We start from the raw sequence: 115,343 nt of genomic DNA, 5'->3' as shown, positions 1-115,343 counted from the left end.
TTAATGATGGGGTCCTGGGTTCGAGCCCCAGTCGGGTCACAAAAAGTCGAACAAGTTTTGTTTGGCTTTTTTTGTTTTAGGCCACGTGGAGAAACGGTAGACTTGCCATCTTGAGGGGGTGGTGCTCGTAAGGGCGTGTGGGTTCAAATCCCACCGTGGTCACAATTAACTTTTTAAATTACCTCAAAACCCCGCAAAACATAGGTTTTACGGGGTTTTTATTTTTCTATCCTATCAAAATCAATCAATAATTCGCAATGCCAAAGGGGTACAATTCGGGGTACCTGACTTTTGAAGCACTATGTACCCCTACTTGTCTGTGAACCCCAGTAAAATCAACCTGTTCAGAAAATGAACTTCTTGTTTTGCTTTGATACTTAATGTAAATTAATACTATCAAAAAAAGGTCACCATTATGAATGCAACCATCACCAATCTCTTTTACATCAAAAGAGCAAAACCCAACAGTAAAGGACTAGTTCCAATTTTTCAACGCGTCACCGTGGATGGGCAGCGTATTGAAAAAAGCACAGGTAAATACATTGACCCAGAGTTATGGTCAGTAGAAACGACAAAAATGAAAGGAAAGACAGATGCAGCTCGTTCAATAAATAGCCATCTTGAAATACTATTAAATGACGTTTCAGAAGCTGAAAAGGATTTAAGACTTGATCGCGAAGTAGTCAATTATGTTAATATGAAAAAAAAATTAACCGGGAAAGACGAAAATCGAAGAATGCTAATTTCAATCTTTCAAGGGCATAATGATAGATTGCAGGCATTAGTCCCATCAGGAGAATTTGCCCAAGGAACTGTCGAAAGGTACAAGACTACATTAAACCACATTAAAGAATTTCTTGATACAAAACGCAATCTATCCGATATTGCCCTTGAGGATTTAGACTTTGCTTTACTAAAAGATTTCGAATTCTTTCTCATCACCAGTCACAATTGCAAAAATAACACTGCTGTAAAATATGTAAAGAATTTTCGAAAAGTAATTAATGAATGTTTGGATAACGACTGGCTTAAAATTGACCCTTTCAAAAAATACAAATGCAAAATCACCCGGGTTGATCGCGACTATTTAACCAACGACGAACTACAAAATATCTACAATAAAAAATTCACAATTCCGAGATTGATATTAGTAAGAGATATGTTCATTTTCAGCTGCTTTACTGGTTTAGCTTATATTGACGTTCGAAATTTAACCACTGATAACATAGCTATTGGAATTGATGGTTCAAAATGGATTTTTACTAAACGACAAAAAACGGAAGGTCCTTCAAATATTCCATTGTTACCAGTGGTTGAACAACTAATTGAAAAATACAAAGACCACCCGCAATGCCTCAATAAAAATGTACTCATGCCAATTCTAAGCAATCAACGAATGAACAGTTATTTAAAAGAGATTGCGGATGTTTGTGAGATTAATAAAGATTTGACATTCCATGTAGCACGTCATACGTTTGCTACTACCGTAACACTTTCTAATGGTGTTCCTTTGGAAAGCGTAAGTAAGATGCTTGGACATACAAGTTGGAAATCTACTCAGATATATGCCCGAGTTTTAGATAAGAAAATAAGTGAAGACATGCAAATATTGAAATCAAAGCTGGATATAAAATCTTTGACAAAAAGCATTGCACAATCCTCCTAAATTTCAAAGCATTGCAGCCTTTCTTGCAATGTTTTTTTATTGAAAAAAACTCTAAAATTAGGGTGTTTAATTCCCGAATCACACACCATACTTTTAGTTTCATTGAATCATAGTATATAATTTTGGTCAATCCCATCCAATTTATATACTATGAATAACTATTCAAACCAACATCGTATAAAATCACTATATCGCATGCTATTAGAAATGGCTACGGGAAATTTAGCCTTTCGCATCGAGTTGGATGGAACAGATGTATACTTTGATGAAGTAGCTGGTTTGCTAAATGAGGCAGCAGAAAAAATGCAGTTAAATGAATTTGTACTTCATGAATTTACGAACTCAAATGCAAATAAAGAGCCGATTATGGAAATCATTCAGAAAGTCCAGAATTATATTTTAAATAATCTTGAGGAACCTCTACCCTCTTCAAACGCACTGTCAAAATTGTTTGGCACAAATGAATTTACCCTTAAGGAAGGTTTTAGGAATATCTCAAATACAAGTATATATCAATTTTATAACAACGAACGACTAAAGCGAGCGTACTATTTAATTGAAAAAACAATCATGCCACTAAAAGTGATTGCATTTAAATGTGGTTTCAAAGACTATAACAATTTCTCCAAAGCTTTTAAAAAGAAATACAACTGTAGCCCAAGCGAAATAATCCGTACTAACGAATAGGTAAATTTCCCCTTCCCCCTTTTGAATATCTAAATTCCCGAATTGTCATCATTTAAAAAATTCATTTTCAGAATTTTACAGAACCAAAAGTAAAAAGATGAAACCGTCACCACATTTAAAAAACAACATTACATACACTATCAGCTTACAGTATATTCTTTTATTCTCTTATGCCGCAGCAAGCAAAATACTCGACTTTCAAAATTTTCAAATCCAGCTCGGGCAATCCCCTTTGTTAAGTGCATTTGCAGGTGTTGTTTCTTATGGAGTTATAGGGGTAGAACTTATTTTGGTTTTGCTCTTAATGTCTGCTAAATCCCGATGGATGGGATTGTATGGCAGCTTTGTGTTAATGACAATGTTTTCAGCCTACATTGTAATAATCCTGAATTTTAGTTCGTTTACGCCCTGTTCCTGCGGAGGTATTTTAGAAAAAATGACTTGGACGCAGCATTTGATTTTTAATATCTTGTTCGTGGTACTTGCAGCAATAGCACTAGTACTACAATCAACAACAAGGTTTGTTTACGGGTTCTTAATTATTCTTTTTACTTCCGGGATAGCCTTGATCGTTGCCCTGTTTCTCATGTCCGAAGATATAATTCAGCATCGGAACAATTTTGTACGAAGGCTTCCTGAGCAGTTCTTCCAGGAGCACGATATTGACTTGGGTTTCAATTCGTACTATTTTGCAGGAACCGTAAATGGAAAAGTGTATTTAGGAAATGTAACCGCACCATTATTACTCACCGAGACTGATTCGGCACTACAAAATAAAAAGGAAATCGTTATTAAACTAAACAAGCTAGATTTCCCTTTCCGTTCACTACAGATTCAGGTTCATTCAAAGTACTTTTTTGCGTCTGATGGCACCGTGCCTGTACTATTCAGAGGTAAAACAGGAGATTGGAAGGCAGTACACCAAAAAGGAATTAGTACACGGTTTTCAAACCCCGTATTTACAGATTCCGTTTCAACTGCATTCCGCACAGACAAAGCGAATGGCGAAAATGTTCTGGGCGAGTATTCTCATAGTTCAAACCTCCTAAAACTTAATCCGGCATTACTCCAAAAACAAATTGACGGTATTTTTGATACGGACGGAATTCTAAATTACGACCCGTATACTAATCAAATTGTCTACCTATATTATTATCGCAATCAGTATATAGTTGCCGATCCAAAATTAAATTTACTGTATCGTGGAAACACCATAGACACTAACAGCCATGCAAAAATAAAAGTCGCATACAATAAAGCACGGAACGAAAGGAAATTGGCAGCACCCCCTTTGACTGTAAACAAAAATGCATGCGTTTACAAAGGTCTTCTATTTGTCAACGCAGCACTAATGGGCAATTTTGAGGATGAAAAAATGCGGAAGCAGGCAAGCATTCTCGATGTATATGACCTTAAAAAACGCAGCTATTTGGTCAGCTTCTATGTGTACAACATCGATGGGGAAAGGTTAAGCCGATTTGCAGTCCAAGGCAATCGCTTTTATGGATTAATCGGAACGCATCTCGTTAGTTACAAGTTGAGCAATATGGTAATAAAGCGGTATTCAGAAACTAAATAAAGTAGCAATTACAAACAAAGTAAACTTTAGGTAATAATTATAACCGGCGCCGGTTGTCAGGAGTAAGATCGAAAACCTGTAAACAGAGTAGATCAATAACATTAAATTTAATAATCATGAAAAGATTCAGTAAATTCATTCCAATGGCAGTACTTGCCTTGGGACTGGTTGGAGCACTAAGCTCATTCACCGTGAGCAACAATGCAAAAAAGACCATCAACATTCCGGGGTTTATACAAGTAAACCCATTAGGAACACAATGCAGCACTTCCATTATGTGTGCTGATGACGGAGGGCCACTTTGTACAGCCTCCGGAGTTCAATACTGGGGTAAGAATGCTAGTGGGAATTGTGTGGTAAAACTTTACCGCAACCACCCATAGTAAAAAGCAATGCAGTTCCATCAGGAACTGCATTGTTCTTTTATAGTCTATCTGGTGTAAACCAATCCGGCTTTGTTCCACCTTTTAAATAGTATGTTAACCATTGCCGCACCCGATGTGTCAAATCTATCTGATTGTCCCTTTTCGTAATCGTGTGATCCTCCCCTTCATACAGTAGCAACACGTTAGGCTTCTGCAATCTTCGCAACGCTAAGTGAAATTCCATACTTTGCCTATAGTCCACCTGCTTGTCCGCATCTCCCGACCAAAGCAAAATTGGCGTTTGTACTTGCTTTGCAAAGGTAATGGGAGAATTGTCAAGATACTTTTGATAGCCATCAAAGAGCGAAACGCCCATGCGATTTTGACTGAATTCATACCGCCAGCCATTAGGCCTGCTATTACCTACCGTTAGGTAATTATTAGTAATATCAGCCATGCCCGAACCTGATATGGCGGTCGCAAATTTATGGCTCTGTGTTATTATAAAATTCGTTTCATACCCGCCAAACGAATGGCCAATAAGTGCCAGGCGCTTTGGGTCAACAGACTCGTTTGCCAGCACTACATCAACAGCAGCCGTAACGCAATCAAGAGCAGAGCGGCCAGTTTCCCCTTCAGTATAGGCAATATCGGGCAGCAATACAAAGTAACCCTGCGCGGTCAGATTGCTGATATTGAACCCCTCATCATTGAACAGGCTTGGATTAAAATATTGATTGTAGAAATCCGACAATCTTTCATAAATGTATACAACCATAGGATAGCTTTTATCGGCATCAAATCCGGCAGGATAAAAAAGAGCACCATGTAGTAACTTCCCTTTTGAATTTTCATAAGTTATCAATTTAGAGAAACCCCATTTGTAATTTCGTTGCTGCTGATTGCTTTGGTATAACACCTCAGCCCTGCTTCCTTTATGTTGCAACAGTAGTTGGGGTGACAGGTGATAGTGTTCTCTTGTGAAACTGAAAACACCATTTACAGAACGCCTTATCGCTCCTATTCGATTATTTTCAAATACAATTTGTTGCAATCCCTTCTTCACAGTCCAACTAAAGTAACCGCTTTTGGTGTCACTTGTAGCCTCAAGCAACAAGCCGTTTTCTAAATTTAAAAACCGTTCGTTATCCAAACGGACTGAGGTATAGGATTTTTTAGGCACAACCCGGTAAACTACTTTTTCCTCTATACCCTTTGTCAAACGTACTGCCCCACTACCATCTGTTTTTAAAAGCCAGATATCATACGTGTCATAAACTAATAGTTCTTTATCATCCGCAGTCCAGCCTGCAATGCCGCAGACTTTCTCTTCTCCCGAGCGGTCATATTTTTCCTCTGTAAAGGATTGTCCCATAGTTAAAGTCAGGTTGCGCCGGGTGCCTAACTTTATATCATAAAGCCACCACTGCATTTCGGTGTAATAAGCAATAAATCTACCGGCACCTGAAATGCTGATTTTATTTTGGTCGTCACTAAATTTTTGTAAAATGAGTTGGCGCTGCCCCGTCGCTATATCTTGCAGGTAATAATCAATAGGGGCATCACGGTTAAACTGTGGCTCATAGCCATTCGGATTATAAACCAATGCCAATACCTGTCTTGGTAATAATTGTTGAAAAGGAAATTGTGCATCCGTCACCATACTAAACTGCTGTTGCTCAGGAAACCATACTGCCAATTTAGGTCGAACACTCCAATTCTTGAGCTCGGCTCTGGCAGGATAAAGTAGTTGGTCTGCAGTATTCCATACCTGTACACCGCTGGTTTCCACTACCGATTCTTTCCCCTTTATCCCAAAGAAGATTCGTTTACCATCTTCGGAAACGGATAGTTCTGCAGCCGATGTACAATACAATACAGCATCTTTCGGAAAATTGCTGAATTGATTTCGGTCAAAAGTACTAAGCTTCTTTTCCTTTAGACTAAAATAGCCGACAGTGCTACTGGTTCCGTCTGTCAGATAGGCGAACGACGACCCATCGCTTTGCCATGCAAATTGTTGATATCCCTGCTCAACCGTATCAACAATTGCATCTGTTTTTAAAAGTTTCAGGTCAATCAGCTGCAGTTTCCTTTCACTGTCACATACCAGTTTATTAGAATCAACACTAAGTGAATACAGTGTTACCTTGGGTATCGTCAGCAACTTTTTACCATCTGCTCCGATTAATAATAAATCTCCTCCACCACTACCACCATTTTTGAGTAGGATCAACATTCTCCCATCTTGTGCAATGGTATAGTTTTTAATTTCTGAATGCACTTGCTGGCTACGGTTTTTAAGGTTTGTCCACACTACCCCTCCGTCCTTTCCCCTGCATACAAAAAAATCTTCCTTACCAAAATAGCCATCAGAACCTCCTGCAAAAGCATAGGTCTTTAAGGTTTTAGTATGCCTTATAAACAAGGTATCCTTTCCGCTTTCATAACGAACGGAATAACTGGCCCAATTGCCATAATCAGATAATTGGTTGCTATCCATACTACCCCAAAGCTTATAATCCGCTTCCGTAACCGGTTGTTTTAAAACCTGCCCAAACATCGGGCAGGTCATTATTAGTAATACTATAATCCTTTTCATCAATATCCGGGGTTTTGAGGTAATAAATTAGGGTTTAGCAACAGTTCTGATTCCGGTAATGGCAGTAAAGCATCTGTACTGTTCCATCCCGGTTTAATCGGACTCAATACGCTGTCCAACAACTGGGCACGCTTCAGGTCAAAAAAGCGATGACCTCCTTCGGTAAAAAACTCCACCCGGCGTTCCTGCAGTATCGCAGCAAGAATATCCTGCTGGCTCACAGCCATGGTATTGGGCAAACCCGCAAGATTGCGTATTACATCAAGGTCAGCTGTAGCACCTGTCAAAAAACCTTGTTTCGCCCGTGCCTCTGCCCGAATTAAATATTGCTCAGAGAGCCGCAGCACTATCGAATATTCCATCGTAGTTCCTGTAGCCGTAGGCTCTTTGTATTTATAGGTATGATACCACGTAGTACTGCCATCCGTAACGGGTTGTAACCAATGGCTTTTTCGCAAATCCCCTGCTTCAAAGGCATTTACCAAATCATTGCTCAGCGCAGCAAATGGTGGCGGTCCTGCCGGGAAAATATAAGTACTGCCCTCGTTGGTGTTTTGTCCATCAAAAGAAGGACTAAACTGCCACAGGGTACTCGGACTGTCCTTCAAAAAGGCAGTATCCAAATTGGCATCCAAAGTATAAGTCCCGGTTTCATTCAATACCGCCGAAGCCGCATTCGCTGCCGCATCAAAATCACCATGGTACAGATACACTCTTGCCAGTAAGGCGGTCGCCACAAACCTATTAGGACGCACTCGGTTTGTGCCAATGTAGTTAGTAGGCAATAAAGTTTGAGCAATTTCAAGATCAGCAATGATTCTGGTATAAACGGTGGCAGAAGTCAATTTATGTACCATTTGGTTTTGCTCATAGTCTGTAGTGGTTACATAAGGCACATCACCATAGAGGTTAACCAGGTAAAAATGCAGCATCGCTCTAACAAATAAGGCCTCTCCCATCAATTGGTCTTTAACATTTTGAGACAGTTTGGTAGAGGCGCCAACGCCTTCATAAACGGCATTGGCGGCGTAAATCTGATTGTAGCTGCTGCTCCACCAAAAACTTAAATCTCCATTATTAGGCAACAAAGTGTTGGTATAAAAAAATGAGGTACCTCCGGTCGCACCGTAGTAATCCAGTTCATCAGTATAAGCGCCCAGCGCGGCATGCATTCCAAAACTATATCCGGTCAGTAAACCGGTATCGCGCATTTTCGCATAAACATCGGTCATAGCCGCATTGGCCGTCGCAGGCTCTTCAAATACAGTGGCAGAGCTCAGTTGTGATGAAGGCAAATCCACCTCCACAAACGAATCACAACCGGTAGCTAGAATCAGCATTCCAACAGCCATCAGCATGCGGAAACAGAAAAAAATCTTTATATTTTTCATTTGATTAATAGTTAAGTTAAAAAGTAAATTGCAATCCTGCTGTGATTACCCGCAAAGGCGGTAGGTAACCACTAAGCGTAAATTCAGGGTCACGGCCTTTATACGAGGTAAAAGTCAAAAGGTTTTGTGCTTCAAAAGTCGCCCGGCAACTGGCACCAAACAGCCATTTCTCAGGTACTTTATAAGTGAGTGAAACATTTTTTAATCGCACGTAGGAAGCATCGCCTATCACAGCATCGCTCTCAAGGTAATTGTAAAAAGCATCAACAGCAGCACCATTATAACCTGCAGTATAGAGCTGAAAGCCTGTCGAATCGCCCGCAGTCTGCCAGTGATTAAGTACCTCTACAGGTTGATTTCCCCTGGTTCCCGGCAGCCCTGCCATCGAAGCCGAGGTAAAATTTTGCTGTTTCACAAACTGCAGCAGGAAATCAAGTTGCCAGCGCTTGTAGGTAAATTGATTACTCAGTCCACCAAAAAAAGCAGGATTAAAATCGGCAACGGTCTGCTTGTCTAAAGCATCAGTGTTGCCATCGCCGTTGCTGTCTTCAAAGGTAAAAACACCCGTTTGCGGGTCAAGTCCGGTATAATGATACACCTTCACAATATTCAATGCCTGTCCAATCACAAACTGGTTACGGTAGGTAGAGCCTTCTAAAGCCGGAAATGACAATAATTTGTTTTTCGCTACCGAGATATTGAAATTGGTAATCCAGCTAAAATTTGGCTTCTGAAAGTTGACAGTCCTCAATGTAACCTCAACACCGCGGTTCTGCACAGTAGCATCAAGATTCCCTTGTATCGATGAAAAACCCGTTGTGGCAGGCATAGGAATTCCCACCAGCTGGCTCGAAGAACAGTTGCTATACCATCCCAGCGTTAAAAAGATGCGGTCTTTAATAAAACCGGTTTCAAGGGCTATCTCTAACTTTTTATTAGTCTCCCAGCCAAAATTCGGATTATACAGCCGCGTTGGCTGCAGGCCTATAACACCCGCATAGCTTACGCCAGATGACAAATAGGTATCCAAAAATTGATAATCACCAATTTGGTCATTCCCGGTACTGCCATAACTGCCGCGAAGTTTTCCAAAACTTAAAATGCTCTTGTCTTTAAGAAAGGGTTCATCGCTAAAAAGCCATGCCGCTCCAACAGCTCCAAAAGTGGCAAACTGCCTTCCTGGGCCAAATCTACTCGACCCATCACGCCTCCCCGTCAGGTTCACTATGTATCGGTTCTTATGCGCATAGTTCAGCCTTCCAAAAAAAGCCTGGTACTTATAATCCGTCTGTTGATCTTTCAGGGTAGTTACATGAAAAGCAGATGCCATGTTATAGATCAGGCTGTTACTGGCAAAACCGTCGGCTTCTAACAAAAGGTTATTGCTTTTTTGTTGCTGAAATGTTCCTCCGGCCAGCACTTCGGTTTTGCCATACTTCCATTGATGCGACCAGCTCACCTGCGGTTCTACAATCCATGATCTTCGGTTGTTATTAGTAACATATAAGGAGGAATATTCAGGTCCTGCCTGATAAGCAGGGTCATACAAGGTCGAGGGTTGTGTCTGGGTCTCATCATGCCGGGTGTCAGTAATGCCAAAACTAGTTTTCAAATCCAATCCCGGGACTAGGCTATAGCTCAATAAGGAATTGGCAATAAAATCATGCGTTTTGGTGCGGTAACTACCTTCCAGCAGCGCCAAAGGATTCGCCCACGTACTGCCTTCCCAGTTAAGGCTGCCATCGGCATTGTATAGTGCCGGTGCATTAGGTGCTAAAGTAAGTGCAAGGCTGCTGAGGTCGGTTGACGATTGGTTGTTTTGCTGTGCGGTATACGCTGTCGAAAAGTTCATAGCAAACTTTCCGTTTTCAGACCTGTGATTCAAACTGCTTCGCAGCACACCCCGTTTATAGCCATAGTCACCCGGAAAAACAGTCGTCTCATCATGATAAGTACCGCTGACTAAAAACTGTGTGGTAGAACTTCCGCCACTCACGCTTGCATTAGCATTACGATAGGTTGCAGTGCCGCCAATCAATTCCTTTTGCCAGTCAGTATATCGGTTGGGGTCCCAGGTTCCGTTTACATCATAGGCAAAGGACTCCGGGACTACTCCATCATTGGCATAGCCTTCATTACGCATGGCGAGGTACTGCTCTGTGTTTAGCAGTTTCATAAATTTAGTTACCTTGCCACTGCCTTGGCTGACATTGGCAGTAAACCTGGTCTTACCCTGTTTTCCTTTCTTAGTGGTGATAAGCACTACGCCGTTGGCACCGCGCGAACCATATATTGCCGTGGCATCAGCGTCTTTCAAAACCTCCACACTCTCTATATCTGATGGGTTAATTCTATTAAGCGGATTGGCAAGAGTCGGCAACACACCAGTAGTCCGTGAATTACCAATCGATTCTGACGAATACGGCACACCATCAATCAGATAAAGCGGACTGTTACCTTCCGCTCGCAGGCTATTCTGCCCACGAATCTTTATCTCAAATCCACCACCGGGCACACCACTGGTTTGGGTAATACTAACTCCTGCCATGCGTCCCTGCATAGCAGCAAGCACGTTGGTTACAGGTTGGTTTTCTATCTCCTTAGAAGTAATTTTTGAAATGCTTCCGGTGCGTTCTTTGTCTTTTACTTTATAGTAGCCTGCATTTACTGTTACTTCTTTTAAGGTCGTAGCATCTTCCTGCATAGTTACATTAATTACACTACGACTGTCAACTGCGACTGCCACTTCCTTATATCCTATAAACGAAAAGACAAGAATATCCCCCTCAGGAGCAGCTATACTAAATTGTCCTTTTTCATTGGTTATAGTACTAACAGGTTTCCCCTTTATAGTAACTGTTACACCTGAAAGTACACCATTTCCATCAGTTACAGTTCCTGAAATTAGCCTGTCCTGAGCGGAGTCGAAGGATTGTTGTATTGATTGGTCTTTTAGTAAAGTGACTAACTTTTGCCTATTGCCTATTGCCTTCTGCCTTCTTTCCGAAGGCATCATTGCGAAACCTTCATAAGTCACGAGCAAAAGAGCTGCAGCGTAAATACAAAGCCTAATTGCCTTGTACAATGAATTTTTATTCATAATATTGGTTTGGTTAAATGAAACATTAGTTTTGTTTGTCTACCGGTCCTCTGTTCAACCGCCAAGAAGATGCAGAGGGCCTTTTTTTGTGTAAAAAAACCAGAACGGCAACTAACTAACCCCAGATTTAGGTAACGCCGCCCTGGCTGTTTGGTTTTTAGTTGGTTGTTATGTCATAGGCTTAGTTTTTTTAAAGGTTAAAAACTTGCGAGCCTGTATGAAGTTTGCTAAGAATTTGTTGAGTTATAGGCATAAAAAAAGCGCGGAACTCAGCTTAAACGTTATCAAGGTACTGGTATACCCAACACACGAATAAGTGAGCCCACGCCGTTTGACGTGAGCATCTTACTTATCATCTCGTGTGTTTAAAAATTACCAGTTTTTGATAACGAGATTCAAAGCGAATGCTTCAAATATTTTATATGAAGAATCGCAAATATAATACTAAACGCAAATATATACAATACAGATTTGTAATCCAAATGGATTACAATAATTTTTAAAAATATCCCAAAATTGCACTATGGCAGAATTAGATAAAGAGGATATTTTATTAAAAAACCAAATAGCTGAAAGAGTACAGTTTCTAAGAAACAAAACTGGGCTTTCACAAACTGAATTTGCTAAAAAGAATGATATTGATAGACAAATAATCAATAGATGGGAAAGCAAAACAAATAAAAGAGGAATAACTATTTATACAATCAAGAGATTTAGCAATATGATTGGAATTTCATTAAAGGAGTTTTTCGACTTTTAAATTATACAATACCACAATGAATTTAAAGATGCTATTTTATAGGCATCTTTTTTTATTCCCAAATCGCATAGAATTATTCCCGAATTGAATACTACTCCTTAAATGCAATTCATATTTTGAGCCAACCTAATAGTTCAAAAATATGAAGTGATATGAAATCCAGTTATTATACTAGGCGTTAATATTGGTGTCAAATTCAAAGAGTTCAGAAAAAACATATACCATAACGATAGCTGGAAGAACAAGAAGCGATTAAAGATGCAACTATGGTATTATTTTAACTTTAATGTTGTTCTGATTTGGTAAACAATATTTGTTTACAGATAATTAAAACATTATGTTTGGTATCAATTAACCAGAAAATGATAAGAATTTTAATATGGAAGTAAGTGAATTTATAAACCCACGTTTAAAATCAATTGCCGAATTTTTAGACGGTAAGCACCATTTTATCATACCTTCATATCAGCGAGGATACAGATGGGAAAAAAGGCAAATTATTGATTTACTTGATGACATCTATGAATTTCAAGAAGAGGTTAAGAAAAAAACAGAAAATAAAGTTGGGGAATTTTATTGCCTTCAACCAATTGTTGTCTTAAAGAGAGAAGATGATAAGTGGGAAGTTATTGATGGACAACAGAGACTAACTACAATTTTCATTTTGCTGTCTTCTATTAAAGAGGCTTTAAAACTCTTAAAACTGCCAACAAATTTTTTTACATTAGAATACGAAACAAGAGAAAAAGAAGAATTAAGCAGTAAACTGTTTTTAGAAAATATTACCTCAGTAAATATAATAGATAAAACAAATATTGATTTTTTTAGAATGAGTGATGCTTTTCTAATTATCAAAGAATGGCTAGGAAATGAAGATATAAATCTAGGTGATTTTTGCAATACATTACTAAAATCTGATTTTGACGAATTACTTGATAGAGCTAATAATGTTCGTTTCATTTGGTACGAATTAAGTTCTGAAGGCGATAAACCAAATATTGCGTTTGCAAAATATAATCAAGGAAAAATTGATTTAACTAATGCAGAACTAATAAAAGCAATTTTTTTTCTTTCCGAAAAATCTGCAAACGATAGGGAAAAGAAAAAACATCATTTAAAGATAGGATATGAATGGGATGACATTGAAAATACACTTAGAAAAAACGATTTTTGGAAATTTATAAATCATAATAAATCATATACAAATCATATAGAATTTATATTCGAATTAATTGCTGATAAATATATTCACAGAACAAATTTAGAATTAAATAAAAACATTGACACACGTTGGTCTTTTTATGTTTTTAATGAATTGATATCTAAAAACGAAGAGATATTTGATGAGAGATATAATAATACAAGAGATTTTTTATGGGATGAGGTCAAAACTTATTATAGAACCTTTGTAGAGTGGTACAACAATAATAATTATTATCATATCATTGGATTTTTACGTCAGATCAACAAAGATATAGAATCTATAAAAATTCTGACCGAAAGCCAACCAAAGGATGAATTAGAAAAGGAATTGCAAAGACTTATTCAAAATCATTTTGATGAAATTGATTTGGAGCAAATTGGTTATGAATTTGATAGTAAAAAAGCAAAAGAATTATTGTTATTATTTAATGTCATTTCGACAATGAATACCAGATATAATCGTTTTGCGTTCGATACATTTTCCAATGAAAAGTGGAGTTTAGAACATATACATGCGCAACAATCACAAGATTTAAAAACAGATAAGCAAAAAAGGCAGTTATTATCAGAGCAAAAAAAATATTTTTTGAATCATAAGGAGGGTGAACTATTGCTAAAAATTGAGCAATTATTAGCAATGACAAAAATTGATCAGGATGAATTTGACACAGTTCAGGAATATGTTTTCAAAGAATATTCAGATGCAATAACAGTTCATTCAATAAAAAATCTAGCTCTGCTTACTGCACCAGACAACTCTTGTTTAAATAATAATATCTTTCCTATCAAGCGTGACTTAATTAAAGAACTGGACGAAAAAGGCTCCTTTATTCCGATTTGTACCAAAAATGTTTTTCTAAAATATTATTCGAAAAGCGTTGAACAAAATGTAAAATGGGATAAAGAAGATATGTTATCATATCTAAATGAAATGAAGCATGTTCTCGACAAATACATAAAAATTAAAGAAGATGAATACTAGAGAATATAGTTTTTGGGATTTAATTTCCAAATATCGTATAGAGATCCCAGCTATACAAAGGGATTATGCTCAAGGAAGAAAATCAGAAATCAGAATTGCAACTTCTCTTGTTAATGATTTATTTGTTTCATTGACTAGTTCTGAAGCAAAGAAAATAAATCTCCATTTCGTATATGGCAAAATTGAAAATGACCATCTAATTCCTTTGGATGGACAGCAAAGATTAACAACCTTATTTTTATTACATTGGTTTCTTTCTATTGGCAAATTATCAGACTTTGATAAAAATACATTATCAAAATTTGTTTATGAAACAAGACCAAGTTGCGAAGATTTTTGTCTGAAATTAGTAAAAGAAGATATGCATTTTTCGGAGGGCAAAATTTTAAGTGAGCAAATAAAAAACTCGAAATGGTTTTTTTTGTCATGGGAAAATGATCCTACAATAGCTTCAATGCTAAATATGTTAGATGTTATCCAAAGAAAATTTGTTAAACCAGATAACATTTTATATCAAAAGCTAATTGGAGAAAGCAGTCCTATTCAATTTCATTTTTTGCCACTTGAAAAGTTCAAGCTTGATGATAAAATATATGTAAAAATGAATTCTAGAGGTAAACCGCTGACAGAATTTGAAAATTTTAAGGCTAATTTTTCTATTCTCCTTGATATAGAAAACAAATCAAAATTGGATAACGAATGGCTAGATATATTCTGGAAACTAGAAAAGGATAGATTGCAAATTAATATTGGTGAGGTTGATAAAAAATACTTAAATTTTTTAAAAAATGTATCCTTAAACTTGCTAGCGGAAAGTGTAGATATCGATAAAAAAATCAAGGACGACTTCAATATATTTGATGAATATATTGTTATTTACTCACAAAATAATTGTTTACAAGATTTATCGAAAGTACTAGATGCACTAGCTTCATATAGTGATGATAATAAATATTTTGAATTATTTCTTCACGATGATCCTGATTATTGGGATCGGCTTAGATTTTATGCAGTTATGCGATTTTTTATCAAAAAGGGAAATGTGAACAGTCTTAATTATGTCATTTTTGAGAAATGGATTAGAGTTTGTACAAATCTTATTAATAATACCCGAATAGAAGGTGGCGATGCATTCTATAAAGCAATACGTTCAATTAAGAGATTAAGCAATAATATTGATGATTTATATGAATTCCTTTCAAATTCAAATAATAAAATAGAAGGTTTTGTACAGAAGCAATGTGAAGAAGAAAAAACTAAGGCTATTCTTTTGCTTGATGACAAAAAATGGCAATCATTAATTTATAGTGCAGAAACACATTATTATTTTGCTGGTCAAATCGGATTTATACTAGAATTTTCAAAAAATGACGAAAATTTTGACATTGAATTATTTAAGAATTATTCTGAAAAATTGACATTACTGTTTGGCAATAAATTCAAAGAAAATCACGATTGTTTGTTTCAACGTTCGTTACTAGCTTTTGGAGATTATTTAGTCCCTATAAATTACTGTAAAACATTTTGCTCGTTTAATTCAAATCTTCGAGAAAAAACAGATAATTGGCGAAAAGTCTTTGATGATAAAAAGAAAAAATATATTTTGAAAAATTTTCTCGATGCGATCCATCAGAATAGCATTGAGAAAGATTTAAAGAAGATTGTCGATAACTACATAGAAAATGATTGGAAGCGAGTTTTTATTAAAAATAAGGGAATTATAGAATATTGTGATAAATTTAGAATCTCTAGTGCACAAAATAAAATTGCGTTATCAAGGAGCCCAGCCGATAATTGGAGACGCCATGCTAATCTGTATTCTTATGCTTTATTCTTGGAATTAAAGAAAGAATATAAAGATGTTCAATATCACGATAGTTCTGATGACATACCATGGATATTTATAAATTGGAAGAAAAAATTCTATTACATACAAGAAGAAAATAGCGGCTATTCCTATGGTTATTACAAAGGAAATAATGACTCTGCAGGACTCGCTGAAATGCAATCATTTGTTGAAGGAGTAATAGCAAAAACTAGTTTACAAAAATTAGAATCAATCTAATATTGCTTTTCAAGCAATAAATTCAAGATGGTAACGCTGGTAGCTCAAAATATAGAATTAGCTATAAAAAATATTCATAATATTTTCGTTATTTTACAGAATTAAATTAAGATTAATGAGTAGTCTAACTACAGAAAAAAATAAACTCCATTTTTCCGGTCATGAATCCTTCGCATGTAAGCAATTTTGGCTAAAAAAGGGATTCGATTTCGCGAACGCATTGCATTCATTTAATGATGATACAGCTGTTGTTGAATTAGGTGTTGGAAAAAATATGGTTAACTCAATAAGATACTGGAGTAAAGCATTTAATATTATCAAAGAAAATGATACCGTAACTGATTTTGGGACAAATATATTTTCAGAAAATGGCTTAGACCCTTATTTGGAGGATAATGGAACAGTTTGGCTTTTACATTACAACCTAATAAAAAAAAATAAAGCTTCAATATATTCATTATTATTTAATGAATTCCGCAAAGAAAGAGTCGATTTTACTAAAGAGCAGTTTCATGCTTTTTTAAAAAGAAAATGCAACGAAAACGATGCTGAAATCAAATACAATGAAAACACAATTAATTCGGACATAAATGTTTTATTGAAAAACTACTCAAGACCAGATAGTAAAACTAGATTGGAAATTGAAGATGTTTTTTCAAATATGTTTTTGGATCTAGACCTAATCACCAACTATAAGAAAAGAAATATAGACGAGCATTTGATTGATTGGTATCGAATTGAGGGTAGTAATAGAGAAGAACTTCCAATTGAAATCATACTCTTTGTTATTTTAGATAATTTTAAAAATGAAACATCCATTAGTTTCCGTCAACTTTTAGTGGGCTATAACTCTCCAGGAAGTGTTTTTGCTTTAACAGCAGAAGGTCTTTATAACAAAATTCAACAAATCGTAAACAAATACAGCAAAACCATCGTGTACAGCGAAACTGCAGGTAATCAAGTCTTGCAGCTTAAGGGGAACATTAACAAATGGGATATATTAAATGAATATTACAACTAAAGAAAATAGTGTATTTTCACCTTCAGTAAATATTGTAAGGGATAGTGAAGTAGTATTAAATTACATCCCTACACCTAATGCAATTCAATCTTTTTTACAGATAATAAATAATTATCAAATTGGAATTAGGGCCTTTAATTTAGTAGGTGCCTATGGTATTGGTAAATCTGCTTTTTTATGGGCTATAGAAAATGATTTAAGAAAGGCAACTAATTTTTTTTTTGACAACGATAACATACAAGGTCTTAAAGAATTTAATTTTATAAGATTCATTGGAGAATATTCATCACTTCAAGAGTCATTTGCTAATAAGCTTGGTATAAAGGGTCTGTATGCTTCTAAAGATATTATTGATAATCTAAAATCGTTTTATCTAAAGACAGAAAAAGAAAATAAGGGTTTAGTTATACTAGTAGATGAATTCGGTAAATTTTTAGAATTTGCATCTAAAAATAATCCGGAAAAAGAATTATATTTTATTCAGGAATTAGCAGAATTTGTAAATGATAGTAAAAAAAATATAATTCTTGTATCGACCTTACATCAGGATTTTAATAGATATTCAGATGGATTATCCATCCTGCAACAAAATGAATGGGACAAGGTAAAAGGGCGGCTAAAAGAAATAACTTTCAACGAGCCTGTTGAACAGTTGTTATACCTTGCAGCTAAAAGAGTAGATCAATTAAATTTTAAAAAGAACACTGTAGATTTTGATAGTCTCTTCAAACTTTTTAGTGACAAAAAACTTTTTCCCTTAAAAGACTATTTTAGTAAGGAAATAGCAAAAGAACTTTTGCCTTTTGATATTTTATCTGCTGCAATTTTAACAATTGCTCTTCAAAAATATGGACAAAATGAAAGATCTCTTTTTTCATTTTTAGAATCTAACGATCCATACGGTTTTCAAGACTATAATAAAGATGAAAATCCTTATTACAATCTAGCATGTGTTTACGATTACTTAATTCATAATTATTATTCATTTTTAACTAGCAAATTTAATCCTCATTTTTCACAATGGGCTACAATTAGAACATCTATTGAAAAAATAGAAGGGCTTTTTTCTGAAAACCAAATGGAGGCCATTAAAATTGTAAAAACAATTGGCATACTTAATATTTTAACCTCAGCCGTTGGAATAATTGATTTAGAATTTATAAAAAAATACTCGGAGCAAGCACTTAAAGTTAACAATGTCGAAAGCATTGTTGATGAATTGCTCAAATTTAAAATAGTAAGATTCCAAAACTATCTAAAACGATATGTCTTAACTCAAGGCACTGACCTTGATATTGAAAAAGCATTGCAGGAAGCCGCTTTACAAATTGAAAAACCCAGTAATGTTATCAGCTATTTAGAGCAACATTTTAATTTCAACTTTGTAAATGCAAAGTCAATATATTATAGAAAAGGAACGCCAAGGTTTTTTGAATTCCAATTAGTTGACGCACCCACTAACAGTATCGCGGAAGGTGAAGTTGATGGATATATTCAATTGATTTTTTCTAATTATATAAATGAGCGAGATATTATTAATTTTTCTAGAGAATCAGAAGAAGCAATAGTTTTTGCCCATTATAAGGACACAGATTTAATTTTAAATGCTATCTACGAAATACTAAAAATAGAAAAAGTAAAATCTGATAACATTGATGATAAAATCGCCGTTAATGAATTGGATAATATCAGACAGCATCAGGTAAAATTATTGAACAAATTGGTCTTAGAAGATTTATATTCAGCCAACAAAAAAGTGAAATGGTATATCGATGGCGAGGAGATACTAATAACAAATCCAAGAATATTAAATCAAAAGCTTTCTATAATAACCGATAGAATATATAGCAGTACTCCTGTTTTTAGAAATGAAATGGTTAACAGGACAAAATTATCAACTCCAATAACTACTGCAAAGAAAAATCTAATTAGAAGTTTAGTTGATAATTGGACTATTGACAATTTAGGGTATGAAGGAAATAATTTCCCTCCCGACCGAACTATTTATCTAAGCTTACTTAATGAAACAGGAATGCACTCTCTAACACGCGAAAATGAGTATGAAATAGGGAGGCCAAATGATGAGAGCTTTAATGACTTGTGGGATATCGGAGAGGAATTCCTGAATTCAGCAAAGCATAGTAAAAGAAATCTTCAGGATTTTGCAGACCAATTATCGACTAAACCATTCAAACTAAAACAAGGATTTATAGATTTTTGGATTCCAATTTTTCTTTTTGCTAAACGAAACGACTTTGCTCTTTTTAGCAATGATATTTATGTGGTAGATCTCTCAGATGAAACCCTAGACTTAGTTGGGAAAAATCCGGGTAGCTTTGAAATAAAAACGTTTGATGTTGAAGGGATCAAGTTAAAACTCTTCAATAAGTATAGAGTTTTATTGGAACAAACAGAAAAAGATACAATTACAAATCAAAATTTTGTTGAAACCATCAAACCTTTTCTTAAGTTTTATAAGGAGACAAACTTCTATGCAAAAAACACAAAACGCTTAAGCAGCAAAGCAATTGATTTAAGAAATGCAATTGCACAGTCAAAAGACCCGGAAAAAACATTTTTTGAGGAGTTTCCAAAAACGATGGGTTATAATATTGTTCAATTACAGAATGACTCCAAAATTTTGGAGCAATACTTTTTTGAAATGCAAAAGGCAATCAAAGAAATAAGATTATGTTATTCAGCATTGCTGGAAAGATTTGAATATTATTTGCTTAATGATATTATTGGTGAAAAGCTTCCGTTTGAAGATTTTAAGATAAAACTGCAAAATAGATTTAATAAGATTAAAAAACACTTATTGAAACCTAATGAAAGGGTGTTTATACAGCGATTATTTTCTCCTTTGGATGATAAAGAGGCTTGGCTAAATTCTCTCGTTCAGGTTGTCGTTGGCAAAACGTTGGATTTTATAACGGATGAAGAAGAAGCTAAACTATACTCAAGCTTTACAGAACTTATACGAGAATTAGATAACTTGTGCGAAATCAGTTCTAAGGACGTTGATGAAGAAAAAGAAGACATCTTTAAAATCGAAATAACATCATTTGTTGATGGCTTAAAGAAAAATTTAGTACGTTTACCTAAAGAAAAGACTAAAGAAGCACAAAAAAAAGAAGCCGAACTTAAATTATTGTTAGGTAATGATTCGGGAGTAAATATTGCCATATTAACTAGTTTATTACAGCAGGAACTTAAAAAATGAAAAAGGTAAGACATGTAATGGGAATTTCAGGAGGTAAAGACAGTGGAGCTTTAGCAATTTATCTTTTTGATAAATACCCTGAATTAGGAATAGAATATTATTTTACTGATACTGGCAAAGAACTTCAAGAAACGTATAATCTAATAAGTAATATTGAAAAACTAACGGGTAGAACAGTCACAAGAATAGAAGCGGCTGACAGAAGCCATGAAGACCCCTTTGACCATTTTTTAAAACTCTACGGCGGGTACCTGCCCTCTTCAAATGCCCGTTGGTGTACAAAAAAATTAAAATTAGAACCATTCGAAAAATGGGTAGGAAATGACCCGGTTATATCATATGTAGGTATAAGAGGCGACGAAGACAGAGAGGGTTATATTTCTAAAAAAAGTAATATTCAATCCATCTTCCCTTTTAGAAAAAATATTTGGAGCGAAGATGTTACTAGACGTATTTTAAAAAATAGTAACATACAAAACTTAGTTAGTGTTTACGAAAAATACAGTCCAATTGAAAAATTTGACAGAATCAAAGAAGTAGTAACAGAACCTATTTCTCCTAAATATGATTTGAAAGATAAATTAAATACACTTTTAGACATTGATATCATTGCATTTAACAAAGTTGTATTCGATTATCTAAAAACAACGGAATATCCTTTAGCTCACGAAGAAGATTTTGCTTTATTAGATAATGAAGATAACCTAGTTAGAGACGACATTTTCAGAATTCTAAAAGAAAGTGGTGTTGGTGTTCCTGAGTATTACGAAAAGGTAGAATATGAAATCAACGGGAAGATTGGCGAATATGCTCGGAGTCGTTCAGGATGTTTCTTTTGTTTTTTTCAACAAAAGATAGAATGGATTTGGTTGTACGAACAGCATCCGGACAAATTTACTTTGGCAATGGAATATGAAAAAGATGGATATACCTGGATGCAGGACGAAAGCCTTCAAGACATTATAAAACCGGAGCGAATTGCTCAAATAAAAGAAGACAATATCAAAAGAACCCAAAGAATTGCACAAAATAAAAAGTCACCCTATCTTCTAGATTTATTAGATGATGCTGAAGGTGAAGGTTGCGCAAGTTGCTTTATTTAAAAATAAAAATATGCATTATAAATATTCTACTATCACAATTAGGGAATTAATAGCATTGGCAGTGTCAGAAAAGATAATTCTTTCTCCTTCATATCAAAGAGGATTTATTTGGTCACTTCCCGATCAAAAAGCACTGATAAGAACTATATCAAAAGGCTTCCCACTACCAAATTTATTTCTTAGAGTGTTAAAAGATGGAAAAATGGAGATGGTTGATGGGCAGCAAAGATCAAGAACAATTATCAAATACCATAAAGGTCAAATTAAAATAGCATCGTCTGACAATATTAATGTACCAGACAATGATATTTTTTTGAATTATGAATTACCTATTGTATATATTCATGACACTAACGATGATGAAATTAGAGAAATATATTATTTTATCAATAAAAAAGGTCTTATCCTTAATGATCCTGAAAGGCAAAAAGCTTATTATAGTGAAACAAAATTTTTAAAGTTAGCAGAAGAACTTGCAAACAATCAATTATTAATAAATCTTGATCTGTTTACTGACAAATCAATTAGCAGACTTAATGATAGAGATTTTGTTCAAGAGTTAATTGGCTACTTGTATATGTACAATAAAGACATAGCTAACAATCCTAGTTATGAGTTTGCGGGCATTCGCGATAAAAAAATCTATATCGAAAAGGAAATGTTTCCCAATGACATAACAGAGAATGAGTACCTATTATTAAAAAATTCATTTGAAAGCATTATTAAAAAGTTTACAATTTGGGATAATATTTTTCCATTAAACAAAACTAGATATAAACAGAAAAATGATTTCTACACAATGTTCTGTTTTCTGAATAAATATAACTCATTGAGTGAACAGATATTGAAAACTCAATATAACATTCTTCTTAAATTAAACGAAAAAGACAGTGAGGACAATCAATACATAAGGCCAACTAACGATGATTGCACTGCTCTGAAAGAATATGCTATTAATTGTGTTTCTCAAAGTAATTCAAAAAATGCACGAGAGGAAAGATTGTCTTTTTGGGAAAATGTACTACTAAATACTTATTCAATTGATGAAATTGAAAAAAATTCTAAATTACTTAATATTTTAACCTTTTTTGGAAAGTTGTATGGCGATAAAAAAATTAATCTAACAAAAACTGGGGATTACTATTTATTAAATACAGAATTACTAAAATAATCTCTATGCCAAACTTCTTATTTCCTGAATTTGTAAAAATGTATCGACGTAAGCTTAATGTTAACTTACAGAATATAAGCAATAACCTTATTTCAATTGGAAACGTGGATTATTTATTTAATAACCTTACTAATAAAGGAAATAAGGGGGGGAATTCAGTTATACTAAAGTTATACAGAGTTGATCAAATTAATGGAGAAAAAAGCTTTGATGCAATTATTCCTTTAGCTGCTATGAAGATTTTGAAATTCCCTTTTGAAAAAGGATTCATGCAAAAAAATCTTTTTGAAGATGTACATCTGCGTTTTCTAAATGAAATCCAAGCTTTAGAATCATGTAATAATATTACCGGAAGTTCAGAAAATGTCATAAATATTTTTGAGAAAGGTGAATGTATAATAGAGAAGAAATTGTATCTATTTTATACAATGGAACTTGCTGAATATGACTTAAAATCCTTTATCGAGGAAAAGCATAGCGATCTACAATTTGAAAACAAAATTCAGTTATGCTTAGAGCTATTAGATGGGATAGGACAGCTAGATAGGCAAATTTTTTATCACAGAGATATAAAGCCAGATAATATTCTTTTTGTCGGAAATAGTTGGAAAATTGGAGATTTAGGCTTGGTTGCTGGAAAAAGTTTAGATAATAAGGTTAAAGAAGAGGCTGAATTTATTGGACCAAGAGGATGGGTTTCTCCAGAGGTAATGAATAAACACTTAAGTGAAAATAAAGGATTCAAATATGTCTATGATTGTGAAATTGATCATCAATCAGATATTTTTCAATTAGGAAAGCTTTTTTGGTATATATTTCAGCATAATGCACCTATAGGTAATATCAATTTCTTTGATTTTAATAAGGAAAATGAACGTGTCTTTTGGATTCTCAGAAAGATGCTACATCATAATAAAACTATAAGATTTAAAAATGTCGCCGATATTATACCGTTATTTCAAAAAATAAACCAAGAGTGTATTATAAACTAATTTTTATTCTTCAAGTGCTCCCATTAGCTGTTCCATTCCAAAATTCAATAAGAAATCACTATAGTAACTATCAAAAACATCCATGATGTAGTCATCTATGGTAATATTTTCTTCGCTTCCGTTTTGTTCTACAGATATAGTGTAGTTTTTTCTTTTGGTAATCATGTATAAAAACAAAGAATGAAAATACACACCCGTGATATACTTCTTTTCTGAAATTGAAAGTTGATTTTCATTTTTCAATTTTTTGCGGTGATTCAAATAAACATGGCTATCTAAGTTGACAAAGATTTTTTCTAATTTGTCTCCGGAAGCTTGTGGAAACATAACAGTATCATAATCCATCGTTACACCGCCTGCAGCTAGGCTATCCCATTGATCTTTTTTTACTCTTATCAACTCCGGTAATCCAATATTGCTGACATCATCATTTTGAGTGGGTGCATTTTCTTTCGGGCTATCCGGTTGCACAATTTTTAAAAAGACAATTTCATCAAAAGATTGATTGTCTGCACCTTTCAATGAAGCTTGGATTTCAATCTCATCACCTTGTCGTAACTCTGTGTCAGGATTAAAAGTAATTTTGATAGTTCCTTTGTCAGGGCTTGATTTTACAATATTAATAAGTTGTCCGGGTTCTTTCCCCTTTCCTTTGTCTGTTCCTCCATCAGTCTCGTTCCTTTTGATGGTTAAAACACTAACTTGTAAATCACCCGCTTCTTCAGTTCGGTCAAAATAATGGTCTTCAACATCTGTTTCAAACTTTAATGTTTTTTCTCCTCCAACTTGGACACGGATAATAGTTTTATCATCCTTTTTATGGAACAGTCTGAAATAACTTGGAAACCGCTGAGGATTAAAAGGTTTTGGTTCCTTATGTGGATTAGCACTTGGCTCTTTACGTTCCGGTTTCTCTTTCTTCTTTTCTTCTAACTTTAAGGTATTCTGTAACAATTTAAATAGTTCACTATCCTTAGGAAGGTTACTGGCAAAAGACTTTATAAGTTCAGTTGTATCCTCACTTTCCATTCCCATGGCATCTTTACGATGCTTATTAATTTCGTCTAATTTTGATTTTGATAATTTCTTTTTTAAGTAATCCCTTAAAGCATCTGATTCAGTACCTTGTTTTAACCTATCTCTGGATGCCATAAAAAGTTCTTTTCTAAACTCATATTTCATTTGAGTACAGTCCACACTTATTAAGACATAATGCTTTAATAGATTAAATCCCATTCTTGATATAAATTCAGAGGTATAATGTCCTTGAACTTGACCATTCATTGAAAACAGAACAGACATATTATTTTTAAAATACCTTCTTTGAATATCAGCCTTGGTATCTTTAACACTCTTGCCATCTTGCTTTGCTTTGAATACATAACATGTAACTTTCATGTTGCCAAAAAGATTATCCTCGTAAACTTCAGAAAACCAATCTTCAACATAGTTTTTTTCTTCCTCTAATCTCCTTTGAAGTCCATAAACCGTTGCTTCCAAAACGGGATTATTTGGATAGCGTTCTTTTTTATCTACGGTAAGAAAAGGAAGAACAGGTTTAAATAAAAATTCATTCAAACTTTGATTAAGGTCTTGGGCAAAACCATATATTCCTTTCATCTGATAGGAATACATTTTTATAATAGTTCCAGTTTTAAACTTTCTTCCATATAGATTTAAATCTAACTCAGTAATAGCAAATGATGGAATTTTATTATCAATAACTAAATATTCATACCATGTATTTTTCTTAGTTTGCATTTCAGTTTGTGACAAAGGATGCTCTCTGATAATAGTGAAACCGAATTCACCAGTATTGTCGAATCTCTTAGAGGCAATTAACTGATAGCCTTTCCTTCCACAAAATACAATAGCACCGCTTCCGCCCATATTGTATTTACCTTGAACAAATTGTATTTCATTCTTATTCCCTCGCATTAACGAAAGAAAGGTTTTTTGAAAATCACTAGGATGTTGACCTTCTCCATTATCATAAATTATAACCGAGCTTTCTCTTGTTGGTCCGTCAGCTAGTATTTGTATTTCCTCTGCTTGTTTTCTTCTAAATGTCGTTAAATCCCAATTCTTATTATCTGGAAAAAATAGGTTCAAAGCATCATCCATGTTTCGAGGTGCGGTTGCATCCTTTGGATTAATTTTTTTCAAAATACATTCCTTCATTAATAAAGCATCAATCGAGTTGGTTACCTTTTCAACCAAAGCTGCAATAGGATTAGATTGTTGATTTTCAATAATGCTAAAATTTGATTCGGTGTCACCAATTGGTGCCCAATTTTCATCTTTAAATATATCTAGCTGGCTGACTATTAATTCATCGATTTTTTCTTCTGTTGGAGAAAGGTATAATGCACGAAAAAGTTCATCGTTAGTTAGGTTAAACATATTTCTTAGGTGTTAATTGAGTTATGATTTCTTTGAGCTTGTTAGCTGCATAGAAAACTTCTTCTGTAGTATTGTATTTGCTCAAACTAAATCTTAATGAAGAGAAAGCCTCGCTGTCATTTAGCCCCATTGCTTTCAATACATAAGATGGTTCAATTAATGCTGAACTGCAAGCCGAACCATTTGAAACACAAATGTTATCTAACAAGCGAATAACCACATCAGCGTCAATATCTGAAAAAGTTATATTAGAAATATTGTAAACTCTGTTACTCAAATCACCATTTACAAAAGAACCTTCAACTTTCAACAACTCATGTTCAAGTAAGTCTCTTAAACTAGTTATCCTCTTAATATTTTCTTCCTGTTCGATAGCAATACTCGATGCTTCACCAAATCCTATTATTCCAGGTACATTCAAAGTACCACTTCTTAACCCATTTTGATGACTACCGCCATGAATAAATGGAATAAGAATTTTTATAAATTTTTCTTTTACAAAGAAACCTCCAATTCCTTTCGGACCATGATATTTATGTGCTGAAAACGCCATAAAATCAATATCCAAATCAACCACATTAACATCAATTTTACCAACTGCTTGAGTAGCATCAGTAAACATCATAGCCCCAGCTTCATGAGCAATTTTGGCAATGTCATTTATAGGTTGTATAACGCCAGTCTCATTATTCACGAACATCACACAAACAATTAGGGTTTGTTCATTGATGTTTCTTTTTAAAATCTCAAGATCAATTAATCCATTTTTTTGCACTGGTAAATAAATAACATCAATTCCTTGTTCTTCTAAAAAATGACATGTATCTAAAACTGCTGTATGTTCTGTTGACACAGTAATGATCTTGTTTCTGTTTTTTAAATGATTTGCGTTAACAATACCCTTTAAAACAGTATTTATAGATTCTGTTGCTCCTGACGTAAATACTACTTCTTTAGCTTTAGCATTTATCAATTGTGCTACTTTACTTTTTGCATCTTCTACAGCAGCATTTATTTGCATTCCAAATTTATGTGAACTCGAAGCATTTCCATAAAGTTCGGTGTGATAGGAATTCATTACTCTTATAACTCCTTCATCGACCCTTGTTGTCGACGCATTATCAAAATAAATATGAGGTTTAGAAATCATTATTTTTGCTTGTGTTTGATTTAAAATGGTGTCTAAATTTATGAAATAAAACTAAATAATAAGTAAATTCATTAAAATTGTAAATGAACTAAGTAATTATAATTCATAAATAAAATGAAGTCCTGAGAAGTATTTAGATGAAGACTTATAAGTCGCTGAGGTGTTACCAAACGAAGCGGCAAGTTTAGATACAGGAAGGTTTTCAGAATAAGGAAGATTCATAAAAAATAATTGTGGTAGGACGAAGATAGGGAAATGGAGGTATCACAAATCAATGTTCATAAAAAACCGATAGGGTTAATTATGTATTGCAATATTTTAAACAAGTAAGACTAAATACCTAAAAATCAATAATAAAAGGTATATTTGCCACTTAATAATTTATTTTTATGAACGAAGGAACAATTAAATTTTTCAATGAAGCCAAAGGCTTCGGATTTATTACGCCAGGTAATGGCGGAGCAGACTTATTTGTACATGCAACCGGTCTTAATGGCCCGGTGCAGGAGAACGACAAGGTGTCTTATGATGTAACAGATGGCCAGAAAGGGCCAACAGCAACCAATGTAAACGTTATCTAAGATATATATTTACCAGTGTTTATCAAAAGCCAATCTCACGATTGGCTTTTTTTGTTAGTAACGAATGTTAATCTGATATTGAATTCATTACACCCCGCTCCACGAAATCTCCTGACTTCGTGGCTATCCTAAACGAAGTGGATAATGTTTCAATAAAATCAATTAAGCCGCAAAACTATAGTCACTGAAGTTTTGCCGAACGAGGCAGCGAGTTTTGGTATGTGCAAATTATTGGAGTACGGTAAATTCATCACTAAGATTTTGTTAGGTTGACTACATAACAAAAAAAAACGCTGCACTGTTTGTTTTACAAACAGTGCTACGCGCGTGAACGGAAATCGAAACGAATTCCGGTCGGTAAAGTTAGTCTTTTTTTACCACAAGGTCAAGTAGGTAAGTAAACGTATGTATTTACTTTTTACTTACTTTGTAAACCATTACGTTTACTTTAATTATAAAAAGTACACATATAAGTTTACTTTTTATTTGTTTTGTAAATATATATGTTTACTTTTGATGAAATTTGTAAACGTAAATGTTATGCGAAGTACTAAAAAACTACTTATAGAACAGCTCGACAGAAAGCTGAAACCTTTTCAGGGAACAGAAAAAGTAATCGTCCCCCAACAGGGTTGGATATACACTATCCGCACTTCATTAAATATGACCTTAGAACAGTTAGGTGAGAAACTCCAAATGACTAAGCAGGGCATTAAAAAAATAGAAGAGCGCGAAGCTACCGAGTCAATATCAATCAAATCACTCCGGGAAATGGGAAAAGCATTGGATATGCAGTTTATCTATGGTTTTGTTCCTAAGCACGGGTCAATTGACGAAATGGTAACATCTAAAGCAATTGCAATAGCCGAAAGAATTGTATTGCGTACCAATCAAAACATGAAGCTCGAAAACCAGGGCAACAGCCCCGAACAGATAAACCATGCCATTATGGAACTGGCAAGCGAACTTAAACGTGAAATGCACAAATCATTATGGGATTAGAATTTGTATATGAAGATGGGCAGACGCCATTAAGTGAGGAAGAAAAAGAAGGTTTGCTCATCACGACAATTACCACACATGGTGAACTTGACGAATACGAGCAGCTAAATATTGAAAAGGCGATACAATGGATTATGCGTCAAAAATTAAAAAAAGAAACCATACTTACAGAAGAATTCATCAAAAATCTGCATAAAAGAATGCTTGGTGAAGTATGGAGATGGGCTGGCGAATTCAGAAGGTCAGAAAAAAACATTGGGGTATCATGGATAAAAATCGGCACGGAATTGAAGGTTTTACTTGATGATACCCTTTTCTGGATCAACAACGAAACATATCCACCTGATGAAATTGCGATAAGGTTCAAGCACCGCTTAGTAAATATCCACTGCTTTCCAAATGGGAATGGAAGGCACTCTCGCATTATGGCAGATATAATAATAGAATCCGTTTTTGCTCACCTCGTTTTTTCGTGGAACCATTCCAACATGGTAAAGGCAGACGAAATCAGAAAAGCGTATATAAGTGCCATTCGTGAAGGAGACAAAGGCGATATCAAACCTTTAATGACATTTGCAAGAAACTGATTTGTTGCTTTAGATTTTATTTTCAAGCCTTTTTTCTTCAAGAAAACGGCCCACTTCCCTCAAAATATGCTCATCACCTAATCGGTCAGCTGCAAGATGCCGTTTATGGTCTAATTTAACTTCCCTTGCAAAAAGAAAAATAAATAATAAATACAACAGAGCAATAAATAAAAAACCATTCATTTTAAAGGATTTAGATTTACACCGCATTTTTGCGGTGAATAGAAAGTACAATCACCGCACAATTAAGAAAATCTACTATTCCATTCGGATTTGAAATTAAGAATTTGAAATTAAGAGGAGAATGTCCCGTGAACATTCGGTAAACTTTAGTTCATTTTTTAATATTAGTAAAACTACAAGCTTCACAAAAAAAACCCTATGCGATTCGGGAATAACTACTATTCAATTCGGGAATCAAACATCATAGTATTTGTTTACAACACACTACACGGATAGATTTGCTTCTGTCAACTCAAAAGCATAGCAAATGAAATTGTTTTCCGAAACATTAAAGACAGAATTAAACAATCAGTTAAAAGTAATCAATCATGAATCTGAGAACAAAGTAAGTTGCACTGAGCAAAGCATAAAAGCAGCAATAGGCGTTTTAGAAAAACTTAAAACTCATTTCATAAAGCATAAGTTCCAATCTAAAACAGATGAAATAGATTTCTTTCGGAACATCAAACCTCAATTCGCAGCCAAACTCATTTACTTCAATGAAATCTACAACATAGAAACGAACAAACCTTTCGATTCCGAAAAAGCACTGCGAAAATACTATAAAACCGAACTAGGCAAACTCGCTGCCTTCTTCAATACTAATTTAGAATTTTACAAGTATTACCGTACTGGCAGCACTCACCTTGATAATAAGTATTTCATACGTGGTAAATATGATGTAAAACTAACATTGGATAGCTTTTATTTCCAGGCTGATAGTCGTTTTTCAACATCACACGATTACAAAGTTGCAATGATTCTGGCAAATGATATGATAAAAATCTTTATCGAAGAGCAGCTTACAAAATTGGACACTCCAAATGAAATCCTTCCAAAAGAAAAAGACACTACAACCAATAAAAAATGGACCGGCTCCAAAGTAGCATTAATCGAACTAATTTATGCCTTGCATGCTGAAGGTGTTTTCAATAATGGCACATCAGAACTCAAAGAAGTAGCAAACATCTTTGAAATTGCATTTGATGTTGATTTAGGGCAGTTCAACAGAACATTTCTCGAAATCCGTGCAAGAAAATCTGAAAGAACGAAGTTCCTAAATACCTTAAAGGAAAAACTCATACTACGCATGGATGATGCAGACGAAAATTAAAAATCCCTCTCCAAAGGAGAGGGATTTAGGGCGAGGTATCTAATTCTGTGCTATACCGGTCGCAAGTGCCAACGTAACAGCCTTAGCATATCCATCTTCGGCACCTTCAGTAGCGGCAATAATATTCCCAACAAATATTATCCAGTCAGGATCAGTATTCTTTTTGGGCTTCTTTCGGGCCATATAAGTAGAATGTCTAGCAACCGAAGTGGTAATTAACATAATTCTTTTATCATTTGTAGTGAACAAAGGACTAGCAATTATAGTATTCTCGTATTTTACAACAAAGTCACTTAGGACATCGCCGCTAAATTCCGTTGGGAAATATTGGATAAGAGAATTGACAAAATCGGCAAGACTCACTTTGGCAGCAGTTGTCATCGAACTATTTGAAATTATATCAGCAATACAGGTATTCTTATGTTCCAGAATATACTGAACCCTTTGAGGCGCAACAGTCTGGTAATTGGCTCCTTTCATGCTAATGAATGTGTTGTTAGAATTAGCAATAGATTCAACCCTATTGATAATTCCATAAATATCACTTGGAAGGTTTCCGCTAGCATAATAAGTTTCAAATAGATCATCATGAAGCTGTCCAACATTGTCATATGGATTATCATTATTTAAAGGGAATACTTCATTAATTGCCCTGCTGGCAATTGTGTTAGTGTTAACTTCCTGATGAGTATTCAAATCATCGTTACAAGAAGTAAAAAAAGTCAAAATTAGTAGGCATGAATATATTTTTTTCATGGTTGTTAATGTTTTAAAATGTTACTGAAAAGTTTTTTTCAGTTCATTTCGCCCGGGGTAGTCTGAACAGTTGTTATTGGTTTTGCTCATAACAAAAACCATTTGAATTCGAGGCAAAACTAACGGGACATTTAACGTCCCACAAGTCAACAGCTACCCCATTCGGGAATCGAAAATGTTTAATTCCCGAATGAAACACCACATAATTTTAAGTAATTAACAACCTTTCAGACACTTGCATTATATCAGTATATTCCCAATTAAATTGTTTTTTTGAATAGTACTTTTAAGATTATTTTTTTACATTTATTCGCAATTTGTCACCTATCGTATTTTGCTCTGCGAGTACTTTATGCGCGTATAATCCCTAAAAATGAGTCAAAAGAAATTCTTATTGATAGTAGTACTGTTAATTGTAAATTGGACAATGGCACAGTTGCCAAATAGTAATATCGATGACAGCCTTTCGACAAAGGATTTTGATTATTTGAGCAAAGGATTTAGTTCCAATCTAAACAATAGGGTTAGATCAAACATATATGCCCAGGCTTGGTTAAGAAAAGCCAAAGCAGAAAAGAAGAACTATTATCAATTGGCATTGGTATATAAAGCATTAATCCTTAACGCAGATAAGAAATCCCGCCTTGCCTATGCAGACAGTATGATAATATGGGCCAATCGTACTAAAGACATCGAATTAATTGGTTCATCGTATATGACAAAAGGGGTTGTGCATTACGGTCGTATGGAACCTACAAAAGCACTTGACAATTATCTAATTGCTGATAGCTATATAGCACAGATTAACAGTCCATATCTAATTTACAAAGTCAAATATGGCATTGCACAAACAAAGTACTACCTGGGGTTTTATGATGAAGCAATTTCCCTATTAAGAGAGTGCATAGATTTTTTTAAGGAAGAGAATGATCGGGCGTATCTCAACTCACTTCATTGTTTAGGATTGTGTTACAATCATATTGAAAATTACGAATGGTGTACACTAACCAATCAAATGGGAATCGATGAAGGCAAAAGGTTGGAAGATACAGGTATGGAATTCTATTTCATTCATTCTGAAGGTATAAATCAATATTGTAAAGGAAAGTACGGAGCGGCAATTAAAAAATTGACTTCAGCATTGCCGGCTATCATCAATTTGAAAGATTTTGCAAACGAATCAGTGGCATACTACTACATTGGACAATCTTATTGGTCACTAAAACAAAAGGAAAACGCAATTACCTATCTTAAAAAAGTCGATGAAATATTTGAAAAAGAAAAATACATCCGTCCCGATTTGCGAAAAAGCTACGAACGGTTAATCGATTATTATAAAAATCAAAATGATACCAAATCGCAATTATATTACATCAATCAACTTTTAAAAGTGGATCATCTGCTCGGGCAGAACTACAAATACTTATTACAAAAAATTGTCAAAGAATACGATACCAAAGAATTATTAAAATCAAAACAGGATATTGAAAATGCAATGACATTTAGAACAATTATTGGTTTTAGCATCATTATCCTGATGGCGCTTGTTATACTCTATTTGGTAAACCGACATTTCAAGAATAAACACCTGTTTGAAGAACTAATGAAACGTGATACTACCCAACTAAAAACTCTTAAAAGCAACAATGAGGAATTGGTATTGGATGTCGGTGCAAAACAGGAAATCAAAAATCTGCCCAGAAACAATAAACAAACATCACAGGATATAAGCGCCGATATTGAAGCAGGAATTGTGAACAGATTAGAAAAATTTGAAACCAACAAAAAGTACCTCGAAAAGGATATGAACCTAGTTAGAATGGCAACATTGTTGAATACCAATACAAAATATGTTACCAGAGTTATTTTTAAGCACAGGGATAAAGGAACAATTGAATACATAACAGATTTGAAAATAGATTACATCATTCAGGAACTCAAAACAGAAAGCCGGTTCCGTAATTATACCAATAAGGCATTAGGTGATGAAGCCGGATTTAATTCTACTCAAAATTTTACCAAAGCATTCAAAAACAGAACAGGTATTTCACCAACCTACTTTATTTACAAGTTAAAGAAGTCACTATCTGCGAACATTTCTTGATAAATTGACATTTTTTCTTTCACAACTTGTGACCGACTTGTGATTTAAATAAAATCAAACTCCACAATTTTGCACCATAACAATCTAAAACATCAGTTATGGCAATCCAGGTAATTACTAGTGAAGATTTAAACGAATTCCGTACTCTCCTACTCGCTGATTTAAAGGAACTCCTAAAAAATAACCCACAACAAACCAAACAGTGGCTCAAATCCAAAGAAGTTCGTAAACTTCTAAACATTTCCCCTGGTACACTCCAAACGCTCCGTATCAACAAAACCCTCACCTACACCAAAATCGGCGGCATACTCTATTACAACAACGCTGATATTGAAAAACTCTTAACGACCAACAAAGTCACCGCCAATCCAACCCTATTCAAATAACTGTCATACCTCAATTGTCATTCCCGCGAAGGCGGGAAACCATTTGTAATTCGTAATTCTCATGAACTACATAAAACACCTAACAGGCTTTTTCGAAAAAGTGGCTACTGATAGAAATCTTAATCCAACCCATGTAAGTCTATACATGTCGCTCTTTCAATTCTGGAATTGCAATCGGTTCAGAAACCCAATAAGCATTTCGCGCGATGAAATAATGAGAATTAGCAAGATCAGTTCAAAAGCAACCTATCACAAATGCCTGAAAGCATTGCACTCACAGGGTTATATCAAATACGAACCATCCTACAATCCGTTCAAAGGCAGTCATGTCTTTCTATTCAATTTTTCCGATGATTTAAAACCTTTACCAAAAAACACCAGTTCAAATTTTAAACCAGTCAATGAACAAGTTGTGAACAAGTCCTGTACTGGTTCTGAAACAAGTACTGAACAGGTTAATGAACAAGTCGTAGTACCTTATATAAACAATACAAACATTACAAACAATTTAAACATTGAAAACAGTTTAAACTTGGACGAGCAAGCAAAAAAAATTGAAGAAATTAATTCTGATTTTAAAAACCATGTAGCAAATTTTCAAAAAGAAGAAAAAAGTTCCGCCAAAAAAGAAGAAATGCCTGAACAGATATTTGATGAGGAATCGAAAGCGGCTTCTCAGGCATTCGCCGATAGCGCAGAGCGCAACAACACCAGTCGGCAAATACTCGCTAAAACTAAAGTCCCTTCTATTGAGGAAGTCCTTGCGTATTTCAAAAAACAGAAATATCCTGAGCTCGAAGCCAATAAATTCTTCAATTATTTCAAAAGTATTGGTTGGCTTGTCGGAGGCAAAACGCCAATGGCCGACTGGCAGGCAGCAGCCAGAAACTGGATGTTAAACACACCAAAATTCACAACACATGAACGAACACATGAACGAACACATGAACGAACAGATGGGACACGACAGCTGGACACTTCAGCAGGAAAAGACTATTCCGAGCCATTATGATTATAAAGATGTAGTGCAATGGATTGAAAAGAAAGGTGTTGAATTATATGGAAACAGTTTCAGTATAAAAGAAACGGACTATACAGTCATTTATCGGCTGATTGCCTATTTTCTGAACGATGAACAAACTGCTTTTCAGTTCGGAATTAACCTCAGTAAAGGAATTCTATTAGTTGGACCTATTGGTTGCGGCAAAACGTCCATAATGAATATCATGAAATACCTAACTCGGGCTGAACAAAAATTCAGTATCAAACCATGCAGAGAAGTGAGTTTTGAATTTATAAATGATGGTTACGAAGTAATACATAAATACAGCAAGGGAAAGCTATATGAAGCAGATCCAAAAATTTTCTGCTTTGACGATATGGGAGTCGAAAATAACCTGAAATATTATGGCAATGAATGCAACGTAATCGCTGAGATACTATTGAGTCGTTATGATCTTTTCATTAGCAAAAAAATCAAAACTCATATTACATCAAACCTTTCAGCACCCGAAATTGAAACACATTATGGTGCTAGGGTAAGAAGTAGACTTCGGCAAATGGTAAATCTCATTTCTTACGATAAAAATACCAAAGACAAACGTTAATTTATAAATAAACAAAATGAACAAAGCAGCAGAACACTTCTGGTCATGGTTTAACGACCATAAGACTCAATTAAAATCCCTTATGGAACTAAAGGTGAAAGACCAAAAACACTATTTATTTTGGTTAAACTGGCATTTGCATTTCTATGCTCCGGGACTCGAATACATTCTGGTATTCCCAAAACATAAAAATAAGAAAAAGAAAATGCAGCTCCTGATTACAGCAAAAGGCAATCCCGAATATTTCACAAGGGCAATTAATCTGATTAAGGCAGCTCCTTTACTATGGGATTGGAAATTTACCGCATTTATCCAGCCTCGACAGGATTATGATGAGATGGAAGCAGGTTTGGATGAACCATACATTTTTGGTGATATTACATTAAAAACAAGCGAACTCAAATTCACGCCATTCGAATATGATGGTGAGAAAAAAATTGACATGATTGTTTATCTGAAGAATTATACAATTTATTCCCATAACAACAATTTGATGCAGTTGATCTCCATTATGATTCAGGACTTGTTAGGTGAAAAATCATTTTATGAAAACATTAATTTCGTTCAGTTGGCTCAAGCTACAGATGAAGATGATGAATTGATTTGTCTTTATGATTTACAGTTTTATCTTGATGATATAAATAAAAATAGCTAAGAATATGCAAGAGAACCAATTGAGTAATTAATCCTGTAACGTTTCTTTGTGATTTTGTAAATACAATTCTTAAATAAATCGTAATTTTCGCAGAAATTTATATTTTTAGATTAATTTTGATTGTATTATGAAGAAATCCATTGCGATACTATTCCTTTTTATATACCTGACACCTACATTGGGCGTAACGGTATCATGGAGTAAATGCAATAAAAGCAACATGAAGGCAAACAACATTATAAAATGTGTTTGCAAGCCCGGTAAACCAAATAAAAAATGCTGCGATAATAAAAAATATACCTTCAAGTTAAAAGACAACCAGCAAAAAACCGAAGTCATTACTCCAAAACTAGTGAGTTTTTTTGTAATGCCTTCTACTCCAGCATTTCAGATAGATGCCAAATATTCTTTCTCAGAAGTTAAACTGACCTCAACCCATCTTCCGAGACCTCCCAACTTATACCAGCACCCCATTTACCTGCTCAACCAGGTTTTCCTAATTTGATTTTTTAGTTTAAAGTACAGCATCCGGCATTAACATGTTCCGGATAAGGTTGTTTGTTTAAAACCCAATTAATTTTAATCTTAAAAATACAATAATGAAAAATTTCAAAAGAATTATTTTGGCAGCAATGCTGTCATTTTCACTTGCAGGTACTTATGCAATAAATAGTCCTGACCAAAACTTAACCGTAGCAACCCAAGACCAGAATAGTATAATGGTTGATGTGTATTCATCCTATTTTGGTATCAAGGATGCATTGGTAAAATCTGACGGCAAAACCGCTGCTGCGAAAGCTTCTGAACTTACAAAAGCAATTAATGCTCTCTCAATGGATAAAATGAAATCCGAAGAACACACTGTCTGGATGAAAGTAGTTTCAGAACTAAAAGAAGATGCTGAGCAAATTACTGGGACAAACGATGCAAAGAACCAGCGTAATTATTTCGTAACACTGTCTAAAAACATGCACGAAGTGATGAAAGCTTTTCCTGCTGGCGAAACAATATATTACCAAAAATGCCCAATGGCTAACGGCGGCAAAGGGGCAAACTGGCTTAGTAAAGATAAAGCAGTAAAAAATCCATACTACGGAAGTGCGATGCTCACGTGTGGAAGCACAGTTGAAACCTTAAAGTAAGGTTTTGAAACTATATATCAAAAATATGGTGTGTGACCGCTGTAAAATGGTAGTGAAATCCGAGTTAGAAAAATTCGGACTTCACCCTATTACAGTAGAACTTGGTGAAGTAGATATTATTGAAACCTTGAACAAAGAAAAAGTCTCCGAACTAAATGAAGTATTTTTAAGACTGGGTTTTGAATTGATTGATGATAAAAAAAGTCGGGTAATCGAAAAAGTAAAAAATCTTATTATCGATTTAGTCTATTCAAAAAGTAATCTTCTAAAAATCAATTTATCCGAAGCTATAACAACAATCATTGGACAGGATTACAGTTACATCAGTAGTCTCTTTTCACAGCAGGAAAACATTACAATAGAACGTTATTATATTCTTCAAAAAATTGAGCGGGTAAAAGAATTAATTGTTTATGATGAATTATCATTAAGCGAAATCGCATTCCAATTGAATTACAGCAGTACCTCACATTTAAGCAAGCAATTCAAAAAAGTAACTGGTCTGACGCCTACTGATTTTAAGAATCTAAAAGGGCAAAAACGATTGTCAATTGAAAATCTATAAAAGATACACAAAGAATCGATAATTGTACAATAGCAAAGTAGCATATCAGAGTCACCTTTACAGTAAAATTTTAAACTTAACAACTATGGATCATACTTATAAAATTGCAGGAATGACATGTGATGGTTGTCGTTCAAAAGTAGAGAAAACTCTGAATACTATTGCAGGAATTGAAGCCAAGGTTACTTTAAATCCGCCAAGAGCAAAAATCACAATGAACGAACATATTCCTATTGCTGAATTACAAAAAGCTTTAGAAGTCGCAGGAAAGTATACAATTACTGCTGATAATGATGCTGATCTACCACTAAATACAGAAAATGCTACAACAAAATCTTGTTGCAATTCAGCTGCCCATCAAAATAAGGAAACGGTCAATTTAGCCAATAATGCCAACGGGAAATACTATTGCCCAATGCACTGCGAGGGAGAAAAATTATATGACAAAGCGGGCGATTGTCCTGTTTGCGGTATGCATTTAGTACAACAAGTTACTGCATTACAAAATGAACAATTTACTTGCCCAATGCATCCTGAAATTATAACAAATGCTCCGGGTAATTGTCCTATTTGTGGAATGACTTTAGTACCAATGGAACCATCCGCATCCGAAGAACAGAAAACCTATAAAGACCTGCTGTTCAAAATGAAGATTGCAGTAGGGTTTACGGTTCCTGTATTTGCAATTGCTATGATAGAAATGATGCCTAATAATCCATTGGTGCAGCTAATGCCAATAGTTTATTGGAATTGGGTGCAATTATTTTTATCACTCCCCGTGGTTTTTTATGCCTGTTGGATGTTTTTTGTCCGGGCTTGGAAATCAATAATCACTTGGAACCTCAATATGTTTACCCTAATAGGTATTGGTACTGGAGTAGCGTTTATATTTAGTTTAGTTGGAATGTTTTTTCCAAATATTTTTCCAAACGAATTTAAAACAGAACAAGGCACAGTACTCCTCTATTTTGAAGCTGCAACCGTAATTCTAACATTAGTTTTATTAGGGCAATTAATGGAAGCCCGGGCACATAGTCAAACCAGTAGTGCAATTAAAGAACTATTAAAACTAGCACCCACAGAAGCAACTTTAGTCATTGATGGTAAAGACAAAGTAATCTCAATACACGATATTAAAAAAGGAGATTTGTTACGGGTGAAACCCGGAGACAAAATTCCGGTTGACGGAAAAATTACTGATGGAGAAAGTAGTATTGATGAAGCTATGATTACTGGAGAACCTATTCCTGTTGATAAAAAAGTAGATGATAAAGTTATCGCAGGTACTATTAACGGAAACAGATCATTTGTAATGATTGCCGAAAAAGTGGGTTCCGAAACCTTGCTTTCTCAAATCGTTCAGATGGTCAATGAGGCAAGCCGTTCTAAAGCACCGATCCAAAAATTAGCCGACAGTATCGCTAAATATTTTGTTCCTATTGTAGTCATTCTTTCAGTAATTACCTTTTTTGTTTGGGCAAAATTCGGACCTGAACCACGGTTAGTATATGGTTTCATCAATGCTATTGCAGTGTTGATTATAGCCTGTCCTTGCGCTTTAGGATTAGCCACTCCAATGTCAGTAATGGTAGGTGTTGGTAAAGGCGCGCAATCAGGTGTACTCATAAAAAATGCAGAAGTTTTAGAAAAAATGAATAAGGTAAATGTTTTAATAACCGATAAAACAGGAACAATTACCGAAGGAAAACCATCAGTTGAGAAAGTATTTTCAACACAAAATGAGGAGAATGAGTTATTGCAAAATATAGCATCCTTAAATCAATATAGTGAACATCCGTTAGCACAAGCGGTTGTTAATTATGCTAAAACCAAAGAGATTAAATTAATTGAGGTTAAAGATTTTGAAGCAATAACTGGCAAAGGTGCTATAGGAACTGTAACCAATAAAAAAGTGGCAGTTGGCAATAAAAAATTAATGGAGCAGGTCGGTGCTAAAGTTGCTGATGATCTGGAAAGCAAAATTAGCACAGAACAAAAATTAGGAAAAACGGTTTCTTATATCGCAATAGATGGCATTGCAGTTGGCTATGTGTCTATAACAGATGCTATAAAATCAACTAGTATAGCGGCAATCAAAGAATTGATAAGCCAGGGTGTAGAAGTAATTATGCTCACAGGAGATAATGAAAATACAGCAAAAGCAGTGGCTCAGGAATTACATTTAAGTTCCTATAAAGCGAGTTGCTTACCTGAAGACAAACTCAAAGAAATAAAACGCTTGCAAGCTGAAGGTAAAATTGTGGCGATGGCTGGCGATGGTATTAATGATGCTCCTGCATTAGCCCAAGCAGATATTGGAATAGCAATGGGAACTGGAACTGATGTGGCAATAGAAAGCGCGAAAATTACTCTCGTAAAAGGAGATTTACTGGGTATCGTAAAAGCGAAACACCTAAGTCATTCCGTAATGAGAAACATCAAGCAGAATTTGTTTTTTGCCTTCTTCTATAACGTTTTAGGAATTCCAATAGCAGCAGGTGTTTTATATCCCTTTTTTGGAATATTGCTTTCTCCAATGATAGCAGCTTTAGCAATGAGTTTTAGTTCGGTATCAGTGATTGCGAACGCACTGCGATTACGAAGTTTACAACTATAATATTCCGGGCAACAGCGATACTGAAGACCGGGCAACAGCGGTACTGACGAAATTAAATAAATAATATTTATTATGAAAACAAAAAATGCTTTTACAACAGTAGTTACATCATTCTTTACAATGGTGCTTTTCCTAGCGGTTAGCAATGCAAATGCACAAACCAAACCCAAACACCATGCAATGAAAGATTGTTGCATGATGAAAGACGGTAAAATGATGTGTATGAAAGATGGTAAAACAATGCCAATGGACAAAACAATGACCATGAAAAACGGAACTACTTGTATGACCAACGGAGAATGCACTATGAAAGATGGTAAAAAAATGATGATGAAAGAAGGAGATTGTATGGATATGAGCGGTAAAATGTGCAACGACAAAATGAAAATGATGACAAAAAAGAAAACAACAAAAAAAGTAGTTGCTGCTGTTTACACTTGCCCAATGCACCCGGAAGTAGTTGGCATTAAAGGTGGCAAATGCCCTAAATGCGGAATGGATTTAGTGAAAAAATAATTCTTATTTAAAGGTTAAATAGTAATTAAAATTGCTGCGGGAGTAAAATCCTGTAGCAATTATTAATCTAAAAAGTGTACTCACTATAATCTTTCAATATGAAAAAAACATTAAATATTCTAAAGTGGATTTTCAAAAAAATATTCATAAAAAAATGTTGCCAATAGCAGTATAATTGATAACAAATTAAAAAATATAATAAAATGAAAAATATAATTATTTCAGCCATAGTAATGGCGTTCTTATTGGTTTCTTGCAATCAAAAAACCAAAGAAAGTGACGCTACAACTACTGAAAAAGCAACAACAGAACCAGTTAAAGAAGCAGCGACAACCGAAGCTGCACAGGCCACGTTTTCTATAAACGAACTAGTGAGTAATTATTTGGCTCTAAAAAATGCCTTGACCAAAGACGATACAAAAGGTGCATCAACTGCAGGAAAAACATTATATGCTACTTTCAATGCAGTAAATGTAAACTCAATCGATGCTAAAAATAAAAAAGACTATCTTGATATTGCTGATGATGCCAAAGAACATGCTGAACATATTGGTGATAATGGTGGCAATATTCCACATCAAAGAGAGCATTTTGTGCTTTTAAGCAAAGATATAAGCGATTTGATTAAAACTTTTGGAGCAACACAAAAATTATATCAGGATTATTGCCCTATGGCAGACGATGGCAAAGGTGCAATCTGGATTAGTGAATTCAAAGAAATAAAAAACCCATACGAAGGCAGTAAAATGCTGACTTGTGGATCGGTCAAAAAAGAACTTTAAAATGAAAAAGGCGATTAGGAAAATAGCGCTCGGAGGATTAATCCTTTTTGTGCTGATTCAGTTCTACCAGCCTGCCCGTAATATAAACGGGCAGGTTTCGCCTGCTCATATCGAAAAAGTGTACAGTATGCCACTAACGGTTTCAAACATACTGCATACATCCTGCTATGATTGCCACAGCAATAATACCAATTATCCCTGGTACTCTTATATACAGCCTGCTCGTGCATTTTTGGACAGTCATATAACAGAGGGAAAAAAAGAGTTGAACTTTAGCGAGTTTGGGAATTATTCCAATCGCAAACAGGAAAGTAAATTGCGGGCAATTGCCAAACAAGTAAGCTCCGGTGAAATGCCATTGAATTCATACACAGCAATGCATAAAAATGCTATGCTGAGCGAGTTGCAAAAAAAAGCATTGGAAGATTGGATATCCGAATGCCTCAACTCAAACACCGAATAATTATCACATCACAGTAAGCTGAAATCGCACAGATGAAAGCAAAGCTAAATCAAATGAAAAAATAAATCCCATGAAAAAAATAGTAATTGTGTTGCTTTTGTTCATGTTTTCTGTATCTCAGGCGCAGGATATGAAGAATATGAATATGAACAAGGAATCAGACAAAGAGGTTCAGCAGGTAACCTACACCTGCCCAATGCATCCCGAAATACACGCTTCCAAACCCGGAAACTGTCCCAAGTGCGGCATGAAGTTGGTCAAAGAAAAGCCAAAGCCAAATGTAGCTAATCCAAAAGCTGCTACTAAACAATCATCCACTAAAACATCGCCCGTTAAAGCAAAGACAGAAGCCACAGCAACCATTTACACTTGTCCAATGCATCCCGAAGTTCAGTCAGCAAAGCCTGGCAATTGTCCAAAGTGCGGAATGAAACTTGTAAAAAAGGCAAGGAGTGAATCAAAGGAAGAATCAAAGACAGTAGATAAAACCCCACAAGCTACCGTAACCAAAGAAGATGCTTCACAGCCCTTGTCTTATACCTGCCCTATGCATCCTGAAATCCACTCAGACAAACCGGGTAACTGTCCTAAATGCGGCATGAGGCTGGTCAAAGAAAAGCTAAAGGAGGATACAGATAAAAGTATGGATGATATGCATTCAGGAATGGATATGGATAACCAGGATGAATTAAGCCAAAATATAAAAAAAGCCAAAGCAAACCTTGGTCCCATTAAAACAAGTATTTCTTCGGCTTCACCAAAAACAGTTCGTTATGACCTGCATATTCGTGATACCTTGGTAACATATGGAAAAAAAACAAAAAGAGCAATTGCCGTAAATGGACAGATTCCTATGCCAACGCTCACTTTTACTGAAGGTGATATTGCAGAAATCCATGTTTACAATGAACTCGATGAAGAAACTTCATTGCACTGGCACGGATTGTTTTTACCAAACCGGATGGACGGAGTGCCGTTTTTGACTCAAATGCCAATTAAACCCCATTCAGAATACTTGTATAAATTTCCAATTGTACAGCATGGTACTCATTGGTATCACAGTCATAGTAAACTGCAGGAACAGATTGGAATGTATGGTGCTTTTATTATGAACAAAAAGAAAGAATGGAACATCCCTACAATCCCCATTGTGATTAGCGAATGGACTGATATGAAACCGGAAGAAGTACATCGCAGCCTGCGTGGGGCGACTGACTGGTTCGCGATTAAAAAAGGGACTACGCAAAGTTATGTCGAAGCGATAAAATCAGGACACTTTAAAACCAAAGTTACCAATGAATGGAAGCGCATGAATGCAATGGACGTAAGCGATGTGTATTATGAAAATTTCCTTATCAACGGTAAGAACCAAAACGAGCAGCCCCAATTTAAAGCGGGAGACAAAGTCAGGCTGCGAATCGCTAATGGAGGTGCATCAGATTATTTCTGGCTCACTTATGCAGGTGGGAAAATAACAGTAGTGGCAACCGACGGAAATGATGTCGAACCTGTTGAGGTAGACAGATTGATTATTGCTGTATCTGAAACCTATGATGTAGTAGTAACCATCCCGGAAAACAAAAGTTATGAATTTTTGGTTACACCGGAAGATCGAACAAAATCTGCATCTCTTTGGTTAGGAACTGGCGAAAAAGTTCCGGCAGTAAAGCTGCCTACACTCAAATATTTCGCAGGTATGAAAATGATGAATGAAATGATGGACATGAAAGGCAATATGATTGAGATGGACGGAATGAAAATGCAGAATCAGGAAATGGACATGAACACCGTGATGTATCCTGAGATTACCGGTCCTGAAAATCCGAAAGAGGAATCCACTATGGAAAAAGATGAAATAAAAGACAAGGCCATGCAGAATATGCCTATGGATAAAGGCAAGGAAATGCAGATGAGCGGCCATCAGCACAGCATGGCAGGCATGGATGCAGATAGCAATACTGATTTGGTGACACTAAATTATGCAATGCTTAAAGCTCCCGAAAAAACAAAACTGCCTGAAGGCCCTTGGCGGGAGTTGAAGTTTGACCTTACTGGTAATATGAATAGATATGTATGGAGCCTTGATAATAAAGTTGTATCTGAGACCGATAAGATCATGATCAAAAAAGGTGAAAATCTTCGCATAGTTCTTTTTAATAATAGTATGATGCGGCATCCGATGCACCTTCATGGTCATGACTTCCGTGTCCTTAATGGGCAGGGTGATTATGCTCCAATGAAAAATATAATCGATATCATGCCAATGGAGCGCGACACCATAGAATTTGCAGCTACAGAACCTGGCGGAGATTGGTTTTTTCACTGCCATATTTTATACCACATGATGAGCGGAATGGGCAGGGTTTTCAGTTATGAGAACTCAGCTCTAAACCCTGATTTACCCGATGCTAAAGTAGCAAAACGAGGGCTGAATTCAGACGACAGAAAATTTCACTTAATGGGCACTGTCGGAGTTGAAACTAATGGTACTGATGGTGAAATTATGTTGGCACAAACCCGATGGGTAGCCAGCAGTCTTTGGCATTTAGGATATCACGATATGCATGGCTATGAAAGCGAAACAACAATAGGTCGTTACGTGAGTCGTATGCAATGGTGGTTTCCTTATGTAGGATTTGATTACCACTATAAGACTGAAGGTATGTTCCAAAAGAATTTTTTTGATTTGGATGGTAGCGTCAGGAACATTTTTGGTAGCGAGGAAAGGAATTGGTTTGGGCAAAAAAGTAATAAAGATAATAGAAAGACAATCACAGCAGGTGTGGCTTACACTTTGCCAATGTTATTTATTGCTGATGCAAGAATAGACAGTGATGGTAAATTTCGTTTCCAGTTCAGCCGCGATGATATTCCCGTTTCAAGTCGTTTGCGTTTCAATATGATGATCAATACCGACAAAGAATATATGGCTGGTTTCCGTTATATTCTTACCAAATACATTTCAGCCTCCACGCACTATGACAGCGACATGGGGATTGGTGTTGGGATAACTTTAATGTATTAAAATAAATAGCAATTTACAATTAAGATTTATTCTAAATAATTTGCATAGCAAAATAAAGAGATTACTTTTGCATCGTTATTTTTATTAAATCTAAATTAAGTAAACTAAATCATTTTAATCACATACCAATGACCTTTAAAAGAATATTTTTTATCCCGTTAATTTTAATAGTAAGTCCGTTCGCTAATGCACAAACCAAAGATAGTATAACTGTTTTAAAAGAAGTAATTATTAAAGACTTCAAAACGGTTAATGGGGTTGGACATCTGCCGGAAACTAAAAATGGAATTATCTACGCTGGAAAAAAAAATGAAATTATCCTTGTCGATAGCCTGGATGCGAATAAAGCCATTAATAATACTAGACAAATTTTAGGTAGAATTCCTGGGTTAAACATTGTAGAAACTGAAAGCGGCGGTTTTACTGCCAACGGTATAGCTACTCGTGGTCTAAATCCTGTCCAGAGTATCGAAATGAATACACGTCAAAACGGATACAACATCAGTGCCGACATATACGGCTATAACGAATCTTATTTTCTACCACCAATGGAGGCAGTAAATAGAATCGAGATGGTTCGAGGTGCTTCTTCACTCCAATTTGGCTCTCAGTTTGGTGGGCTAGTTAATTATGTTGTTAAAGAAGTTCCAAAAAATATCCCATTTGAATTTGTAACTTCTCAAACTTTAGGAAGTTTTGGCATGTACAATTCCTTTAACTCCGTTGGAGTTAATTATAAAAAAATCAGTTACTACGGATTTCTCCAATACCGATATATTGATGGTTACAGACCTAACAGCCAGCAATCGCAACTTTCGGGCTATGGAAAAATACAGTACAATTACTCAGACAAATTAAACTTTGGAGTAGAATATTCCCTGTTACGTAACAAATTGAAAATGCCCGGAGGACTAACCGATGCACAATTTAACGACGACCCAAGACAATCTACTAGATCACGAAATTGGTTGAACAGTCCATGGAATATTGTAACAGCTTATGCAAATTACACGCCTTCGGCAAGTACTACAATTAGTTTAAAATCTACATATTTGTTTAGCCATCGTTCGTTAGTTTGGAGAAATGAAGATGGTGGCGCAAGTGCCATTGATGAAATAGATCCAGCTACCAATCAATATGTGCCTCGGGAGGTAGGCAAAGAAGACTTTAATAATTCAACAACAGAATTACGCATTGCACAAGAATATAATTTAGGAAACATCAAATCAACGCTTGCAGGTGGAGTTCGTTTTAGTTATGGTTGGTTCAAACGTTTAGGCGGTGGGGAAGGAACAACAGGTAGTGATTTTGATTTGTCAATATCTGGTAATTGGGGATACAATTTAGATTTTACAACTACTAATCTTGCACCATTCGTTGAAAACATTTTTAGAGTAGGTAAAAAATTAACCATAACACCTGGCTTTAGATTTGAATACCTTCATAGCACTGCAAAGGGAACCAAAACAGTAGATGATGTATTACAAACAGCTAATGAAAGTCGCAATCGATACATTCCATTAGTTGGCTTAGGATTAGAATACAAAGCTTCGAAAAACACTAACATCTACGGAAATATTAGTCAAGCATATCGTCCAATAGATTACGGACAGTTAGAGCCATTTGGAGTGACCTCAAAAATTGACCCTAATCTAAAAGATGCATCAGGTTATAATGCTGATTTAGGATATAGGGGAACCATTAAAAATTATTTAAATTTTGATATTGGCGGGTTCTATTTGGCTTACAACAATAGGATTGGAACAATTCTAAAAAACGATCCAATAACAAATGAAGAATATACATTAAGAACTAATGTAGCCAATAGTGCACACAAAGGAATTGAAAGTTATATAGAATTCAACCTGATAAAATTCTTCAATCAAAAATCAGAATATGGATTAAGTCTTTTCAATTCTTTTGCCTATGTTGATGCAAAATATACCAGTGGAGAATTTAAAGGAAAACGAGTTGAAACTGCCACAAGAATAATTAATCGTGTAGGTCTAATTTTTAATACCAAAAAATTTTCAACTACTTTTCAAGTAAATTCAGTTGGTGATGCTTTCGGTGACGCAACAAATACCAAAGTAAGTGATGATGCTATTGCAGGTTATATTCCTGCCTATACTGTACTAGATTTAAGCGCAACCTATAAAATCAAAAACTTCACATTAAAATTGGGAGCTAATAATTTAACCGATAAACAATATTTTACTCGAAGAACAGATGAATATCCTGGTCCTGGAATTATTCCCGCTGTTGGAAGAAGCTTCTATGCTGGTTTTACAGCTAAATTTTAAAATATCTATTTATAATTTTTATGTTTTGTTTTAGAATACTTAAGGCTTCATTAATTATATAATGAGGTTTTTTGTGTAGAAATTATTGTGTGAAAAAATTAACTATAAAATAATTGTTTTTAATCATAAAATCTAAAAAAATGAACTTATCAGAAATAAAAAAAACATTTAGATACAGGGAGACAATAAACTTTATATTAGAAAATGGAGCAACTGTTCCGGAACATTTTCATGTTACAGAAGTAGGAATAATTTCAAAACGCTTTATTGACTGTGGCGGGATTCCGCTATATTCGCGGAAAATACATTTCTACATCTACCCATTATGACAGCGACATGGGGCTTGGCGTGGGTGCAGCTTTCACATACTAGACTAACGGGAAGAGTTTTAACACTTGCTCTTGGCTAACTCTAAAAAAAATTAATAACTTCGTTAAAAAAAAATATGAAATATAAATTATCAATCACACTTCTAATCGCGGCCGTAGCTTTCATTAGTTGCAATAACTCAGACGATTCAGAGACAGAAGATGTAGCAGCTGCGACAATTATGAATGAATCATTAGCTAAGATGGGTGCGGAAAATGATTCTTTGGTAATTCACCATGCGGGTCCATTATATCACCATCATGACAGTATTTTTCACCATCATGATTCCATTTATGTACATGAGCATATAATTTATCATCATGGGGATACCATTCACCACCACGATGGTACACATCATAATGAGGACCAGCATCATCAGCATGATTCAATAGTAATCTCACACCACAATATTGCTCATTAATTGATTTTGAGCTTAACACTATTTAGATGCATGAAAATCATGCATCTTTTTTTATAGATAGCGGGTATGATATTTATTGTAATATTTCACTATTAAATTAAACTCATCATGGGGCATCAAAACAGAACACTTTACAGAATTGCAAAATGACTTAGCAGTAATAACTAAAGCATTACACCATCCATTTAGCAACACTCTCTTCTCTGAATAATAATTTTAAACAATAAAAAAGTTCTAGTGAATAATGAACAAACGGCTATTAAAGCAACATACTTTAGTATACTTGGAAATACTAGTTTAGCTATTATAAAAGGACTCGCAGGTTTTTTCGGAAATTCTTATGCTCTTATTGCAGATGCAATTGAATCAACGGCTGATATTTTTTCTTCCTTTTTGGTATTGTTTGGTATAAAATATTCAAACAAACCAGCAGATGATAATCATCCTTATGGACACGGAAGAGCAGAACCATTGGTTACATTTATGGTTGTTGGATTTCTAATTACATCAGCAACAATAATAGCATATGAGAGCATTCAAAACATTGGGACACCTCACTAATTACCAAAACCTTGGACATTAGTTATTTTAGGTTTAATAATTATTTGGAAGGAGTATTCTTTTCGGTTAGTTATGAAAAAAAGTAAAGAAACGAATAGTTCTTCACTAAAAGCGGATGCTTGGCATCATAGAAGTGACGCTATAACATCAATTGCTGCCTTTATTGGAATATCAATCGCTTTATTTTTAGGCAAAGGGTATGAATCCGCAGATGATTGGGCTGCACTTTTAGCTTCCTTTTTTATTTTATATAATAGCTATTTGATTTTTAGACCAGCACTTGGAGAAATTATGGATGAGCATCTTTATGATGATTTAGTAGAAAAAATTAGACAAGTAGCTATTACAGTTGAAGGTATTATTGGAACCGAAAAATGCTTCATTAGAAAAGCAGGAATGAAATATCACGTCGACCTTCATGCAATAGTAAATTCTGAAATTACAGTTAAAGAAGGACATGATTTAGCTCATAAATTAAAAGATACTTTACGAAGTGAAATAGTAGAATTAGGTCATGTTTTGATACATATTGAACCGAACGAGTAATAGACTGACAAACAATAGCATTTAAGAATATAAATTTGTAATAACCTATTTTATTACTACTTTTACTCAGTGAAATTTATAAACCTCATATTTTCAATCTACATAATTGCATTGTCGTGTATGCCATGTGCTGACGCGGAAGTCAATATTGGAAATAAATCGGTTTCTATGCATAACGAAACAAACGCTCCATCGGATAAACATCAGGATGATAGCTGTTCCCCATTTTGTATTTGCAATTGCTGTAATTGCAATGGTTTTCATAAAACTATCGAATATGCAGAACATTCAACAGTAATAAAGATAGAAACAGAGAAAAACACAATAGGATACACTTCAGCATTATTCTCTAATTTTCACAATTCCATTTGGCAGCCGCCACAAATTAGCTAATTGACTTTTTTTTATGTTTCGATGTATCGGAACAAATTCTTTGTGGTACAAAATACCACAAAATCTCTTTTTTGTCAATTAACTAATTTTTAAATCAATGTTAAACAAAATCATTCAGTTTTCTATAAAGAATAAACTGATTATTGGGCTAATGGTATTGGCACTAATCGTTTGGGGAATTTATTCCGTAAAACAATTACCTATTGATGCCGTTCCCGATATTACAGATAATCAAGTACAAATAATTACCAGTTCGCCAAGTAATGGTGCAGAAGATATAGAAAGGTTTGTAACCTTTCCCGTCGAACAAACAATGGCGACAATTAAAAACATCGAGCAAGTTCGTTCTTTCAGTCGTTTTGGGTTGTCAGTTGTAACCGTAGTTTTTAAAGAAAATGTCGATATTTATTGGGCAAGACAACAAGTAAGCGAACGCTTAACCGAAGCCACAGACCAAATTCCACCCGGAATGGGAAAACCTTCAATGGCTCCTGTTTCAACAGGTTTGGGCGAAATTTACCAATACGTTATACATACTAAAAAAGGCTATGAAAACAGATATAACGCTACCGAGTTACGCACCATTCAAGACTGGATTGTTCGCCGACAATTGCTTGGCGTTGATGGGATTGCTGACGTAAGTAGTTTTGGTGGTTTCCTAAAGCAATATGAAATTGCTTTAAATCCAAATAAATTACGAAGTATGAACATTAGCATCAAAGACGTGTTTGATGCTTTAGAAAAAAACAATCAAAATACTGGCGGTGCGTACATTGATAAAAAACCAAACGCTTATTTTATCCGGAGCGAGGGCTTAATCACAAGTATCGATGATATAGAAAACATTGTTGTAAAAACTAACAATAATAGTATTCCTGTTCTTATCCGCAATGTTGCTGATGTTAAAATTGGAGCAGCCACTCGATACGGTGCAATGACAAGAAACAACGAGGGTGAAGTTGTTGGTGCAATTGTTTTAATGCTTAAAGGGGCAAACTCCTCAAAAGTTATTCAAAGCGTAAAAACAAGAATGGCGCAAATTGAAAAAACATTACCCGAAGGTGTGACCATTGAACCCTATTTAGACCGAACAAAATTAGTAGATAACGCAATCGGAACAGTTTCTAAAAATTTATTAGAAGGCGCATTAATTGTAATTTTTGTTTTGGTTTTACTACTCGGAAATTTAAGAGCTGGTTTAATTGTTGCATCTGTAATTCCGTTAGCATTGTTATTTGCTATTTGTCTAATGAATTTGTTTGGTGTAGATGGCAATTTAATGAGTTTAGGCGCACTTGATTTCGGGTTAATTGTCGATGGTGCAGTAATTATTATTGAAGCCACAATGCACTATTTATACGTCAAACACAAAGGGCAAGAACTAACACAAGACCAAATGGATCATAGTGTATTGAGTAATGCACGAAAAATGATGAGTTCGGCAGCGTTCGGACAAATTGTAATCTTAATTGTGTACTTGCCTATTTTAGCATTAGTTGGTGTTGAAGGAAAAATGTTTCGTCCAATGGCGCAAACCGTTTCCTTTGCCATTTTAGGTGCATTTATTCTTTCATTAACGTATGTTCCTGTAATGAGTGCCTTGTTTTTAAGTAAAAAAATATCAACAAAACCAAATATTTCTGACCGAATTATAAACGCTATTCAACGAGTGTATACACCAATGCTGAATTTTGCTTTAGCATCAAAAAAATTAATAGTTGCTATTGCCATTGGTTTACTAATTATCAGCGGAATTATTTTTACATTTTTAGGTGCTGAATTTATTCCAACTTTAGAAGAAGGCGATTTTGCGGTAGAAATGAGAACCTTAACAGGAAGTAGTTTATCTCATACAGTAGAAGCCACACAAAAATCAGCTAAAGTTTTAAAAGATAATTTTCCAGAGGTCAAAGAAGTAATTGGAAAAATTGGCTCGTCAGAAATTCCAACCGACCCAATGCCTGTTGAAGCTTGTGATTTAATTATTGTTTTAAAAGACAAAAGCGAATGGACAAGTGCCGACAACAGAGTAGATTTAGCCGAGAAAATGCAGAAAAAATTGGAAGAAAGTGTTCCTGGTGTAACTTATGGTTTTCAACAACCAATTCAAATGCGTTTCAATGAATTGATTTCGGGAGTTAAACAAGATGTGGCTATAAAAATATATGGCGAAGATTTGAACAAATTATCACAGTATGCCAAACAAATCGGGAAAATAGCAGGAAAAATAGAGGGCGCACAAGATATTTATGTGGAGCAAGTTTCGGGATTACCGCAAGTTGTAATCAAATTTCACAGAGATAAAATTGCGCAATTTGGTTTGAATATCGAAGATGTAAATACTGCCATTCGTTCGGGTTTTGCAGGAGAAACAGCAGGATTGGTTTTTGAAGGCGAAAAACGTTTTGATTTAGTGGTTCGATTAGATAAAGAAAACCGACAAACTTTAGACGATGTGAAAAACTTATTTGTAACCGCTCCAAATGGAAATCAAATTCCGCTAGAACAAGTTGCTGATATTGATTTTAAAGAAGGTCCAAACCAAATTCAGCGAGAAGATGCCAAACGCAGAATTACAGTTGGCTTTAATGTTCGTAATCGTGATATAGAAAGTACGGTGTTGGAAATGCAACAAAAAATTGACAAGCAAGTCAAATTTGAAGCAGGTTATTTCACAACTTATGGTGGAACTTTTGAGAATTTAATAGCTGCTAAAGAACGTTTAGGTATTGCCGTTCCTGTTTCGTTATTACTCATCTTTTTGCTGTTGTTTTTTGCCTTTGGTTCCATGAAACAAGCAGCACTTATTTTTACAGCTATACCACTTTCCGCAATCGGAGGTGTATTTGCTTTATGGATGCGGGGAATGCCTTTTAGTATTTCCGCAGGAGTTGGATTTATTGCGCTGTTTGGTGTTGCCGTTCTAAACGGAATTGTGCTAATAGCCGAATTCAACGCATTAAAAAAAGAAGGAATGACCGATTTAAAACAAATTGTAATCAAAGGCACTTCGGTACGTTTGCGACCTGTTATAATGACGGCATTAGTTGCCTCATTAGGTTTTCTTCCAATGGCATTATCTCAGGGAAGCGGTGGCGAAGTTCAAAAACCATTAGCAACGGTTGTCATTGGTGGTTTATTCACGGCAACGTTACTCACGCTTCTACTATTACCAATACTCTATATGTGGTTTGAAAAATTCAATAAAAAAACAATGAAAATAAATCCAACAATAATTGTTATTGCTTTGTTTCTAACTGCAAATTTTGCAACAGCGCAAACGCAACCGTTAACTTTAACCCAAGCTATTGAGCAAGGGTTAAAAAACAATAAGGAAGTAACGACTTCACAATTGGAAATTAAATACCAAAAACAATTAAAGAAAGCCAGTATTGAAATTCCTAAAACTGATTTATCAGGTCAATTTGGGCAAATAAACAGTTATATCAAAAACGATAATAACTTCGGTATATCTCAAACTATTCCTTTTCCAACGGTATTTTCAGCCAATGCTTCTTTGGGAAATGCGCTCGTAAAAAGTAGCGAGTTAAAAGCCAATATTAGCAAAAACGAATTAATGTATCGCATCAAACAAACCTATTCTAATTTGCAATATTTGTATGCAAGACAATCCCTTCTAAAAAAGCAGGATAGTATTTATCAAGGTTTTGTGAAGTCGGCAACATTGCGATACAAAACAGGAGAAAGTACTTTGTTAGAACAAAGTACTGCCGAAACACAATTGTATGAAACGCAAAATATTTTAAAAGGGAACGATGCTAATATTTCAATTTATTTGTCGCAACTGCAAACACTTTTAGGGAGCAATGAAGCTATTTTGATTGCGGATAAAAAACTAGCAGAGCAGCTATTTTCGGAAACTAACGATGAAAAAGCAACGAGCGAAAATCCTGTTTTAGCATACATTCAGCAACAAACGATAGTTGCTGAAAAACAGAAAAAAGTAGAAAGTGTCAAAGCACTTCCTGACATTACTTTTGGGTATTTCAATCAATCGTTAATAGGTTCGCCAATTGATGCAACCAATACTGATTTGGCAACTTCCAGCAACCGTTTTCAAGGTTTCCATTTGGGAGTAGCCATACCGATATTCTTTGGCTCGTATAATGCAAAAATAAAATCGGCATCCATCAACAAGGAAATTGCAAAAACAGCTTTAGAAAGCAATCAAATCAATCTAAAAGGGCAATACGACCAAGCCAAACAGGAGTTTCAAAAGAACAAAACCAGTTTAGAATATTATAAAACTTCGGGTGTACCCAATGCCAATTTAATTTTAACAAAAAGCCAAAGTGCCTATAAAAATGGAGAAATTGGTTATTCAGAAAACCTTTTAAATTTAAGAACGGCAAACGGAATTCAGGAAAATTATTTGTCCGCAATTTTGCAATACAACCAAAGCATTTCACTACTGGAATATCTTTCAGGAAAAAACTAAAAATAAATATATGAAATCAAGATATAAAATAATCACACTCCTATTCTTAGCTATAATTGTAGCAAGTTGTGGTAACAAAGCCAAAGAGGAAACTGCCGTAGCAGAAGAACAAAAAGTAGATGCTAACGCAGTAGAAATTACAGCAGAACAATATAAAACTGCCGATGTGCAAATGGGTGTAATCGAAGAAAAAGCATTAAGCGGAACAACCAAAGTAAACGGAATGTTAGATGTACCACCGCAAAATTTAGTCTCTATCTCAACACCTTTTGGCGGATTTGTAAAAAGTACCGATATGCTTCAAGGTTTAAAAGTTCATAAAGGGCAAATTGTTGCGATGATGCAAAACCCCGATTATGTTCAACCACAGCAAGACTATATCGATTATAAAAGTCAACTGAACTATTTAAAATTAGAATACGAACGCCAACAAGAATTGGCAAAAGAAAATGTAAACGCACAAAAAACATTGCAAAAATCAAAAGCAGAATATGAAAGTATGAAAGCCAGAGTGTTGGGGTTAAAAACCAAGTTGCAACTTATGAATATTAATATGTCAAGTTTAGAAAAAGGCAACATTCAAAGTACAATTCCACTATACTCACCTATCAATGGTTTTGTTACAGAGGTAAATACTAATATTGGCGCATTTGCAACAGCCACAGATGTATTATTTAAAATTGCAAATACTGAACATTTACACGCCGAATTAACCGTATTTGAAAAAGATGTGCCGAAACTCAAAATCGGGCAAAAAGTGCGCTTTACATTAGCCAACGAAACATCAGAAAGAATGGCGACAGTTTATTTAGTGGGTAAAGAAATCAGCCAAGAGAGAACTGTTCAAATACATTGTCATTTAGACAAAGAAGATACCAGTCTTTTACCTGGAATGTATCTAAAGGCATTGGTTGAAAGTGGTAGTAACAAAGTCCCTGCGATTTTGTCAAAAGCTATCGTTGAATTTGAAGGAAGCAAATATATTTTTATTACTGATTCTGAAAAAGCAAAAGAGAAAAACGCCACCAAATACAAATTGGTTAGCATTAAGACTGGAGTTAGCGAACTCAATTATACCGAACTAATTTTTGACAGTACAACCGATTGGAAAAGCTGGAAAGTAGTTACCAATGGTGCATACGATTTACTTTCAAAAATGAAAAACAGCGAAGAAGAGGAATAAAATTAAGCTTGTTTTTTACTAGATATTGGGTAGTATCATGTGTATCATTAATAAATTTTTAAGCATAAAATGAAAATAACAGAACCTCTTAAATCATTAAAAGAACCGCTTTTTGCAAAGCTTTATCTGGCGCAAACCATTAGCCTTTTAGGCGATGCTTTTACATGGATAGGTATTGCGTTACTGGCATTTGAGTTTGGAGGAAATCAATCGGCTAAAATATTAGCAACAGCACTGACTTTAAGGGTTACAGCTTTTATCATTTTTGGTTCGTATGCAGGTGTTTTAGCTGACAGGGTTAATCGCAAGGCTATTATGATTATTACAAACATAGCGAGAATGTTTATTGTGTTTTCGTTAGCCTTCGTTACAGATGTTTGGCAGTTGTATGTATTGATTTTTTTGCTGAATATTTTCAACGCGTTTTTCACACCCTCATACAAAGCCTGTATTCCGCAATTAATAAATAACAAAGAAAACTATGCCAACGCTATTACATTGTCAAACGCTACCTGGCAGTTGCTAGGAATTTTGGGTCCTGGATTGGCTGGAGTCTTAGCAATTTGGCTAGGATCTAGGCAAATATTTATCTTTGATGCTATTTCATTCATAATTTCTTCAATTTTAGTTTTTATGATACCCATTTCTTTATTAAAAAAAGAGGACTTAATACAAAGTAAGTCTTATATAATAAATACTTGGAATGATATAGTTAAAGGCACAAAACTATTGTTTAAAAATCCCCCCATTCGCTTTGCGTTGCTCATAGAATTGGTTGCTGCTATTGCAGGAGCACAGATATTAGTAAATACCGTAGGACATATAAAAGGGGATTTATTGTTAACAGATAGAGAATATGGATGGGCAATGACAGCCTTTGGAGTAGGTGCAACGATTGCCGCTTTTACTTCCAATATATTGGACAAATCAAAAAACAAGACCACACTTTTAATTGTTGGAGCGTTAATGCTTGCCATTGCTGTTTCATTGGGTAACATAGTACCCTTTACCATTTTATTAGTGCTTTGGATGATTGCAGGTTTAGGGCAAAGTTTTACCGAAATGCCTTCTCAAATATTAATTGCCGAAAATATACCATTAGAAGCACAAGGAAAAGTCTATGGAAGTCATTTTGCGTGGAGTCATTTATGGTGGGCAATTGGTTATCCTATAGCAGGATTAACAGGCATCTATTGTAAGGGCAATGAGTTTTTAATTGGTGGTCTTCTAACGTTGGGCTTGCTCGTATTATTTTGGATATTTGCAAAATCAAAAATTAATTTATAAAAGTAATGGAAAATCAAAAATCACATTGGGAAAATGTCTTTGCCACTAAAAGTCCAAATGAAGTAAGCTGGACACAAAAATATCCTAAAACTTCAATGGATTATTTAGAAGAGTTAAACTTGTCAAAAACTGCTAATATTATTGACGTTGGTGGTGGTGACAGTAATTTAGCTGATGCGCTGTTAGAAAAAGGGTTTCAAAATATTTGGGTTCTTGATATTTCTGAATTTGCATTAGAAAGAGCGAAAAAACGATTAGGTGACAAAGCCCATTTGGTGCATTGGATAGTTTCAGACATTACAGAGTTTGAACCAGAAGTTACATTTGATTTTTGGCATGATAGAGCTGTGTTTCATTTTTTAACCAATGAAGATAGCATCAATAAATATGTTGCAATTATTGGAAAAGCAATTAATAAAGAAGGCAATTTTCTTCTAGGAACATTTTCAGAAAATGGTCCTTTAAAATGTAGCGGGTTAGAGATAAAACAGTACTCCGAAAATACTATGAAGGAAACTTTTAAAAATGATTTTGAAGCAATAAAATATTTTACAGAAAATCACACAACCCCATTTGATACGAAACAAAATTTTCAGTTTTGTGGCTTTAAAAAAATCTAAAACTATGGAACAAACTCATTCATCAAAAGAAAAAAAAGAACCCAAATGTTGCGCTTCAGATGAAGGAATAAATTTAAATGCAAAAGAAAATCATTCCGATGATGATGGACACAACCACGACGCAGCTGAAGATTCCGGTTGGAGAAGCCACTGGCAGCTGCTTCTGGCAATTGTCATCTTATTTGTGATGCTCATAGCAGAATTTGGCTTTCATTACATACTTGCATTTCCGGTAAACGTGATTATTTTCGGGATTGCATATTTGCTTGCCGGTTACAACGTGCTATATCTGGCATTTCGCAAGGCAATACGCTTCGATTTCTTTAATGAATTTTTCTTGATGTCAGTTGCTACAATTGGCGCGTTTGCTATAGGATCATATAGTGAAGGTGTGGCAGTAATGGCATTTTATTCCATCGGCGAATGGTTTCAGGATGCCGCAGTTAGTCGTGCAAAAAGAAGTATTAAGGCTCTCCTTGACATCAGACCAGAGGAAGTGACAGTAATAAGGAACGGTAAACAGGAAAAAATTCATCCCAAAGATGTAAAACCGGAAGAAATTATTCAGGTAAAACTTGGTGAAAAAGTAGCACTTGATGGCGAACTGATTTCTAATAAAGCTTCATTCAATACAGCGGCACTTACCGGAGAAAGCAAACCAGACAGCAAGGTAAAAGGCGAAAAAGTATATGCAGGCATGATTAACCTGAATAGCGTTTCAGAAATCAAGGTAACTTCACTGTTTACCGATAGTAAGCTGAGTAAAATTCTTGAAATGGTTCAGGATGCTACTGCCCGTAAATCTCAAACACAATTATTCATCAGCAGGTTTGCTAAAATCTATACACCAATTGTCTTTGGATTGGCGCTGGCAGTTTGTTTCGTTCCCTATTTCTTTGTGGATCCATACATTTTTGAAATATGGTTTTACAGATCGTTGGTATTCCTGGTAATTAGTTGTCCCTGCGCGTTGGTGGTTTCAATCCCTTTAGGTTATTTTGGAGGTATTGGTTTGGCATCCCGGAATGGTATTCTCTTTAAAGGTTCCAACTTCCTTGATGTAATGACACAAATAAATGTGGTAGTAATGGATAAGACAGGAACATTAACGGAAGGTGTTTTTAAAGTTCAGGAAATAAAAACCGCAGAAATTACCGAAAAAGAATTAATAAAACTGGCTGCGGCCATTGAAAGCCAGTCAACGCACCCTATTGCTCTGGCAGTAGTTGACCACGCCGGAAAAGATAGTACGCATGGAATGCAGATTAAAAATGTTGAGGAAATTTCGGGCCATGGACTAAAAGGAACTATCAACAGTAAAGAAGTCCTTGCAGGTAATACAAAGCTGATGAAGAAATTCAAGATTGAATATCCCGCAGAAATTGACAGCATTGTTTATACTATTGTGATTGTTGCAGTTGATAAAAAATATGTCGGGCACATTACAATTGCAGACAAGATAAAACAAGATGCATTACAGGCAGTAAAAGACTTGCATGCCTTGAATATTAAAACAGTTATGCTTTCGGGCGATAAACAGTCGGTTGTTGACGAAGTAGCTAAAAAACTGAGAATCGACAATGCGTTTGGTGATTTACTACCAGAAGGGAAAGTCGAAAAAGTTCAGGAACTAAAACACAAAGGCATGAAAATAGCATTTGTTGGCGATGGTGTTAACGATGCTCCGGTAGTAGCCTTAGCAGATGCCGGTATCGCAATGGGTGGACTAGGCAGCGATGCAACAATTGAAACCGCCGATATTGTAATACAGAATGACAAGCCGTCAAGAATAGTTATGGCTATTAAAGTCGGGAAGATTACAAAACAAATCGTGTGGCAGAATATTATTCTTGCAATGATTGTAAAACTTGTTGTCCTCGGTTTGGGAGCAGGCGGAATCGCAACACTGTGGGAAGCAGTTATTGCAGATGTAGGGGTAGCATTATTAGCAATATTAAATGCTGTACGAATTCAGAAGATGAAAATTACTTAATTATATTTACAACTTAAAATTAAACTTTTATGAAAAATTCTATCAAAATTATTGTTGCATTATTTTTTACTATATCCTCAATTACGGCAAATGCACAACAAGCTAAAAAAAATGAGAAAGCAGTAATCAAAACAAATATTTATTGTGATCATTGCAAAGAGTGTCCAAGTTGCGGTAAAAACCTGCAGGCATCATTATTGAAAATCAAAGGTGTGAAAATGTATGAACTTGACGAAAAGAAAATGACCATTACATTGTATTATAACGGTCTAAAGACAAGTATCAGCAAACTTCGCACAGCAATTTCTAACCTCGGTTATGATGCAGATGATGTAAAAGCCAAACCTGAAGCGTATCAGCAATTAGATGGTTGCTGCAAAAAAGCATAAGCTTAACTTCGTTCCGGAAGGAATACTATAAAACCTTTCCAGAAAAGTTTATAAAGGAAAATATAACTGATAGTTAGAAAATAGTATCTTTATCATAATGAAACACTTAGCCCTTATAGTAAGCTTATATATCCTTAGCCTCTCAGCGGTTCCCGCTGTTCAGTTGCTAAAGGATAAATTAACTTCGCAGTGCGGCCAGTCTTGTTCTAAAGATTCAAAATCGGCTAAAGATAGTGACGGCTGCGATAAACGGGAATGCTCCTTTTTTTCATGTTGCTATAAAAGTGTTTATTTCTTTACCGAAACAAAATATACCTTTCATTATTTCCCGTATGTAAAGCTGACCAATAATTTCGGGTTCACTGAAATGATTACTTCTTTTAATCTTTTTGATATCTGGCATCCGCCAAAATTGGTTTAATTTTTATCCCGGTTTTTTGTATGATGCAGCTATGTAATTATGGCCTGTATTGCTATACAATCCAATAAAATAATTTTATCAATTTAAAAATATCAAAAATGAAAAATATCATAATGATTATCGCATTTGCACTTTTTGCAGGAACTCATACTGCCAGTGCACAACAGGGAAAAACAACAGCAAAAAAAGAATGTTGTGCTTCAAAAACAAATTGCACGCCTGAAGAAAAGGCAAAATGTATGGCAGATGCTTCTTGCTCACCTGCCGATAAAGCGAAATGTGCCGCAACCAAGGTTGCCGCTGCTCCTAAAAAAAGCACTAAAAAGGCATAGATTTTAAATGACTGGAGCGCCGATTGGTGCTCCTTTTTTATATTGCTGCTTTTTTTTATTATTAAAATATTAAAAGACTAAATTTGCAATCTCTAAATTAATTATGCTAACAGATATATTTTTACAGCTTGTAAACAAATATTCAAAAGACCATGAATTGGCCACGAATCTGTGGTTAGAAATATTTACTAAATACTCCGAACCAAAAAAGCATTACCATACAATTGATCATTTAGAAGCAATAATCAGTGATTTACAGGAAGTAAAAGATAAGATTGTCGATTGGGATACTGTGCTGTTTGCCGTTTTTTACCATGATATAATCTATAAAGCCTCTATTAGCACCAACGAAGGTGATAGTGCAAAACTGGCAATGCAAAGGCTAGCGGTTATTGGTTATCCTGCTGAAAAAGCAGCAAAATGTGCCAATATGATTCTCGCAACTAAATCCCATGAACTTTCAGATGATAACGATACCAATTACCTCATCGATGCGGACCTAGCAGTTTTGGGTAAAACACCATACGAGTATCAAAAATATACCGAACAAATAAGAGAAGAATATTCTGTTTATCCTGACTTTATGTACAATTCAGGTAGAAAGAAAGCACTTTCACATTTTCTTCAGATGGATTCCGTGTACAAAACAAAATATTTCTCAAAAAAATACGAAGCAGCTGCCAGGATAAATACCAGCAACGAATTAGACGAAATGAAGTAACAGTTGCGCTCAGCAGCGCTGCAGTAATAATTATAATTTATTTGATTTGTCTACAAATCTATTCTAAACTTAATCCGTAATTTTTATTACAACATTCCCTTTTTTATGCCCTAATTCTACATAGCGATGCGCTTCAGCCACTTGCTCTAAAGAATAAGTTCTATCAATAACGGCTTTCAATTTTCCGGTTTCGATTAGTTGTTTTAAAAAGTCCATAGCTTCCGCATTGTGAATTATCATACCAGTATGTACTTTAATGTTGGTCATTATTGAAGTCCAAAATCCTTGTAACATCTGCTTAGTCATTGCGGCACTTAAAATTAATGAACCTTTTTGATGCAATGATTTTAAACTACGCAAAACCGAAATGGTGTTAACCGTATCAAAAACCACATCGTAAATTTCCCCATTTTTTGTAAAATCCTCTTTTGTATAATCGATTACCTCGTCGGCTCCCAATGATTTTACAAATGTACTATTTGCTGTGCTACACACACCGGTAACTATTGCACCAAAAGACTTTGCTAATTGTACTGCGGCGGTGCCCACTGCACCTGATGCTCCTACAATAAGTATTTTTTGTCCTTGTTTTAGATTAGCTTTTTTGATAAAATGCAATGCAGTTAAGGCACCAAAAGGAATTACTGCCGCTTCTGCATGTGAAATACTGGCTGGTTTTATAGCCAATGAACCATTTTGAGGCATACATTTATATTCTGCATATGTTCCAAAACTCATATCGGTATGACCAAAGACTTGGTCTCCTATTTTGAAAAGTGTAACAGCTGCACCTATACTTTCAACTTCTCCTGAAAAAACAACACCTAAAGTATTTATTTTCGGTTTTGTTAAACCAAAAAACAGTCTCACTCCCCATGGATCAGCTTTACGAATCTTCCAGTCGCCGGAATTGACAGCCGTCGCATTAATCTTTATCAGTATCTCGTTGTTTTTTGGAATCGGTTTAGTAACTTCTTCTAACTTAAGAACCTCTGGCGGTCCATAATGTCTAAATACAATTGCTTTCATAGTTATTCAAAATTTTAAATAGTTATCAATACTTCTTTTGGTGCTTTTATAAACAAGAAGTCTCTGATTAGCGCTTCGTCAACCGTTGGATTACTATCAATTTTTAAGGTCGAAGATGCTCCAAAGCATTTAATTTCAAGAGTGTTATTTTTTATACTTACGTTACAGAATCCTGCAGATTTAATCGTCCCAAATGGTTTTGCAACCTCTGAATGGAGTAAACTTTTTTCAAAAACGATAACACTATGGTTCCTTTCAATAATTATGTACTTCGTAATCATAAATAGCTTATTAAATTCGTGAACTCTTTTAACAGCTACACTTTAATTAATTCAATATTACAAGTAATTCTGATCATTTGTCCTATTGATAGCCCTCCCGCTTCTAAAACCGAATTGTATTTTAAACCAAAGTCATAGCGGTCAATTTCGCCAAATACTTTTAACCCGGCTCTTGTTCCACCCCACGGATCTTTAATTATACCACCAAATTTCGCAGATAATGTAACTGTTTTAGTAATGCCATGCATTGTTAAATCTCCCGTCACTTTATAAGCATTACCTTTTATTTTAATAAACTTCTTGCTTTTAAATGTAATAACAGGGTAATTCTTTTCATCAAAGAAGTCTGCACTTTTTAAATGTTCGTCCCTTTTGGCATCATCCGTATTGACACTTTTGATTTGCGCTGTAAAATCAAATACTACGTCTGTAAAATCCGTCCTGTCAGATTTAGTATTCACAGAATATTCTTCGAATTTTCCTGTTGTTTCAGATATTACCAAATGGTCTACAGCAAAATTAATTGATGAATGGGATTTGTCTATATTCCATTTTGTATTTTGTGCATATGCTGCTCCGAACATTGCTAGGGCTAATATGCCGGTTGTGATTGTTTTCTTCATTTTCTTCGTTTTAAATTATTTAATGTTTTAATTGTTTGTAATTTTTGCAATGCGTAGTCCAAAAAGTCCGCAGTTGCTAATCCTTTTGCATATTTACTTCCTTCGTTCCTTTATCTGAAACTGTCACGGTTAGGAAAATCCGGGCAATCTTGTTTACCGCGTATTGGCATATAATATAACTCAAATCTCAAACCTTATGCTTTAAATTGTTTCTACGAAAAGTTATAAGCATGAAAAGTCCAAAAGTAATTTCAATAAGAGAACCTGTTAGTGCTGAACCAAATGATTGTACTTTAAAATAGAACAGTAAGTAGGCTGCTATTCCTAATACCGCACCTAAAAACCAATAAAGTCTTTTCCCATAAATAGAGGCAAAAGTCAAATATCTTCCACCAATAATCATAAGCATCGCTTGAAAAAACCATTCACTATGTTGCAATGAAAGTCCAAAAGCAAGAGGTAAGCACATAATCATAAATAGCGTCCCTTCCATAGCTAAGTTTGCGAGTGGGTTTCCTTTTTCATGTGTCCCTCTCATTCCTATTGCCTTATACCATAATATACTTAAGTGATGAATAAACATGCCACCAATTAAAAGTGTCCAAATAGCTTTTCTATCAGAGAATTGAAGAGATACTATTGCTGACGTGAGCCAGGCTAATCCCGAAACCATAATCCCAATTGAGCCATTTCCATACCCTATACACATATCAGCTTGTGCTTGAATTGTGGTTTCAATCTTGTCTACTTGATTATTTGAGGAATTATTTTTCATCGGTAATAAAGTTTTGTGTTATAGAATTGTATAAGATTCTTGAATTTATGCCGTACTTACCGCTACCTATAATTTAATCTTTCCCTTGTTCAATATTTCTTTTGGAATGGCTTCTTTGTTGACCATCACAGATATCGTTTTCAAAAGCAGGTACTCCTTTGACATATATACATAACCTCCGCAGTCAGACATTGAAGAAGAATTCTTGAGGATATAAAATCTTTTGCCTTCCGTATCTTCTGCGATACCTATGATATGCATATTGTGATCATCCTGGGTAGTGTAGTTGTCAAAAGCTGCTTGTCTTGATTGCTGGGTAATTTGAGTGTCATTGCTTAATTTACAGAAACCGTTGGTAAATCCTTCGTGTATATCACCATCCCAGCACACAGAATAGTTATTCAGCAACGCTTCGTCAACTATAGTTTCAAAATCATTTAAAGGAACATTTAAGTATAAATCGTTATTCCAGTTGGAAGGCATTTCCAAAACAAATTTTGAATAGAATGGATGATGCGTATAAGAAGTTATTTCAACATAATCATCAGGGTTAATCCCAATGTTTTCCTTGGCAAATGATTTGGGTGTATAATTTTTTCCCTGATAGTTAAAGTTTTCCGGAGCTTTAGGAATTGTTTTGTAAACAGTTGCTGCTATTGATTGCCTGTATTCTTCAGGAGTCATAATGCCACGTCCCGTTTCTAAATAATGATTTACTTTACTGGTTGCTTCCGTTTCCATCTTAAAATGATCGTGTATAGCAGAGTTATCGGTTTTACCATTATATATTTCTTCAGGTATTGCTCCATATTCCTTATACGCTTTTAATACATTAAATGTCAGCCCCCCTTCGTCGAAAACCTGCTTGCCCTGCATCCTGATATAATGTTCTGCTTTATTCAGGTAGGTCGGAACTACAAAAAACATAGGGGAAAGCACTACGGGTTTTTTACCGAGCCTTATCGCTTCTGCTTCAATAAAGGATGTTGTGGCATGGCTCCAGCACGTACCGGTATTCTGCTGGTCTTTGGTAGGTGTGCTTTTTATGAGTTTAACTATTTTGTATCCTTCGAATTGTGGATGTAAGTTACTTTTTTGCACATATTGGGCTGTTGTAGGCAAAAGCGTTAAAGGTCTGCTGTCACCATTTCCAAAGAACCATTTCCCATCAATCATGGAATTATCAGCTGCGAATCGCCCTTTGTATGCAGCTCCTTTTCCAAGTCTAGTTGAAAAATCAACGAATAGGCTGTCTTTAGATACAGTTGCATCCATAGACCATGTTTTGACCGCTTGTTCAGGAATATCAAATGTCCCGGATAGTAATTCATTCGTAACTTTAAAATGCATTAATAAGGTTACTGTTGGTCCATTTGGGATAGACAGTTTTCCTGACCACGAGCCAATTGCCCTGTCGGTACTCTGTGCAAAAAGGAAATAACCTGCAAAAAGAAAAAGGATTAAAGAATTTTTTTTTGATTTCATAATGTCTGTTTTAAGCCGGTGTGGCTTTCTGGATAAATAGTATAATTAAGATTTGAAATGGCTCGGCCAGACAGTAAATTTTGTCTTGCATTTAACGATTTCCATGATGTTAGAGGTAAAAAGAATACCGCTGTCAACGATAGCTTTATCTCTTCCAATAAGGTTTTATAAATTTATGTTGCACCTTATTTAGATATAGTAAAATAAGGGTAGCTATCAAACAAAATAATGTTGCCTGAATTGTTGCTTCGGGTCCAAACCCACCTCCGGTAATTAATTTTGATCCGGTAATTTCGGTAGTCAGCAAACTGCTGGTTTTTTCATTCCCCGAGGTAATGGCACCAAATATTCCGGATTGTAAAAAGTTCCATGCAAAATGAAAGGCGATAGGAAACCATAAATTCCTTGTGTAAATATAGGCAGTACCTAATAGTAGGCCGGCTTCAATAGTAACACACGTTGCCGATAGAACGGTACTGTTAGGATTAGCAAGATGCAGGGCGCCAAAAACTATTGCTGAAATAACTAAGGCAATAACACTTCCCAGCTTTTCCTCAACAATTCTGAAAATGATACCTCTTAGCAAAATTTCTTCAAAAATCGCAACGGAGAAAGCAACTGTTAACGGAATAATTACAAACGAAAGCGGATTAACAGCGACAAGCTTAAAACCACCGCTTAAATAAATTACTAAAATCGTTAGTGATTGCAGTACAACCCCCAATAGCAAACCTGCAAGTAAACTTCTTGCAATTCCTTTAGTTGATATTTCTGTAACTTCACGTTTTTCTATCCATCGGTAAAAAAATTTATAAGCAGCTATTACAGCAATTGATGCAATTATACCTTTAAATAAATTCCTGAAATCTTTATCAAGAGTGGTTAATTCAAGAAGTTTAGCCGCGGCATTTTGTGCAATTATAAATGCGGCAAAACACACCAAAAGCCCGAGTATAACTCTCGTAAATGGACTGCTGAAAAATTTTTGTTTTAAACTTGGATTGCTCATTAGTTCTGATTTTTAATGAATGATAGTTCTTTGATAGTATAATGCATAGGTAAGCTATTGGTTAATAGTAAGAACAGGACAAAAATGCAATTAGACAGGACATATTTTAAACAGTGCTGGGAAGCATATTTTAAATAGGTCCTGACTAATTAATTGCATAATGTAACAACGAATACTGTCGTAAACTCGTAGCTTCAAAATGTACCTAAGAAATCGGTTCCGCCGTAAATCCTGACTCCTTAACAATTTCAGCTACCTCATCTTCGTTCAAGTCGGAAGTAACGGTCAAAGTCTTTTTTAGCGTCATAATATCTACCTCCCATTGCCCCTCGCCTAATTTTTGATTTAATATTGGAGTTGCTTTTGCAATACATCCTGCACACTTAATGTTTGTTTTGAATTGTAATTTATTCATGATTTTAAAAATTTAAATTAATATTTATTTGTTTTTACTTTGTTGTCTTAATATAAAATACTGTAATCAGTGCAGCCAGGCCACTCAGGAGAGCGGCTGCTATAAAGGCAGTCTGGAATCCTGCAACCAGTCCATCCTGTGGGGTAACAGCAATAGCAGTAACCGCTTCCGTTTTAGCCGCGGCAATTACTACAATTACGGCTAATCCTAATGCCGAACCTATCTGGTAACTGGTGTTCACTAATCCGGAGGCCAATCCCATTTCCTCAGGCTTTGCGCCTGACATAGCAGCCATTGTACTCGGTATATAAGCCAGCGACATTCCGATAGCAGCTAAAATAGAAGCGGGTAAAATAGTAAGCATAAAAGTACCATTAGCCGGAGCCATACTGAAAAGAACCAGAGAAGCTGTCAGAAATAACAATCCCGCTATTAGATTTGCTTTAAAGCCATATTTCATTACCAATTTTCCGGTAAAGCCTACCATAACTATCATAATCACAATAGTCATCGGGAGCAGGGCTAACCCACTGTTAAACGCAGAATAGTTGAGTACTTGTTGTAAATAAAGATTAAGGAAAAACCATAGTGGAATCCAGGATCCGGCCAATAAAACGGTAATAATATTTCCGGCAGAAAGATTAGGTATTTTAAAGATCGTCAAAGGAAGCAAAGGTTCTTTCTTTCTGTTTTGAGTTCCAAGGAACAACAGGAACAATAATAGTGAAACCCCTAATAATCCAATCGTTTTTAATGACATCCATCCCGTGGATGCTGCGGAAACGATAGCATAAACCATGAGTACTAATGCTGTAGTGGCAGTAATCGCTCCTAAAATATCTACACTCCCTTTTCTGGTAGTCCCTTTGAGCAATACTTTAGGGGCTTGAAACAGCACTAGTAACCCGACAGGAATGTTGATTAAAAATACCCATTCCCACGACATCCATTCTGTAATAACACCACCTAAAAACACACCGGCAGAACCACCAGCAGCGGCAGCAGCACCCCAAAAACCGAAGGCTTTACCTAGTTCTTGCGGATTAGTAAACATGCTCATTACCATCGTAAGTGCTGCAGGTGCGATAAACGCAGAACCTAAACCTTGCAAAGCTCTGGCTGTGTTTAAAGCAGATTCTGACCAGGCAAGTCCCGCAAATAATGACGCTAAAGTCAATATCACAAAACCCCACATAAAAATTTTGCGTGCGCCAAACAAATCCGACAGCTTTCCCGCTAATAGCAGAAAACCACCAAAGAAAATAACATAAGCATTAAATATCCATTGTAATCCGGTTTGGGTATATCCCAAGTCGGCTTTTATCGCGGGTAACGCCACACCAATAATAGAAGTATCCATAATAACTATAAATTGTGCTACACACAATAAAAATAAGGCTGACCATCGCAATGGATAAGCAACAGGAGCCGTTGTTGATTTAATATTTTTCATGATTTAAATTGTATAAGGCAAAATTAACGCGAACAGTTCACCTGAACTTTGCACTTTATTATTCTTGTTTACTATAATTTTATAAAAATGGAAGATTATTTTAACGAACCTAAAGCCTTCTCAAATTCAACGGTTAAGACCTTTAACTCATAAACCGCCGTCAAATAATTGAGTTGTACGGTATTCAATGCCAACTCAGCATCATTTACTTCTAACATCGAACTCAAATTATTGAGATAGCGATTGCTGGTGATGGTGTAATTAATTTCAGCAGCTTCAACTGTTTTCTTTTGGATATCCAACTGAGCTTTGGCATTTCTCCAATTGCTGATAATAGCATTTAACTCTAGGTTGACTTCTTCTTTCAGATCCTCCAGATTCAGTTTTTCCTGTTGTATTTTAATTTTACTTTGTCTGGCTTGGGCAGTAATACTACCTCCACTGAAAACAGGGTAAGACACCTGAAGGCCTACAAAACTTGTTTTAGGAAAAGTGTATTGCGCCACTTTAATATCGTCTGCTTGCGCCTGAATTTGGTATTGCCCTATCAAAGAAACCTGAGGCAGATAACTGCCTTTGACAACTGATAGTTTTCGTTCTTCTTTCTCAATGTTTAAAAGCTGAAGTTGCACATCGTTTCTGTAAGCTGTAGCACTTTTGATGTTCTGTTCTAATAGCATAAACGTTTCATTTTCGTTTTCTGAAAGTAACGGATCAGTAAGCGCTATAGTTCCAGTCGTATCCAATCCAAGTAGCTTTTTAAATCTATTAGTAGCCACACCGATATTGTTATTCAGATAGGATATCGATGATTTTAAATTCTCCGTAGCAATATAACTTCTTAAAGTATCTACTTTCAAAGCCCTCCCCTCAGTAAACAAAGATTTAGCATCAGCCAGGGCCTTTTGATTTCGGGCTAGACTTTTCTCTTGCAATTGCAACTGACTTTTCATCAGTTGGATTCCGTAGTATGCTTTGGTCATCTGAAACACCAACTGACTTTTCAACTCCTTTGAAGTTTCATTTTGGATTTTCTCTTCCAGTTGGGCAACATCCTTTTGACGACTCATGTTTTTTGCAATCAAAGGCTGTTGAAGTGTTACGGTAGAATTCAAAGTATTTAATCCACCCACACTAATATCCTGCACCGGATTTTGCGTACCGGCAAAAGTACCAGGCAAAAAAATTACTTGTCGGTCAAAGTAATGAGAAACCGATCCGTTTACGGCAACTGTAGGAAGCAATTTTCCTTTAAATTCATTGGTAACTTCTCTAGATCTCTGCTCTTCCAATTTTTGAATTGCAAGCGTTTTATTATTCTTTGTAACCAATTCTCTGGCATCCTTTAACGACACATTGGTCGTTTGCGCTGCCAGGAATTGAGTAGAAAAGAAAGTTAAAAGAAAAAATACTATTTTATAAATCAATGTTTTCATAATCCTCATTTTTAAAATTCGTTATTACTTTCTAAGGGTACAACTTGTGTCTCTTCAATAACCACTTTAGCTTTACTTCCAGATAGCATAGAGTAAACCGCAGGAATAATAAACAAGGTTAAGATTCCGGCAAAGAGTAAACCGCCTACAATTACAATCCCTAAAGATTGTCTGCTGTTAACCGTTAACGCAATAGGCAATGCACCTAAAATCATCGCTAAGGAAGTCATCAAAATGGGTCTGAATCGCTGTACTGCAGCTTGAGTAGCCGCCTCGAATTTTGACATCCCTTTCGCCTTTAAATCATTGGCAAATTCTACGATTAAGATGCCATTTTTGGTAATCAGCCCAATTAGAGTGATAATTCCAATTTGACTGAACACATTCAGACTCTGGTCAAACCAATACAGACTGATTAGTGCCCCTGTTACTGCCATAGGAACGGTTAACATAATTATTAGCGGATCGCGAAGACTTTCAAACTGGGCTGCCAAAATCAGGTAGATAAGTAGTAAAGCCAGTATCAGAGTGAATAAAATATTTCCCTGGCTTTCTTCAAAATCACGTGCCTGTCCTGATAATGAGGCTTTAAAGTTTTCGCCTAAAACACTTTTTTTAATGCTTTCCATTTCGCGGATTCCTTCTTCCAAACTCACGCCCTGAGCCAATCCTGCCGAAACAGTGGCAGAAGTATATTGATCGTAACGGTAAATTGCCGCCGGGCTGATGCCTTCATCAAACGTAACCAGATTGTCAAGTGAAATCATCTCACCGTTAGCCGATCTGACATTGATTGATTTTAAATCACTCAGGTCATTTCGCTGTTCTTTTTCTACCTGGCCTATGACTTCATACTGTCGGTCATCTTTTAAGAAGTACCCATAACGCTGTCCGGAAAGTGACAATTGTAAAGCTCTCGAAACTTCCTGAATAGAAACTCCCATCAAAGCCGCTTTTTGACGGTCAATGTTGATTTTAATTTCGGGTTTGTTCATTTTTAAATCACTATCAACAAATAATAGTTTTTTGCTTTGGCGGGCAGCATTTAAAAATTTAGGCAGTATTTTATTTAGCGAGTCTAAATTCTGTGCTTGCAAGACATACTGAACCGGCATCCCTCCTCCATATCTGGTACCAATCGTTGGCGGCATATATGGAAATAGCAGAAATTTTCTAAAATTCCCAGAGGCTGCACCATATTTGTTGTAGATGTCCTGTACAGAAGCTTTTCGTTCTTTGGGGTCTTTTAAATAAATCGTCTGCACAGCAACATTTACTGGTGCAGGCGCTGGTATAAAAGAAATGGCTACCATTGAATAGGTTTGGTATAGGCCATCTGTCGAATCATTAACAAACTTGCCTACCTCCTTCATATTTTTCTTCATATAGTCATAAGACACACCTTCAGGAGCCACAGCTATCAGGTTTAAATTGGAGCGGTCCTCAACTGGCGCTAACTCTGAAGGAAGCGATTTGCCTAAAAAGAAAATCAATCCGCCGGCTGCTGCAAGAAATACCCAGGCCAGCCATCTTTTTCTCATGAAAGCGGTTAAAAGGTTTTCATATCCTTTATTTAGCCTGATAAAAAACGGTTCCGTTTTACGATACAGCCAGTTAGGTTTGTCCTGTTTTTTTAGCAAATAAGCACTCAGCATCGGTGACAAAGTCAGGGCCACAAAAGCAGAAACCAGTACCGAACCCGATACCACTATAGCAAACTCTTTGAAAAGCTGTCCGCTGATACCGCCCATAAAAACAATCGGCATAAATACGGCAGCTAAAGTGATAGTAGTAGAAATTACGGCAAAATATATTTCTTTCGAACCGGCAAAAGCTGCCTGTACGGGTGTCATACCCTCCTCCACTTTCTTATAGATGTTCTCAAGGACTACAATAGCATCATCTACTACCAGGCCAATTGACAGTACTAATCCCAAAAGTGTCAGTACATTGATAGAAAATCCTGCCACATACATAATAAAGAATGCGGATAAAATAGATACAGGAATAGCCAATACAGGAATAATGGTAGAACGCCAGTCCCGCAAAAACAAAAAGATAATAAGTACGACCAGACCAAAAGCAATAAATAGTGTTTCTTCCACTTCTTTTATAGACTCTCTGACTGGCTTGGTAAAATCAAAACCAACAATTAGTTTGTACTCTTTGGGTACTTCTTTTCGCAATTGGTCTAATCTTTTATAAAACTCATCCACCACCTCAATGGCATTGGCGCCTCTTTGAATCTGAATAGCTACTCCAACACCAATCCTATTTGCATTATCAGTTCCGTTAATGATGGCATTGCGCTCATTCATTTCTCCCAGCTCTGCAAAACCTACATCTTTTAGTCTAATGATAACATTGCCGGTTTGTTTAAGGATCATAGTGTTGAAATCCTCTGTGGAAGTCAGTCGCCCAATAGAACGTACGCTAAGTTCAGTACTGTTACCTTCAATTCTGCCTGAAGGCAAATCAATATTCTCTCTCAGCAATGCCTGTCGGATATCTTCTGGGGTCAATTTTACCGCAGCCAATTTAATGGGGTCAAATCGCAATCGCATCGCATATTTATGGTCACCTACAATCGCCACCTTATTGATTCCGGGAATCGATTGAATTCTGTCTTTAATAACTGTGGAGGCCAAATGGCTTACTTCTTTAATATCTTTTGTATCGCTTTCTACTTCAAGAAAAGCAACCAAATTATCAGGGGAAGAAGCTTTTTCAACTATCGGCGGATCCACATCCGCGGGAATTTGATTTTTAGATTTAGAAACCTTATCGCGAACGTCATTCAAAGCGTCATCTAAATTGATATCACGGTTAAATTCAACTGTAATAATACTTACCTGCTCTCTTGATTCTGATGATATGGTTCGGAGTCCGTTTGCTTCTGCAATTGCCTCTTCCATAGGTTTGGTGATTTTGGAAGCAATAACATCAGGGCTTGCTCCTGGATAAAAAGTAACTACAGATATCACTGGAGGCTCTGTTAGCGGAAATTCCCTTACGCCAAGGTTCTTCCATCCCACTAATCCCATAATGACTAGAAGAACAGAAAAAACACCTGCCAATACAGGCTTTTTAATACTTAATGATGGTAAATTCATAATTTCTTTATTTTAATATTATTTTGAAGTGATAGCACTAACGGGCATTCCATCACCCAAACGAAGAATGTTAGACACTACAATAGTATCACCACTGTTAATTCCCGAAATAATAATAGCTTCAGATTCAGAGCGATTAGCAATTACTACTGGTGTTGATTTAACCACACCGTTAACAACGATATAAACATTATATCCCTTCTCTCCCGGAATCAGAGCCTCCGAAGGAATTTTAATCCCTTTCGCGCCTGCTGCACCTGCAGAGAAATGTATTTTTGCTGACATGCCTCCTTTATATTCTCCTTTTGGATTGCTGGCAATAGCTTCTACTTGCAGATTCCGGTTGGTTTCATCTAACCCCGACTCACTGGCTTTTATAACTGCCGTGCTTTGTTGGTCAGATAGTTGAGTTGTAAACCTTATTGTAGTACCTTTTTTTACTTGTAAAAGGTGTTTTTCAGGCAGTGAAAAATGAATCTTTACAGCAGATTGATCCTGCAAATTTACCAGGTCAAGACCCGGCGTAACATAGGTACCCACATCTACTTTGGAAATCCCGATGCGCCCTGAAAAAGGTGCTCTGATTTTGGTTTTGCTCAATTGAAATAGCAGGAACTCTTCTTGGGCTTCCAGCACTTGCATTTTCATCGCGGTATCGTCATACTCCTGTTTTCTGACAGCCTCCATTTTTAAAAGCCTTCCCATTCTTTGTTCGTTGAGATGGGCTAATTTTAATTCGGCCCGCAGTTCCTTTAATTTTGTTTTCAGTTCAGTGTCATTCAGTTTATAAAGCAGCTGTCCTCTCGTAACAGTGGCCCCATCATTAAAAGCGATACGGATAATCTTTTGTGCAGTCTCACTTACTATCGCAACCTCCTGATTAGGAAGTATCGTCCCAACCACTATTTCTTCCTGATTTAAATCTGTCTCCTGCGCAACAATAACATCTACAGAAAGTTTACTCACCTCTGCGGCTTTGCTATTGCTTTCTTTATTCTCTTTTGGATCTCCATCCTGGCAGGAATTCAATGTTAAGGTCAGCGCACTTAATGCGAGAAATACTTTTACTATTTTTAAATTTGATAACATACTACTAGATTTTAAGTTAATATTATGGGACAAATTTAGGATCATAGGCAAGGACTGTCTTTGCACTATTTAAGTGAAGAGTTCTAAAATTTTTTGAATTAAAACAAAAAAAATGTCCGGTATGAAACCGGACATTCTTCAAAATCAAAACGTGTAGATAAAATCAGAGTTTTAATGCCTTCAGTCTTAAACTATTTCCTACTACCGAAACAGAACTTAAAGCCATAGCTGCTCCCGCTATCATAGGATCCAATAAAAATCCATTGTAAGGATACAATAGTCCTGCTGCAAGCGGAATTCCGATTAAGTTATAAATGAAGGCCCAAAACAGGTTTTGCTTAATGGTAGTAATGGTTTTTCTCGAAAGTTCCAGCGCCTTCGGAATCATAGTAAGGTCGGAAGTAATTAGGGTCATCTTCGCAACATCCATCGCGATATCTGATCCTTTGCCCATGGCAATACTTACATCGGCCTGAGCCAGTGCATGACTGTCGTTAATCCCATCGCCTACCATTGCTACGATATGCCCTTTGGATTGTAATTCCTTAATGAAAGCTGCCTTTTCAGATGGCATTACTTCTGCTTTATAATGCTGCAGTCCTACCTCTTTCGCTACAGCTTGTGCCGTTTGAGCATTGTCCCCGGTAAGCATATATACCGCTATACCTTTATTTTGCAATGTGGCAATAGCTTCTTTTGAACTCGATTTTATTTTATCTGAAATAGCAATACAGGCAAGTACTTCTGTTTCATTGGCAAAATAAACTACAGTCTTAGCATTTTTCTGCCACTGTTCAGCACTCGATAGCACCAGTTCATTCATTTTAATATGCTGCGTATCCATTAATTTCTTATTCCCAATAAAATACGACAAACCGTCGTTTTTGGCTCTGACCCCATTTCCTGTGATACTTTCAAAATCAGTCAAAGCAACTGTGGAAACCAAATCCTGTTTAAAATGTGCCGTTACGGCTTCTGCCAAAGGATGCTCGGATAGCGCCTCCATCGCATAAAGTATTTGTCTGGTGTAGATAAAATCGTAATCATTATTTTTCCATACAATATCAGTCACTACTGGCTTTCCTTCGGTGATAGTACCTGTTTTATCTAATATGATAACGTCGACTTTGTGCGCCAGCTCTAAACTTTCAGCATCTTTTATCAGTATATTGTTTTCTGCTCCTTTACCAATACCTACCATAATAGCAGTGGGAGTTGCCAACCCCAAGGCACAAGGACAGGCAATAACCAATACTGAAACCGAAGTCAGTAAAGCATGTGTTAAATTATTCTCATTTCCTAAAAGCATCCAGCTAATGAAAGTAAGGATTGCAATCAGTAAAACAACTGGAACAAAAATACCGGCTATTTTATCAACCAGTTTCTGCACCGGCGGTTTACTTCCCTGGGCTTCCTGCACCATCTTAATTATATGAGCCAATACCGTATCTCCGCCAACCTTTTCCGCCTTAAATTCAAAGCTCCCTTTTTGATTAATGGTTCCTGCAAAAACTTTTTCACCGGTGGTTTTTTCAACCGGAATAGGTTCTCCGCTTATCATACTTTCATCTACAAAGGAAACTCCCGTAGTAACAGCTCCATCAACCGGAATTTTTTCACCTGGTTTGACAATAATAATATCCGCAATTTTTACTTCAGAAACAGGAATTTCAGTTTCTGTTCCACTTACTTTAATCCGTACCGTCTTAGGCTGTAGTCCAATTAGTTTTTTTAATGCAGACGATGTATTCGATTTTGCTTTTTCTTCCAAAAGTTTTCCAATAGAAATAAAAGCAATGATTACAGACGCAGCTTCAAAATATACATGTGCGTGTAATCCCCTGGCATGCCAAAACTCAGGAAAAAAAGTGTTGAACGCACTAAAGGAATAGGCGATCCCTGTACTCAAAGCTACCAATGTATCCATGTTCGCTTTTCTGTGTTTGGCTTGTTTAAATGCATTAACAAAAAAGCTTCTGCCCAAATAAAAGACAACAGGTGTTGACAATAACATCATAATATAATTGGCATAGGGTATATCCATAAAGAACATACCTATAACAGAGACTGGTATTGACAATAAAATAGCTAAAAAGGTTCTCCTTTTTAGTTCTTGATAATGCTTTAAATGAGCATCTTGCTGAGCCTGAAACGGATCTTCCACTCCCACAATCAGATCATAACCAACCGAACGGGTTCTGTTTTGAATTTCTTCGATGGTAACATCGTCAGAGTATTCAATCCAGGCAGATTGATTGGCATAATTCACACCGGCATCTTTAACACCTTCGGTCGTTTTGAGGATGCTTTCCACACTGATAGCACACGCAGCACAAGTCATCCCTGTAACCGGAAAAGTTTGCTTGGTGAAAATATTCATTTTATCTTTTGTTGGAGCATTTTGCTTTGCTGTTTTCATAATTGAGAAAATTGTTTTTGATTTTGATTACTTTTGATTTTGTTGATGACTGAAACTACGATTGTGAAATGGCGGAATTCTTTCTGAGATTCTTAAAATGGTAGGTATCGAATCCGGTATACGATTTTAATTGTCTTGATAAATGGGAAACACTGCTGAAACCCAGCTCATCCGATATAACCGTAAGCGATTTATCCGTGGTCAGTAAAAGGTCTTTAACTTTTAATATACGCTGGGTAATAATATATTTTTCAAGCGTCATTTCTTCATGTTCAGAAAAAACAGAACTTAACATAGGGTAGTCCATATTCAGTTCCCGGCTCAGAAAAACCGAAAACAGAATGGTGTTTTTAGATTCAAATTGCTTTACGATAGCTTGGGCAACAGCCAGTTTAATTAAAATAATGAGGGCTTCCTTTTTATCACTTAAAAGATCAAACCCATATTTTTGCAGCGTACTTTTTACTTCATGAAAATCTATATTGGCAGGCAGCCCCCCGATAAATGAAACTTCATCCAGAGTGATCGAGTCAATTTCAATACCGAGTAATGACAGTTCATCAAACACTACTGTCATACAGCGTGCGCAAACCATTCCTTTAATACGTAATTTGTTGATTGTTTTCATGTTCTTCTAATTTGAAAGACAAAATTAGAACATGATGCAGAGGGCGTTGTTGTATTATTTACTGAATGATGTGTAAAATTTTACAATTGATCCAACGGATTTCGTTTACTGTCCTTGATAGACTTGAAATAGGATGGGGTTAGCCCGGTAATTTTTTTAAATTGAGTTGAAAGATGCTGCACGTTGCTATAACCAAGCTTATAGGATATTTCACTTAATGACAGTTCGTTATAAACCAATAGCTCTTTTGCTCTTTCTATGCGCTGTAAGATAATATATTGCTCAATTGTGACACCAGCTGTGGAAGAAAAAATAGAGCTTATATAATTATAATCAATAGGCAATTGTTGTGCTATAATATCGGAAAAATTTCTTTTTACCGCAATCTCTTCAGATCCATGAATAAGAGTAACAATAATATTTTTTACTTTTTCAATAAGTACCGCTTTGCGGTCATCCAGCAATTCAAAACCATGAAACGCCAATCTTTCTTTTAAATCGTCCAAAGACACTTCAGAAAGTTCATCTGCAAAGGTAACTTCACCTAATTGAATGGATTCAGCGACCAGATCTAATTTCTCCAGTTCTTGTTTTACGACAAGCACGCACCGCTGGCAAACCATATTTTTTATTGCTAACTTCATGAAATTATGATATTGAAAAAATACAAGACAAATTGTATTTATAAAAGTTAAAAGTAATTAATACTATTGAAAAACAAAGGTTTATTAAAAACTTAAATGTAAACAGCCCTAATTCTATGCTTTTTTTGAATAACATTCGTTATTGTTGAAAAAACTTCTCCTTCCACAACTTCCATCTGAGTGTTGCCATCCCTTGACGCTGCAAAGTTGATACTAAATAATAAACGTACTTTGCACTATTCCTAAAATTATGTATAAAATTTAAGAGATATAATAAGTTTTTTTGCGAACCTATTTGCTGATTTTATCACCCTTTTTGGTACTTAGTCCTTGGGTGATTGTTATTTGAATCTTTGCGTCTTTATCTTTTTTAAAATAAATCATCACATCTTCTTCCTTTTCAAAAAAGGCGTTTTCTTTCATTCCAAATAATTCGGTTTTGGACTCGTTTGGACGTTCAATAAATAATCTGTTATCGTCAAGGGTAATTTTGACATGATAATCTGTTTTAATCTCGTATTCACCCATGTAGGTTGTAAGCAGTTCTTTGTTTACTTGTATTTCATCATAATAGCTATATGGCTTATCATAAAGTATCGAGAAAATCGAAAGCCCAATTGATTCGATTTGACGGTTATATATATTGTTTAACAAAATCACGCATGCATCTTCCTCCTGAATCCTACCAAAATAGCTTGTGAATCCTTCGATATTGCCTCCATGGGAAACAATTTTTTTTCCATTTACAATATCAATCCAACAGCCAAAGCCATATCCGTCAAGAAAAGGCGTTGTAATTTTTTCTAAGCTTTCTTTTGTAACCACCTTATAATTCAACAGACCTTTATGCCATAAATACAAATCACCCACAGTACTATATAAAGAGCCTGCCGAATAAGTAAATGTATGATTCCATGGCAAAGAAGATTCCTTTTTATTTTTTGTGAAACGTATGTATCCTTTCGCCTTTTGATTACTACTTACAGTTTGGAAATCAAAACCACTATGCTTCATTTTCAAAGGTTTCAAAAAATACTCATTTATGATTTTCTCATAAGGTTTGCCTGTGACTTTTTCAATTATTAATCCCAAAAGAACATACCCTGAATTACAATAGGAGTATTCTGTGCCAGGTGTAAAATATAGTGGTTTATCAATAAAAAAAGAAAGCAGTTTTTCTTTACTCAAAACCTGCTGCTTATCTGCTTCCATAAAAGCAGGATCCCTGAATAATTCAAAAAGGCCCGAAGTGTGCGTAAGCAGATTTTTGATTGTAATTTCTTCACCATGAGGAAAGGCGGGTAAATATTTGTTGACCTTATCATCAAGTGATAATTTATTTTGCTCCATTAATTTAATAATGGCAGCAGCAGTAAACTCTTTCGTCGTTGAGCCAATCTGATACACCGTATTTACAGTATTAATTAACTTCTTTTCTGCATCCTGATAACCATACCCTTTTTCGAATACTATTTTGCCATTTTTAATTACTAAAACTGATCCGTTAAATCTATTTAACTTAACTGCCTTCTTAATAAGACTGTCAATTTTCACATTGTATTGCTGGGCATTTACGTGAAATGCAGCAATCATTAAAAACAGCATAATTGGTTTTTTTATTTTCATCGGTACGGTGCAAAAAGTATAATCAGTAATAATATAAGCATTAGTAGTGTCAAAGGTGCAAAGATAATTCGTTCAGTCCAGCTATTCGATTTTAAATTTCCAAGAGTATTAATAAAATACAGAACAGCCATAATCCACAACAAAATCTCTATAAGTTGCTGAGGCAAGGAAATACCTAAGTAACCTGCTTTTGCGAGTAGAATAATTGTGAACCCGCTTGTTGCAACTATCGAGACCGACTCAAATAAATACATCTGCTGATCAGTCTTTAATCTGCCTCCCCATATCATTTTATAGCGAAACCATTTTAAAATAACTGCGGTGTGAAACAATAAAAAAAGAAGGTGAATGCAAATTAAAATGCTAAGTGAAATTTGGATCATTGTCTGATTAACTCCTTAAATGCGATAATAAATTGTTTTAAATTATCTATTGTATTCTCATCAGTAATTTGTCCATTTTGATCTATTTTCCCCTTTATTCCTTGTATCAACAATGTCGTTTTCTCTGTAAATTTTGCCATAACAGTTTTCATGATTAACTGCAATTCTTCATGCGCCAGTTGTCCGCTTGCAGAAGCTGTTATAAGGCCAATTGTTTTGTCTGTGAAAACTGTGGTTGAAACACACCATTCCATAGCATTTTTTAGTCCACTTGGGATACTAAAGATATATTCAGGTGTACAAATCAGTATTCCGTCCGCATTTTCAATATGCTGCCTAAATTCAATTACTTCTTTTGGTATGTTCTCAGTTGAAAGATCCGGGTCGAAATGAGGAAGTGTTTTCAGCCCCTTAAATACTGTCAGATTAAAAAAATCTATCGTCAATTTGGCGATATGGTCAGCAAGCTTTTCGTTTGCAGAGTGGCTGTTTGCACTTCCTATAATTACGAATATGTTTTTCTTTTTTGTCATTTTTTGTTTAATAATCATAAATATAATGAAAGGCTCTAAGAGAAAATCTACGGTCAAATGTATTCGTTATTTTGTCAAATATGGTTCGAATACTATTGTTAAAACTTATAAGAGGCTCTGCAGGACACGTAGGTTATGTCTTTGCCTTTACCCGTTTCTTTCACATAGTCTCCTGCAAAAAAGTACGAAGCATCAAATCCGAACGTCAAATGGTTGTCCACAAAATAGTTAGATTCCAGTGCCAAAAGCGAACCGATTTCCTTTTTTGTTGAGGCAAAAAGAAGCGTAGGATTTGGGCGTGTTTCTAGAGCACCTCCTGCTCCCGGTGAATAAGTCCCATCTTGGTCACTTTGTCTGCGCAGCCAGTAAGCACCTGCATATACATTACTTTTCTTAGTCGGATTAATTTTGATATAAGGATTAATATTCGCCACATTAGACAAACCAATAGGTGCCACTAACCCAAAAGGCGGTTTTGAAAAAAGAGAATTGTATGTGTTTAAATTCTTGTCATTTGGGTTTTTATCTCCTGACGTATAGTTGGCAGCGAAACCTACAATGAAGTTTTTGCTGGGAGCTACTAAATAATTTAAATCAGTACTAAAGCCATAGGCACTTATTTTTAAATCATCAAATTTTCCTTTTTGATAGGTTCCTTCTACTTCGTAATTAAACACTGGGTTTTCAGAGTAAAGCCTTAAACCTGTTGTTTCACGGCTTTCATGACCTTCAGCATAATTGTATTTTCTTCGGTCGGAGTTGAACAAAATAGTATACGAATCCATAAGTAGTTTATGAGGAATTAACCTTTCTGTAGCATAAATACCGACAATAGCGTCTTTAAAAGATTGGTCATCAAATGCACCTTTTTTTGAAATAACAGGAGTCATGACAAATACATCCCATTTCCTTCTTTCAGTATAATATTTAAAAACTGCAGCATCAAAAGTTAAACGAGTATTTGGGCCTTCTCTAAAGGTCAGCATACGATGATTGCCATAAAAAACTTCCTGACGGCCAACACGAATTATACCATTTTTATGATATCTGAAATCTAAAAATGCCTGATGAAGGCTTAGACGGTTTTCATCAATTTCTGGTGTTAATGGGTCAGGATTTCCAAAACGAAATGTGCTTCCCAGGTGTGCAAACAAACGCCATTTGGTTCCAAATTCGATATTGGTATGTGCCATTACTCTTTGCCAAACCTGAATAGCATTGGGGTTGCTTACTGTAGGCGGAACATCTCCAAAATTTTGATTTTCGTAATACTGATATTGTTCTCTTATTTCACCACCAAAAGAGATGGTTGAATTTTTGAAAAGCGGTATATACTTTGTCTTTTCAAATCCTTTTTTAGAAATGGTGTCATTTTTCAAAGAGCTGAAATTGTCATTATACCTCTCCCAATTGATTTGACTTTGGGCAATAGTAGCCGTAAGCAACAGCGTTGCTATGATGATTGTGTTTTTCATGATGAAGAAAGAAATCGGGTCATAGTCTTAATTGATACCTGACCCGATCGTTTAGATTATAGAATTAGTGAGATTTAATTATTTGTCCGGTACCTGCCCCGAACACACTTTTGCGGAACATATATTCCAGTTCCCTCATAGTTGTTGGAATTTCTCCCGGGAAGTAAGGAAAATATTGTGGTGAGTCTTCAATAACCGTTGGACTGACCGCATTAATTCGGATACCATTTTCTAATTCAATACTGGCTCCGCGAACAAACCCTTCAACAGCTCCGTTGGCAGCTGATGCATTGGCAAAATTCTTTTGTGGATCATTTGTTAATGCTCCTGTAATTAATGTGAAAGAACCTTTCGGATTAATATAATGCTGACCAATCAGTACTAAGTTAATCTGTCCCATCATCTTACCTTCAACACCTTTTCTGAATTCTGTATCAGTCAAAGTTTTCCATGGTCCAACATGTGTTGGGCCCGCAGTAGAAATAAGTGCATCAAACGAACCGACTTGTTTGAACATATTTTCAATTGATTCAGTTGAAGTAATGTCAGTTAGTATATCTCCGTCTTTAGAAGCTACTTTGATTATTTCATGTTCTTTTTCTAAAGCACTTACTAAGTGTTTTCCCATGGTGCCTGTTGCACCTACGATAATAATTTTCATTTGTTTTTGATTTTAATTAATTGTTGATTGAAACTGATTTGATTTAAAATTTCTCGAATATGATTTCTTTATTGACCATCATACCCGTTGTAGTCCCCATAGAAACAGCATTGGCAACTGTACGCATTCGCGATACATTATCGCCCGCTGCATAAATTCCGTCTACGGTAGTTTTATGGGCTGCATCAATTTTGATATAGCCTTCTTCAGTTAGTGCGCATCCCAAACTTTCAGGAATACCACTGTGCTGTTTAAAGGGTGTTCGTGTATATATTGCGGTGACTGGTGATTTATTTCCGTTTTTAAAAATGATTTTCTGAATGTGTCCATAATCGTGCTCAAACCGGTCTATTGCTGTCTCCACAATTGCTATGTTGTGGCTGAAAAGTTGTTCCGTTTGTTCCTGAGTCAAGGTAGATTTACCATTAGTGTAAATTGTCAATGCAGAAGTCCAGTTCGAAATAAGTTTACCAAATTCAAATGCATAATCACCATTACCCAAAATTCCTGTAATTTCATTTTTAACTTCATATCCATGACAATATGGACAATGCAATACTGATATGCCCCAGCATTCTGAGAAACCAAATATATTTGGCATTATGTCTTTAATACCGGTGGCAAAAACTAATTTTGTTGCAGAAAAAATTTCTCCCGCAGCAGTAGTAATTTCAAAACCATTTTCTGTTTTAGTTCCTTTGTCTGCAATGCCGTTAAAAAAGGTCACAGTATTATACTTTTCAACCTGATGTTTTGCAATTGCTGTAATTTCAGCAGGTGATTTACCATCTTGTGTAATGAAATTATGCGAATAAGGGGTTTGTCTGTTACACGGCATTCCACTATCTATTATCAAAACTTGCTTTAGCGCTCTGCCTAATGCCATGCCTGCGGCAAGGCCGGAATAACTTCCTCCAATTATGATTACGTCGAATATTTTTTTATTTTTCATTGGATAATTTTTTGAGAAATTTGTTAAGTCAAAGGGAATTGAAAACGCAATCATGGCCATACCGCTTTGCTTGATAAATTTTCGTTTTGATTTAGAGATCAAAGCCGCTTTTTCCGAACTCACTATTTTATTTTTCGTCAATTTTAGAAGAAAACGAACGAATGATTAAACCTAAAAAAGGCAAACCAACAAACACGATCCAGGGCACTAATACAATGGTTAGCAGTAAAGTCCTTTCGTACAAAGGCATTACAGATAGTGGTTTACCAAACAGGTAAAGAAATAATGTTATGGAAGGATAGATTACTACCCAAATTTTTAAAGAGGTGATTAATTTGACTTTCGTTTTCATTCTGATTACTTATTTTAGTTACTATTTTAGTACGGTACAAAAGTAGTAGCGGTGGTAACCTGAATGATAGGACGAAAATGTAGTTTAACAGGATTTATTTTAAGTTATGCCGGTAAGCTTCAGGAGAATATCCGGTATGTTTTTTAAAAAACCGGATGAAATAGGAAGTATCTTCATAGCCAAGGTGATAGGCTATTTGGTTTACTTGGTTAGATGTTGCCAGAAGATATCTTTTAGATTCAAGGATAATATACTCATTGATTATTTCTGAGCCCGTTTTATTTAGCAAAGTTTTAGTGATAGTGTTAAGTTGATGAAGTGATAGATTCAGCATTTCAGCATATTGAGACACTTGCTTTTCAGTCGTAACATTATTTTCTAAAAGTTCGAAAAAATCTTCCAGACGTTCCTGCAAATAGGGATTGGTGCTCTTGGTATGAATTGTGCTGGAATCTCGTTGGCGAATAAGTTCTATAAATAAAACGCCTAAATTTGCTTTGATGACTTCTTGATAACCCTTTTGTTTCTCGGTATACTCCAGAAAAACGTAAGTCAATAATGAGAATAGTTTTTTGAATTTATCAGCATCAACCTGATAGAAATTCTTTCCGCTTGCCTTCCGTAAGTGATGATTAGATGCTTTGTCTTGTGGATTATAAAAATCGGTCTTAAATTCTAATAGGAAGCCGGTACTTACTGCTTTCAAAGTATGCTGATGCACCTGACCGGGGCGCATAAAGAATAGAGAATAATCCCCAACTTCATAGGTAGTAAAGTCTATTTCATGATTTCCCGCACCTTTTTCTAAAGCTAGTATATAAAAAAAATCGTGTCTGTGCAGTTCCTGGCTTATGTCTTTGCCGTTAAGTAATTCCTGAACACTCCGAATGCTAAAGCTTTCAGAAAAATGCTGTTCCGTTTCAGAGGCATTAATTTTTCGTATTGGAATGTCTTTCATGTATAAACCGTTAACTTTAGGTTTAGAACCAACTCAAAGGTATAAAACAAACCTTTAATTTACAATATACTAACCTCCTAGAAAAAAAAACATTTTAGTTTATTTACAAAACTAGTCCTGCTATTAAGTTTCAGAATAGGACAAAAATGCGATTGGATAGGACATATTTTAAATAGTGCAGAAAAGTATTTTTAGTAGCATTCTGACTTATCAATGTTAAAAAGGAGAAAATAGGCAGATAATAGAACAATGAGTACTATAGTGGCTTTGACACAATCAGCATAGCTTTGAATCATGTACCCTGAAATAAAAGCAAAAATTACATCAAAAGTAAATGCTGCAAAAACCCATTCCCGCAAACGTCTAAACGGGGGTATTAACAAGACCGTCGATCCGATAAGTTTAGCAATACCCAGCATTGAAATGAAATAGGGAGGGTATCCCATTTTTATTGTTTTGGGATAAGTAGCTGGGTTTTTTGTGATTTCCAAATAGCCACTCAGGATAAAGAAGGCACTAATTAGAACTGTCATTGTCCAAAAAATAATTTTTTTGTTTTTTAATGGGATCGTTTTTAATAACATTTTATTGATTATTTATTGGGACAAAAGTATCTGCCATAATCAATATAAAAATTACCAAATGTTAAAAAATGCTATAGTTGCGCTTTAAGCCTGCTTAAAGATTGTTCGGTAATACCTAAGAAAGACGCAACCACTTTATTTGAGAGGTTCAAAACAATCTCTGGTCGAGTTTGAAGGAGGTTATTATATCTTTCTTTTGCGTCTAAAGTTATCAGAGTCTCTACTCTAGCGGCATATTTGATTGCTACTTTTTCTAAACTAATGAGGTATACAGTTCTAAAGCCAGGGCAGGCATTTACAAGATAATAGAACTTTTCTTTAGTAAAAACTAAAAATTCTGAATCTGCAAGAGCTTCAATATATTCATGAAGTGGAAAATCTTTTAAAAAGTTTATTGCCCAGCAATAAGCATTTTCAAAAGCTATAGTACTTGTACACTCGTTCCCTTTTTTGTCTAAATAATAAGTTCTTAAGCACCCCTTATATATAAAATAAAGTTCTTTAACCTCAGAGCCTTCTTGTTTCAGAATAGTATTTTTGCTGATGCTTCTGGTCGAAGTATTAGCAATAATCAATTCTACTTCCCATTCCTCAAGGTGAGTAAGTGACTGTATTTGATTAATATAATATGAAACAACTGGATGCATTACTTGGTAATTTATTTCCTTAGAACTGTAAAAATCCTCTTTATTCCATCAAATATAATCTATTATAGTCCAACGCTCCTAAAAAAATTACCGTCACAGTTATTGGTGCAATAACGCGTAAACTATTTGACTTTCAACTGATAACACAGATCTATACCCCGCGCACGAAAATAGCAATGAGTAGTCTTCACTGCGTATTGCCTCTTTATTTTAGGAACAGCAGCACCATATTTCACCTTCTTATAATAAGTAAAAGAAAACTAAAATTATAAACTAAGTATTAAGCACATAAAACCTCAAAACAAATTTGATATTTTTTAAAATATACCAATCGGTATTATTTTTTAATTATATTTGTACTTGAATAATGCTATTAATGACGTCAAAAGCAGACCATACTAAACAATTTATTATAGAAAAAACAGCCCCTATCTTTAATGCTAAAGGGTATTCTGGTACATCACTGAATGATATGATAACGGCAACTGGTCTAAGCAAAGGGAGTATCTATGGTAATTTTGAAAATAAAGATGATGTAGCATTGGCATCATTTGATTACAACTATGGCTTAATAGTTACTTATTTAAGAAATCAAATTGAAACTCGTCCAAATATGATAGATAGACTACTAGTTTATCCTGAAACATATAGAAACTTTTTAGAATTACCATTTTTAAAGGCAGGATGTCCAATATTAAATACTGCTACTGAATCTGATGATACGCACCCATTATTAAGAACTAAAGCCATAAATGCCTTAATGTTTTGGAAACAAGCAGTTATAAAATCTATTAACACCGGCATTGAAAGAAATGAAATTAAAGCGACCACTGACTCAAATCAATTTTCATTTGTTTTAATGTCTTTAATTGAAGGTGCAGTGATGCAAGCAAAGGTCACTGGTAATTCAGAAGCTTTAAAAGTTACAATGGATTATTTAGAAAATTTGATTAAAGAGTTAAAAACATAAAAAAATTTAAAATAAAATATACCGACTGGTATATTAATAAAATAATTTAAAAATGAAACAGTTAGAAAAAATAATTGAAAGTAAAGTAAAAATCAGGTTTCCAGATTGCGACCCTTTTAACCACCTCAACAACTCAAAATACATTGATTACATCATTAATGCAAGGGAAGATCAGTTAGTAGAGTTTTATGATTTTGACATCTATAAATTGGCCCAACAAGAAGGTATAAGTTGGGTTGTGGCACAAAACCAAATAGCTTATTTGTCTCCCGCAACACTTATGGAAACGGTTACCATTCAAACCCAATTAATTTTCTGTAATGAAAAAACTCTCGTTCTGGAAGCTTTAATGTGGAATGAAGACAAATCAATTTTGAAAGCAATATTATGGTCAAAATTTATCCATTTTAACCTGAAAACGAAGAAAAGTGAAATTCATTCAGAAGAACTAATGAACCTATTTAAGCAAATTGAAAATCCTTTAAACGAACCAATCGCTTTTGAAAAAAGAGTTGAAAATTTAAGATTTTCTAATACCAATTAATAAGATTTAAAACTAGAAAAATGAACACAGATTATTTAGAAAGTGCAAAAAAACAATTCGAGTACTACAAAATGTTAGGCGATAAAACCATTGCACAATTACCCGAAGATACATTGTTTTGGCAATACAACAAAGAAAGCAATAGTATAGCCATTATTATAAAACACTTGTCAGGCAATATGCTTTCTCGGTGGACAGATTTTTTGAATTCAGACGGAGAAAAAGAATGGAGAAATCGTGATGCAGAATTTGAAAATGATATCAATTCAAAAGAAGAATTACTAACGAAATGGAATAATGGCTGGGAATGTTTATTTAACGCATTGGATGAAATTAAAGAAGACGATTTTTCAAAAACGATTTATATCCGAAATCAAGGTCATTCTATAACAGAGGCAATCAACCGTCAGCTGGCTCATTATCCTTACCATATTGGTCAAATAGTCTTTATTGGAAAAATGGTGAGCAATGAAAATTGGACTTCATTGTCAATTCCAAGAGGAAATTCTAATACGTATAATGCAGAAAAATTTTCTAAAGAAAAGCACAAGGAGCATTTTACAGAAGAGTTCTTTAAAAAAAATAAAGATGAATAAGAGCGAAATAATAGCCACTCTGAATACAGCACAAGCACTATTTTGGGAATCCGCAATTCAGATGCCAAATCCAACAATTCCTTTTAATGATAAATGGTCCGTGTGTCAAAACGTGCAACACATTAATATTGCATTGTTACGAGTAAGTAACTACTTGGCACTTCCAAAATCAAGTATCAAATCCAATTTCGGATTGTCTGAAAGAATATCTTCAAACTATGAAACTAGTAGCAATGTGTTTGGAAATGCTCTAAAAAATGGGGCAAAAACAACGGATGCATTTATGCCTGAAATAAAGTTGGCTACAAGTGTTGAGGAATTAGTTAGCCAAGGAAAAGATTTACTTGCTGCCTTAATTTCAAATCTAGAAAATTGGTCAGAAGATGAATTGGAAATGTACAATTGTCCACATCCCATTTTCGGAAAAATGACAGTTAGAGAAATACTTTATTTCACTATTTATCACGTACAACACCACAATGAAACAATAAAAAAAATGAAATGAAAAATCTAACAAAAACAAACCTAGTACTGTTCTTTATTTTGGCTTTAAATGCCAAGGCACAAACAATTAAAACCGTTAATGGCTTCAACCATATTGAAAGCGTAGCAATCGATGGACGATATATGTATGCCGCTGATATTGGTAAGGAACTAAACCCATCCGCTAAAGATGGGGACGGCAAAATATACAAATTAGACCTCAAGGGAAATATACTGGATGCTTCTTTCGTAAAAGAAACGCTAAATGCGCCTAAAGGTTTGGCTATTGATAAGGGAGTTCTATATATCAATGATGTAGATCGTTTGTTAGCTATTGATATAAAAACAGGAAGTAAATTATATGAAATTGATTTTAGCAAAGAGACTTCTTTCCTAAATGACATTGCAGTGTGGGACAAAAACACATTATATGTTTCGGCTACTGATAAAAGTAAACTTTTCAAAGTTAATTTAATAGATAAATCATATTCTGAAATAAAAACTGATAAAACTATTGCAGGGATTAATGGCTTGTATTGTACTAAAAAAGCATCAAGACTATATGTAAACGGTTTTGGAAGTGATAATAAACCAAATGGCGTTATAGGTTACATAAATCTTAAAAATAATCAGTTTACTCAAGTAACTAAAATGGAAGGGTACTATGATGGTATCTATATTGACGATGACATACTTTATTTCAGTAATTGGGTGGCATTCGAAAAAAAGGGGGTTGTATTTTCTATGCAATTAACTAGTGGCAAAATTTCTGTTGTAAAAATGCCAGAACCAATTAGCGGACCAGCAGACTTTATAATTTTTAATGACCAGTTAGTTATTCCTGGAATGATGGATGGCACATTACTATTTGCACCATTAAAAAAAGAAGTGTATTTCATCAATTAAAAAACTACTGCATGAAAAAATCAATAACAGTAATAGGACTAGGAGGAGTTGGTGGTTACTTCGGTTTCAAATTAGCACAAACTTATAGTGTTTCTCCAGATGTTAGTATAACTTTTGTAGCAAGGAACGAAACATATACTATTGTCAAAGACAAAGGATTAACATTGCTTTCTGCGGAACATCCAAACAGTAGCGCCTATCCAAACAACTTGATTAACAACCTTCATGATTTACCAGTTTCAGACTTAGTTTTACTATGCGTTAAAGAATATGATTTGGAGGCGGTTTGTGTTTCAATTGAAGATAAAATAAAGGATGACACTATTATTTTACCTTTAATGAATGGTGCCGATATCTATGAAAGAATTCGTAAAATTATTTCAAATGGCATTGTCTTTCCATCTTGTGTATATGTGGCTTCACATATAAAAGAAAAAGCATGTATAGAACACAAAGGCAAACCGGGTAAAATAATACTTGGTAAAGATCCTTTTTACCAAAAATTTTCATCTGACACAATTGTTTCATTACTCAAAAATGCAGGAATTGATGTCGAATTCAAAGAGGATTCATTGCCAGATATTTGGACAAAATTTTTCTTTATTGCTAGTTTCGGACTAGTTACAGCACGATATAACAAATCTATTGGGCAAGTCAATGAAGAGGATAATCTAAAAATGGAAGTCTTAACAATAATGAATGAAATTAAGCAAATTGCAATACTAAAAAAAATAAAACTTTCAGAAACAATAATTCAAGATACTTTCGAAAAAGCAGCAACATTTCCATACCATACGCCAACTTCTTTGCAGTTAGATGTGCAATCGAAAAAAGCACAAAATGAGCTAGAATTATTTGCAGGAACAATCATTAAATACGGAAAAGAATTAGGAGTAGAAGTTCCAGCTACAACTAAAATTTATGAAGAAATAAAACAGCTCAAGATAATACTCTAAAAAAAGGAATATGAAACTCACACTTAATAAATCAATCGAAATTCTTACTACAACACCATTTGTTTTGGAAACTCTTTTAAGCCAATTGAGTACTGAATGGCTCTACAATAATGAAGGTGAAAACACATGGAGCCCGCATGAAATCGTGGCTCATTTAATTGAAGGCGAAAAAACAAATTGGATGCCCAGAGTAGAAATAATACTTTCAAATAATCAAGATAAAACATTGGAAAGCTTTATCAGGATGGACGAAAATAAATCCTATAAAGAAAAAAGTATTACTATGCTTTTAAATGAATTCAATGAGTTACGTAATCAAAACACTAGCAACCTAAAAGCTAAAAATATTGACCAAATAAAACTAAATAAAATAGGCATCCACCCAGTTTTTGGTGTAGTAACATTATCAGAGCTTATAGCTACTTGGACTACCCATGACCTAAATCATATAGCGCAAATAGCCCGTGTATTAGCTAAGCAATATGAGGACGAAGTAGGTCCCTGGAAACAATATTTATCAATACTTAAAAAGTAAATACTTGAATAAGAAATGCAATTAAAATCGATTTAAAAAATGGAATCAAAATACAACATTGTAAATACCAACTATAATGATTTAGAAATGATTTGTTGGATGTTTGAAGAGGCAATTGCCTATCAAAAAAGAAACAAGTATAAGGGTTGGGATAGTTATGACAAAATTTTTCTAGAAAATGAAATCAGTAAACTACTTCAATTTAAAATTGTAACCAATGATTCTTCTATCTTATGTATTTTCAGTGTCTGCTTTAATGATCCTTTAATATGGCGTGAAAAAGATAAAGGGACCTCAATTTATTTACACCGCATAACAGTAAACCCAAAATTTAAAGGGCAAAAGCAATTTGAAAAAGTCCTCAATTGGGCAATAGAATATGCACAAAAAAATAACTTAGATACAATAAGAATGGATACTTGGGCTGAAAATACGACAATAATAGAATATTATAAAAGTTACGGCTTTCAATTTTTAGAAAATTATAAAACCACCAATACCAAAGAATTGCCAATCCAACATCGAAATTTAAATGTAGCTTTATTGGAGTATTATGTTAATCCTTCGTCATAAAAATGACATTTGTTAAATATAAATTCTGGCTAAAGAACCTATCCGTTCCAAGTACTTAAAGTCACTCTTAGAATTTAAGGGGCTCAATTTCTTTGAATGACTACTACCTACTTCTGATGCAGACACAAACTATTTCCATACAGATCTTTAAGCCAGGCAAACTTACCCCACTGTGTTTCATCAATCTTACCTACCTCAATGCCCTTTCCTACTAAAGCTTTTATTTCAGACTTAATATCTTCTGTTTCAAAAATAATTCCTTGAAATTTTGCCAACGAAATGGTTGTTGTACTATTGGGTAATCCCATTTGAATCCAAGTTTCGCCATGTTCTGCGGGTGCTTCAACCAAAAGTTTAAAACCTAATTCAAGATAAAACTCTTTGGCTTTTTGTTGGTCCTTCACAGGAATCATAATAATTTCTACTGATTTCATAACTTGCTTTTTTTAAAGGTATTTTACAAAGATACTGAAGGTCAACAAACATAGAACTGGGTAAAAATGACAATCTTACCTGTTGATTACGACAGATGTTTAGTATATCTTAGCACTATGAAACACATCTCTATTTTACCATTATATGATGCTAACCTGTCCAGTATTGACAGTAGCCATCAGTTATTTTCAAGAGTAAATGACTTTTTAGCATTTCAAGGTAAAACACCGTTTTACAAAATAGAAATTGTTGGACTTTCAGAAAATACAAAGTCTTCTAACGGCCTGTATTCAATCTTTGCTGATAAAACCATCGATCAAATTAAAAAAACTGATGCCATTGTACTCCCATTGCTGTGTGGAGATTTTAAAAATGCAATATACGAAAACAAAGGATATACAAAATGGCTTACCTCTCAATATCAAAACGGTGCTGAAATTATTTGCCTTTGTGTAGGTTCCTTCTACTTGGCTTCTACCGGGCTTTTAAATAATAAAAAATGTGCGGTACATTGGGCAGCAACTAATGAATTTAAAGGAATGTTTCCCGATGTTAAAATAATAACTGAGAGTATTATTACAGATGAAAACGGCATTTACACCTGTGGTGGTGGATTTTCATATCTCAATTTACTACTCTACATATTTGAAAAGCATTTAGGTAAGGAAATTTCCATATTGGCGTCAAAAATGTTTGAAATTGATATTGAACGTAAAAGCCAAAATCCCTTCATGATTTTTATAGGGCAAAAAAAACATGGGGATGATATCGTGTTGCAGGCACAACAGTTTATTGAAAACAATCCATCCGCAACCCCAACTGTAGAAGAAATCTGTAATAAATTTTCCATTGGAAGAAGAACCTTTGAACGTAGGTTTAAAAAACACACAGGCAACTCTATTTTAGAATATACTCAACGGGTAAAAGTCGAATTTGCAAAGAAGCAACTCGAAGCAGGTATAAAATCAGTTAACGAAATCACCTACGAAACCGGATATAACGACATCGATGCCTTTAGAAAAGTTTTCAAAAAACATACAGACTTAACCCCGTCAGCCTACCGCAAAAAATTTACAGCTTAAAAAAATACAATTCCCTTGCTTAGATGTTTGCGAAATCCTGTATAGTATTATAAAAGACGAGTTTAAAACCCTAATTTTTGAAAAGGCTCCAACTCACCAACTTTGTAAATCTGAAACCCTGCAACTTTACTCAACCCACATTCCAATCTTCAAATGTCAACTTAAACTCCGCCTGCACTGAGCCTTTCGAAGTGCAGAAAGCACTTTTCCCTATTCATCAAATTTGCCATTCCCTCAAAGGCTGGAACTTACTCCTCTTCCCCTTCCCCCTATCATCTTTTATCTATCATCTATCAGTCTATTATCTATAATCTTTTCCTTAAATTTGCAATAACAACATATAAAAAAAAGATGAGAAAACTAATCGCTGGCCAATAATCAAAGCTAAAACAAACACAAAACCAACCTGATAAATGAACCATCGGTACCTAAACGTCAACCCCCACCTGTCAAAAAATATCAGAACAGTTTTGACATTGGAGAATAGATATAAAAACAACAATAATGATTTGCCTCTTTTCTCAAGCGGAATGGCGGCGCTCATTTGTAAAACCGAAAAAGACACAAACGGTAACGACAAGCTCATACAACTAACATTATTTAATAAAGCAATTCCCGAGGAGATTTGGAAGATAAATAAAGACACCACTATTATTGTCTATTTCTTTTTCCCTTTTGTAGTTGCTTCACTTTTCAATATTTCGGCAAACAAATTTAAAGTAGCCATTGACCTCCAATCTTGGAATGCCCATAAAACCAACGCGCTAAAAACACAGCTATTTTATTCCGACACAATTTTCCGTAAAATTGAAATACTTGACAACCTACTACTTAAACAAGTACGGGAAAACGGCAAAAATTGCGAAAGTATTCAATACGCTACAGATAAAATCATGTGCAACTCTGATAAATCCATCCTTTCCAATATTCAACAAGAACTTCAGTTAACCGAAAGAACCTTTCAGCGCTTATTTAAAAAGTTCGTTGGCATCACTCCCAATCAATACCGAAGAATATGCCAACACCAACTTTCATTCACGCAAGTAAAAGCTGGTAGGTTTGATTACCTAACTGATGTAGCTTACGATAACGGATTTGCCGACCAAAGCCATTTTATCCGATCATTCAAAGAATTTAGTAATACCACGCCAAACACCTATCTTAAAAAAGGTTTGAAGAAATAAAAATTACCTGTCGGTTTTATTCTATTCTCTAAGAAAAGTGATGCTTAATTTTGTATAATAATTTTTTAAAAATCCAAATCATGAAAGAAAAAATAACACCCTGCCTATGGTTTGATGGGCAGGCAAAAGAAGCAGCTGATCTATACTGTTCCATTTTTAAAGATGCAAAAATCACGTCCCAGTCTCCAATCGTAACTGAGATAAGCGCGTCAGGACAAAGCATTACATTGCTAGATGGTGGACCTATGTACCAGCCAAACCCATCCATCTCATTTTACTATACCTGTGAAGAAGAAACCGAACTACAACAAATTTGGGAAGCATTAAGTAACGAGGGAACTATAATGATGCCACTTGATAAATATCCTTGGAGTGAAAAATACGGATGGATTACAGACAAATTCGGAATCTCCTGGCAACTTTCTTTGGGAAAAATAAGTGATGTGGGCCAAAAAATCGCACCCTTCCTAATGTTTACAGGCAAAAACTGCGGACGAGCAGAAGAAGCTATTAAACACTACACTACAATTTTCAAAAACCCAAAAACTGAAGGAATTTATAGATATGATGACACTGAGTCTCCTAACAAAGAAGGAACAATAAAACACGCCCAAATAATATTAAATGACCAGACATTTATGCTGATGGACAGTGCAACTGACCATAAATTTAATTTTACCGAAGGCGTTTCTCTGACTATTCATTGCGAAAATCAAGAAGAAATCGATTACTACTGGGAAAAACTAACGGAAGACGGAGAAGAAAGTCGATGTGGTTGGCTGAAAGACAAATTCCAAGTATCTTGGCAAATTATACCCAACATCCTTGGCAAATTGATGAGCGACCCAAAAACTGTAGGTAAAGCAGCACAAGCGTTTATGTCTATGCGAAAAATAAACATCGAACAAATTGTTCAGGCAACAATAGAGTAACAAATGTAATTATGGAAAAGCAAACACTCAAAAGCATAGGAGCCATAGCTGCAGGATTTTTTCTAACGCTTATACTAACCATTGGTCTGGATATACTTTTAGAATCAACCGGAATATTCACTTCGACTAAAGAGCAGCAAATACAGGGTTTAAACACCCCATGGTTCTACATAATTGCAATAAGCTACAGAGTGATTTTTACAATAATTGGCGGCTACATTACTGCAAAATTAGCTCCCACAAAACCAATGAAACATGTCTTAATACTTGGAATCATAGGAACTGTCCTAGCATTAATCGGTAACATCGTAGGCCAATACATCCCACAGACAAAAAATGCTTTACCTCTTTGGTTTGCCATAGCACTTGTAGTAACCGCACTCCCATCAGTATGGATTGGTGGGAGATTAGCAACAAAAAATATAATCTCATCAAGTACCATCCTTTAGTAGGTCCTTAGCAGGATAGCACTTCTAAACATTATCTATTGAACACTTAAACCTACTTCAGCAAACCTTTACATATACTTCCAAGCAATTTCAAAGCACCTTCAACCCTCTCATCCCAAATCAGTCCATAGCTAAGACGCATGCAATTCCCATACTGTTTTTGAAGCGAAAACAACCTTCCCGGAGCAATACTGATTTTATGTGACATCGCAATTTTAAAAAGTTCCATTGTATCAATGCTCTTATTAAGTTCTATCCATAAAATAAAACCACCTTGCGGGTAGCTAACCTTAGTATCATGCGGAAAATGCTCAACAATACTACGCATAAATTGTAGAGAATTGCATTGTAAAGCGCTCCTTAATTTTCGCAAATGATTTTCATACCTTCCCGTTTCCAGAAAAATTGCAATGGCTTCTTGTGAAATTGTATTGGAAGATAAAGAATGATAGCGTTTAGTACGAAGCACTTTTTCCTTAAACTTTCCTGGTGCGGTCCATCCCACTCTATAGCCTGGCGCAAGTGTCTTTGATGCCGAACTGCACCACAATACCATTCCGCTTTCATCATAAGTCTTACAGCAACTCGGGCGACTCGAACCAAAATAAATATCACCATACAAATCGTCCTCAATAAGAGGTACATTATATTTTTCCATTAAACGCACCGCTTCCCGCTTATGTTCATCTGGCATACAACTGCCTAACGGATTACTGAAATTGCTTATCAAAATACAGGCTTTTACTTGCTTTTGCTGTAAGGCGTCTTTCAAAGCATCAAGTTCAATTCCGGTTGTGGCATTAGTGGGTAATTCAAGTACATGTAATCCCAAGCTTCGGGCAAGTTGCAGTAATCCAAAATAAACTGGACTTTCAACCACAACGGTATCCCCACTTTCAGTTACCGACATCAAACAGAAAGACAAAGCATTCATACAACCTGCTGTAGTAATAATATCGCTCTCATTTAAATTACCTTCCCAAGAAAAAGACTGACGGGCAATTTGTCTGCGAAGATTAGAATTACCCTGCGTAATCTCATAAAGTGTTCCTCCGGCGTCAAGTTCACGGATGGCATGCACCATGGCTTTATTAAGTTTTGCTATTGGCAGTAATGAGATTGCTGGTGCTCCCAACGAGAGAATAATATTGTTTTGATTATTTTGCGAATCTAGCACCTTGTTCACCAAGGCCTCTGTCTCTTCTGCTACATCTAAGCCTTGTGGATTACTTGTTTCGGGCACAGACGCAAGTTGTCGCTTCGAATAGCAAACATAGTAGCCGGATTGAGGTCTTGATTCAATTAAACCCTTTCCTTCTAATACATAGTAGGCCTGTAGTACACTATTCTTACTGATGCCATGCTCGCTGCAGGCTTCCCTAATAGAAGGGAGTTTGTCTCCAAGACGCAGCACATTATTTCTAATCTTAGCTTCAATGTTTCTGGCTATCCGTTCATAAATCAATTGTTTTTTTTCGATTTTTTCCATAATTTTAAAATCTGTACCCTGCAAAATTACAAAAATTGTATCTGTACTCATATAATTATTTGTTACAAATTTGTATTCGTTATGAATGACAAACAATTTAGGGTAATGAGTATCCACTTTTAAATGAAATTCATTCTAACTTAATTTTTCAAATCTGAAAAATACCATGCAGAACAAAAAGAAAGCTTACCTGGCGTTACTCATCGTATGTATATTTTGGGGAACCACTTACTTGGCAATAAAAATAGGGGTTGCAACCATTCCTCCCTTTTTATTTTCAGGTATCAGGCAATTAACAGCCGGAATAATATTATTGATCATCCTGCCACTATTTAAAATGAAATATTCATTCAATTGGCAAGATATTGGAAAGCAGGCAATTCCCGCCATTCTAATGATAGTATGTGGAAATGCGCTTTTGGGATGGGCAGAACAATACATTCCCAGTGGTCTAACAGCACTTATCGCTTCTGCAATTCCTTTATATGTTGCCATGATCAATTTTGCAGTTCCTCAGGTAAAACGCGTCTTCAGTTGGAAAATTGTGGTAGGATTGCTATTAGGAAGCATCGGCATTATATTGGTATTCAGAGATAATTTGTCAGACATTGCACAACCTGACTATTTCAACGGTATCCTTGTTACGCTCGGTGCTTCCTTTTGCTGGTCATTAGGAACCGTATATATGAAAAGAAGTTCTTTTCAAACGAATTCATTTGTAAACGCCGCATTCCAATTTACGATTGCTGGTCTCATACTAATGATTGTTTCACTAATTACCGAGGACTATAGCCACATTGAGGAAGTGACTACTAAAAGCTTATGGTCGCTAATCTATATGATATTTTTTGGTTCTATAATTCCATATATGTGCTATCTCTATGCTATTGAACATTTAAAAGTTGGAATAGTGTCGGTCTACGCTTATGTCAATCCATTCATAGCTCTTCTCCTTGGAGCTGCCATACTGCAGGAACGACTTACGTATACTACTGGTTTTGCATTTATAGCAACAGCTGGTGGAATCTATTGCATCAACAGCGGAAACAAAGTAATAATTAAAGTATGAAAAAGTAACGAAAATTTGACATCAAATACAAAGCAATCGATAAAATGATAAATAAGATAGGGAATTAAAATAATGGGAGGGAACAACACCACTTCAAGTCACTTTTAATCAACGGGACTTACTGATTTGGTTATGATTAGTAAACTAGATGACAGGAATAAGTTTGCCTCCTGCACATCGTGTTCCTTCCTCTAAGCCCCCTGTAAAAGGGGGTCTTTTTCTCTTCTTTTAAGCTTTGCAAAAAGATTTCAATTAAACATGCAAAATCATCATTCGTTCTTATTTAAACTTTTCTAAAATAGAGAATAAAAGGATTTTATCAATTCTAATCAAAGGAATTTAATTCAACAAGATTAAAAAATATTTTTTTTTGATTTTTATTCAACTGTAAATCAGTATTAGTATCCTTTAAGTAAGCAGGGAACAAAATTGTAAGTACTTGCATAGTGTATATAAGTGCTTTACTTTTCATTTAAAAAAAAATCGTAATAATTATGCAGGACTAGACATAAGCAGGTACCAATCGTAATATAGAAAGTAAAAGTCCGAAGAACACCAATTAACAATAATTAAAAAAAACAATAATCATGAAACTTACATTAATTACCACATTTCTTTTTCTTCAGCTAACCCATTCTACTTTTTCACAAGACATCAACAGCATACTTAACCATGAACTTAAGGCCGATGTGAGAAGTGATTCTGCAATTGATAATATTACAATCATCAATAAACTTTTTGATGATCCGCAAACTAAAGCCTCCACGAAAATCGTTGTTTTAAACAGTAACTTAATGGAGACTACATTGCTCGAGTATGACGATAACTTTAAAATGATTTCACGTTACAGTACACAATATGACGCTTCTGGCAAAAGGAGTATTGTATCCAAATTCGAAAATTTTTCAACGGAAACAGGATATTCTTCTCGTATGGAGTATTATGGTTATAATGATAAAGGAAACCTTGCCACGATTACTTGTAAAAATCGTACCGACAAAGCCCTTAAAAATGTAGATATTATATACAATCAGGAAGGGCATCCTATTGAATTGCTTATAACAACTACGTTTAATAATGATGTACCTACTAGCAATACAGAAAATAGCCCACATCGACAAATCACTGAAAAAATACAAATTCCTTCAGCAAAATTAAATGATTCTTCACTCGTGAAATATAATGATTTGGGAGATTTAGTAAAGGACGGTGAAATAGAATTCGAATATAAATACGACCGAAAATCCAATTGGATAAAAAAAACAAAGTATATTGTATCCAATGGAAAAAAAAGCAAGTTAGCAGAAGTTTTAAGAACCATAAAGTACCGACAAAGCTAACATGATAAAGTATAAACAAATAATTGCTTAAAATTCAGTAAAAAATGGCAACCGATAAATATCCAAATTTTTATCTTTATAAACGGATAGTTCAAGCTAAACTATTTATTGATACTAACTATGATCGGAAAATTGAAATTAGCCACATAGCAGATGCAGCTCATTTTTCCAAATTTCATTTTATAAGGGTATTCAAAAAAACGTATGGTAAAACACCACACCAGTACCTAATTTCCGTTCGGATTGATATGGCATTACTCTTGTTTAAAAATGGTGTACCTGTCTCTGAAGCGTATTATTTGGTTGGCTTTGAAAGTCTAACTTCTTTTAGCGCACTTTTTAAAAAGGAGATGGGTACATCACCGTCTTCTTTCTTAAAACAGCATATAATTCGTAAACAAGAAATTAAACAGAACCCCTTAAATTATGTTTCAAGTTGCTTTGCCTATAAATTAGGTTGGTCAAAAAATAGCAATTTTGAAGAAGTACAATAGAAGCGGTATCAATAGCTTTGCTTCAACTAGTAACTTTAATTTTAAAAAAAATGATTAGAAAATTAACATTCAGTACCGTTTATGTTTTAAACCAGGAAAGCGCTTTCGATTTTTATGTAAATAAACTTGGATTCAAAGTGCACACAGATGCTCAATTCGGAAAAGATAACAGATGGCTAACGGTAACCGCGCCTGAACAACCTGAAGTAGAGATTTCTTTATTACTTGTTGCCGAAGGTGAAATGATTTCCAAGGAGGCAGTGAAGACCTTAACCGAATTAATTCAGAAAGGAACATTTGGATACGGTGGATTTGAGTGTAATGACATTTACGCAACTTACGAAGAATTAAAAGGAAAAGGTGTCGCATTTGCACATCCGCCAAAAGAAGAATTCTATGGCATAGCCACTGTTTTTACAGATGATTCAGGGAATTGGTTCTCGTTAACCCAAAAACAATAATTTAAAAAATTTGTCCCATTAACTTCAAAATATTGTGTTCTCACTATTTTGGAAAAATTATCTACAAACAGCCAATAATTTAAATAAAAACAATCAAAAAAAAATACATGGCATGAAAAAAATTGGACTTATCGGTGGAATCAGTTGGACTTCAACTATAGACTACTATCGAATTATTAACGAGAAAGTCAATGATAGGCTCGAGGGTTTAAATTTTGCCGAATGTTTAATTTATTCCGTAAACTTTAAAGACTTCGCAACAGCTACATCAAATCATGATTGGGAGGCAACATTTCAATTGCTGTCAGCTCCGGCAGTAGCACTTCAGAATGCTGGAGTAGAAGCATTGCTACTTTGTGCAAATACAGCACATATTGTAGCTGAAAAATTGGGCGCAATGCTTCGAATTCCAATAATTGATATCCGTCTGGAGACCATTAAGATAGTCAAGGCCCAAAAACTAAAAAAAGTTGGTCTTCTGGGAACGATTTATACTATGGAGCTTGATTTTTATAAGAGTAAGTTTGCCGAAGCAGGAATCGAAATTGTAATACCTGAAAATAGGTCGGATCGGCTAATGATGGAAGATACGTTGCTAAATGAACTTGGAAAAGGTATAATGATAAACGAAACAAAACAAAAATATTTGGCAATAATTGACCAGTTAATCGCTTCCGGAGCCGAAGGGATAATTTTAGGATGCACAGAAATCCCACTACTCATAAAATCAACCGATGTTGCAATTCCCATATTCAATACAACGGCCATTCACGCAGAAGCTGCTGTTAAATTTGCTTTAGAGGAATAACAGATTAAACTCAAATTGACAGGATTCAATATTAAATTAATTTATCCGGTCTTAAAATGATAAAACAATTTATTTTTTAATTACTAAATCATGATTATTAGAAAAGCAGATATTAATGATATTGACCAACTGGCACTCCTATTTAATAACTACCGGATATTTTATGGAAAAGATAGTGATGTTAATGGCGCACAACAATTTTTAACAGAACGGATTGTAAACGCCGATGCTGTTGTTTTTGTTGCAGAGAACGAGAAACTTTTAAAGGGGTTCGTGCAGCTTTACCCACTCTTTTCATCAACAAATATGCGCCGATTATGGTTATTAAACGACTTATTTGTTGTTGAATCCCAAAGAGGAAAAGGAATATCGGTGCAACTAATCAACTGTGCCAAAACACTTGCTAAAGAAACTGAATCTGCAGGACTGATGTTGGAAACAGCAAAAACAAATATAATAGGGAATAAATTGTATCCGTCAACTGGTTTTATTTTAGATGATCAACATAATTATTATACATGGGAGCCTTAAGTATCAAAACTATACAGCTGCGGCTATTTGTTTTTCTCCCCATATCCGCATTTGATCAACAAAAGGCACGAGTTCCATTCCACTCTCAGAAAGCGAGTATTCTACCTTTGGTGGTACTTCATGATATACTTTTCGGCTTACTAAATCGTCCTCTTCTAATTCCCTTAAAGTTTGTGTCAACATTTTTGGCGTTATTCCTTCTACAACTCTTTTTAACTCTCCATAGCGCAAAAATCCATCTTTTAGATACCAGATAATTCTGCCTTTATATTTTCCTCCAATTCGTTGAAAAGCGTAATCAACTGGACAATAATGGTTGCGTTTCGAATAATTTTTTATATTGTATTTTTTTAAAGGCACTGAAATTCAGTATTAGTATCATTTTAGTAACTAGGTTACAATCTAGTACGTACTTGCAGTAAATATAGTAATTCTTTATCTTTCTGAAAAAAAATTAAAGAAAAGACACTCACTTCGAGCTGACGATTATAAAACGAAGCGAAACCTTAGAAACTGTCCATAAAACAAATAATATAAATATACTATGCAAAATGAATACAGATTTTTTTAATTATATCTATAATCACCCATTAATAAGCGGTAATGATTTAAAACAAATTGCGGAGGCACACCAAAAAGTCCAATTTATTAAAGGAGATATAATTTTGGAATGCGGAAAAATAGCAAATGAATATTATTTGATTGAAAATGGCTTGGTACGAGTATTTGTCTACGATTATAATGGAAATGAAATAACCACCGACTTTCACGGAGATAGTGAAGTATTAATTGAAGTTTCTTCCTTATTTCAAAGAGTACCTACAAAAGAAATTATGGTTGCTATTACGGACGTGACCGCCTGGAAAATTGATTTTGAAACATTTCAAGAATTATTTCACAAAATAGAAGGTTTTCGTGAATGGGGAAGATCTTGGATGTCTCAACAATTATTTATAGCAAAAGAACGTGCGGTCATAATGCATACAAAAAGTGCTTCAGAAAGGTATATAATATTAACAAATGAAAAACCTGAAATTATACAAAAAGCACCAATAAAATATATTGCATCATATTTAGGAATAACAGATACATCGTTAAGCCGAATAAGAAAAGAAATTCTCAAAAATTAGTTTTTTCTTGTCATATGACAAGAAAAAACTGTATCTGAATTTTTACTTTTGGCACACTACAAGCATACAAATAACGATAATTAAAAAATTAGAAATTCGATTCAACATATTTAATGTTTTGGTCGCTTGTTACATTTCTTATCACATAAGTAACACAAAATGAAACTAATAATAAAAAAATAAAATATGGCACTGATCAACCCTTACATCAACTTCAACGGAAATGTAGAAGAAGCTTTCAATTTTTACAAATCAGTATTTTGAGGAGATTTTACTATGATTACACGTTTTAAAGATTTGTCAAGTCCCGGATTTCCCATAGGTGAAAAGGATGCAAATAAAATAATGCACATTGGATTAAGCATTGGTAAGAATATATTAATGGGTAATGACGTTCCTGAAAGTATGGGTGTTGTAAATGAAAATGAAAATAGATCCAAAATAGCAATCAGCGCTGAAAGTCGAGAAGAGGCAGATAAGTTATATAACGGACTTTCAGCAGGGGGAAGCATTGAAGCACCAATTGGCGATAGTCCTTGGGGCTCCTATTTTGCAATGTTTAGAGATAAATACGGTATTGAATGGATGGTGGATTTTAACCCAAACAATATCGAATAAAAAGGCACTGGAGACGATAAACAGCTAGTCGGCCAAAAGGTTGCTTAATCATAGGGAATTTTTTACTCAAATAATAGTTTGTGCATGTATCTAGTTTTAGCGTATGGTGGTGTGGCGTTTGAATATTGTGGCAGGAATAAATGAAGAAATGTATTGGATTACAATTGACAAACAATAATAACGGGCTACTTACTCTAGCAAGTCATGGTAATTTTTTAAAGGATATTTAAATTTAACTGGACGTAACCGAAAACTGCGCGAACAAAATATTAAAGAGAGGTACGCCCTTAACTTTTAATCAACCGTAAGAAATAAATAAGTATAGAAATGGAAACCTCTATTTTTCTTAAGACAGACCGACTTTTAATAGAACCACTGACCGTAGATGACAGTAACTTTATTCTTGAATTAGTCAATACAGAAAACTGGATTAGGTTTATAGGAAACCGAAATGTGACGTCAATAGCAGAATCAACTAATTACATTCAAAAAATAATTGACAATCCAAATACGACTTACTGGGTGGTTAAACAAAAGGACAATCAAAAACCAATAGGCATAATTACACTCATTAAGCGTGAGTATTTAGAACATCATGATATTGGTTTTGCTTTCCTACCTGATTCAGCTAATAACGGGTACGCATATGAAGCTACAAGTAACATTTTAAAAGCTATTATACACAATTTAAATCTCACCGATATTCTTGCTGCAACAGTCCCTGAAAATATAAGTTCAATTAAGCTACTAAAAAAAATTGGGCTATTCTTTGACAAAAAATAGAAGTTGACAAGGCAACCTTGTATATATATGGAGTTTCAACCGACAAATTAAATGCAAATAAATTCAATAGTGCCGACAATTAGAATCGGAAAATTTTTTGCTTTCAATATATTGCTATATCAACATGAAGTACTTTTCAACATACAACAAAAAGGAGAATAACATTAAAATCCAAAAGATATGATCGCAAGAATTTGGCATGGTAAAACAAGTGATGCAGACTTTGATGTGTATACAGAATTTTTAAAACAAATCGCAATTCCCGATTACCAAAGGACAATGGGTTTTAAAGGACTTTCGTTTTTGCGGCAAATCAAAAATGGCGAAGGACATTTCAACTTGATTACTTATTGGGAAGACCTAGAAGTGATAAAAAACTTCGCGGGACAAGATTTTGAAAAAGCAAAATATTATCCGGAAGACCAGAATTTTCTTTTAGAGTTTGAAGTTAAAGTGCAACACTTCGAAGTTTTTGCACACATAGGATAATTAAAACATTTAGTATTTGTCCAAATTAAGGAGTACCAATAAAATAAACTATGAAAAACTCAATTCCGATATTTTTTTTCTCTCTCGCCATTGTCACTTGTTACTCATTTGTAGTAATAACATTTGTACCTAAGAGAAAGGGAAACCAAGTTACAAAAACCACTCCAATTGGCGTAATTGAACTGCGTAACTATTTGATAAAAAATAAACAAGCTAATGCTTTCAATACTTATTTTACAGAGCACTTTCAAAAGCCAATGCAGGATATGGAGGTTTCTGTTTTAGGAAAATTCAAGATAAAAAATGATGAAAATCATTTTGTCTGGATAAGAGGATATGAAAATGGGGCACAACGAGTAAAATTTCTTAACGATTTTTATTATAAAAATAAAGAGTGGATAAAATATAAGAAAGGTGCCAACGAATTGATTGGAAATTCAGATAATGTGTATTTGTTAAAACCATTTCTTAGCGCTGAAAATCAAGGAATTTCTAGTGGAACAATAAGCAGTGCGATATTCAATAACGAAAAGTCATTTGTTGTAGTTGATTTTTATATTGCAAATACAAGACTTAATGAACTGAAAGCATTTTTCGATAAGGAATATTGCCCTATATTAAAATCAGTAGGGATGGAAACCACGTTGTGGGTAAGTGTAACTGAAGAGAATGATTTTCCGCAACTTCCTGTTTTTCAAGACAAAAATTTGCTTGTAGCTATTACGTTTTATAAAAATGAGAATGACTATAAATCGAAAAGCAAATTACTCAATGCAGCAACATCTAATCAGCTAAAAATTAAGATGCTTGATATCGTTACAACCCATCAAAGTATGGAACTTAACCCATTTAAATAAGTTGAAAATGAAAAGAATTGAAAGTATCGACATCATGAGAGGATTTGTAATGATTTTGATGACACTGGATCATACCCGGGATTTATTGCATATTACATCTACAATCCAACAACCAACGGATCTCTCAACAACTACGCCCTTACTTTTTTTCACACGATGGATAACACATTTATGTGCACCGACCTTTGTTTTTTTATCAGGTGCCTCTGCATATCTAGCAGCTAAACGCAAAAATAATCATTCCGAAAGTAAACGGCATTTAATGACGCGAGGAATATGGCTAATTGTTTTAGACTTAACATTAGTTAACTTCGGAGTATGGTTTGACATTCATTTTAACGTATTTCTTTTTGATGTAATCTCTGCCATTGGTGTCGGCTTTATTGTCCTCAGTTTATTATTGAATACTTCTCCAAAAACCATCGGTATAATTGGAGTGTCAATTATTGCTTTGCACAATCTTTCACCACTTATTCCTTTTGCCGAAACTTCGTTATTCAAAACTGTTTTGATGCCTTTATTTGCTCCAGGTGCTTTTCCACTTGGTGGTGGGGTTACCTTTGTTATGGGCTACCCTCCAATTCCATGGCTTGGAATTATATTAGTTGGATTTTCCGCAGGGCGATTGTTTGAGCAACCAGAAGCTTTTAGAAAAAAAATATATTTGAGATTAGGAATATTATCATTACTAGTGTTCACTTGTATTAGGTTTATCAACATATATGGGGATGCAGTGCCCTGGGACAAAAAAACAAATACGCTATTCACATTCCTATCCTTTATAAATGTGACTAAATATCCACCATCACTTTTATTCAGCTTGCTGACGTTAGGATTTATGTTTCTGATACTTTTTGTTATTGAAGGTTCACGAAACCGCTTTACTGCAATTGCGACGGTTTTCGGAAAAGTTCCATTGTTTTATTTTCTCATTCACTGGTACATTATCCATCCTATCGTATTCATAATGGCTTATTTCCAAGGATTTAAATCATCTGATTTTTTATTTGGATTTAATTTTGGAAGACCCAACGGAAGTGGTGTTAAATTAGGAATGATTTACTTCATATGGATATTGGTACTCTTAATACTCTATCCAATTTGTAAAAGTTACGGTGGCTACAAAGAAAATCATAAAGAAAAAAAATGGCTTGGTTATCTTTAATATGCCTAAAACAAGTAATAAATTTTAATACAAATTACTAATGAAAATAGTTATATCAATACTACTACTGGGCTATGCAACAATTTCGTTTTGCCAGACAAATGGTGGACAAACAAAACCCTTTGTTCTAGGAGTTATCGACGAAATACAGTCAAAAGAACTTTCAGAAAAAAGAATACTGAACATCTATTTACCGGAAGGCTACAATACTAAAGATACGCTGAAATATCCTGTTGTCTATCTATTGGACGGCTCGGCAGATGAAGATTTCATTCACATTACTGGACTGTATCAATTCAATACTTTCGAATGGATTAATCGTGTACCTAAATCAATAATTGTCGGAATTGCCTCCGTCGACAGAAGAAGAGACTTTACATTTCCGACAACTATCAAAGAAGATTTAAAAAATTATCCCACAACAGGTCATTCAGAAAACTTTATAAATTTCATTGAAAAAGAACTACAACCCTATATTGAAAAAAAATACAAGACAAACAACTCCAAGACAATAATCGGACAATCATTGGGAGGGCTTTTAGCAACAGAAATTTTATTTACACGACCGCAATTATTTAACCAATATATTATTGTAAGTCCAAGTCTATGGTGGGACAATGGGTCACTGTTAAACAACGAAGCTGCTAAACTTAAAAAAACAGCAGCTGCGCCAACTAAAATTTATATCGGTGTTGGAAAAGAAGGGCTGACACCAACAAAAATTCCCAGAGTGATGGTCACTGATGCTAATCTGCTTGCTGAAAAAATAATAAAGATGAAAAACGATAGCATAAAAGTATACTTTGATTATCTGCCTGCAGAAGATCATGCCACTATAATGCATCAGGCAGTATCAAATGCCATAAAACTTTTAAATCCAACGTCAGACGATAAATAATAGAATATGGGGCTTAACTGTGTAAGCGATATAATCAATAAAAAAAACGAACAATAATAAATTTAAAATTGAAAATTATGATGCATATTAATTTAGTAGCTGTGAGTGTTGCAGCGCTAGTTGCTTTTATTTTAGGATTTCTTTTTCATGGTCCAGTATCTGGAAAATTGTGGATGAAATTGGCAAATATTCATCCAACAGGAAACGAGAAATTCAAAGACATGATTCCGCAAATGTTATGGAATTTACTGGCCCAATGGGTAACTGCTTTTGTTTTGGCAGTTATTTATCTTTTTGCTTCCTCGTCGCCTTATCTGTATGGAAGTGGCATTTTAAGTGGAGTTGTTCTATCTATTTGGCTTTGGCTTGGATTTTTAGTCACTTCGTCTTCCATTGAGGTAATTTGGATGGGACGAAATTATAAATTATGGCTATTTGAAGCAGTCTGCTCACTTATCGTAATGATAACAATGGGAGCAATAATTGCCTGCCTTTAAAAACAGTAGTACCACGCATCGCTCAGTAACAAAATAAAATGAAATGATTATAGCAACAAAATTGGCCATTGTTCTTACTGCTGTCTTTCTTTCCTCTTTTTTAGAGGGTCAAGAAAACAAAAATAGTGCGGAGTTCGCTAAGATTTATAGTTTTATACAACACCAAAACTATTTCAAGGCACGCGATGAATACGCTGCTAATAAAGAAGTTTTGTCTGCACCTTTTCAACTTCTAACCGAAGTGATTCTAGACAATGCTTTTAATCGATGTGCCTATTCGCAAAAAAAAATCACAGAGTTACTAAAAGACGGAAGCATAATTGCAGATTCATTAAAGTTAAAAATGTTGAAAATTAAAACAGACAACGCCATAAAATTATTTCAATATAAAGATGCAAAAAATACTATAGCCATCATTTTGGCTCAATTTAAATCGGCTCTTAAAAGAGAAGAAATTGCTGATTTTGAAAACAGCTTTAAGATATGGTCGGCATTAGAAAATGTTGCTCCACAACAGGTTACCATTACAAAAAATACGGTTTTGAAAATGACAAAAGATACTGCCGGTTTAAAGAACCTAAAAGTCTCAGCTAATAGTGAGCCAATAAATTTCATTTTTGATACGGGAGCCAATTTATGCACTACGACACAATCTGCTGCAAACCGGTTCAATATGAAACTTTTTAAAACGGAGATAGAAGTTAATTCAATTACAGGTAATAGTGTAAAGGCTCATTTAGCTGTATGCAAGAAACTAACCGTAGGTAATATAACAATTGAAAATGTAATTTTTCTAGTAATGGCCGACAAAGAATTGGCATTTGAACAAATAAAGTACCAAATAAATGGTATACTCGGATTCCCAGTGATTGCTGCGCTAAATGAAGTAAAAATAACACGGGATGGAGATTTTATAGTTAGTAAGAATGCTGCCATTTTCAATGGAAATTCAAATATCGCAATGGAAGAACTAACTCCAATAGTAGATATACAAGGAGCTCCTTACACTTTTGATACTGGCGCTGATCATACTACACTATACCATGCGTTTTATCTCAAGCACCAGGAAGAAATAAATAAACTTTATAAACCACAAAAAATAAAATATGGAGGAGCTGGTGGTGTCGTTGAATCAGACGGGTTTTTGGTAACACATACTTTTGATATTGCAGGTCAAAAAGTAGCCTTAGACAGCATCCACCTTTTAAAAGAAAAAACAAAACCCGACGAAAAAGTATTTGGAAATATTGGGCAGGATGTTATCCAGCAATTTGAATCAATGATCCTTAATTTTAAATACATGTATCTAAAATTCGAGTAATCTCATCTATTTCGCAACTACCTTAAAAATAAATATACATTAAAAAAAATGATCGAAGAAGTACAATTTGCAATAGAAGAATTCGCAGAAATCTTAAATGAAATTCCTGCAATACTATTTTCAATAAAAGAAGAAGATATGGTTTTTGCAAAGAATGAAACACAATGGAGTAAGAAGCAAATAATTGGCCACCTCATTGACAGTGCGTGCAACAATCATCAAAGATTTATTCGTACTCAATACGAAAATATACCGCTAATTTCTTATGACCAGAATAAATGGAACCAGTATGGGTGCTATACTGAAGCAGCTACCAAAAATCTTATTGATTTATTTATAGCATATAACCTGCACCTCCTAATAATTATGCGTGGCATCGACAATGAAAAGCTACTACTGAAATGCAGTACCGGAGGAGAAATAAATCTCACATTAGGTTTTATGATTATCGATTATGTAGCGCATTTAAAACACCATATTTGTCAAATTCTCCCCGGTTGACAATCAGGCTCAGGAAATAAATTAGAAGTACAATAAGCCCTAACAATAAACGAGGTGTAACAAAGAAAGATTTACATTAACATCGAGCAACTTATAAAATAGTAAGTAATAGTATTTATAAAATGATTTACGTTTTCAAAACATCAGTCAAAAATAAAAAACAGAGTCTTAAACTGAAACCGCATATTGATAAAATATTGCCAAAAGCCCAATGGAATTTTGATCTGGAAGATTGCGACAAAATATTGCGTGTAGATAGTAAAGAACCAATAGTCTCAGCAGTAATCGAGTTACTGGAAACTCATAATTACTATTGCGAAGAGTTAGAATAACAATGTAAAAAAAACGGAAATGATAACAAAAGAAATTGCCGGCGCCTTTGCCAAAGAATGGGTCGATGCATGGAATTCACATGACATTGAAAAAATACTTTCGCAATATTCAGAAGATTTTACGATAGAATCACCTATGGCAGTAAAACTATATCCTCAAAGCAAAGGAATTGTTAAAGGTAAAAGTGAAGTACGAAAGTATTGGACCATTGGTCTCGATAAAAGTCCAGATTTAAAGTTCGAACTTTTAGAGGTTCTTGTTGGGATAAACAGCATTAGTCTTTACATCTATAATAGTGCGTCAAAAAGAAAATCAGTCGAACTAATGAGTTTTAATCAGGAAAATAAAGTCAACAAAGCTATTGTGACATATTCTGAATAAGCCTTAAAAGATTGGCAACAAATAGTTAGCACCAATAACGATAATATTTAAAAAAAGGAAGGGAACAATTACAGCTTTGTTATCAGTTATGAGTTAAGAACTGCTGTGGTTATAATTAGTAAACGAGATGTCAGGACAAACGTTTGCCTCCTGCACATTGGGTTCCCTTCCCCTAAGACCCCTTAACAGGGGTCTTTTTTTATGAAATCAATAATTATTATAATTACTAAAATAGGCATTTATTTGATATGAGGTGCTATTGCATAATAAATGAACGAAAATCTTTAAAATAGTTCATAATTCATATCGTATTATAACAACGTCATACGCTCAACCTGACATAAAGACAACTAATAATAAATATAGCAATGAATATTTTTTGTTAAATAATTTGCGCAAGTAAATACTTGCGCATATATTTGCAAGCAGATACTTGCATATTATGGATACCCGCAGAGATGTTTTTCAGGCAATAGCCGACCCAACCCGTAGAGAAATTATAGGAATGATAGCTCGACAACCCTGTAGTGTGAATACAATTGCGGAACAATTTGATGTTACTCGACAGGCTATTTCATTGCATATCAAAATTCTTTCCGAATGTGGATTGCTAAACATTAAGCAATCAGGCAGAGAACGTGTATGTGAAGTAAAATTTGAAAAATTAAATGAAGTTAACGAATGGGTTCAGCAATATCAAAAATTGTGGACAGGAAAATTACAAGCACTAAAATCTTTTGTTGAACAGGAAGAATTGCAATCAAAAAAAATAAAGCCGTCAATAAACAAAACAACTTCAGAAAAAAGTAAAGCAAAAAAATAAGAAATGGAAAATAATTTAAACAACAACGAAGTATTTATAGAAGAAACTATTAACGCAGGAATTGATAAAGTTTTTCAGGCTTGGACAGATCCAAAAAAATTGGTAAAATGGTACGCTCCCGATGGTTGCACCATTAACTTTAAAGAACTCGATATTAAAACAGGTGGGAAATTCCATTGTTGCATTTCCAATCCTCAATATGGAGATTGTTGGTGCATCGGAGAATATAAGGAAGTCGTGCCCAATATAAAATTGGTTTTTACAATGATTAATGCAAATGAGAATGGCAATCCTATAAATCCTGTTGATATTGGAATGGACAGCGACTGGCCGGGAGAGACACTTGTAACAATAAATCTAACAGAAGATAAAGGAAAAACCAAATTGCAATTACGACAGACTGTTTCGCAGGAACTGGCAAAAAAAACAGGTGCTTACCCAAGCTGGCTGCAAATGTTAGACAAAATGCAAACTTTACTCACTCAAATCTGATAAAATGAAAAGAACAGTTATATATGCTGCTGTAGTAATTCTGACGTTAGCATCGTGCATTAATAAAAGTCAATCAGAGCAAAACACTAGTGGAAAGAATGCAATAATAAAAGACTCCCCCACGTTCCAAAATGGATTTTCTGAAGTCAATGGAATTAAAATTTACTATGAGATTTATGGACACGGAAAAGCACTTATTCTTATCCACGGTGGTGGTTCAACAATTCAGACAAATTTCGGGAAAATCATTCCACTACTGGCTAAAAGTAGAAAGGTAATTGCCGTTGAATTACAAGCTCACGGACGCACAAGCGACAGAAATACAGAACTTACATTTGAACAGGATGCTGACGATGTTGCTGCACTGCTCAAAAACTTAAATATAAACAAAGCGGACTTCTTTGGTTTTAGCAACGGCGGGACAACTACTTTACAAATTGCTATCCGGCACCCGGAAATAGTTGGCAAAATGATTTTAGGTTCAGCGCTTGCCAAACGAAATGGAGTTTATGACTGGTTTTGGGACCATATGAAACAAGCTAAGTTGGAAAATATGCCTGTTCAGCTGAAAGTAGGATATAAAAAAGTTGCAGCAGACACAAATGGATTACAGGTGATGCACGACAAAGATGTAAGTAGAATACTTAATTTCAAAGATATTTCAGACGATCAAATTAAAGGAATTAAACAACCCACCTTAATTATAATAGGTGACAAAGACGTTATTACGCCCATACATGCAATTGAATTACACAGCCAAATTGCAAACTCAGAATTAGCAATAATTCCAGGTGGACACGGAGAATACATCGGAGAAATGACAACAATAAAATCTGACTTTAAAGAAAGTGATCTTATCGTACCAATTATTGAAAAATTTCTAAACAAAAAATAACAGCATCTGCTTACATCCGTTTCGCGTTATTGGAATTTTACGGTTAGTTCACATTTGTATCTCGTATGTACTTTTACCTTTAGCAGAAAATAATAAGTTTTGACCCTAACAACTCCCGCTAAGCAGAAGAACTTAACCATATCGCTAAAATTCAACCTAGTAAAATTCTAATGTGGTTCCCATGCTTAGCTGGAGAAATAAATAGTAAGCAATTTTGTAAGAGTCTTAAAATTGCCGTTTGTTGCCAATCCTTCCCAACGCTCCTAAAAAAATTACCGTCACAGTAATTGGTCAATAACTCGTACACTGCGTGACTTGCATCGGACATGCTCCCAGCATTGGCGAACTCCTTTAAAAACAAATAAGAGGGCTGTGAGCAAATTTTTTCTCCCAAGCTTCTTTACATAATGTAGCATTATAGCTCTAAAGAGACCATTTTTCTTTAGGAACAGACATTTATACTTTCTTACACTTCACCTCCCGCACACGAGCGAAGCGACTGCCGAAGGAATCCACTTTATCTTTTTCCTTTCAGGAAAAAGGATGCCGTTCCACACGAGCAAAGCGACTGCCGAAGGAATCGGGGCTATTAACAAACAATGTTACAATATCGTCGAAATAACTCGGTTCCATTAATTGGATTACGAGGCCGTTGTACTTATGATTCGTATTGTGCTGTAATTATACTCCGGCATTGAATCCTGTTCGCCATCTTCGTCAGCAAATAGTGCCTGCACCCCATCCAAAAACTCCGGTACATCATTTGGCAGCAGTTGTATCGCCAGTTCCATGATATTGGCCAAATCAATATTCGGGTTTCCCACGGTCGAGGATACATACGGTTCTTCCGTCAGCAGCGCGACGGTGCAGAGCTTCATCAAATCCTGTACAGTTCCATATAATGAAGCATACCCTGAAAAATTCACAGTCACCTGCCATACCCCTTCCCTATTCGGGTGTGCTTTCATCCCGGCCAGCAGCCAATCTGCTTTAGCTCTTATTTTTTCAATTTTGTTTTCCATAATCATAATCAGTTTTGTAGTGATATTGGAACAGTCAGAAATATATTTTCCAAAATAAACTCTTCTTCCGGCGCTTCGCCGGGTTCCAAAACAGCTTCCCGAATTTTATCCAAAAAATCCATTTCCTCATAAGGCAACAAATCCAGAACAATTCCAAGTACACCACTTATATTTGAGGTCGGTTCAGCTATTCAGGAACAGTTCTCCGTCTGTACTCCTTCAAGAGCCAGCAGGCATACCTTAACAATATCAGCAATCAGGAACATCACGTCTGAATATCCGGAGAGGTTCAATTGAATAGTGTCCCGTTTCTTTTTTATATTCTGAGATTCAAGCAGTACAAAATGCTTGGCTGCCATTTCGCGCAAAGCGGGTGGCAAGTGTGTAATTTGATTTGTCATGACGGTATAGATTTAGTGTATTGATTTTCTAATCGATTGAGTTCAGGAAGTACGATTTCATTGGCTTGATGCAAAAACACCTGACAAGCATCTAGTAACCACAGAAAATCCTGTTCAGCGGCATTAAGCCTATTCCAATGATTGAGCATAGCCGGCGGAGCACAAAGCATTTTATAACGTTTGATAGCTTCCGGTGTTTGTTGGTAAAATAGTTACGCAGGTAAGGCTGTAAAATGACCACACAACTGTAACAGGTATTTCAATCCAAATTCATTTGGAGTATACCCTAAGAACACTCTTAACAACCCCATCGCTAGCTGAGTGGCGGCAGTATTCAACAACGCTATTTTACAAAGCGTAACTTCTAATTGCTCACTTTCAGTAGCAGCTTGCAAGTTAAATTGTGCTACAGCAACACATTTCAACCAATACGTTCTGTCAGCTTCAACATCCCTAGCTGGCATATTGTTGAGCAGATAAGGTGGCGCAGTTGTATCTAAGCATAGTCGTTGCCCGTATCGCAAAACGTTGTCAAAGAACCATTGTTGCCCAGATTATTTAGTGATTAAGTCATTAGCTTTATGCAGTAGCACCGATGCAGTAACGGATTTATTGGAACTTTCAGCTATTGCATTGGCAATATTCGAACCTCCATTTTGAAAAGCTTTGTTTGAAAAAACAACAAGATAAAAGTGGTGACTTGAACTTCCATCATTAGTTTGAGCCAATAAAAGACTACTTGCCG

Annotated in this window: 111 protein-coding genes, 2 tRNA genes and 1 pseudogene (1 of these 114 running past the window's edge); 76 read left to right on the top strand and 38 right to left on the bottom strand. The window is 35.1% G+C overall.

Annotated features, from left to right (window positions below; translation table 11 throughout):
• The 6 genes from ABIQ27_RS10790 to ABIQ27_RS10765 all read left to right on the top strand — a co-directional run.
• Positions 1–39, top strand: a tRNA-Lys gene (locus ABIQ27_RS10790); it begins 34 nt to the left of the window's first position.
• Positions 40–79: 40 nt separating this feature from the next.
• A tRNA-Leu gene (locus ABIQ27_RS10785) sits at positions 80–162 on the top strand.
• Between the two features lie 253 nt (positions 163–415).
• Positions 416–1,666, top strand: coding sequence for a site-specific integrase (locus ABIQ27_RS10780; protein ID WP_348033905.1), 1,251 nt, complete (start codon positions 416–418; stop codon positions 1,664–1,666).
• A gap of 150 nt (positions 1,667–1,816) precedes the next feature.
• Entirely contained in the window at positions 1,817–2,353 is a 537-nt protein-coding gene (locus ABIQ27_RS10775; RefSeq protein WP_348033904.1) for an AraC family transcriptional regulator, read from the top strand.
• 97 nt (positions 2,354–2,450) lie between these two features.
• Positions 2,451–3,932: a MauE/DoxX family redox-associated membrane protein gene (locus tag ABIQ27_RS10770; RefSeq protein WP_348033903.1), complete on the top strand. Its 1,482-nt coding sequence runs from the start codon at positions 2,451–2,453 to the stop codon at positions 3,930–3,932.
• Between the two features lie 116 nt (positions 3,933–4,048).
• A complete protein-coding gene (locus ABIQ27_RS10765) occupies positions 4,049–4,315 on the top strand; it encodes a hypothetical protein (RefSeq protein ID WP_348033902.1) in 267 nt (88 codons plus the stop codon).
• 40 nt (positions 4,316–4,355) lie between these two features.
• On the opposite strand, the gene ABIQ27_RS10760 is transcribed toward ABIQ27_RS10765, so the two are convergent.
• From ABIQ27_RS10760 to ABIQ27_RS10750, 3 genes are read right to left on the bottom strand one after another with little or no spacing between them, the layout of a single operon-like run.
• Complete coding sequence (locus ABIQ27_RS10760; protein WP_348033901.1) at positions 4,356–6,899, bottom strand: prolyl oligopeptidase family serine peptidase; 2,544 nt, start codon at positions 6,897–6,899, stop codon at positions 4,356–4,358.
• Positions 6,899–8,290: a RagB/SusD family nutrient uptake outer membrane protein gene (locus ABIQ27_RS10755; protein WP_348033900.1), complete on the bottom strand. Its 1,392-nt coding sequence runs from the start codon at positions 8,288–8,290 to the stop codon at positions 6,899–6,901. Before ABIQ27_RS10755 ends, ABIQ27_RS10760 begins: the two co-directional genes overlap by 1 nt.
• Positions 8,291–8,306: 16 nt before the next feature.
• Positions 8,307–11,390 (bottom strand): SusC/RagA family TonB-linked outer membrane protein, encoded by a 3,084-nt coding sequence (locus ABIQ27_RS10750; protein WP_348033899.1) that lies wholly within the window; start codon positions 11,388–11,390, stop codon positions 8,307–8,309.
• 523 nt (positions 11,391–11,913) lie between these two features.
• Between ABIQ27_RS10750 and ABIQ27_RS10745 the strand changes: the two genes are divergently transcribed.
• The 8 genes from ABIQ27_RS10745 to ABIQ27_RS10710 all read left to right on the top strand — a co-directional run bounded on the left by ABIQ27_RS10745 (position 11,914) and on the right by ABIQ27_RS10710 (position 23,910).
• Positions 11,914–12,150: a helix-turn-helix transcriptional regulator gene (locus ABIQ27_RS10745; RefSeq protein ID WP_348033898.1), complete on the top strand. Its 237-nt coding sequence runs from the start codon at positions 11,914–11,916 to the stop codon at positions 12,148–12,150.
• Positions 12,151–12,529: 379 nt separating this feature from the next.
• Positions 12,530–14,335 carry a DUF262 domain-containing protein gene (locus ABIQ27_RS10740; RefSeq protein WP_348033897.1) on the top strand — a complete coding sequence of 602 codons (1,806 nt, stop codon included), beginning with the start codon at positions 12,530–12,532 and terminating at the stop codon, positions 14,333–14,335.
• Positions 14,325–16,400 carry a DUF262 domain-containing protein gene (locus ABIQ27_RS10735; RefSeq protein WP_348033896.1) on the top strand — a complete coding sequence of 692 codons (2,076 nt, stop codon included), beginning with the start codon at positions 14,325–14,327 and terminating at the stop codon, positions 16,398–16,400. The genes ABIQ27_RS10740 and ABIQ27_RS10735 overlap by 11 nt, the downstream gene beginning before the upstream one ends.
• A 115-nt stretch (positions 16,401–16,515) precedes the next feature.
• Positions 16,516–17,421: a DUF4007 family protein gene (locus ABIQ27_RS10730; protein ID WP_348033895.1), complete on the top strand. Its 906-nt coding sequence runs from the start codon at positions 16,516–16,518 to the stop codon at positions 17,419–17,421.
• Entirely contained in the window at positions 17,405–20,644 is a 3,240-nt protein-coding gene (locus ABIQ27_RS10725; RefSeq protein ID WP_348033894.1) for a hypothetical protein, read from the top strand. Before ABIQ27_RS10730 ends, ABIQ27_RS10725 begins: the two co-directional genes overlap by 17 nt.
• On the top strand, positions 20,641–21,747 hold the full coding sequence (locus tag ABIQ27_RS10720) for a phosphoadenosine phosphosulfate reductase family protein (RefSeq protein WP_348033893.1): 1,107 nt from the start codon (positions 20,641–20,643) through the stop codon (positions 21,745–21,747). The genes ABIQ27_RS10725 and ABIQ27_RS10720 overlap by 4 nt, the downstream gene beginning before the upstream one ends.
• Positions 21,707–22,918: a DUF262 domain-containing protein gene (locus ABIQ27_RS10715; RefSeq protein WP_348033892.1), complete on the top strand. Its 1,212-nt coding sequence runs from the start codon at positions 21,707–21,709 to the stop codon at positions 22,916–22,918. Before ABIQ27_RS10720 ends, ABIQ27_RS10715 begins: the two co-directional genes overlap by 41 nt.
• Positions 22,919–22,923: 5 nt before the next feature.
• Positions 22,924–23,910, top strand: a complete 987-nt coding sequence (locus ABIQ27_RS10710) for a protein kinase (RefSeq protein WP_348033891.1) — start codon at positions 22,924–22,926, stop codon at positions 23,908–23,910.
• Between the two features lie 3 nt (positions 23,911–23,913).
• Here ABIQ27_RS10710 and ABIQ27_RS10705 read toward each other — a convergent pair whose 3' ends face one another.
• Positions 23,914–26,313, bottom strand: a complete 2,400-nt coding sequence (locus tag ABIQ27_RS10705) for a hypothetical protein (protein ID WP_348033890.1) — start codon at positions 26,311–26,313, stop codon at positions 23,914–23,916.
• The gene (locus tag ABIQ27_RS10700) at positions 26,306–27,463 is read right to left on the bottom strand and encodes a cysteine desulfurase family protein (protein WP_348033889.1); all 1,158 of its coding nucleotides are present in this window, start codon (positions 27,461–27,463) and stop codon (positions 26,306–26,308) included. Before ABIQ27_RS10700 ends, ABIQ27_RS10705 begins: the two co-directional genes overlap by 8 nt.
• A gap of 389 nt (positions 27,464–27,852) precedes the next feature.
• Here ABIQ27_RS10700 and ABIQ27_RS10695 point away from each other — a divergent pair, with 389 nt between their 5' ends.
• The 3 genes from ABIQ27_RS10695 to ABIQ27_RS10685 all read left to right on the top strand — a co-directional run bounded on the left by ABIQ27_RS10695 (position 27,853) and on the right by ABIQ27_RS10685 (position 29,633).
• A complete protein-coding gene (locus ABIQ27_RS10695; protein WP_348033888.1) occupies positions 27,853–28,044 on the top strand; it encodes a cold-shock protein in 192 nt (63 codons plus the stop codon).
• 405 nt (positions 28,045–28,449) lie between these two features.
• The gene (locus ABIQ27_RS10690) at positions 28,450–29,046 is read left to right on the top strand and encodes a mobile mystery protein A (RefSeq protein WP_348033887.1); all 597 of its coding nucleotides are present in this window, start codon (positions 28,450–28,452) and stop codon (positions 29,044–29,046) included.
• Positions 29,037–29,633: a mobile mystery protein B gene (locus ABIQ27_RS10685; RefSeq protein WP_348033886.1), complete on the top strand. Its 597-nt coding sequence runs from the start codon at positions 29,037–29,039 to the stop codon at positions 29,631–29,633. Before ABIQ27_RS10690 ends, ABIQ27_RS10685 begins: the two co-directional genes overlap by 10 nt.
• A 9-nt stretch (positions 29,634–29,642) precedes the next feature.
• On the opposite strand, the gene ABIQ27_RS10680 is transcribed toward ABIQ27_RS10685, so the two are convergent.
• Complete coding sequence (locus tag ABIQ27_RS10680) at positions 29,643–29,816, bottom strand: hypothetical protein (RefSeq protein WP_348033885.1); 174 nt, start codon at positions 29,814–29,816, stop codon at positions 29,643–29,645.
• Between the two features lie 307 nt (positions 29,817–30,123).
• Here ABIQ27_RS10680 and ABIQ27_RS10675 point away from each other — a divergent pair, with 307 nt between their 5' ends.
• Positions 30,124–30,969, top strand: a complete 846-nt coding sequence (locus ABIQ27_RS10675) for an RteC domain-containing protein (protein WP_348033884.1) — start codon at positions 30,124–30,126, stop codon at positions 30,967–30,969.
• 39 nt (positions 30,970–31,008) lie between these two features.
• Here the strand turns inward: ABIQ27_RS10675 and ABIQ27_RS10670 are convergent, their stop codons facing one another.
• Entirely contained in the window at positions 31,009–31,725 is a 717-nt protein-coding gene (locus ABIQ27_RS10670) for a hypothetical protein (protein ID WP_348033883.1), read from the bottom strand.
• 373 nt (positions 31,726–32,098) lie between these two features.
• On the opposite strand from ABIQ27_RS10670, the gene ABIQ27_RS10665 reads away from it, so the two are divergent.
• The 17 genes and pseudogenes from ABIQ27_RS10665 to ABIQ27_RS10585 all read left to right on the top strand — a co-directional run bounded on the left by ABIQ27_RS10665 (position 32,099) and on the right by ABIQ27_RS10585 (position 49,787).
• Complete coding sequence (locus ABIQ27_RS10665; protein WP_348033882.1) at positions 32,099–33,829, top strand: AraC family transcriptional regulator; 1,731 nt, start codon at positions 32,099–32,101, stop codon at positions 33,827–33,829.
• 98 nt (positions 33,830–33,927) lie between these two features.
• Positions 33,928–34,215 (top strand): helix-turn-helix domain-containing protein, encoded by a 288-nt coding sequence (locus tag ABIQ27_RS10660; protein ID WP_348033881.1) that lies wholly within the window; start codon positions 33,928–33,930, stop codon positions 34,213–34,215.
• 61 nt (positions 34,216–34,276) lie between these two features.
• Entirely contained in the window at positions 34,277–35,227 is a 951-nt protein-coding gene (locus ABIQ27_RS10655; protein ID WP_348033880.1) for a transcriptional regulator, read from the top strand.
• A complete protein-coding gene (locus ABIQ27_RS10650) occupies positions 35,136–35,822 on the top strand; it encodes an ATPase (RefSeq protein ID WP_348033879.1) in 687 nt (228 codons plus the stop codon). The genes ABIQ27_RS10655 and ABIQ27_RS10650 overlap by 92 nt, the downstream gene beginning before the upstream one ends.
• A gap of 16 nt (positions 35,823–35,838) precedes the next feature.
• Positions 35,839–36,477 carry a hypothetical protein gene (locus ABIQ27_RS10645; protein ID WP_348033878.1) on the top strand — a complete coding sequence of 213 codons (639 nt, stop codon included), beginning with the start codon at positions 35,839–35,841 and terminating at the stop codon, positions 36,475–36,477.
• Positions 36,478–36,604: 127 nt separating this feature from the next.
• A complete protein-coding gene (locus ABIQ27_RS10640; RefSeq protein WP_348033877.1) occupies positions 36,605–36,982 on the top strand; it encodes a hypothetical protein in 378 nt (125 codons plus the stop codon).
• A 94-nt stretch (positions 36,983–37,076) separates the two neighbouring features.
• Positions 37,077–37,619: a DUF3347 domain-containing protein gene (locus tag ABIQ27_RS10635; RefSeq protein WP_348033876.1), complete on the top strand. Its 543-nt coding sequence runs from the start codon at positions 37,077–37,079 to the stop codon at positions 37,617–37,619.
• Between the two features lie 46 nt (positions 37,620–37,665).
• Positions 37,666–38,184 carry an AraC family transcriptional regulator gene (locus ABIQ27_RS10630; protein WP_348033926.1) on the top strand — a complete coding sequence of 173 codons (519 nt, stop codon included), beginning with the start codon at positions 37,666–37,668 and terminating at the stop codon, positions 38,182–38,184.
• Positions 38,185–38,269: 85 nt separating this feature from the next.
• Positions 38,270–40,801, top strand: a complete 2,532-nt coding sequence (locus ABIQ27_RS10625) for a heavy metal translocating P-type ATPase (protein WP_348033875.1) — start codon at positions 38,270–38,272, stop codon at positions 40,799–40,801.
• Between the two features lie 72 nt (positions 40,802–40,873).
• On the top strand, positions 40,874–41,317 hold the full coding sequence (locus ABIQ27_RS10620) for a DUF6799 domain-containing protein (RefSeq protein WP_348033874.1): 444 nt from the start codon (positions 40,874–40,876) through the stop codon (positions 41,315–41,317).
• 203 nt (positions 41,318–41,520) lie between these two features.
• On the top strand, positions 41,521–42,099 hold the full coding sequence (locus ABIQ27_RS10615; RefSeq protein ID WP_348033873.1) for a DUF3347 domain-containing protein: 579 nt from the start codon (positions 41,521–41,523) through the stop codon (positions 42,097–42,099).
• Between the two features lies 1 nt (position 42,100).
• Entirely contained in the window at positions 42,101–42,562 is a 462-nt protein-coding gene (locus ABIQ27_RS10610; protein ID WP_348033872.1) for a heme-binding domain-containing protein, read from the top strand.
• Positions 42,563–42,632: 70 nt separating this feature from the next.
• A complete protein-coding gene (locus ABIQ27_RS10605) occupies positions 42,633–45,587 on the top strand; it encodes a multicopper oxidase domain-containing protein (protein ID WP_348033871.1) in 2,955 nt (984 codons plus the stop codon).
• 128 nt (positions 45,588–45,715) lie between these two features.
• Positions 45,716–47,890, top strand: coding sequence for a TonB-dependent receptor (locus tag ABIQ27_RS10600; RefSeq protein ID WP_348033870.1), 2,175 nt, complete (start codon positions 45,716–45,718; stop codon positions 47,888–47,890).
• Positions 47,891–48,030: 140 nt separating this feature from the next.
• On the top strand, positions 48,031–48,219 hold the full coding sequence (locus tag ABIQ27_RS10595) for a DUF6428 family protein (protein ID WP_348033869.1): 189 nt from the start codon (positions 48,031–48,033) through the stop codon (positions 48,217–48,219).
• 116 nt (positions 48,220–48,335) lie between these two features.
• Positions 48,336–48,680, top strand: a complete 345-nt coding sequence (locus tag ABIQ27_RS10590) for a hypothetical protein (RefSeq protein WP_348033868.1) — start codon at positions 48,336–48,338, stop codon at positions 48,678–48,680.
• Positions 48,681–48,917: 237 nt separating this feature from the next.
• Positions 48,918–49,787, top strand: a pseudogene (locus ABIQ27_RS10585) (cation diffusion facilitator family transporter).
• A gap of 93 nt (positions 49,788–49,880) precedes the next feature.
• On the opposite strand, the gene ABIQ27_RS10580 reads toward ABIQ27_RS10585, so the two are convergent.
• A complete protein-coding gene (locus ABIQ27_RS10580; protein WP_348033867.1) occupies positions 49,881–50,051 on the bottom strand; it encodes a hypothetical protein in 171 nt (56 codons plus the stop codon).
• A gap of 226 nt (positions 50,052–50,277) precedes the next feature.
• Between ABIQ27_RS10580 and ABIQ27_RS10575 the strand changes: the two genes are divergently transcribed.
• The 8 genes from ABIQ27_RS10575 (at position 50,278) to ABIQ27_RS10540 (ending at position 61,585) form a co-directional block, all read left to right on the top strand.
• Positions 50,278–54,639, top strand: a complete 4,362-nt coding sequence (locus ABIQ27_RS10575; protein ID WP_348033866.1) for a CusA/CzcA family heavy metal efflux RND transporter — start codon at positions 50,278–50,280, stop codon at positions 54,637–54,639.
• Positions 54,640–54,649: 10 nt separating this feature from the next.
• Positions 54,650–55,822: an efflux RND transporter periplasmic adaptor subunit gene (locus ABIQ27_RS10570; protein ID WP_348033865.1), complete on the top strand. Its 1,173-nt coding sequence runs from the start codon at positions 54,650–54,652 to the stop codon at positions 55,820–55,822.
• 69 nt (positions 55,823–55,891) lie between these two features.
• Positions 55,892–57,109, top strand: coding sequence for an MFS transporter (locus tag ABIQ27_RS10565; RefSeq protein WP_348033864.1), 1,218 nt, complete (start codon positions 55,892–55,894; stop codon positions 57,107–57,109).
• 5 nt (positions 57,110–57,114) lie between these two features.
• On the top strand, positions 57,115–57,729 hold the full coding sequence (locus ABIQ27_RS10560; protein ID WP_348033863.1) for a methyltransferase: 615 nt from the start codon (positions 57,115–57,117) through the stop codon (positions 57,727–57,729).
• Positions 57,730–57,733: 4 nt separating this feature from the next.
• Positions 57,734–59,722, top strand: a complete 1,989-nt coding sequence (locus tag ABIQ27_RS10555) for a heavy metal translocating P-type ATPase (RefSeq protein WP_348033862.1) — start codon at positions 57,734–57,736, stop codon at positions 59,720–59,722.
• A 29-nt stretch (positions 59,723–59,751) separates the two neighbouring features.
• A complete protein-coding gene (locus ABIQ27_RS10550; RefSeq protein WP_348033861.1) occupies positions 59,752–60,111 on the top strand; it encodes a cation transporter in 360 nt (119 codons plus the stop codon).
• Between the two features lie 519 nt (positions 60,112–60,630).
• Positions 60,631–60,864, top strand: coding sequence for a hypothetical protein (locus ABIQ27_RS10545; RefSeq protein WP_348033860.1), 234 nt, complete (start codon positions 60,631–60,633; stop codon positions 60,862–60,864).
• Positions 60,865–60,967: 103 nt separating this feature from the next.
• Entirely contained in the window at positions 60,968–61,585 is a 618-nt protein-coding gene (locus ABIQ27_RS10540) for a hypothetical protein (RefSeq protein WP_348033859.1), read from the top strand.
• 69 nt (positions 61,586–61,654) lie between these two features.
• Here the strand turns inward: ABIQ27_RS10540 and ABIQ27_RS10535 are convergent, their stop codons facing one another.
• From ABIQ27_RS10535 to ABIQ27_RS10425, 23 genes are all read right to left on the bottom strand, one after another.
• Positions 61,655–62,614 (bottom strand): NAD(P)-dependent alcohol dehydrogenase, encoded by a 960-nt coding sequence (locus tag ABIQ27_RS10535; protein WP_348033858.1) that lies wholly within the window; start codon positions 62,612–62,614, stop codon positions 61,655–61,657.
• Between the two features lie 14 nt (positions 62,615–62,628).
• Complete coding sequence (locus ABIQ27_RS10530; protein ID WP_348033857.1) at positions 62,629–62,895, bottom strand: hypothetical protein; 267 nt, start codon at positions 62,893–62,895, stop codon at positions 62,629–62,631.
• A gap of 35 nt (positions 62,896–62,930) precedes the next feature.
• The gene (locus tag ABIQ27_RS10525) at positions 62,931–63,518 is read right to left on the bottom strand and encodes a YceI family protein (protein ID WP_348033856.1); all 588 of its coding nucleotides are present in this window, start codon (positions 63,516–63,518) and stop codon (positions 62,931–62,933) included.
• Between the two features lie 187 nt (positions 63,519–63,705).
• Positions 63,706–64,293 (bottom strand): hypothetical protein, encoded by a 588-nt coding sequence (locus ABIQ27_RS10520; protein ID WP_348033854.1) that lies wholly within the window; start codon positions 64,291–64,293, stop codon positions 63,706–63,708.
• 66 nt (positions 64,294–64,359) lie between these two features.
• Complete coding sequence (locus ABIQ27_RS10515) at positions 64,360–65,778, bottom strand: C1 family peptidase (protein WP_348033853.1); 1,419 nt, start codon at positions 65,776–65,778, stop codon at positions 64,360–64,362.
• Between the two features lie 145 nt (positions 65,779–65,923).
• Positions 65,924–66,787, bottom strand: coding sequence for a CPBP family intramembrane glutamic endopeptidase (locus ABIQ27_RS10510; protein ID WP_348033852.1), 864 nt, complete (start codon positions 66,785–66,787; stop codon positions 65,924–65,926).
• A gap of 205 nt (positions 66,788–66,992) precedes the next feature.
• A complete protein-coding gene (locus ABIQ27_RS10505; protein ID WP_348033850.1) occupies positions 66,993–67,202 on the bottom strand; it encodes a heavy metal-associated domain-containing protein in 210 nt (69 codons plus the stop codon).
• Positions 67,203–67,236: 34 nt separating this feature from the next.
• On the bottom strand, positions 67,237–68,613 hold the full coding sequence (locus ABIQ27_RS10500) for an MFS transporter (RefSeq protein ID WP_348033849.1): 1,377 nt from the start codon (positions 68,611–68,613) through the stop codon (positions 67,237–67,239).
• 137 nt (positions 68,614–68,750) lie between these two features.
• Complete coding sequence (locus ABIQ27_RS10495) at positions 68,751–70,091, bottom strand: TolC family protein (RefSeq protein WP_348033848.1); 1,341 nt, start codon at positions 70,089–70,091, stop codon at positions 68,751–68,753.
• Between the two features lie 11 nt (positions 70,092–70,102).
• Positions 70,103–73,204, bottom strand: coding sequence for an efflux RND transporter permease subunit (locus ABIQ27_RS10490; protein WP_348033847.1), 3,102 nt, complete (start codon positions 73,202–73,204; stop codon positions 70,103–70,105).
• A gap of 18 nt (positions 73,205–73,222) precedes the next feature.
• Positions 73,223–74,293, bottom strand: coding sequence for an efflux RND transporter periplasmic adaptor subunit (locus ABIQ27_RS10485; RefSeq protein WP_348033846.1), 1,071 nt, complete (start codon positions 74,291–74,293; stop codon positions 73,223–73,225).
• Positions 74,294–74,456: 163 nt separating this feature from the next.
• Entirely contained in the window at positions 74,457–76,712 is a 2,256-nt protein-coding gene (locus ABIQ27_RS10480; RefSeq protein WP_348033845.1) for a heavy metal translocating P-type ATPase, read from the bottom strand.
• A gap of 55 nt (positions 76,713–76,767) precedes the next feature.
• Positions 76,768–77,340: a helix-turn-helix domain-containing protein gene (locus tag ABIQ27_RS10475; protein WP_348033844.1), complete on the bottom strand. Its 573-nt coding sequence runs from the start codon at positions 77,338–77,340 to the stop codon at positions 76,768–76,770.
• A gap of 80 nt (positions 77,341–77,420) precedes the next feature.
• On the bottom strand, positions 77,421–77,984 hold the full coding sequence (locus ABIQ27_RS10470; protein ID WP_348033843.1) for a helix-turn-helix transcriptional regulator: 564 nt from the start codon (positions 77,982–77,984) through the stop codon (positions 77,421–77,423).
• A gap of 291 nt (positions 77,985–78,275) precedes the next feature.
• Positions 78,276–79,589, bottom strand: coding sequence for a serine hydrolase domain-containing protein (locus ABIQ27_RS10465; RefSeq protein WP_348033842.1), 1,314 nt, complete (start codon positions 79,587–79,589; stop codon positions 78,276–78,278).
• 400 nt (positions 79,590–79,989) lie between these two features.
• The gene (locus tag ABIQ27_RS10460; RefSeq protein WP_348033841.1) at positions 79,990–80,526 is read right to left on the bottom strand and encodes an NADPH-dependent FMN reductase; all 537 of its coding nucleotides are present in this window, start codon (positions 80,524–80,526) and stop codon (positions 79,990–79,992) included.
• A gap of 98 nt (positions 80,527–80,624) precedes the next feature.
• Positions 80,625–82,001 (bottom strand): alginate export family protein, encoded by a 1,377-nt coding sequence (locus ABIQ27_RS10455; RefSeq protein ID WP_348033840.1) that lies wholly within the window; start codon positions 81,999–82,001, stop codon positions 80,625–80,627.
• A 64-nt stretch (positions 82,002–82,065) separates the two neighbouring features.
• A complete protein-coding gene (locus tag ABIQ27_RS10450) occupies positions 82,066–82,662 on the bottom strand; it encodes a short chain dehydrogenase (protein ID WP_348033839.1) in 597 nt (198 codons plus the stop codon).
• Between the two features lie 43 nt (positions 82,663–82,705).
• Entirely contained in the window at positions 82,706–83,614 is a 909-nt protein-coding gene (locus tag ABIQ27_RS10445; protein ID WP_348033838.1) for an NAD(P)/FAD-dependent oxidoreductase, read from the bottom strand.
• Positions 83,615–83,741: 127 nt separating this feature from the next.
• Positions 83,742–83,966 (bottom strand): hypothetical protein, encoded by a 225-nt coding sequence (locus ABIQ27_RS10440; RefSeq protein WP_348033837.1) that lies wholly within the window; start codon positions 83,964–83,966, stop codon positions 83,742–83,744.
• A gap of 94 nt (positions 83,967–84,060) precedes the next feature.
• Positions 84,061–84,924 carry an AraC family transcriptional regulator gene (locus ABIQ27_RS10435; protein ID WP_348033836.1) on the bottom strand — a complete coding sequence of 288 codons (864 nt, stop codon included), beginning with the start codon at positions 84,922–84,924 and terminating at the stop codon, positions 84,061–84,063.
• Positions 84,925–85,115: 191 nt separating this feature from the next.
• On the bottom strand, positions 85,116–85,508 hold the full coding sequence (locus ABIQ27_RS10430; RefSeq protein WP_348033835.1) for a DoxX family protein: 393 nt from the start codon (positions 85,506–85,508) through the stop codon (positions 85,116–85,118).
• Positions 85,509–85,579: 71 nt separating this feature from the next.
• Positions 85,580–86,155 carry a Crp/Fnr family transcriptional regulator gene (locus ABIQ27_RS10425; protein WP_348033834.1) on the bottom strand — a complete coding sequence of 192 codons (576 nt, stop codon included), beginning with the start codon at positions 86,153–86,155 and terminating at the stop codon, positions 85,580–85,582.
• 376 nt (positions 86,156–86,531) lie between these two features.
• Here ABIQ27_RS10425 and ABIQ27_RS10420 point away from each other — a divergent pair, with 376 nt between their 5' ends.
• The 8 genes from ABIQ27_RS10420 to ABIQ27_RS10385 are packed head-to-tail and all read left to right on the top strand — an operon-like array spanning position 86,532 to position 91,718.
• Positions 86,532–87,125: a TetR/AcrR family transcriptional regulator gene (locus ABIQ27_RS10420; protein ID WP_348033833.1), complete on the top strand. Its 594-nt coding sequence runs from the start codon at positions 86,532–86,534 to the stop codon at positions 87,123–87,125.
• A 52-nt stretch (positions 87,126–87,177) separates the two neighbouring features.
• On the top strand, positions 87,178–87,669 hold the full coding sequence (locus ABIQ27_RS10415; protein WP_348033832.1) for an acyl-CoA thioesterase: 492 nt from the start codon (positions 87,178–87,180) through the stop codon (positions 87,667–87,669).
• 20 nt (positions 87,670–87,689) lie between these two features.
• Entirely contained in the window at positions 87,690–88,265 is a 576-nt protein-coding gene (locus ABIQ27_RS10410) for a DUF1572 domain-containing protein (protein WP_348033831.1), read from the top strand.
• Positions 88,258–88,770 carry a DinB family protein gene (locus ABIQ27_RS10405; RefSeq protein WP_348033830.1) on the top strand — a complete coding sequence of 171 codons (513 nt, stop codon included), beginning with the start codon at positions 88,258–88,260 and terminating at the stop codon, positions 88,768–88,770. The genes ABIQ27_RS10410 and ABIQ27_RS10405 overlap by 8 nt, the downstream gene beginning before the upstream one ends.
• Positions 88,767–89,654: a hypothetical protein gene (locus ABIQ27_RS10400; RefSeq protein ID WP_348033829.1), complete on the top strand. Its 888-nt coding sequence runs from the start codon at positions 88,767–88,769 to the stop codon at positions 89,652–89,654. Before ABIQ27_RS10405 ends, ABIQ27_RS10400 begins: the two co-directional genes overlap by 4 nt.
• A gap of 11 nt (positions 89,655–89,665) precedes the next feature.
• Complete coding sequence (locus ABIQ27_RS10395) at positions 89,666–90,610, top strand: 2-dehydropantoate 2-reductase (RefSeq protein ID WP_348033828.1); 945 nt, start codon at positions 89,666–89,668, stop codon at positions 90,608–90,610.
• Positions 90,611–90,620: 10 nt separating this feature from the next.
• Positions 90,621–91,145 (top strand): DinB family protein, encoded by a 525-nt coding sequence (locus ABIQ27_RS10390; RefSeq protein WP_348033827.1) that lies wholly within the window; start codon positions 90,621–90,623, stop codon positions 91,143–91,145.
• 39 nt (positions 91,146–91,184) lie between these two features.
• Positions 91,185–91,718 carry a GNAT family N-acetyltransferase gene (locus ABIQ27_RS10385; RefSeq protein WP_348033826.1) on the top strand — a complete coding sequence of 178 codons (534 nt, stop codon included), beginning with the start codon at positions 91,185–91,187 and terminating at the stop codon, positions 91,716–91,718.
• 107 nt (positions 91,719–91,825) lie between these two features.
• Here the strand turns inward: ABIQ27_RS10385 and ABIQ27_RS10380 are convergent, their stop codons facing one another.
• On the bottom strand, positions 91,826–92,152 hold the full coding sequence (locus ABIQ27_RS10380) for a VOC family protein (protein ID WP_348033825.1): 327 nt from the start codon (positions 92,150–92,152) through the stop codon (positions 91,826–91,828).
• Positions 92,153–92,218: 66 nt separating this feature from the next.
• Here ABIQ27_RS10380 and ABIQ27_RS10375 point away from each other — a divergent pair, with 66 nt between their 5' ends.
• The 4 genes from ABIQ27_RS10375 (at position 92,219) to ABIQ27_RS10360 (ending at position 95,800) form a co-directional block, all read left to right on the top strand.
• A complete protein-coding gene (locus ABIQ27_RS10375) occupies positions 92,219–93,235 on the top strand; it encodes a helix-turn-helix domain-containing protein (protein WP_348033824.1) in 1,017 nt (338 codons plus the stop codon).
• A gap of 413 nt (positions 93,236–93,648) precedes the next feature.
• A complete protein-coding gene (locus tag ABIQ27_RS10370) occupies positions 93,649–94,419 on the top strand; it encodes a helix-turn-helix transcriptional regulator (RefSeq protein ID WP_348033823.1) in 771 nt (256 codons plus the stop codon).
• A gap of 80 nt (positions 94,420–94,499) precedes the next feature.
• Positions 94,500–95,351 (top strand): VOC family protein, encoded by an 852-nt coding sequence (locus tag ABIQ27_RS10365; protein WP_348033821.1) that lies wholly within the window; start codon positions 94,500–94,502, stop codon positions 95,349–95,351.
• An 11-nt stretch (positions 95,352–95,362) separates the two neighbouring features.
• Positions 95,363–95,800 carry a hypothetical protein gene (locus ABIQ27_RS10360; RefSeq protein WP_348033820.1) on the top strand — a complete coding sequence of 146 codons (438 nt, stop codon included), beginning with the start codon at positions 95,363–95,365 and terminating at the stop codon, positions 95,798–95,800.
• A 52-nt stretch (positions 95,801–95,852) separates the two neighbouring features.
• Here the strand turns inward: ABIQ27_RS10360 and ABIQ27_RS10355 are convergent, their stop codons facing one another.
• Positions 95,853–97,340, bottom strand: coding sequence for a PLP-dependent aminotransferase family protein (locus tag ABIQ27_RS10355; RefSeq protein ID WP_348033819.1), 1,488 nt, complete (start codon positions 97,338–97,340; stop codon positions 95,853–95,855).
• Between the two features lie 115 nt (positions 97,341–97,455).
• On the opposite strand from ABIQ27_RS10355, the gene ABIQ27_RS10350 reads away from it, so the two are divergent.
• From ABIQ27_RS10350 to ABIQ27_RS10325, 6 genes are all read left to right on the top strand, one after another.
• On the top strand, positions 97,456–98,358 hold the full coding sequence (locus ABIQ27_RS10350; RefSeq protein WP_348033818.1) for an EamA family transporter: 903 nt from the start codon (positions 97,456–97,458) through the stop codon (positions 98,356–98,358).
• Between the two features lie 587 nt (positions 98,359–98,945).
• The gene (locus ABIQ27_RS10345; RefSeq protein ID WP_348033817.1) at positions 98,946–99,698 is read left to right on the top strand and encodes a hypothetical protein; all 753 of its coding nucleotides are present in this window, start codon (positions 98,946–98,948) and stop codon (positions 99,696–99,698) included.
• Between the two features lie 44 nt (positions 99,699–99,742).
• Positions 99,743–100,192: an AraC family transcriptional regulator gene (locus tag ABIQ27_RS10340; RefSeq protein WP_348033816.1), complete on the top strand. Its 450-nt coding sequence runs from the start codon at positions 99,743–99,745 to the stop codon at positions 100,190–100,192.
• Positions 100,193–100,242: 50 nt separating this feature from the next.
• Positions 100,243–100,653, top strand: coding sequence for a VOC family protein (locus tag ABIQ27_RS10335; protein ID WP_348033815.1), 411 nt, complete (start codon positions 100,243–100,245; stop codon positions 100,651–100,653).
• A 112-nt stretch (positions 100,654–100,765) separates the two neighbouring features.
• The gene (locus ABIQ27_RS10330) at positions 100,766–101,461 is read left to right on the top strand and encodes an amino acid racemase (RefSeq protein ID WP_348033814.1); all 696 of its coding nucleotides are present in this window, start codon (positions 100,766–100,768) and stop codon (positions 101,459–101,461) included.
• Between the two features lie 90 nt (positions 101,462–101,551).
• A complete protein-coding gene (locus ABIQ27_RS10325; protein ID WP_348033813.1) occupies positions 101,552–101,992 on the top strand; it encodes a GNAT family N-acetyltransferase in 441 nt (146 codons plus the stop codon).
• 9 nt (positions 101,993–102,001) lie between these two features.
• Here ABIQ27_RS10325 and ABIQ27_RS10320 read toward each other — a convergent pair whose 3' ends face one another.
• Positions 102,002–102,352: a helix-turn-helix domain-containing protein gene (locus tag ABIQ27_RS10320; protein ID WP_348033812.1), complete on the bottom strand. Its 351-nt coding sequence runs from the start codon at positions 102,350–102,352 to the stop codon at positions 102,002–102,004.
• A gap of 191 nt (positions 102,353–102,543) precedes the next feature.
• On the opposite strand from ABIQ27_RS10320, the gene ABIQ27_RS10315 reads away from it, so the two are divergent.
• The 15 genes from ABIQ27_RS10315 (at position 102,544) to ABIQ27_RS10245 (ending at position 113,175) form a co-directional block, all read left to right on the top strand.
• The gene (locus tag ABIQ27_RS10315; protein WP_348033811.1) at positions 102,544–103,122 is read left to right on the top strand and encodes a Crp/Fnr family transcriptional regulator; all 579 of its coding nucleotides are present in this window, start codon (positions 102,544–102,546) and stop codon (positions 103,120–103,122) included.
• 276 nt (positions 103,123–103,398) lie between these two features.
• The gene (locus ABIQ27_RS10310; protein WP_348033810.1) at positions 103,399–103,740 is read left to right on the top strand and encodes a VOC family protein; all 342 of its coding nucleotides are present in this window, start codon (positions 103,399–103,401) and stop codon (positions 103,738–103,740) included.
• A 327-nt stretch (positions 103,741–104,067) separates the two neighbouring features.
• A complete protein-coding gene (locus ABIQ27_RS10305) occupies positions 104,068–104,523 on the top strand; it encodes a GNAT family N-acetyltransferase (RefSeq protein WP_348033809.1) in 456 nt (151 codons plus the stop codon).
• Between the two features lie 180 nt (positions 104,524–104,703).
• Positions 104,704–105,012: an antibiotic biosynthesis monooxygenase gene (locus tag ABIQ27_RS10300; RefSeq protein ID WP_348033808.1), complete on the top strand. Its 309-nt coding sequence runs from the start codon at positions 104,704–104,706 to the stop codon at positions 105,010–105,012.
• A gap of 50 nt (positions 105,013–105,062) precedes the next feature.
• On the top strand, positions 105,063–105,869 hold the full coding sequence (locus ABIQ27_RS10295) for a hypothetical protein (RefSeq protein WP_348033807.1): 807 nt from the start codon (positions 105,063–105,065) through the stop codon (positions 105,867–105,869).
• Positions 105,870–105,876: 7 nt separating this feature from the next.
• The gene (locus ABIQ27_RS10290) at positions 105,877–107,034 is read left to right on the top strand and encodes a heparan-alpha-glucosaminide N-acetyltransferase domain-containing protein (protein ID WP_348033806.1); all 1,158 of its coding nucleotides are present in this window, start codon (positions 105,877–105,879) and stop codon (positions 107,032–107,034) included.
• A gap of 40 nt (positions 107,035–107,074) precedes the next feature.
• Positions 107,075–107,932 carry an alpha/beta hydrolase-fold protein gene (locus ABIQ27_RS10285; RefSeq protein ID WP_348033805.1) on the top strand — a complete coding sequence of 286 codons (858 nt, stop codon included), beginning with the start codon at positions 107,075–107,077 and terminating at the stop codon, positions 107,930–107,932.
• Between the two features lie 77 nt (positions 107,933–108,009).
• Positions 108,010–108,429, top strand: a complete 420-nt coding sequence (locus tag ABIQ27_RS10280) for a DUF1761 domain-containing protein (RefSeq protein WP_348033804.1) — start codon at positions 108,010–108,012, stop codon at positions 108,427–108,429.
• 43 nt (positions 108,430–108,472) lie between these two features.
• Positions 108,473–109,750, top strand: a complete 1,278-nt coding sequence (locus ABIQ27_RS10275) for a retropepsin-like aspartic protease (protein ID WP_348033803.1) — start codon at positions 108,473–108,475, stop codon at positions 109,748–109,750.
• Positions 109,751–109,798: 48 nt separating this feature from the next.
• Positions 109,799–110,251, top strand: coding sequence for a DinB family protein (locus ABIQ27_RS10270; RefSeq protein WP_348033802.1), 453 nt, complete (start codon positions 109,799–109,801; stop codon positions 110,249–110,251).
• A gap of 122 nt (positions 110,252–110,373) precedes the next feature.
• Positions 110,374–110,583 (top strand): hypothetical protein, encoded by a 210-nt coding sequence (locus ABIQ27_RS10265; RefSeq protein WP_348033801.1) that lies wholly within the window; start codon positions 110,374–110,376, stop codon positions 110,581–110,583.
• A 19-nt stretch (positions 110,584–110,602) separates the two neighbouring features.
• Positions 110,603–110,965: a nuclear transport factor 2 family protein gene (locus ABIQ27_RS10260; RefSeq protein ID WP_348033799.1), complete on the top strand. Its 363-nt coding sequence runs from the start codon at positions 110,603–110,605 to the stop codon at positions 110,963–110,965.
• A gap of 442 nt (positions 110,966–111,407) precedes the next feature.
• The gene (locus ABIQ27_RS10255) at positions 111,408–111,788 is read left to right on the top strand and encodes a metalloregulator ArsR/SmtB family transcription factor (RefSeq protein WP_348033798.1); all 381 of its coding nucleotides are present in this window, start codon (positions 111,408–111,410) and stop codon (positions 111,786–111,788) included.
• 3 nt (positions 111,789–111,791) lie between these two features.
• On the top strand, positions 111,792–112,280 hold the full coding sequence (locus ABIQ27_RS10250; RefSeq protein WP_348033797.1) for an SRPBCC domain-containing protein: 489 nt from the start codon (positions 111,792–111,794) through the stop codon (positions 112,278–112,280).
• A 4-nt stretch (positions 112,281–112,284) separates the two neighbouring features.
• Positions 112,285–113,175 carry an alpha/beta hydrolase gene (locus tag ABIQ27_RS10245; RefSeq protein ID WP_348033796.1) on the top strand — a complete coding sequence of 297 codons (891 nt, stop codon included), beginning with the start codon at positions 112,285–112,287 and terminating at the stop codon, positions 113,173–113,175.
• 641 nt (positions 113,176–113,816) lie between these two features.
• On the opposite strand, the gene ABIQ27_RS10240 is transcribed toward ABIQ27_RS10245, so the two are convergent.
• The 4 genes from ABIQ27_RS10240 to ABIQ27_RS10225 form a co-directional block, all read right to left on the bottom strand.
• Positions 113,817–114,197 carry a hypothetical protein gene (locus ABIQ27_RS10240; RefSeq protein WP_348033795.1) on the bottom strand — a complete coding sequence of 127 codons (381 nt, stop codon included), beginning with the start codon at positions 114,195–114,197 and terminating at the stop codon, positions 113,817–113,819.
• 191 nt (positions 114,198–114,388) lie between these two features.
• Positions 114,389–114,598 carry a hypothetical protein gene (locus ABIQ27_RS10235; RefSeq protein ID WP_348033794.1) on the bottom strand — a complete coding sequence of 70 codons (210 nt, stop codon included), beginning with the start codon at positions 114,596–114,598 and terminating at the stop codon, positions 114,389–114,391.
• Positions 114,599–114,810: 212 nt separating this feature from the next.
• Positions 114,811–115,062 (bottom strand): hypothetical protein, encoded by a 252-nt coding sequence (locus ABIQ27_RS10230; protein ID WP_348033793.1) that lies wholly within the window; start codon positions 115,060–115,062, stop codon positions 114,811–114,813.
• A 90-nt stretch (positions 115,063–115,152) separates the two neighbouring features.
• Positions 115,153–115,343: hypothetical protein (locus ABIQ27_RS10225; protein ID WP_348033792.1), on the bottom strand; the 191-nt coding region annotated here is incomplete at its 5' end.

This window comes from Flavobacterium sp., from assembly GCF_039916025.1.
In the GTDB taxonomy this organism is placed as follows: domain Bacteria; phylum Bacteroidota; class Bacteroidia; order Flavobacteriales; family Flavobacteriaceae; genus Flavobacterium.
Note: the sequence above shows the minus strand (reverse complement) of the source record. Positions and strands in the feature narration are given on the sequence as shown.

Coding starts and splice junctions, on each gene's coding strand:
- ABIQ27_RS10780 (WP_348033905.1), top strand. CDS start 416: ATGAATGCAACCATCACCAATCTCTTTTACATCAAAAGAGCAAAACCC.
- ABIQ27_RS10775 (WP_348033904.1), top strand. CDS start 1,817: ATGAATAACTATTCAAACCAACATCGTATAAAATCACTATATCGCATG.
- ABIQ27_RS10770 (WP_348033903.1), top strand. CDS start 2,451: ATGAAACCGTCACCACATTTAAAAAACAACATTACATACACTATCAGC.
- ABIQ27_RS10765 (WP_348033902.1), top strand. CDS start 4,049: ATGAAAAGATTCAGTAAATTCATTCCAATGGCAGTACTTGCCTTGGGA.
- ABIQ27_RS10760 (WP_348033901.1), bottom strand. CDS start 6,899: ATGAAAAGGATTATAGTATTACTAATAATGACCTGCCCGATGTTTGGG.
- ABIQ27_RS10755 (WP_348033900.1), bottom strand. CDS start 8,290: ATGAAAAATATAAAGATTTTTTTCTGTTTCCGCATGCTGATGGCTGTT.
- ABIQ27_RS10750 (WP_348033899.1), bottom strand. CDS start 11,390: ATGAATAAAAATTCATTGTACAAGGCAATTAGGCTTTGTATTTACGCT.
- ABIQ27_RS10745 (WP_348033898.1), top strand. CDS start 11,914: ATGGCAGAATTAGATAAAGAGGATATTTTATTAAAAAACCAAATAGCT.
- ABIQ27_RS10740 (WP_348033897.1), top strand. CDS start 12,530: ATGGAAGTAAGTGAATTTATAAACCCACGTTTAAAATCAATTGCCGAA.
- ABIQ27_RS10735 (WP_348033896.1), top strand. CDS start 14,325: ATGAATACTAGAGAATATAGTTTTTGGGATTTAATTTCCAAATATCGT.
- ABIQ27_RS10730 (WP_348033895.1), top strand. CDS start 16,516: ATGAGTAGTCTAACTACAGAAAAAAATAAACTCCATTTTTCCGGTCAT.
- ABIQ27_RS10725 (WP_348033894.1), top strand. CDS start 17,405: ATGAATATTACAACTAAAGAAAATAGTGTATTTTCACCTTCAGTAAAT.
- ABIQ27_RS10720 (WP_348033893.1), top strand. CDS start 20,641: ATGAAAAAGGTAAGACATGTAATGGGAATTTCAGGAGGTAAAGACAGT.
- ABIQ27_RS10715 (WP_348033892.1), top strand. CDS start 21,707: ATGATGCTGAAGGTGAAGGTTGCGCAAGTTGCTTTATTTAAAAATAAA.
- ABIQ27_RS10710 (WP_348033891.1), top strand. CDS start 22,924: ATGCCAAACTTCTTATTTCCTGAATTTGTAAAAATGTATCGACGTAAG.
- ABIQ27_RS10705 (WP_348033890.1), bottom strand. CDS start 26,313: ATGTTTAACCTAACTAACGATGAACTTTTTCGTGCATTATACCTTTCT.
- ABIQ27_RS10700 (WP_348033889.1), bottom strand. CDS start 27,463: ATGATTTCTAAACCTCATATTTATTTTGATAATGCGTCGACAACAAGG.
- ABIQ27_RS10695 (WP_348033888.1), top strand. CDS start 27,853: ATGAACGAAGGAACAATTAAATTTTTCAATGAAGCCAAAGGCTTCGGA.
- ABIQ27_RS10690 (WP_348033887.1), top strand. CDS start 28,450: ATGTATTTACTTTTTACTTACTTTGTAAACCATTACGTTTACTTTAAT.
- ABIQ27_RS10685 (WP_348033886.1), top strand. CDS start 29,037: ATGGGATTAGAATTTGTATATGAAGATGGGCAGACGCCATTAAGTGAG.
- ABIQ27_RS10680 (WP_348033885.1), bottom strand. CDS start 29,816: ATGAATGGTTTTTTATTTATTGCTCTGTTGTATTTATTATTTATTTTT.
- ABIQ27_RS10675 (WP_348033884.1), top strand. CDS start 30,124: ATGAAATTGTTTTCCGAAACATTAAAGACAGAATTAAACAATCAGTTA.
- ABIQ27_RS10670 (WP_348033883.1), bottom strand. CDS start 31,725: ATGAAAAAAATATATTCATGCCTACTAATTTTGACTTTTTTTACTTCT.
- ABIQ27_RS10665 (WP_348033882.1), top strand. CDS start 32,099: ATGAGTCAAAAGAAATTCTTATTGATAGTAGTACTGTTAATTGTAAAT.
- ABIQ27_RS10660 (WP_348033881.1), top strand. CDS start 33,928: ATGGCAATCCAGGTAATTACTAGTGAAGATTTAAACGAATTCCGTACT.
- ABIQ27_RS10655 (WP_348033880.1), top strand. CDS start 34,277: ATGAACTACATAAAACACCTAACAGGCTTTTTCGAAAAAGTGGCTACT.
- ABIQ27_RS10650 (WP_348033879.1), top strand. CDS start 35,136: ATGAACGAACACATGAACGAACACATGAACGAACAGATGGGACACGAC.
- ABIQ27_RS10645 (WP_348033878.1), top strand. CDS start 35,839: ATGAACAAAGCAGCAGAACACTTCTGGTCATGGTTTAACGACCATAAG.
- ABIQ27_RS10640 (WP_348033877.1), top strand. CDS start 36,605: ATGAAGAAATCCATTGCGATACTATTCCTTTTTATATACCTGACACCT.
- ABIQ27_RS10635 (WP_348033876.1), top strand. CDS start 37,077: ATGAAAAATTTCAAAAGAATTATTTTGGCAGCAATGCTGTCATTTTCA.
- ABIQ27_RS10630 (WP_348033926.1), top strand. CDS start 37,666: ATGGTAGTGAAATCCGAGTTAGAAAAATTCGGACTTCACCCTATTACA.
- ABIQ27_RS10625 (WP_348033875.1), top strand. CDS start 38,270: ATGGATCATACTTATAAAATTGCAGGAATGACATGTGATGGTTGTCGT.
- ABIQ27_RS10620 (WP_348033874.1), top strand. CDS start 40,874: ATGAAAACAAAAAATGCTTTTACAACAGTAGTTACATCATTCTTTACA.
- ABIQ27_RS10615 (WP_348033873.1), top strand. CDS start 41,521: ATGAAAAATATAATTATTTCAGCCATAGTAATGGCGTTCTTATTGGTT.
- ABIQ27_RS10610 (WP_348033872.1), top strand. CDS start 42,101: ATGAAAAAGGCGATTAGGAAAATAGCGCTCGGAGGATTAATCCTTTTT.
- ABIQ27_RS10605 (WP_348033871.1), top strand. CDS start 42,633: ATGAAAAAAATAGTAATTGTGTTGCTTTTGTTCATGTTTTCTGTATCT.
- ABIQ27_RS10600 (WP_348033870.1), top strand. CDS start 45,716: ATGACCTTTAAAAGAATATTTTTTATCCCGTTAATTTTAATAGTAAGT.
- ABIQ27_RS10595 (WP_348033869.1), top strand. CDS start 48,031: ATGAACTTATCAGAAATAAAAAAAACATTTAGATACAGGGAGACAATA.
- ABIQ27_RS10590 (WP_348033868.1), top strand. CDS start 48,336: ATGAAATATAAATTATCAATCACACTTCTAATCGCGGCCGTAGCTTTC.
- ABIQ27_RS10580 (WP_348033867.1), bottom strand. CDS start 50,051: ATGAAAACCATTGCAATTACAGCAATTGCAAATACAAAATGGGGAACA.
- ABIQ27_RS10575 (WP_348033866.1), top strand. CDS start 50,278: ATGTTAAACAAAATCATTCAGTTTTCTATAAAGAATAAACTGATTATT.
- ABIQ27_RS10570 (WP_348033865.1), top strand. CDS start 54,650: ATGAAATCAAGATATAAAATAATCACACTCCTATTCTTAGCTATAATT.
- ABIQ27_RS10565 (WP_348033864.1), top strand. CDS start 55,892: ATGAAAATAACAGAACCTCTTAAATCATTAAAAGAACCGCTTTTTGCA.
- ABIQ27_RS10560 (WP_348033863.1), top strand. CDS start 57,115: ATGGAAAATCAAAAATCACATTGGGAAAATGTCTTTGCCACTAAAAGT.
- ABIQ27_RS10555 (WP_348033862.1), top strand. CDS start 57,734: ATGGAACAAACTCATTCATCAAAAGAAAAAAAAGAACCCAAATGTTGC.
- ABIQ27_RS10550 (WP_348033861.1), top strand. CDS start 59,752: ATGAAAAATTCTATCAAAATTATTGTTGCATTATTTTTTACTATATCC.
- ABIQ27_RS10545 (WP_348033860.1), top strand. CDS start 60,631: ATGAAAAATATCATAATGATTATCGCATTTGCACTTTTTGCAGGAACT.
- ABIQ27_RS10540 (WP_348033859.1), top strand. CDS start 60,968: ATGCTAACAGATATATTTTTACAGCTTGTAAACAAATATTCAAAAGAC.
- ABIQ27_RS10535 (WP_348033858.1), bottom strand. CDS start 62,614: ATGAAAGCAATTGTATTTAGACATTATGGACCGCCAGAGGTTCTTAAG.
- ABIQ27_RS10530 (WP_348033857.1), bottom strand. CDS start 62,895: ATGATTACGAAGTACATAATTATTGAAAGGAACCATAGTGTTATCGTT.
- ABIQ27_RS10525 (WP_348033856.1), bottom strand. CDS start 63,518: ATGAAGAAAACAATCACAACCGGCATATTAGCCCTAGCAATGTTCGGA.
- ABIQ27_RS10520 (WP_348033854.1), bottom strand. CDS start 64,293: ATGAAAAATAATTCCTCAAATAATCAAGTAGACAAGATTGAAACCACA.
- ABIQ27_RS10515 (WP_348033853.1), bottom strand. CDS start 65,778: ATGAAATCAAAAAAAAATTCTTTAATCCTTTTTCTTTTTGCAGGTTAT.
- ABIQ27_RS10510 (WP_348033852.1), bottom strand. CDS start 66,787: ATGAGCAATCCAAGTTTAAAACAAAAATTTTTCAGCAGTCCATTTACG.
- ABIQ27_RS10505 (WP_348033850.1), bottom strand. CDS start 67,202: ATGAATAAATTACAATTCAAAACAAACATTAAGTGTGCAGGATGTATT.
- ABIQ27_RS10495 (WP_348033848.1), bottom strand. CDS start 70,091: ATGAAAACATTGATTTATAAAATAGTATTTTTTCTTTTAACTTTCTTT.
- ABIQ27_RS10490 (WP_348033847.1), bottom strand. CDS start 73,204: ATGAATTTACCATCATTAAGTATTAAAAAGCCTGTATTGGCAGGTGTT.
- ABIQ27_RS10485 (WP_348033846.1), bottom strand. CDS start 74,293: ATGTTATCAAATTTAAAAATAGTAAAAGTATTTCTCGCATTAAGTGCG.
- ABIQ27_RS10480 (WP_348033845.1), bottom strand. CDS start 76,712: ATGAAAACAGCAAAGCAAAATGCTCCAACAAAAGATAAAATGAATATT.
- ABIQ27_RS10475 (WP_348033844.1), bottom strand. CDS start 77,340: ATGAAAACAATCAACAAATTACGTATTAAAGGAATGGTTTGCGCACGC.
- ABIQ27_RS10470 (WP_348033843.1), bottom strand. CDS start 77,984: ATGAAGTTAGCAATAAAAAATATGGTTTGCCAGCGGTGCGTGCTTGTC.
- ABIQ27_RS10465 (WP_348033842.1), bottom strand. CDS start 79,589: ATGCTGTTTTTAATGATTGCTGCATTTCACGTAAATGCCCAGCAATAC.
- ABIQ27_RS10460 (WP_348033841.1), bottom strand. CDS start 80,526: ATGACAAAAAAGAAAAACATATTCGTAATTATAGGAAGTGCAAACAGC.
- ABIQ27_RS10455 (WP_348033840.1), bottom strand. CDS start 82,001: ATGAAAAACACAATCATCATAGCAACGCTGTTGCTTACGGCTACTATT.
- ABIQ27_RS10450 (WP_348033839.1), bottom strand. CDS start 82,662: ATGAAAATTATTATCGTAGGTGCAACAGGCACCATGGGAAAACACTTA.
- ABIQ27_RS10445 (WP_348033838.1), bottom strand. CDS start 83,614: ATGAAAAATAAAAAAATATTCGACGTAATCATAATTGGAGGAAGTTAT.
- ABIQ27_RS10440 (WP_348033837.1), bottom strand. CDS start 83,966: ATGAAAACGAAAGTCAAATTAATCACCTCTTTAAAAATTTGGGTAGTA.
- ABIQ27_RS10435 (WP_348033836.1), bottom strand. CDS start 84,924: ATGAAAGACATTCCAATACGAAAAATTAATGCCTCTGAAACGGAACAG.
- ABIQ27_RS10430 (WP_348033835.1), bottom strand. CDS start 85,508: ATGTTATTAAAAACGATCCCATTAAAAAACAAAAAAATTATTTTTTGG.
- ABIQ27_RS10425 (WP_348033834.1), bottom strand. CDS start 86,155: ATGCATCCAGTTGTTTCATATTATATTAATCAAATACAGTCACTTACT.
- ABIQ27_RS10420 (WP_348033833.1), top strand. CDS start 86,532: ATGACGTCAAAAGCAGACCATACTAAACAATTTATTATAGAAAAAACA.
- ABIQ27_RS10415 (WP_348033832.1), top strand. CDS start 87,178: ATGAAACAGTTAGAAAAAATAATTGAAAGTAAAGTAAAAATCAGGTTT.
- ABIQ27_RS10410 (WP_348033831.1), top strand. CDS start 87,690: ATGAACACAGATTATTTAGAAAGTGCAAAAAAACAATTCGAGTACTAC.
- ABIQ27_RS10405 (WP_348033830.1), top strand. CDS start 88,258: ATGAATAAGAGCGAAATAATAGCCACTCTGAATACAGCACAAGCACTA.
- ABIQ27_RS10400 (WP_348033829.1), top strand. CDS start 88,767: ATGAAAAATCTAACAAAAACAAACCTAGTACTGTTCTTTATTTTGGCT.
- ABIQ27_RS10395 (WP_348033828.1), top strand. CDS start 89,666: ATGAAAAAATCAATAACAGTAATAGGACTAGGAGGAGTTGGTGGTTAC.
- ABIQ27_RS10390 (WP_348033827.1), top strand. CDS start 90,621: ATGAAACTCACACTTAATAAATCAATCGAAATTCTTACTACAACACCA.
- ABIQ27_RS10385 (WP_348033826.1), top strand. CDS start 91,185: ATGGAATCAAAATACAACATTGTAAATACCAACTATAATGATTTAGAA.
- ABIQ27_RS10380 (WP_348033825.1), bottom strand. CDS start 92,152: ATGAAATCAGTAGAAATTATTATGATTCCTGTGAAGGACCAACAAAAA.
- ABIQ27_RS10375 (WP_348033824.1), top strand. CDS start 92,219: ATGACAATCTTACCTGTTGATTACGACAGATGTTTAGTATATCTTAGC.
- ABIQ27_RS10370 (WP_348033823.1), top strand. CDS start 93,649: ATGAACCATCGGTACCTAAACGTCAACCCCCACCTGTCAAAAAATATC.
- ABIQ27_RS10365 (WP_348033821.1), top strand. CDS start 94,500: ATGAAAGAAAAAATAACACCCTGCCTATGGTTTGATGGGCAGGCAAAA.
- ABIQ27_RS10360 (WP_348033820.1), top strand. CDS start 95,363: ATGGAAAAGCAAACACTCAAAAGCATAGGAGCCATAGCTGCAGGATTT.
- ABIQ27_RS10355 (WP_348033819.1), bottom strand. CDS start 97,340: ATGAGTACAGATACAATTTTTGTAATTTTGCAGGGTACAGATTTTAAA.
- ABIQ27_RS10350 (WP_348033818.1), top strand. CDS start 97,456: ATGCAGAACAAAAAGAAAGCTTACCTGGCGTTACTCATCGTATGTATA.
- ABIQ27_RS10345 (WP_348033817.1), top strand. CDS start 98,946: ATGAAACTTACATTAATTACCACATTTCTTTTTCTTCAGCTAACCCAT.
- ABIQ27_RS10340 (WP_348033816.1), top strand. CDS start 99,743: ATGGCAACCGATAAATATCCAAATTTTTATCTTTATAAACGGATAGTT.
- ABIQ27_RS10335 (WP_348033815.1), top strand. CDS start 100,243: ATGATTAGAAAATTAACATTCAGTACCGTTTATGTTTTAAACCAGGAA.
- ABIQ27_RS10330 (WP_348033814.1), top strand. CDS start 100,766: ATGAAAAAAATTGGACTTATCGGTGGAATCAGTTGGACTTCAACTATA.
- ABIQ27_RS10325 (WP_348033813.1), top strand. CDS start 101,552: ATGATTATTAGAAAAGCAGATATTAATGATATTGACCAACTGGCACTC.
- ABIQ27_RS10315 (WP_348033811.1), top strand. CDS start 102,544: ATGAATACAGATTTTTTTAATTATATCTATAATCACCCATTAATAAGC.
- ABIQ27_RS10310 (WP_348033810.1), top strand. CDS start 103,399: ATGATTACACGTTTTAAAGATTTGTCAAGTCCCGGATTTCCCATAGGT.
- ABIQ27_RS10305 (WP_348033809.1), top strand. CDS start 104,068: ATGGAAACCTCTATTTTTCTTAAGACAGACCGACTTTTAATAGAACCA.
- ABIQ27_RS10300 (WP_348033808.1), top strand. CDS start 104,704: ATGATCGCAAGAATTTGGCATGGTAAAACAAGTGATGCAGACTTTGAT.
- ABIQ27_RS10295 (WP_348033807.1), top strand. CDS start 105,063: ATGAAAAACTCAATTCCGATATTTTTTTTCTCTCTCGCCATTGTCACT.
- ABIQ27_RS10290 (WP_348033806.1), top strand. CDS start 105,877: ATGAAAAGAATTGAAAGTATCGACATCATGAGAGGATTTGTAATGATT.
- ABIQ27_RS10285 (WP_348033805.1), top strand. CDS start 107,075: ATGAAAATAGTTATATCAATACTACTACTGGGCTATGCAACAATTTCG.
- ABIQ27_RS10280 (WP_348033804.1), top strand. CDS start 108,010: ATGATGCATATTAATTTAGTAGCTGTGAGTGTTGCAGCGCTAGTTGCT.
- ABIQ27_RS10275 (WP_348033803.1), top strand. CDS start 108,473: ATGATTATAGCAACAAAATTGGCCATTGTTCTTACTGCTGTCTTTCTT.
- ABIQ27_RS10270 (WP_348033802.1), top strand. CDS start 109,799: ATGATCGAAGAAGTACAATTTGCAATAGAAGAATTCGCAGAAATCTTA.
- ABIQ27_RS10265 (WP_348033801.1), top strand. CDS start 110,374: ATGATTTACGTTTTCAAAACATCAGTCAAAAATAAAAAACAGAGTCTT.
- ABIQ27_RS10260 (WP_348033799.1), top strand. CDS start 110,603: ATGATAACAAAAGAAATTGCCGGCGCCTTTGCCAAAGAATGGGTCGAT.
- ABIQ27_RS10255 (WP_348033798.1), top strand. CDS start 111,408: ATGGATACCCGCAGAGATGTTTTTCAGGCAATAGCCGACCCAACCCGT.
- ABIQ27_RS10250 (WP_348033797.1), top strand. CDS start 111,792: ATGGAAAATAATTTAAACAACAACGAAGTATTTATAGAAGAAACTATT.
- ABIQ27_RS10245 (WP_348033796.1), top strand. CDS start 112,285: ATGAAAAGAACAGTTATATATGCTGCTGTAGTAATTCTGACGTTAGCA.
- ABIQ27_RS10240 (WP_348033795.1), bottom strand. CDS start 114,197: ATGGAAAACAAAATTGAAAAAATAAGAGCTAAAGCAGATTGGCTGCTG.
- ABIQ27_RS10235 (WP_348033794.1), bottom strand. CDS start 114,598: ATGACAAATCAAATTACACACTTGCCACCCGCTTTGCGCGAAATGGCA.
- ABIQ27_RS10230 (WP_348033793.1), bottom strand. CDS start 115,062: ATGCCAGCTAGGGATGTTGAAGCTGACAGAACGTATTGGTTGAAATGT.